The sequence below is a fragment of the Neisseria sp. P0021.S007 genome, assembly GCF_051956855.1.
Genome location: NZ_JBQCXA010000004.1, coordinates 1 through 115,343, shown reverse-complemented (window position 1 = coordinate 115,343; position 115,343 = coordinate 1). Strand labels below are relative to the sequence as shown.

Below are 115,343 nucleotides of genomic sequence, written 5' to 3'. Positions count from 1 at the left end.
GCGGACACACTGATCCAAAAGCGGATGGCTGCCATGCAGTTTTTTAATCAGTATGCGGTATTGCTTCAATGTTTCAAACAGCCCGTCCGCATCAGGAACGCGAACGGTAATAAAGTTGGCTTCGCTCGGAAAAACTTCCAAACGGTTTAATTTCAACAATTCATTCATCACGCGCGAACGCTCGTTTTTTAATATATCAATGTTTTGCTGAATGATTTGATGATGTTTCAATGAGAATTTTGCCGCCGCCAAGCTTAATTGATTCATATTGTAAGGCGGAAGGATTTTGGCCAGTTCACCCATAATGCTTGGACTTGCCGCCGCATATCCCATCCGCAAGCCTGCAAAGCCGATTTTACTGATGGTGCGCATTACGACCAGGTTTTCGACTTCGCCCGCCCACGGAAGGAAACTGTCATGATGAAACGCGCCATATGCCTCATCGACAACCACAATGCCGGTTGCCGCACGAATGACCGCCTCTACTTCTTCTCGTTTAAAGCACACGCCGGTAGGATTATTGGGATAGGCAATAAAAATTAATGACGGCTGATGTTGCTCAATCGCAGACAAAACGGCAGGAAGATTTAAAGAAAAATCCGGATTTAAGGGAATACCGACATATTCCATACCATAAAGCGCGGCATTATGACGATACATAACGAAACTTGGCTCAATACCCAATACACGCGCATTTGGTTTGGCAACCAGCATAGTCAAAAACTGGATAAGCTCGTCTGAGCCGTTGCCCAATGCGATTTCCGCTTTATCGGGAATACCGAAAATTTCCCTCAATTCTTCATAAATCCCGCTCTTGGCAGTATGGGGATACAAATGAATCGGTGCCTGCTTTGCCAAGTCCGCCCATTCTGACAACAAAGATTCATATCCGGCGAAAGGATGATGCGGACACTCCATAGCGTCCAACTTAATAAAACCTTCCGGCAAATCAGCAACCTGATAGGCTGTCATTACTTTAATATCATCACGGATAACTTCAGCAACGCGATTCATGGTTTTCTATCCTCCTGAGATAAAGTATTTATAATAGTAGCACAATCTTTATTAGATATATATATTAATAAGACTATAAAACAAGATAAAGTTTCATTAATTTGAAGAAAAAACAATAAATCCTTTCTTGAGCATCTTTAAGCAATATTCTTGGCTTACCCCGCCTTTTTAGCGGTATAATTTTAAGTTTTCCAGTACGGCTTACGCCCTCAATCTTGTGAATAATACACGCTCCCCATTACCTTATCTTGCAACGTCCATAAGCCTTATCCTGCTGATTCTGCTTTCCTTGTCGTGGGAATTGTGGATCGCTCCATTGCGCGAAGGCGGCTCATGGTTGGCACTGAAAGCCCTGCCTTTGTGCTTGCCGTTGACCGGTATTTTGAAAAAACGCATCTACACTTACCAATACAGCTCCATGCTAATTCTGATTTACTTTGCCGAAGCCTGTATGCGCCTGGCTGACACAGCCGTCGCCAGCCGGATTTGCGCCGCCGTTTCCGTATTATTGTGCATTGCCTTTTTCCTCGGCTGCCTTGCATTTATCAAACAACAAAAACACACATCAAAATGACCTACCACACACTTTCAGACGGCCTGACCGAATCTTCAGTGAAAACCTTTTGGCCTTTATGGCTCAGCTTTATTTGGATTTGCGCCGTCCCTTTTCTTTCACTCTACCGAGTCGGCCCACTACCCAGCTTTTATCTGGAAGCCATTTCACTGAGCGGCTCATTGGTACTGACATTGATTAGCGCACACAAAGGCCTGCTGAATATCCGTCTTCCCACACTCAGTATCGGCCTGTTTGCCATGGCTGCATTTTGGTTGCTCCAAGCACGCCTCATGCATTCGACCTACCCCGGCATGAGCGATATTACTGCCTGGACCTTTGTCATTTTGGCACTGGGCGCATGGTCGGTGCGGGGCTGGGTAGCAGCTTACGGACAGGAGCGCGTCGTCAGCATCTTCGCTTGGTCTTTATTGATAGGTGCAACTATGCAGGCTGCCATCGTTTGGCTGCAATTTAAAGGCTGGTCCAACGTAGAGTGGTTGAACGGCATCATTGCCCGAAGCAACGGCACCGTAAACGGCCAACTCGGCCAACGAAACCATTTGGGACATTATTTAATGTGGGGCATTTTGGCGGCATCCTATTTATGGACGGCACGCAAAATGTCCAATACAGCAGGTTTTCTGTTTGTATTGGCTTTGACCGCAACCCTCGGCCTTGTCAACTCACGCACCATCTTAGGCTACATTGCCGCCCTATTCCTGATTACACCGTTATGGTTTTGGCGTACCCGTTTCCAACACAAACGCGCACTGTGCATTTTTCTCCTGACCGCCATCCTGGCCGCCGCTTTCCAATTCGGTATGGGCAGCCTGTTGGACTTGTTTGGCAACGTCAAATACGAAACCGCTGTCGAACGCGCAGGCACCAGCGGTTTTGAAGGTTCCATGCGCCAAATCGAATGGAGCAAGGCATGGATTGCCTTTCAATCCGCACCTTGGTTCGGCCATGGCTGGAACAGTTTTGCCCAACAAACCTTCCTGATCAATGCCCAACAACAATACTTCCCCAACAATATCCTCGGCGTACTGTTTACCCATTCGCACAATATCGTCATGCAGTTATTGTCCGAAATGGGCATTGCCGGCACCTTACTTGCAGCCTTAACCCTGCTTGCAGCCGTGTGGCGACTGTTGGGCCGCAATCAAACGCCGGCCTCGCTGTTTTTACTGACTGCCGCCGCCGTCAGCCTTTGCCACAGCATGCTTGAATATCCTCTTTGGTATATCTACTTCCTCACTGTATTCAGCCTGATTCTGTCGTTGACACCCTCTTATCCGAAAGATGTTTCAGACGGCCCTTTATCCACCCGAATCAGACAATGGGCAAGCGGTATAGCTGCTTTATCGATTTTAATCGGCATAGCAAACCTCAGCTGGGAATATCAAAATCTGACCCAATATAGCCGTGTAGGGAAAACCGATGATCAGCAAACGGTTCAAAACAAAATCGACGGCTTGCAACGACTTTCCAAAGAAAGCCCCATGCTTGCCTATTACGCCGATTTGAGCTTGAGCAAACGTGCAGATCCGACCGATGCCTATATCCACCCATGGGCAGAAGAGGCCGCACTCAAAGCCCTGACCTACCGCCCCTACTCCAGCGCCTACCAAGTTGGCCTTTACCTCTACCGACAAGGTAAAAAAGAAGAAGGTGCGCAATGGATGCAGGCAATGCAATATTATTATCCTTATATGATGTATTTCTACGCCGACAAAATACGCAGCCACCCGACATTCGCCCCCTTACTGCCCAAACTTTTGTCCGATTGCAAAGATTTCATCAACGCACCGAAACACCAAACCGCCCAATCATGCGACAAACCCTGAACAAAACACACCTAATTGTCAGTTTGTCCTTACAGGCCGTCTGAAAATGTAAAGAGCAGCAAGTTTCTATGCAAAAAAGCGCAAAAGCACAGAAAATTACGCTATCAACAAAAGCAGATTGCATGTTAAGATTGAATACAACTCTATTTTAAGCGCCGCACCGCCTATTTAGTGCCACGGCGCATACAATCACGAAAAGGAAATTCCATGAGTCGCGTATTACTCGTAGATGACGATGCCCTCTTGACCGAATTGCTGACCGAATACCTGACTGCCGAAGGCCTCAACGTTCATAGCGTTCCCGACGGCGAAGCCGGCGTTCAAGAAATTCTGACCGGACAATACGATGTCGTCGTATTAGACTCCATGATGCCTAAAATGAACGGTTTGGACGTACTGAAAAACGTACGTACCCAAAGCACCGTGCCCATCATTATGCTGACCGCGAAAGGCGACGACATCGACCGCATTATCGGTCTGGAAATGGGTGCGGACGATTATGTTCCGAAACCATGCACACCGCGCGAACTCTTGGCCCGCATCAACGCCATCCTGCGCCGTGCGCAACACAGCAACGAACAAAACAACGCGCCTAACAGCATTTCTGTCAGCGACGTTGTCCTCTACCCTGCCAAACGCCAAGCCAGCATCAAAGACACTCCGCTTGAGTTGACCAGCACCGAATTCAACCTGCTCGAAGTTTTGATGCGCCACGCCGGACAAGTCGTCAGCAAAGAGACCCTGTCTATCGAGGCACTCGACCGCAAACTGGCTAAATTTGATCGCAGCATCGACGTACACATCTCCAGCATCCGCCACAAATTGGGCGATGCCTCCCTGATTCAAACTGTACGCGGCTTAGGCTACCTGTTTGTTAAAAACTAAAGATTAAACAGATCAATGAAACTGTTTCAACGCATCTTCGCCACATTTTGCGCAGTCATCGTCTGCGCAATCTTTGTGGCGAGTTTTTCATTTTGGCTGGTACAAAACACCCTCGCCGAAAACCAATTCAACCAACGCCGCACCATCGAAACCACATTGATGAGCAGCATCATCTCCGCGTTTAACTCGCGCGGAGACAGCGGTGCGCGTGAAATTCTTTCGGAATGGAAAAACAATCCGGTTTCCAATGCCGTTTATGTGATTACCGGCGACGATAAAAAAGATATTTTAGGCCGCAACATCGACAGCCTGTCCATCGAACGCGCCCGCATCTTTGCCATCAACAATCCCGAATCCGATTTAGCCCACATCGAATACGACCGTTTCGGCGAAGAATACCTCTTCTTCATTAAAGGCTGGGACAACCATCAAGCCCAACGCCTGCCCAGCCCGCTCTTCATTCCCGGCCTGCCGCTCTCGCCGATTTGGCACGAATTTATCATTCTGTCTTTCATCATCATCGTCGGCCTCTTGATGGCATACATCCTTGCCAACAACATTACCAAGCCCATTAAAATTCTTGGCGGCGGTATGGACAGGGTAGCCAACGGCGAACTCGAAACCCGCATTTCCCAGCAAGTTGACGACCGTGACGACGAATTGTCCCACCTTGCCGTGCAGTTCGACAAAATGGCCGAGAAACTGGAAAAACTTGTTGCCAAAGAGCGTCATTTGCTCCACCACGTTTCTCATGAAATGCGCTCGCCGCTGGCACGTATGCAGGCGATTGTCGGCCTGATTCAATCTCAGCCGCAAAAGCAAGAGCAATACCTCAAGCGCCTTGAAGGCGAATTGGTGCGCATGGATACTCTGGTCGGCGAATTGTTGACCCTATCCCGCTTGGAAACTTCCAATATTCCTTTGGAAAAAGAAAACCTCAAACTCGTTCCGTTCTTAACCAACTTGATTGAGGACAACCAAAGCATTGCCCACCAAAACAACCAAAGCGTTACCCTGAGCATTGACCCAAAAATCCCCGAAAATGCCGTGGTCAGCGCCAACGAAGGCTATCTATACCGCGCCTTTGACAACGTTATCCGTAATGCCATCAATTACAGTCCGGAAGGCAGCACCATTCAAACCCATATCGGACAAGACGGCAAACACTGGATTATCGATGTGACCGACAACGGTCCGGGTGTCGATGAAATGCAGCTTCCGCATATCTTCACTGCCTTTTATCGCGCCGACTCCAGCGCGCACAAGCCCGGTACAGGTTTAGGGCTTGCATTGACACAGCACATTATGGAACAGCACTGCGGTAAAATCATTGCTGAAAATGTCAAACCCAACGGCCTGAGGATGCGTTTTATCCTTCCCAAAAAGAAAGCCGGAGACAAAAAAGAAGTCTAAAAATAAGGCCGTCTGAAACTTTTCAGACGGCCAAAAACACAAATAAGGAACCATCATGAGCGCAACCGTCCAAACCGGCTCCGGCTACTTCTTCATGCCTGAACACATCATCCTCGTCGGCGCCAGCGAACGTCCGCACAGCCTTGGCGAACGCATTTTCAGCCACCTGCTCGGTTCCTCATATCAAGGCAAAATCACCCCCGTCAATCTTCGACACAGCAGTGTAGCAGGCATTCCCTCCTACTCCAGCCTCAGCAAAATCCCGGGACAAGCCGATTTGGTTGTTGCCGTTATCCCGCCCGACCATTACGACTCGCTGTTCAAAGCCTGCCGTAAAAAAGACCTGCACCACATTATTCTGATTCAAGATTGGGAAAACCTACCGCCCGAATCCTGCAAAAACGCCCGTTCCACCATTCAAAAACATCACGGCGATGAATTGAACATCACCGTATGCAACAGCGCAGGCATCCAACTTCCCTCACTCAACCTCAACATCAGCACCCAAACCGACTATCCGGCCGGCCATATCGCATTACTCACCGGCCACAGCACCGTCAGCCGCAACATCAACCACCTGCTGAACACGCTGCATCAAGGCGTATCGCGCCACATCAGCCTCAACTATGATCTAAGCCCTACTACATCGGCCGACTGGCTCAACCGCTTCGGCCACAACCGCCATACTAAAGTTGCCGTGATCCACTACAATCCGGCCGAAAACCAACGCGAGCTGTTCAGTGCCATCCGCCACTTTACACGCCACACTCCGCTTATCCTATTGTCTACACACTACACCGACGACACAGACAAAGCCATCCTGCGCAGCCTCAGCCGCCATTGCAATTTCCAACCGGTATTCAATAACGCCGAACTGGAAGCAGCCCTAAAAGCCCACCTTTCCGGCATTCCCGTCATTACCAACCCCACCATATTGTCCGATACGCCGATAGAATGGCTGCGCACTACCGCCAATGCCTGCGAATTGACCCTCGACCTCCCAACCGATGTACCATCCGTCCGACAAGGCTGCATCGGCAGCAACCCTACGCCTGCACGCATCCACCGTCTGGCGCTCGAACAATTACAAAATCCGCATACTCAAGCCCTGCTTGGCATTATTTCGCCAGATACGCCAGACGCATACAGTATTCATCAAACTCTGGATAATTTGGCACAAAAAACCAGCAAGCCCATTCTCGTCAGCTATCGTTTTTCAGACGGCCTGACTCGGTTTAACACGCCGGAAGAAGCCTTGCTGACACTTTATTTCCGCAATCAAACAGCCTATTTGCAACAAGTACAAAATACCCCTGCGCCAGCCAAAACAGGTCGTCTAAAAACACCCAAAAGCAAAAGTATCGATAAAGCCATTGCTTCCGGCCAAACCGAACTGATGGCGGAAGCCCTATACCTGCCTCCGTGCCAAACCCAAAAACACAATGCCGTCCAATTCCGATTCAACCGCCATGCCATTTACGGCAATATCCTTACCGCCCATTACAACGGCAAAACCGAAGCCGCATTACCTCCTTTTACCACACTCGATATCCAGCGTTTAAGCCAGTTTGCAGAACTTGACAACACTTCCGTTCTCAATCAATTCCTGCATTCCCTAAACACGCTTATCCACAACAACCAGCATATCGGCGACATCATCCTCAACTACAACGGCAGCCAATACAGCAGCACCATCATTCCCAAAATTGTGGAAAAACCAGCCACGCCGACAACCAAAATCCCCAAAAAAGCCGTCCAAACCTTAGAACAGGCCGCCGCTAAAATGCAAAGTGCCGCCGCCTACCTCCAACAAAAAAATCCGGTCGCAGCCGAGTTTCTACGCAACACCGGCGAAGCCGCGTCCGAACTACTGCACCCTAAAACCGAAACTCCCGAGATACAAAACGTACTCGCACCCTATCCGAGCCAAACCGATACCTTTACCCTGCCCGACGGCAACACACTGCACATCCGCGCACTAGAACCTGAAGATGCCGAAGCCAAACAAAAATTTGTCCGCCAATTACCCGCGGCCGACCGCTATACGCGCTTCATGACCCATACCAACGAGTTGCCGCCGCCGACACTCGCACGGCTGACCCGTCTCGATTTCCATGCCGAATGCGCGTGGGTAGCCTTCGCTTCAGACGGTCGTATCGTCGCAGTTAGCCGTTACAGCCGCATCAATCGTAATGAGTGCGAGTTCGGCATTACTTTAGCACCTGAAACACGCAAAACCGGCTTGGCCGGCAAAATGATAAGCCTCATTATCCAAACTGCCACACAGCAAGGTTATCAAATCATGAATGCGGAAATCCTCAAAGAAAACACACCGATGCTCAAACTCGCTGAAAAATCAGGATTTACCGTCACTCCATCGGAAACCGACCGCGGCCTGTATCAAGCAAGCCTCGATTTGAACGAATGGCAAAACAGCAACAAAAACAAATAAAAACTTGCATAACCCGTGTAAAATATCCTAAAATTAGCGGTTTCTATATATCCGCATTTTTCAAAAGGACTCAAAATGGTAGTTATCCGTTTGGCTCGCGGCGGCTCAAAACACCGCCCTTTCTTCAACGTAGTCGTAACTGACTCTCGCAACCGTCGTGACGGCCGCTTCATCGAGCGCGTAGGTTTCTACAACCCCGTTGCCAACGAAAAACAAGAACGTGTACGTTTCGACGCAGACCGCATCAACCACTGGGTTGCTCAAGGTGCGAAAGTTAGCGACGCAGTTGCCAAACTGATTAAAGAGCAAAAAATCGCTGCTTAATCAGCTGAAACGACCATGACAGACACTCAAACACGGGTAGCCATGGGCTACATCAAAGGTGTGTTCGGCATTAAAGGCTGGCTTAAAATTGCCGCCAATACCGAATATACCGACAGTCTGCTGGACTACCCAGAGTGGCAGTTGTGCAAGGATGGCAAAACCCTGAATGTTGTGCTTGAGGCAGGTAAAATTGTCAATGGCGAACTTCAGGTCAAATTTGAAGGTATAGACGATCGCGATCAAGCATTTGCCTTGCGCGGCTATACCATCGAAATTCCCAGAGAGTCATTCGCCCCTACTGAAGAAGACGAATACTACTGGGCAGATTTAGTCGGCATGACCGTCATCAATAAAGAAAACATTGTCCTCGGCAAAGTCAGTAACCTGATGGAAACCGGCGCGAATGATGTTTTGATGATTAAAGGCAAACACGGACAAATCCTGATTCCCTTCGTCTCCAACTATATCGAATCTGTCGATACCGACAGCAAAACTATTATCGCCGACTGGGGTTTGGATTACTGATGCTGATTCAAGCCATCACCATTTTTCCAGAGATGTTCGACAGCATTGTCGAATATGGTGTTACAGGCAGGGCAAGAAAACAAAACCTTTGGCAATTTCAAGCCGTTAATCCCCGAAAATTTGCCGACAACAAACTTGGCTATATCGATGATCGCCCCTTCGGAGGTGGTCCGGGAATGATTATGATGGCGCCGCCGCTTCAAGCAGCAATTGAAGAAGCCAAAGCAAACTCGCAAAAACCTGCCAAAGTAATTTATCTCAGTCCGCAAGGTCAGTCGCTGACACATAAAAAGGCCGCAGATCTTGCCGAACTGCCCCATCTTATTCTTCTATGCGGACGCTATGAAGGCATAGATGAAAGACTATTGCAAAGCAGTGTGGACGAAGAAATCAGCATTGGCGACTTTGTCGTCTCAGGTGGCGAATTACCCGCCATGATGTTGATGGATGCTGTCTTAAGATTGGTTCCGGGCGTATTGGGCGATATACAGTCAGCCGAACAAGACTCGTTTTCAGACGGCCTTTTAGACTGTCCTCATTACACCAAACCCGTAGAATTCCAAGGCATGACAGTTCCTGATGTCTTACGCTCAGGGAATCATGGCTTGATTGCCGAGTGGCGATTGAAACAATCACTGCGACGCACTTTAGAGCGCCGACCCGATTTATTGGAAAAGCGCAGTTTAATCCCAAAGGAATCCCGCCTCTTAAAAGAAATCTTGCAAGAGCAACAGGAAATCCAATCATAACTTAGGAAAAACAAATGAACTTGATTCAACAATTAGAGCAAGAAGAAATCGCTCGCTTGAACAAAGAAATCCCTGAATTCGCTCCAGGCGACACCGTTGTCGTATCTGTACGCGTAGTTGAGGGTTCTCGCAGCCGTCTGCAAGCATACGAAGGTGTTGTTATCGCTCGCCGCAACCGTGGCCTGAACAGCAACTTCATCGTTCGCAAAATCTCTAGCGGCGAAGGTGTAGAACGTACTTTCCAACTGTACTCTCCTACCGTAGAAAAAATCGAAGTTAAACGCCGTGGTGACGTACGTCGCGCCAAACTGTACTACTTGCGCGGCCTGACCGGTAAAGCAGCTCGCATTAAAGAAAAATTGCCTGCTCGCAAAGGTTAAAGCCTTCATCAAAAACCCACTTCAATGAAGTGGGTTTTTTGTTTTTATACAAGAACGCCTTGTCTTTCTTACACAATCCTGTAAGCCAATCACAATTCCCATCTCACGCATAAACTTAAACAGAATTATAACTCCCCCTGCTTCTTTTAACCTTTATAACAAAGGCCGTCTGAAACAAAAGATGCAGACGGCCTTTAATCACATCAGACGGTTATTTAAACCATCTTGCCAATGCTGGGATACGCGACAACAACAGTGTATCCAAAATCCAAATAACAGCGATTGCAGCAATGGCCGTTGGAAAAATCACAGCCAAAATCAGAAGTGGCACAGCCATTGCCCACCATACCGGAAATTTAATTTTCTGTGCAGGAGGAACTAAACCTCGCGCTTCCGAAGGGCGGCGTTTCCACCACATTACACAACCGCTGACACAGATAAAGATAATCGCCAGGCAGAACAAGACATTTGCCAATACGCTCCACCAGCCCAGCGTACCCATATGCAAAGCAATGCTTGCCGCCATGAATTTACCAAACCAGTTGTAATCATCGAAATGAATATCAGCCAGGATTTTGCCACTGTATTGATCAATGTGTACCGTACGATCCGCAGTCGGACTAATCATATCGTAGCTCATTGAGTCTTGCGACAGCGTCCATACACCGGTCTCACCCTTAGGCAAATTAAGCTGATAGCGACCTTTAAAGCCAATTTCGCGCGCAAAGCGGTCAACCGTCTCCAACGTCATCGGCTCACTCGGATTAATGCCGTTTTCGCCCATTGTCGTACCGGAAACCGGCATAGGCGTCAGCTCCAAAATCCACGGCACTTCTTTGGATTTACCGTCGTTCAGCACATCACCATGGGTTGATACGGAAGATACAGGATTAGGCTCCACGCCCCATTTACCCGTAGGAAATTGACTCCACGCTTGAACCACTTTACCACCCCAAATACCTGCCCAAGCAACGCCCGACAGACAGAACAGCAATAAAATCAAAGAAACCCAAGAGCCAAATGCACCGTGCAGGTTGCGCCACCAAGAACGACCTTTGCCTGCTTTAGGTAAAAAAACAGCCTTCAGACTACGCTGTTTTACCCACCACAAATAAATACCGGTCACAATCATGATGATGGTTAGCGACGCAGCGGTTTCCAACAGGTAGTCCCCTGTCGCCCCAATCATAATATCGCCGTGGATTTCATCCATCGTGTGATACCAGCCTTGACCGCGCGGCATCGTGTTCACGACTTTTGCCGTATAGGGATCAACGGCAACCATAGTGGCTTTATCGTCATTGTTCACGCGGAATACGGCAACCATATCATCTGTGCGCGGCGCAATATACTGCACCACAGAGGAAGTTTCCGGATTCACAAACTGTCTGGCAGCTTCAGCCTGAGCCGACAAAGGCTGAACCACTGCCTGAGGCGTAACATGTATGCGCTCGCCTTCTTTACCGGTAATATTGGCAAATAGCAGCATTCCCAACCCTGTAACAGCCAGCAGGGTTAAAAACGGCGCAACCAAAAGTCCGGCATAAAAATGCCATCGCCAAACAGTCAAATAACGGCGGTTAGCCTGTTGTTCATTTTGGGAAGTTGGTTTTGTTTCCATATATTCTCTTTATATAGTCAAAGCAGACTAATTATTACGAATTAGTATCAGGCATTTTAATCAAAAACATTCATTTAAGAAACCGTTTTTCCGATGCAGCTTTGAAATACTTCAATATTTAGTTTTCAGGCCGTCTGAAAAACAAAATAGACAGAAAACAACACTTTACTGAAAATCCGTTTTAATTATTGCGGTTTCGGCAGAATTTGGTAGAATACAGGCATTACTTATTTATTCATCAAGCCGCCAAGCTTTGGCGGCTTGTATTTTTATTTCCAATCCGGCTACCGCGCGTGGCCGGATAAAATTTTAAAAGCATCATCATGCTTTCATGGAGAACTCAATGCAAAAAATCCCTTTGACCGTCCGTGGTGCAGAATTGTTGAAACAAGAACTTCAACACCTCAAAAGCGTAGCACGCCCAGAAGTCATTGAAGCCATCGCCGAAGCACGTTCACACGGCGACTTGTCTGAAAACGCAGAATACGAAGCCGCCAAAGAGCGTCAAGGCTTTATCGAAGGCCGCATTGCCGAGTTGGAACACAAACTCTCTATGGCGCACATCATCAACCCTGCCGAAATCCATGCAGAAGGCAAAATTGTGTTCGGCACAACTGTGACACTGGAAGATTTGGAAACCGAAGAACAAGTTACCTACCAAATCGTCGGTGAAGATGAAGCAGACATCAAAGAACACAAAATCTACGTTGGCTCCCCCATTGCCCGAGCCCTGATCGGCAAAGAAGAAGGCGACGTTGCAGAAGTTCAAGCACCCGGCGGCGTGCGTGAATATGACATCATTGCCGTGCAATATATTTAAATAAACAAAAGGCCGTCTGAAAACATTTTCAGACGGCCTTTTGCTGTACCTAAAAACACCATAATCAAAGAAAATAAAATCTTCACAGGAGAAGCATAATGAATCTACTATACAAAATTATCCAAACCGCTGCCGCCATGTGGCTTGGTATGCAGCTGACAGCAGGCTATGTTACTGCCCCTATCCTATTCCGCATCCTGCCCAAAATGCTGGCAGGAGAAATTGCCGGCATTTTATTTGCTATTACAGCACTTTGTGGCTTAGTTATTTTTGGCGCAGCCTATGCCTTTTTCAGACGGCAACTTGCCTCCCTCTCTTGGTGGGTTTTGGTGCTTTGGCTACTCTTAGCCTGTAATCATCTTTTGGTTACGCCGGTTATCGAGGCACACAAGTACGGGCTGGATAACTGGCTCTTGTCTCTAGTAGGCGGTACATTCGGCATTTGGCATGGCTTATCCAGTATTATCTTTTTGATTTGTACGATACTGGCAGCCATCTGCGTATGGAAATGGCCCAAACCAAACTAATCTGTCTTAATAAAAGGCCGTCTGAAAAAAGTCTTTCAGACGGCCTTTTATTTTGAATCATAAATTCCCTGACTCTTCAAATATAAACCATAAAAAAATGCCCTGCATATTGCAGGGCATTTTTCACAAACCGATTAAGGTTTAGCGTAACCGTGAACGCCATTGTAAGGAGCTGGGATCCAACCTTCATCAGTAGCAGGCAATTCACCTTGACCTTCGATAGTTTGGCCTGGAGCAACTTGACGAGTAACAACGCTGCGGATTTTAACATCAACGCGACGGTCAGGTTCGATACAAGCGATAAGGGCAGCACGTTTCTTAGCTTTAGAAACTTTTTTACCCAGTTTAGCAACTTCAGCTTCACAAGTAGCAGTCATTTGAGCTTGAGACTCGCCCAGACCTACTGCAGAGATTTTGCTAGAAGCAACGCCACGGCCTACCAAGTAGTTAGCAACTACGTTGGCACGACGCTCAGACAGAGCTTGGTTGTATTCTTCAGAACCCATGAAGTCAGTGTGACCTTCAACACGTACAGTTTGTACGCTGTCGTTGCTCAGGCGTTGAGCCAAAGAATCCAAGTTTTCTTGAGCTTCAGGACGCAGGTTGTCTTTGTCGAAGCCGAACAGAGTTTTAGTAGACAGAGAAACAGTTTCATCAACATACTCAGGAGCTTGTTGTACAGGAGCAACTGCTTCGCGGTCACCACATTCAACACGGCCTTCGGTAGCTTTGTCGAAGTAGCTGTTTTTCCAGCATTCGCCGTAGTTGTTACGGACGATTTCTTGAGATTGGCTGCTTACGGTGTAACCGTGTTTGGTGTGCGCTTCGCTGGCCATAGCGGTGCCAGAGGCAACCAAGGCAACGAACAATGCGCTTAATTTCAGCTGTTTGGTCATTTTATTCCCTCATCAAATTGTTATGCGGCGGACTAGGAAAGCAACCGCTGCAAAGTACCAATATACAGGCCGCAGTATCAAAACAGCGGCAAATCGGATATATCAGGTTGCACTATAAAGAAGCGCAAGGCAAACTGTCAATACTCGATGCCTTCAAACAATCATGAAGTGCCTGCTTCCTAGTAGTTAATCATGCCGAAAAATCAATCTTGTGTCATTAATTTAGGGCAAAATCAGACAATTCACCTACCTAAAGTTGTACAAAAACAACAAAACCCCTTTCCCTCTTCTTTCCTGAATTTCCTGTTTTCATATCATTAAAAGATATTTTCATTAAAAACAACCATTTTCAAAACTCGGGGCAAAACTGGGCAAAATATGTTAAATTACATGCCGTTTGTCGCACAAAATCCACAATAACAACGTATTCGGTACTGCTACCATGAAACTGCAACAATTACGTTACGCCCTTGAAGTTTACCGGCACAATCTGAATGTCTCTGAAGCCGCCGATGCGCTTTTCACATCCCAGCCCGGCATTTCCAAACAAATCCGCCTGCTTGAAGAAGAATTGGGTATCCAAATTTTTATCCGCAGCGGCAAGCGTGTGGTTTCCGTTTCGCAACCGGGCAAAGCCGTGTTAGAAATTTCGGAACGAATTTTGCGCGATGTACAAAACATTAAAAATATCGGCAGCGAGTTTACCGATCATGACAGCGGTTCGCTGACCATCGCGACAACGCATACCCAGGCGCGTTATGCCTTGCCCAAAATCGTTGCGGAATTTGTCAAAAACTACCCTAAGGTCAATTTGACCATCAAACAAGGCAGCCCTTCTGCGATTGCGCAAATGGTCAGCAGCGGCGAAGCAGATTTAGCAATTATTACCGAACAGATTGATGATCATCCTGAGTTAGGCAAGCTGCCCTGCTACGAATGGAACCATGCCGTGATTGTTCCGCATGACCACCCTCTTTTGGACTGCCGCAATCCTTTAAGCCTTGAAGATTTGGCTTCTTTTCCGCTGGTTACTTACGAATTTGCTTTTAATTCCGGCAGCAGCATTGCGCGTACATTTAATAAAGCGCATATTGAGCAACCTGATGTTGCCTTATCGGCTGCCGATACAGATGTATTGAAGACGTATGTCCGCTTAGGCTTGGGCGTTGGTTTGATGGCCAAAATGGCGTACGATCCCGTTGTCGATCAAGATTTACAGCTTATTGATGCGGCACACTTATTTGAACCGTCGCCCACTTGGATAGCCTTACGCTCGGATACTTACCTGCGCGGTTACGCGTATGACTTTATCCAGATGTTTGCACCGAAACTGACCAGAGAAGTAGTCGACCGCATTCTGTACACGCCGGTTGTTGAAGATTTTTCAATTTAATACCTGACTATCACTTGCGTAACTTAACAATTATTCTTTAATTCTTGTTAAAAAGGCCGTCTGAAATATTTCAGACGGCCTAAGATTCAGATAGCGTGCGAACAACCAGAAACCATTTTCTTCAAGGTTGTCGCATCTAAGATTTTGATGTGCTTGTGTTCAACCGAAATCAAGCCTTCATGATGGAATTTAGACAAGGTGCGGCTGACTGTTTCCAGCTTCAGCCCCAAATAGCTGCCGATTTCCTCACGCGACATCCGCAAGATAAAATCATTGGCGGCGAAGCCTCGTGAATAGAGACGCTGAGACAGGTTGAGCAAGAATGCTGCCAATCGCTCTTCAGCGCGCATATTGCCCAAAAGCAGCATAACGCCCTGATCTCGAACAATTTCGCGACTCATTAAGCGGAAAAAGTGAGAGCGGAGGCTGGGAATATCCTGACCGAGTTCTTCAATGTGTGTAAACGGAAGCTCGCATACCTCGCTGTCTTCCAAAGCCACAGCATCACAGCTGTGAATATGGGAACAAATCCCATCCATACCGATCAGCTCGCCCGACATAAAAAAGCCGGTTACCTGGTCTCGTCCATCTTGGCTGGCGACTGTTGTCTTAAAGAAGCCCGCACGGATGGCAAACAAAGAGGTAAATGGCTCGCCGGCACGGAACAGGTATTCACCTTTTTTCAGACGGCGGCTTTGACGGATAACCGCGTCTAATTGTGAAAATTCGTTAGGCATCAGTCCGACAGGCAAACACAGCTCGCGTAAAGAACATGTGGAACACAAGGTTTTCATTTGATGTGTTGCATTGTGTGTGGCCATAACGCACCTTTAATTTGCTTAGTTCTCTCAATCCCTGATGAAGCCGAATAACTATTGACCCATGTCAAAGTTGGCATATCATTATGAGGCATTCTACCAAACTATCGAAATTTTGACTAAAATTTTCCCTAATTTCCTTACTTCATACTACAAGCCCCGACCATGAAAATCATCCCTATCTCAAATAACACTAACACAAACAATGAATTACCGGAATTCGACCGCGAATTGATTGCCAGTTTGCCATCAAGCGGTCCACGTTATACATCCTATCCGACCGCCGACCGCTTCCATGAAGGCTTTAAAGAAGCCGAATATATCCAAGCTTTAAACCTGCGTAACATGGGCGCGCTCAACAAACCCCTTTCACTCTACATCCACATCCCCTTCTGCAATACCATCTGCTACTACTGCGGCTGCAACAAAATCATTACCAAAGACAAAAGCCGTGCCGATGCCTATATCCAGTATCTGGAAAAAGAAATGGAGTTGCTGGCACCGCATTTAGGCGGACGACACCAGCTTGCGCAACTCCACTTCGGCGGCGGCACGCCGACATTCCTAAGCGACGACCAACTCGAACGCGTCTTCGAAATGATCCGCAAATACTTCCAGCTCATCCCCAACGGCGAATACTCCATCGAAATCGACCCGCGCAAAGTCAGCCGCAAAACCGTCCTCAAACTGGGCAAACTCGGTTTCAACCGCATGAGTGTCGGCATTCAAGACTTCGATCCTAAAGTGCAGGCAGCCGTCAACCGTATCCAAAGTTACGAAGAAACCAAAGAAGTCATCGATGCCGCCCGCGAAGCAGGGTTCAAATCCGTCAGTGTCGATTTGATTTACGGCCTGCCGCACCAAAACACCGAAAGCATCAAAACCACCATCGACACGGTCTTGTCGCTTGACCCTGACCGCCTCGCCCTCTACCACTACGCCCACCTGCCGCATATCTTCAAACCGCAACGCCGTATCGACACCAATGTCGTTCCCGGCAGCGAAGAAAAACTCGATATGCTGCAATATTGCGTCCAAACCCTGACTGAGCGCGGCTACGTTTTCATTGGCATGGACCACTTTGCCAAACCTGACGACGAACTCTCCATCGCCCTCAAAGAAGGCTTCCTGCAACGCAACTTCCAAGGCTACTCAACCTATGCCGACTGCGATTTGGTAGCGATCGGTGTGTCCTCTATCGGCAAAATCGGCAGCACCTACTCCCAAAACGAGCGCGACATCGATGCCTATTACGCCGCTCTTGATGCCGGACATCTGCCGATTATGCGCGGCTACCAGCTTGATCAAGACGATATCCTGCGCCGCAACATTATTCAGGATTTAATGTGCCGCTTCTCGCTTGATTATCAAATTTACGAAAGCGTGTTCGGCATTCCGTTTAGCCGCTATTTTGCAGCCGAACTGGAAGATATGAAGCAACTTGAAACCCTCGGCCTGGTCCGTCTCAAACCGCACAGCCTGACCGTGACACCGAAGGGCCGTTTCCTGATCCGCAACATCGCCATGGTGTTCGACTACCATTTGCGCCATAAAGAAACCAAAGCCAAATACTCGCAAACCGTATAAACAGGAATGGAAAAGGTCGTCTAAAAATTTTCAGACGACCTTTGTTTTTATTTTCAATACTTTCGGGTAACATAAAACCATATTTTCCGCTTTATCAGAATTCAAAGTTAATTTGTATAGGCGCGTATCCTATGGTTACCGAACAGCAAAACGATATCCTCAGCATCAATCAAGTACAGCTTCTCCTTGCAGAAAAACGCACGGCACTTGCTATCATGCGTACGGGCATTGCCGTTTTCGCACTCCCTTTGTCTATTTTCAGTGCGCTGATTGCGACATCGAAATGGTACGAGGCCGTTGATGTTTGGCCTTTGCTCGTACTGGTCAGTCTGATGAACATCAGCTTGATTATTTTCTCGGTCTATCTAATTACCCGCTCGCTCCGTAGAATGCACCAATATGACCAGCTGATTGCCGATATCAAATACAACAATCAGTCTTTGCGCAAACTGATTAAGTCATAAAATGCAGATAGTTGGGGCTACACATAGGTCGTCTGAAAATCAAAATATAGCGGAACTCCAAATATGTATTAAAACATGATTCTGCCAAACATACCGTAATTATTCTTGGTGACGTTACTGTACACTTTGCTCCCCCATTTGAATCGATACGATACCATTGAAGTAATTGGGATTAAAATGAACAACAAATATAAAGAATGGATAAAAATCATACTGCTCCCTCATTTAATAACGGCTATTTTTTTAGGGCCAGCAATAATTGTTTTTTGGTCAGGTGGATTTATCGGTCTCTATTCTGTTATAAACGTGTTCAGTGAATTAGGATCGCTTAAATATTATATTTATATTGGAATTCCTTTAATTTTTATAATGTTCTTACTTGGGTTTTATTGGAGAAATCTGAAAATAGGGAAGATACTGACTTCTTCTGCGATATATTTATGGTTTCTCTTAGGTTTTTTATGCCTAGGGTGGCAGATATAAACTTATTGAAATGATCAACTCAATTGGATATTAGGAACCCTGCTGGATACACCGATCGTGTGTAGACAAATACGAATGCAGTCTGCAATTTTGGTTTGTCCAGTCTCTTGTCTCAAACGCTTTTAAAATATGGAACAACCTGATTTTTTCCCCATCCCCAGTCCCTGCATCGGCGTTTGTGAAGCCAATGCCAAAGGCTATTGCAAAGGCTGCCTGCGCAGCCGGGAAGAGCGCTTGTACTGGCTCCAGATGACCGACAGCCAAAAGCATCAAGTCATGCACCTTCTATCCCTCAGGAAAGCCAAAATCCGCAACCGCAAAATGGAAAAAACCGAAACGGGCGAACATCCGGTTCAAAACCTGCTCGATTTCTAAATTGCCCTTGCCTACCGCACACCACAATAAGGAAAAACATGAAAAAACTGCTTGCCTGCCTGCTTGTGCCATTGACTGCCCTCGCCCTGGGCGCCTGCAAACCCGCCGCGATCTCACCCGACAACAAACCTGCCGAACTTAACTGGCAGCAGCCTAAACTGACCAGCAATGTTTGGAAAATCAGCAAAGAAGGCCAACCCGATTCCTACCTGCTCGGCACCATCCACATGGGACGAACCAATCAAACTTTGTCTTCCGATGCGGTCAAACTGTTGCAATCCACCAACCAACTGACCACAGAAATTGACCCACTGCCGGACAGCAGTCCGGAAACGAAAAAAATGTATCAAAAATACTTCAAAGAAGTCATGAGTACCGAACCGCTTAGCCGCAAGCTTGGCAAAACAGATTTCCGTCTTTTACAAGAAATCTATTCAAAAAATGAAGAAAGCCGACCCATCACCAGAATTGCCGACAAACTCCACCCGTGGGCAGCATTGGTTTTTGCCGGCAGCGCATTTCCCCAAGGATATAGCGCAGAAACCGGTGCAGATATGTTGCTGACCAACGCAGCAGTCAATATCAACAAACCGCGTAGTTCATTAGAAAGCTTGGACGAAGTTTCCGCAATCTTCAAAGCACAGCCTGAAGAAACCATGCTCAACTTTCTGAAAGCCAGCATTAAAACCAATAAAGAAGAAACCGAAGATATCAAAAAACTCCATCAAGCCTATTCAGAAGGCCGCTTTGAAGAACTCATCCCACTTTTGGAAGAAACCGAACAGTGCACCCTCAAACGTGTTGATGCTAAACACGCCAAAGCCATGTCCGATTGGCTGAAAAACGACCTCCTGATCCGCCGTAACTTGGCATGGCTACCTGAAATCCGCAAGCAATCGGCCAAACAAAGCACCCTCTTTGCTGTCGGCATTGCCCATTTACCCAGCGGAAAAGGCTTAATCGAACTATTGCGTCAAGAAGGCTATCAAGTGACGCCCGAACCCAAAGTCCTGATTTGGCAATAAACCCAATCAAACAACAAGGCCGTCTGAAAGTCTTTCTTTCAGACGGCCTTTATTTAATCTCTATTAAATGAAGCGGTAAGCAGCGTTGAGCGCAAAACTCAATCGCCCAATGCCGCTACCATCACCGCTTTAATCGTGTGCATCCGGTTTTCTGCCTGATCAAACACAATACTGGCTTCGCTTTCAAAGACTTCTTCCGTTACTTCCACACCATTCAGGCCGAATGTCTCATAAATCCATTCACCGACTTTGGTTTCACGATTATGGAAAGCAGGCAGGCAATGCATAAACTTGACTTGCGGATTTTCAGCCGCGGCCATTAATTCGGGCGTAACTCGGTAATCTTTCAGCAAATCGATACGTTCCTGCCACGCCTCTTTAGGCTCACCCATGCTGACCCACACATCGGTATGGATAAAATCCACGCCTTTCACGGCTTCTTTCACATTCTCCGTCAACAGAATCCGTCCACCGGTCTCTTTGGCAACAGCCTGCACTGTCTCGATAATGTTTTCAGACGGCCACAAACTTTTCGGTGCACCGATACGCACGTCCATGCCCAGTTTCGCAGCCAACACCAGCAACGAATTGGCCATGTTGTAACGCGCATCACCGACGTAGGCAAACGCAATTTGGTTCAAAGGCTTGTTGCTATGCTCGCGCATCGTCAGCGCATCAGCAAGCATTTGAGTCGGGTGAAACTCGTTGGTCAAACCATTGAACACAGGCACGCCTGCATACTTGGCCAGCTCTTCCACCACATCCTGTCCAAAACCGCGATATTCGATACCGTCAAACATCCGCCCCAAAACCCGCGCCGTATCCTTAATACTTTCCTTATGCCCAATTTGGCTGGCAGAAGGCTCCAGATAAGTTACCCCTGCCCCTTGATCGCGCGCGGCCACTTCAAACGCGCAACGGGTGCGGGTCGATGTTTTCTCGAAAATCAGGGCAATGTTTTTCCCCTTCATCCGCTGCACCTCGCGCCCTGCTTTTTTAGCGGCTTTCAATTCGGCGGCAAGATCGAGATAGGCAGTAATTTCTTCCGGCGTGAAATCCAAAAGTTTTAAAAAATGGCGGTTTTTCAGGCTCATGTCTTATTTCTCTTTTTTCTAGCGTGGGCGTTGCCCAACATTTTTCTCCATGCAGATTTCGTCGGGCTTCCACCGACCTTCTGCTGCTCAATTTTTTTAACGTGCGAAGCCTGCCCGAAGCATGGCCCCTTATCCTCTATCAAAACTCAAAACAAGGCCGTCTGAACCTCGCCTCTCTCCAAGGCAAGCAACGATTGTTTGCGGTTCAAACCGCCTGCGTAGCCGGTCAGCTTACCGTCGCTACCGATAACGCGGTGGCAGGGAATCAAGATAGACACCTTGTTCTGCCCGTTTGCAGCGGCAACGGCGCGAATGGCTTTAGGATTGCCCAACTGTTGCGCCTGCTCCTTGTAGCTGCGCGTTTCGCCGTAAGGAATAGTCAGCAGCGCATTCCACACCTGCTGCTGAAAGGCTGTACCTATCGTTTCCAAAGGCGTCGCAAAAACTTTTAGACGGCCTTGGAAGTATAAATCCAATTCTTGACGCAAAAGTTGCGTTTGCTCATTTTCTTGGAAAATAAACTGTCCGTTCAAAGCTTTTTGGACAGCCATGATTTCCTGTTCCATATGTTTCTGCCCGACAAATTCCAGCAGACACAAACCCTTGCTGCCGAACACCGCCAACATCTCGCCCAACGGCGTGGCAACCGCGGCCGCAGTCAGTTCGTTCGGACTATCAGGATAACGCGTTTCCAACAGTCGGATAGCTCGGCGGATACGGACATATTCTTCAGGCGCACAACCGATACAGTCAATAAAATCCTGCTCAAACTGCTTGGCTTCGTGTTCGGTAAGACGCTCGTGCAGTAAGGCTTCGAGAGTAGCGGGAAAGTCAGTTTCCAACTGCTCTCGGATTTCATTCCACTTTGATGGAAGCTCGTTTAAAGAAGGCAGAGTAATCATATTTTGCCTTGTTCAATTATCGATAACTTAAGAGAAAACCGAAAGAGCAAAAGAATCGTATCGCCCTATCGTTTTTCAAAGCCTACGGTACGGCCTTTTCACTTCAACAGGCGTTTCAACATACCTTCATACACCGCCGACAACTTCGGAATATCTTCCAAACGTACGTTTTCGTTGATTTGGTGGATGGTCGCGTTAGACGGGCCTAATTCGATGAGCTCTTTCGCAATGGCTTTGATGAAGCGTCCGTCCGAAGTGCCGCCGGTGGTGGACAATTCAGCCTCAACGCCACAAATCTCGGCAATGGCTTCGCGTGCCACATCGGTCAGTTTTCCTGCCTGTGTCAGGAAAGGTTGGCCTGAGCAAGACCACTGCAAATCGTATTGCACGCCGTGTTTATCCAAAATGGTATGAACGCGTTGTTTCAGCCCTTCTTCAGTAGACTCGGTAGAGAAACGGAAATTGAATTTGACGTTTAGCTCGCCCGGAATCACATTGGTCGCGCCTGTGCCGCCGTTAATATTGGAAATTTGGAAACTGGTCGGCGGGAAGTATTCGTTGCCCTCGTCCCAGACTTCCTGCGTCAGCTCCAGCAAGGCCGGGGCAAAAGTATGCACGGGATTGATTGCCAAATGCGGATAGGCAATATGGCCTTGCTTGCCTTTGATGGTCAGATTGCCCGACAACGAGCCGCGTCGGCCGTTTTTCAACATATCGCCCAATTTATCCACGGCAGTCGGTTCGCCGACGATACAGTAATCAATCAATTCGCCACGCGCTTTCAATACATCGACAACTTTGGTTGTGCCATCCAGCGCATCGCCCTCTTCGTCTGAAGTAATCAGGAGCGCGATACTGCCTTGATGATCGGGATATTCGGCAACGAAACGCTCACAGGCGGTAACGAAGCAGGCAATGCTGGTTTTCATGTCCGCCGCGCCGCGGCCATACAGACGGTCTTCACGCTCGGTCGGTTCAAACGGAGGCGAATCCCATTTTTCAACAGGACCTGTCGGCACAACGTCGGTATGTCCGGCAAAGCAGAACACCGGAGCCTGAGTACCGCGGCGCAACCAAATGTTTTTGGTGTCGCCGAAATGAAGCTCTTCTACGGCAAAACCGATTTTTTGCAGGCGTTCGGCCAGCAGTTGTTGGCAGTTTTGGTCATCCGGCGTAACGGACGGGCGGGAAATCAGCTCTTTGGCAAGCTCTAGGGATTGGGTTTCGGTCATATTTGCTCACTTTGAGAAACAGGCCGTCTGAAACGTTCTGAATATGATTTTCAGACGGCCTTGAGTTTATTTGAAGATACTGAATGGGCAGTTTCCCTTTCTGCATCCTGATTTATTTTCCATGACAAGCTTCATACAGCGGCAGTAAGTCTTCCACTGTTTCCACTATCCATTTCGCGACATCCTGCTTGCCCAAATCATCGCGTTCGATGTGTTTGCCGATACAGAAGAAATCTTTATCGTCTCGAAGCTTTCTATCGCCGTCGCTTTGTTGGGCAACGGTACGATAATCGTCATATTCGCTTTCCGCACCGTGCCACATATCGAAGGAAGCGTATTTTTCAGTATCAAAATTATCCAGCCAGCGGTTGTAATCAGGCAGCGCAATGGGAGAAACATCGGCTTTATAGCAATGCCAGTCCAAGCTGACGCTCAAACGGCGGCGATTCAGCAAAATCGATAAAATCGCTGCGGAATTTTTATATTGTTCGTATTTGAAATAGGCAAAAAAATGGGCGCGGACCTGCCAGCCGTTACACCAGCGTTCGATATGCGGCGGCGCAAACGGTGCACCCAATTCGGCGGCAACCTGCTGGATTAGCTGCTGCCATACCTGCCAGTTTTCTTTATAGTCTGCCTTGATTTGCGGAATGCTTTCAGGCTGGTATTTTTTAAGCTGGGAAAACTGGAAAAAAGGGATATTGAACAAATCGCAACTTTTTGGGGTCAGCATAGTGTATTCCTTGAGACGATTGTTTCAGACGACCTTATTTGCGGCGGCGTGCAGCCATAATTTCGCCGATTTCGGTCAGTTTTTCTTTGGGGATAAAGGTTTTGCCCATATCAAATAGCGGCTCTTCAATCGCCAGATGAACATCATATCCTGCGACAAAGCGTTTGAACGTTTCCGCATCGGGGATATAGGCGTTGTCTGCTTCGAGTTTGGCGAATTCGGCAGATACCGCCGCCCAGTTGTTGTGCAGGCTGATATGTTGGCGCAAAAGCTCGTCAACGCTTTCTTGAGCTTGCGGCGCATATTGCAATAGAAGCGGGAAGAAATTTTCTTCTTCGTCTTCATGGTGCAACGGCGCGGCAACATTAAAATATTGGGCAATTTGGCGGATGGTTTGCAAAACGATTTGATTGCAGCCGTTTTCGGCAATATAGTTCGACAACATGGCAACCTGGCTGCAGAAACGGCGCACTTTGCCATGACAGGCGTACAGCATTTCAATGGGTTCGGCAAAAGTAACGCTTTTGGTTTCAAACGGATTCATGGTTTTGAAGTTTTATTCTTAAATTAATGTTTCCAGATTATAACAAAACAGCCTGCGCAAGGCAGGCTGTCTGTTTTCGAGCTTGAGGCGGATTAGTCAACCAAAGTAACTTTACCGTTCATCAAAGCGCCGTGACCTGGGAAGGTACAAGCGAATTTGTATTCGCCGCCGGCCAATTTAGCAGGATCCAGAGTCAGGGAAGCTTCTTCGCCGCCGCCAACCAGTTTGGTGTGGGCAACAACGCGTGCGTCGTCAGGTTTAACGTAGTCAGTTGCAGCAGCACCGGCACCGTCTTTGAAAATACCGTCCATGTCTTCGGCTTTACCGATGACGATGTTGTGACCCATGCTTTCTTTAGGTTGGGTACCAGTGTGTTTCAAAGTGATGGTGAATTCTTTACAAGCTTTGCTCACTTGGATTTCTTTAGTGTTAAACTGCATAGCGTCGTTGGCTTCAACAGTAGTTGCGCAGTTGCCGGCAGCAGGAGCGGCGGCAGCATCGGCTGGAGCAGCTTCAGAGGCAGGAGCGGCATCGGCAGGTGCAGTAGTTTCTGCAGGAGCAGCTTCAGAAGCAGCGGAAGCAGCAGGTGCTTCAGCAGGTTTTGCAGCTTCTTGAGAGCATGCAGCTAAGCCGATAACGGCAGCGGAAATCAGAGCCAGATAAGCTTTCATTGATGTATCTCCTAATGATGAGAGTCTTGTTAAGTTCTATTAATAGAACCCGCGCGAATATATTAACAAAGACAAATGTCAAACTTAAACTTATTCACGCAGAGTGATAAGAAATTCAGGCGTTATTTTGCTACAAACTTCACACGAAATCAAAATTTCAGGCCAAGTTTACATCAGTTTACCTAAAAGAAAACAGTTACTGTTTAGGTCGTATTTCTTTAGTATTAGATGCTATCAGTCAAATGAAATAAATTTTAACATTTATTAACCATAATCTCATTCGGCATGATTTTAGCGGCTGTGCTTGCGCACCAATTCTGCCAATGCCGCCGCCAATTCGGGATGTTTGCCTTCCAATTTGGCTGCCGCCTCATCGAAGCTGTCTAAAGCTGCCTCGCTCAATCTCAAACTATTGGTTTTCGGCTGAGCCGGAGGCTTGGGAACTACCCTGACCACCACTTCCCTGACGCCTGTATGCAATGTTTGCAACTTGGGCAACATGGCAGGCAGGATCATTTTCAAACGCGAAGCAGCCATATTATTGGCGGCAAGCAAGACCAATCTTCCGTCTTCTACGCAGGCCGTCTGAAAATGCGGATGCAGGTTGGCCGGCAAAACCGTTTTGATTTTTGCATCCAATTTCCGCCATTGTTGCGATTGTTGCAACAAGCCCGCCAATAAATGATTGCGCTTGCCTAATTGTGCTAAATCCATATATTTCAGACGGCCTCTCAGTAAATTAACCAAACAATTACAATTGAAATACAGCAAAACCGCCTTTATTTCAAACAGCATTACCGCGTTATACAAGCGCTTGTGTTAAAATCCCAATTTCGCCCACTATTATATCAAGGCGCAGGAATTATTCATGCTGACAAACATTGCTAAGAAAATCTTCGGCAGCCGCAACGACCGCCTGCTGAAACAATATCGTAAATCCGTTGCCAAAATCAACGCGCTTGAGAAACAAATGCAGGCATTGAGCGATGCAGAACTGCAAGCTAAAACAGCCGAATTCAAACAACGTCTCGCCGACGGACAAAGCCTGGACGACATCTTGGTCGAAGCCTTTGCCGTCTGCCGCGAAGCATCAAGCCGTGTATTGGGCATGCGCCACTTTGATGTACAGCTTATCGGCGGTATGGTTCTGCACAACGGCAAAATCGCCGAAATGCGTACCGGTGAAGGTAAAACTCTGGTGGCCACCCTTGCCGTTTACCTGAATGCATTGTCAGGAAAAGGCGTCCACGTCGTTACCGTCAACGACTACCTCGCCTCCCGTGACGCGAGCATTATGGAGCCTTTGTACAACTTCTTAGGCTTGAGTGTCGGCGTGATCGTCGCCGATTTGCAACCTTTCGAACGCCAAACCGCTTACGGTGCCGACATTACTTACGGCACCAACAACGAATTCGGCTTCGACTACCTGCGCGACAATATGGTTACCGACCAATACGACAAAGTTCAGCGCGAATTGAACTTTGCCGTTGTCGACGAAGTGGACTCCATTCTGATCGACGAAGCGCGTACGCCGCTGATTATTTCCGGCCAGGCAGATGACAACATCCAGCTCTACCGCGTAATGGATGCCGTTCCGGCCCACCTTATCCGCCAAGAAACCGAAGAAGGCGAAGGCGATTACTGGGTAGATGAAAAAGCACACCAAGTTATTCTGAGCGAAGCTGGTCACGAACACGCCGAGCAAATCCTGACACAAATGGGCTTATTACAGGAAAACGACTCGCTCTACTCTGCCGCCAATATTTCCCTGATGCACCACCTCATGGCGGCATTACGTGCGCACACCCTGTTCCACAAAGACCAACACTACGTCATTCAAGACGGTGAAATCGTGATTGTGGACGAATTCACAGGCCGTCTGATGGCCGGCCGCCGTTGGTCCGAAGGCTTGCACCAAGCTGTTGAAGCCAAAGAAGGCGTAGAAATCAAACGCGAAAACCAAACGCTTGCATCTATTACCTTCCAAAACTACTTCCGCCTGTACAGCAAACTATCCGGTATGACCGGTACGGCCGACACCGAAGCCTTCGAGTTCCAAAGCATTTACAACCTCGAAACCGTCATCATCCCGACCAACCGTCCTGTACAACGTAAAGACTTCAACGACCAAATCTTCCGCTCAGCTGAAGAAAAATTTGAAGCCGTTGTCAAAGACATTGCCGAATGCCACAAAAACGGTCAACCGGTTTTGGTCGGCACCACCAGCATCGAAAACTCCGAACTGGTTTCTGACTTGTTACACAAAGCCGGTCTGCCGCATAACGTTCTGAACGCCAAAGAACACGAGCGCGAGGCATTGATTGTAGCTCAAGCCGGTAAAGTCGGCGCAATTACCGTTGCCACCAACATGGCAGGCCGCGGTACCGATATTGTTTTGGGCGGCAACCTCAAACATCAAATCGAAGCCATCCATGCCGATGAAACCCTGAGCGAACAGCAAAAACAAGCGCAAATTTCTGCCCTTGAAAGCGGTTGGCAAGCTGAACACGACCAAGTTGTGGCCGCAGGCGGTTTGCATATTATCGGTACAGAACGCCATGAAAGCCGCCGTATCGACAACCAGTTGCGTGGTCGTGCCGGCCGTCAGGGCGACCCCGGCTCCAGCCGTTTCTATCTATCGTTTGAAGATCCATTGTTGCGCCTGTTTGCACTCGACCGTGCCGCCGCCATCCTCAACCGCCTGGCACCTGAACGCGGCGTTGCCATCGAACACGGCCTGCTGACCCGTCAAATCGAAGGCGCACAACGTAAAGTCGAAGGCCGCAACTTTGATATGCGTAAACAGGTTTTAGAATATGATGACGTTGCCAACGACCAACGTAAAGTGATCTACCATCAACGCAACGAAATCCTGACCAGCAAAGATGTCAGTGATTTGACCCGCGAAATCCGCGCCGACGTTATCAGCGACTTGGTTGATTACCACATCCCGCCTGACAGCATGGAAGAGCAATGGGACATTCCAGCACTGGAGCACCAACTTGCCGCCGATTTCCGCCTGCATGTCGATATTAAAGGCTGGCTGAAAGAAGACAGCACTTTGGACAACCAAGACATTAAAGAACGCCTCATCAAGCGCATCGAAGACGAGTATGCCGAAAAAGTTGAATTGGTCGGCAAACAGGCTATGTCAGACTTCGAACGCAATGTTATGCTGCAAGTTATCGACAACCAATGGCGCGAACACCTCGCCGCTATGGACTACTTGCGCCAAGGTATCCATCTGCGCAGCTATGCTCAGAAAAATCCGAAACAGGAATACAAACGCGAAGCTTTCGCCATGTTTGAAAATCTGTGGCGCGGTATCAAACAAAACATTGCCGCTTTGCTGACTGCCGTTCAAATCGAGCGCAATAGCGAATACGACCACACCGCCGCACAAAGCGTCAGCGATGTTCAAACCGTCCACTCCGATGCGCCTGATATGGAAGAATTGCTCGGTCAATCGCAAACCGATTTGGTTACAGAAGCGTTCGACCCTGACGGCACAGACTTCAGCCCTGAAGCGCTTGCACAAAACGGCCTGATTGTTCACCGCAACGATCCTTGCCCTTGCGGCAGCGGCCTGAAATACAAACAGTGCCACGGTAAATTGAACTAAGTAGTCATCTCAAAAGGCCGTCTGAACGGTGAAACGAGAATCTTTGATTTCGTTCTCACATCTGTTCAGACGGCCTGAGAATTATCCAAACAAGTAAAAAATTTCCAAACCCAATTTCAAAAGAGTATCCCTATGGCAGGCAATACCTTCGGACAAATCTTTACCGTTACCACTTTCGGCGAAAGCCACGGCGCAGGCTTGGGCTGCATCATCGACGGCTGCCCGCCAGGATTAGAATTGAGCGAAGCGGATATCCAATATGACCTTGACCGTCGCAAACCCGGCACCAGCCGCCACGTTACCCAACGTCGCGAAGCCGACCAAGTCGAAATCCTCTCCGGCGTATTCGAAGGCAAAACTACCGGTACACCTATCGCTCTCCTAATCCGCAATACCGACCAACGCAGCAAAGACTATGGCAATATCGCCACCAGTTTCCGCCCCGGACATGCCGATTACACCTACTGGCACAAATACGGTACACGCGACTATCGCGGCGGCGGTAGAAGTTCCGCCCGCGAAACCGCTGCCCGCGTTGCAGCCGGAGCAATTGCGAAAAAATGGCTGAAAGAAAAATTCGGCACGGAAATCACCGCCTACGTCACCCAAGTCGGCGAAAAAGAAATTCAGTTTGAAGGCTACGAGTACATTTCCCAAAATCCCTTCTTCGCTGCCAACCAAAGCCAAATCGCCGAGCTGGAAAACTATATGGACAGCGTGCGCAAATCGTTGGATTCCGTCGGCGCGAAACTGCATATCGAAGCGTCCAACGTCCCCGTCGGCTTGGGTGAACCCGTTTTCGACCGCCTCGATGCCGAAATCGCCTACGCCATGATGGGCATCAACGCCGTCAAAGGCGTGGAAATCGGCGCGGGCTTCGGCAGCGTCGTCCAGCGCGGCAGCGAACACGGCGACGAACTCACCCCGCAAGGCTTCCTGTCCAACCACTCAGGCGGCATCTTGGGCGGCATCAGCACCGGACAAGACATTCATGTGAATATTGCCATCAAACCGACCAGTTCCATCGCCACACCGCGCCGCAGTATTGATATAGAAGGCAACCCTGTCGAGCTTGCCACACACGGTCGCCACGACCCCTGCGTCGGATTACGCGTCGCTCCGATTGCAGAAGCCATGCTGGCCTTGGTATTGATTGACCACGCCTTACGCCATCGCGCGCAAAATACCGACGTAGTGGTTGATACGCCAGATATTGCCAAAACTCGCGGGTAAAATCTAAAAAGGTCGCCTGAAAACGCCTATTTATATGATATTATGATATGGTACTTTTCAGACGGCCTTAAACTATACATCCGGACCTTACAATGGAAAATACTGAAAACCACACATTCGTCGCACCACCTGCCAAAATCCACACAGCCGCTTATGTCCTTGCAGGCGTTTCCTTTATTCCGCTCATCGGTTTGATCTTCGGCATAGCGGCTTTGGTTTTAAGTATATTGGGATGGCGCAAACGCGGTGCAAAAATCGTTGCCTTGATTGCCTCCTTAGGAATGTTATGCACCGTCGCGCTTTACGGCGCATTGTTTTATTTCGGCTTTGTTCAGCGAGGAGGCATGTACGACGAACTGAGGCAGCAACTGACGGTAAATACTTTGTCTAGTTTGGTTTCCGAAGTCGAATTCTACCGTCTGCAACACGGTGTCTATCCTGAATCATTAGAGCAGCTCCAAGAATCTCAGCCAAACAAGCCGATATTTATGTATGATACGAGTACTACGCCTCTGAGTTCCGAACCGCTCCGACTGTTTTATTACGAACGCAGTGGCGATGCTCATTATTATTTGCGTAGTGTTGGCAATGATGGCAAAGCGTTTACTGCTGACGACATCCTGCCTAATATTGAACAGTCCGAAAACAGCAAAATCGGCCTGCTTTTGCAAAAAGAAGTCCAGTAAAGATTATCGCATAGGCATTTCAAACCCTCTTCTTAAGCTAGCAAAATATGAAGCGCTTCATCTGTGCACTTGAGGTCGTCTGAAAACAAATATGGCAGATTGTGCCGAACATTTTCAGACGACCTTTCATAACGCCTATTGAGATAAGTGTGCCAGCTCGTTTGCAAAATAAACATTTACAATCGAACATTCTCAGAAAAATTTAGCCAAATCACAGTCTTTATACTACAATAGCACCTTATTGCCGTATGACGAAAATACGGATTTATATTAGAGGAATACAACCGCAATGGCACAAGAAACCGCTTTGGGCGCTGCGCTGAAATCTGCCGTCCAAACCATGAGCAAGAAAAAACAGACAGACATGATTGCCGACCACATCTACGGCAAATATGATGTATTCAAACGATTCAAACCGTTGGCCGTCGGTATCGACCAAGACTTGGTTGCCGCCCTGCCCCAATACGACCCTGCACTGATTGCACGCGTACTGGCCAACCACTGCCGCCGTCCACGCTACCTGAAAGCCCTGGCTCGCGGCGGCAAACGTTTTGACTTGAACAACCGCTTCAAAGGCGAAGTCAGCGCAGAAGAACAAACCATCGCCCAACAGCACCCAGCCGTTCAACAGGCATTGGCTGCACAAGCCGAACGTCAAGCCGCTAAGGCTACCGCTGAAGCAGAAACGGCTCCTACTCAAGCTGAGACCACGAAGCTGCTGAATAATGTTCAGACGGCTCGATAAGGCTCATACTAAATAGAAAAACCCCAATTCAATACGGCACTTAAACGTCGATGAATTGGGGCTTTTTTATTGCCTTAACCTTATAGTGGGCTAATTAAAAATAGCTTTGTTTGCCCTCACTAAGCCCCAAAATCTTTTCTAAGCTATTCCCAATAAGATATTTCTCTATTACCTTGATTATTCTTGTATCAGTTCAAACATTGAACAGCATTATTTGTTCAACATTAAAGCAAATTAAAATCTCCTCTTATGAACATAAAAGGCCGTCTGAAATATCTTTCAGACGGCCTTTTTAAATCAAATAATCAATTAAAACACTGTTTGCAAAACCAAATAGCTGACAACAGACAAAACGGCAGCAGCAGGCAAGGTAATAACCCAAGCAAGGCCGATCGGTTTCATCAATTTCCAGTTGGCATTGCGGTTAACCAAGCCAATACCCAAAACTGCACCCACCAAGATATGGGTACTGGAAACAGGCAAGCCCATAAATGATGCTGCCATCACAACAGCGGCAGCAGAAAGCTCTGCTGAGAAGCCTGACGCGGGGTGCATTTCTGCCAAGCTGGTGCCTACGGTTTTAATCACTTCTTTACCGACAAACCACAAGCCGACGATCAAAGCGATACCGAAAGTCAACATGGCAATCGGAGGCACAGCGTTTTGAGCGGTAATGCTGTTGGTACGCAACACATCCATAATCGCGGCAAACGGACCAATCGCATTGGCAATATCGTTCGCACCATGGCTGAATGCAAAACCGCAAGCAGTAAATACCTGCATCCATGAGAACATTTGGAAAGTCGATTTATCCAAATCTTTGCGTTTTAAACTTTTGGCAAATACAAACGTACCCATCCAAATAGCCGCGCCGATCATGAAAATGGTCAGGAAGCTGTTGACATTGCTCATACCCAAATGCAGATTTTTCAGACCTTTGAAAATCAACATGGCCGCAATCATCATGCCGCCGACAGAAGCGATAAACGGCACCCAGGAATGCAGGGCTTTATAAGAATCTACTTCGCCCTTACGGCTGTCAAAGCGGTGCAGACCGCGATAATACTCAGACTGCAATTCTTCAGGATCAAAGTCCGGCTCATCATAAATTTGGGCATCGTGCGCCATTTTGGTGGCGTATTCGACTTTTTCAGATTCACTCAAGGCTTCAAAAAACAGGCGGTGTTCTTCTTTATAGGCTTTCTTCTCCAACTTGATGCCTTTGAGCGTATTATCGGCCCAAGAGTTGTAGTCCAAAACGTTTTTCTTAATTCGTGAAAACAATAGATAGGAAACGATGCCACCTAATACCGGAGACAAAATCCAAGACAAGGCAATTTCGCCCAACTTGTCCCATTGAATCAGCGCAATGGAATCCACACCGTTCAATGCCGCCATACACAAGGCACTACCGACGATACCGCCGATAATGGCGTGTGTCGTAGAAACCGGCAGACCTTTGCGCGATGCAAAAAGCAGCCACAATGCCGCAGCCAAAAGCGCAGACATCATAATAAAAACAAACTGCATCGGATCCAGATGCATGCCATTCAAATCGACAATACCCTTACGGATGGTATCTGTTACCTCGCCGCCGGCAATCACTGCGCCGCTGACTTCAAATACTGCCGCAATCAGCAAAGCTTGCGGAATAGTCAATGTGCCGGAGCCGACACTTGTACCGAAAGAGTTAGCAATATCGTTACCACCCACATTAAACGCCATGAAGACGCCGAAAAAGGTAGCAAGGATAAACAGGCCGGAGTGGTTGTAGTGGGTATAACCCAGGCCCCAATAAATAAAATAGCCGACCATGCTCACAAGCATAGCGGCAAAAACCGTATTAATCAGCTTCAAGTTCGCACTCGACTGAGTTTGAGCCATGGAAAGTTTCCTTTTGGAAAACATGTTGAGTCACGTTATTTTAACCTCTTTGTAATCTTTCTTGCACCAACTATTTACATTAAATGCCGAAATTCCCGTAAAAACGTCAAAAGGCGTTAAAATGTCGCTTTACCTTCTCTTTCTGTAACCGAAATGCAACCCCAATACTATATCGGCATCATGTCCGGAACCAGCATGGACGGTGCCGATGCCGTACTGATTCAAATGCAGGGCAAGCAATGGCAACGAGCCGTTGCCCACAGCTTTCTACCCTATTCAGACGGCCTGCGCCAAGAATTGTTGGCACTACAAGACATAGGCGAAAATGAATTGCACAGAAGCAATATCCTGGCGCAAACACTCAGCCGCCTATACACCCAAACCGTCCAACAACTATTGGCAGAACAAAACCTGTCGGCCAAAGACATTGCCGCAATCGGCTGCCACGGACAAACCATCCGCCATGCGCCTGAATACGGTTACAGCATTCAACTGGTTAACCTCTCCCTGTTAGCTGAACTGACCGGCATTTTCACTGTCGGCGACTTTCGCAGCCGCGACCTTGCCTGCAACGGTCAAGGTGCACCCCTCGTCCCAGCCTTTCACGAAGCGCTGTTTCGAGATGCGAATGAAACCCGAGCCGTACTCAACATTGGAGGCATTTCCAATATCAGCATCCTCCCGCCCGACAGCCCTTCTTTCGGCTTCGATACCGGCCCCGGCAATATGCTGATGGATGCATGGATGCAACATATCTGGCAGCAGCCTTACGACAAAAACGGGGAAAAAGCCGCACAAGGCAAAATCCTCCCCGACCTGCTCGCTTCCCTGCTCGACCATCCTTATTTCAGCCGCCCTTATCCCAAAAGTACAGGCCGAGAGTTGTTTTCCCTAAGCTGGCTTCAAGGCCGTCTGAAAGGTAATGAAAAGCCGGAAGATGTGATACGCACATTGGTCTTTTATACCGCACAAACCATTTTTGACGCGACCAAACAAGCTGCTCCGGCGATTCATAATCTTTACATCTGCGGCGGCGGCATCCGCAATCCGGTTTTGATGCAAGACTTGGAAACCCTGTTTTCTCCCGACACCAAATTGCACAGCACAGCCAAGCTCCATCTTGACCCGCAATGGGTCGAAGCTGCCGCTTTTGCCTGGCTTGCAGCCTGTTGGTGCAATCAAGTTCCGAGCAATCCCTACCATGCAACCGGCGCACATTCACACCGAATTTTAGGCTCGGGACATTACGGTAACTAAAGTCGGATAAATAAAAAGGCCGTCTGGACATTTTCAGACGGCCTTTACTATATTAGCTTTTACTTATTCTTCTTCCGGCAAACGATTGATTTTTACACGGGCAATCCGTTGTCCGTCCTTCTCAACCACTTCAAAACGCCAGCCATGGTAATCGATGAAGTCGCCCACATCAGGAATACTTTGCAATTCTTCCATAATCAAGCCGGCAACGGTATGAAAATCGGCGTCTTCCTCTTGAGCAGGCAGATTTAACTGAGAAGCCAATTCCACATACTCCAATGCACCATCCACAGACAGCGTTTCATCCTGACTGGCCGGAGCAGCTTCTTCTTCCTCACGCTCAAACTCTTCGGGGAATTCACCGGCAATGGTTTCCAACAAATCTTTCATGGTCACCATACCCAGCACCGCGCCAAACTCGTCCACCACCAACGCATAATCCGCGCTGCTTTGACGGAACAATTCAATCGCATTCAACGCCGTCGTACTGTCCGGCAAAATTAATGGCTGGCGCAAGGCCGTCTGAATATTGATTTCTCCGGATTCAAGCAGCTGGTTCAGCAAATCTTTTTTACTGATATAGCCCAAAGGCTCATCTACACCTGCTTTACCGACAACCAACAAACGGCTATACGGTGTATTTTTCAATTGCGCATTTTGTTCTTCCCGACTTTGGGAAATATCCAATTTCTCGATTTCCCGACGCGGAATCATCACGCCCATAATCGGACGCTCCGCCAAAGTCAGCACGCTGCGAATCATGGATTTTTCGTTTTCTTCAAAATGCTCGTCATCGCCGCCATTATCGCCTGCTTTTGCCAAAATGCTTTCGCGGATACCCATCATACCCAACACATTTTCAGCGGTGCGCTTACGCCAAGAAGTGCTGATGTAGTCATTTTTGCGGGCATTCTTTTGCGAAACCTGATTAAACAGTTCGATCAAAATCGAGAAGCCGATCGCCGCATACAAATAGCCTTTCGGAATATGGAAATGGAAGGCTTCCGCAATCAGGCTGAAACCAATCATCAACAAGAAACCCAAACACAACATCACAACGGTCGGATGCTTGTCCACAAAGGCAGTCAACAGTTTACTGGCGGAAATCATCACCGTCATCGCCACAACAACCGCACCCATTGCCACCACAATATGATCCACCATCGCCACTGCTGTAATAACAGAATCGATAGAGAAAACCGCATCCAAAATCAAAATTTGCGCCACAACACCCCAAAAAGAAGAATGCTTCTTCTGTCCTTCAGCAACCGCAAATTGATTGTGGCCTTCAAGGCGTTCGTGCAGCTCGGTAGTCGCTTTATAAAGCAGGAAAATACCACCGGCAAACATAATCATGTCTTTGCCGGAAATCTCCAGACCACCCAGCTCAAACAAAGGGCGTGTCAGTGTCATGATGTGTGCCATGAAGCCCAGCATAAAAATCCGAATAACGACAGCCAAACCCAAGCCCGTTATCCGCGCCCTATCCCGTTGCAACGGTTTGACCTTGTTTGCCAAAATTGCTACGAAAACAAGGTTATCAATACCTAAAACAACTTCCAAAACCAGAAGCGTGGCAAAGCCTATCCAAGTATGCGGCTCGGCCAACCAACTGAAATCCATAATGATTGCGTTCCTTTAAAATACAAAAAGGCAGCCGTTCCGCTTAAAACGGACAGACTGCCAAATTTCGGGCATAGATAAAGGGAAGAAGCGGTATAACAACTACTCTGCTCTGCGTCTTTCATGAAAAATTTATGCCCCGGCCAAAAATAATGGCAAACAGTTTATCAGTTTGGCGAAAGAAAGGCAAAGTCTGACAGCATATTTTCTTTTAAAAACAGCCTACCGCTGCCAATCAATCACTTTCTCCAGCTTTAACAAAAGGAATCGGTCGATGTATTTGTTGATCATAGTTTGTTCGGTTTGCTGAAAGAAGATTCTTATAAGGAATTCCCTAAATGCCTGGGTAAAAACTTAGTTTTTTTACTAAGGTCTCAAGCCGTCTGAAAATTGGGATTTTTTCAGACGGCACGGTTTATATAGACAATAATTTTCTTAGAAAATATAACGATTATATTCTTTCAGAAATTACGGATATACTTAATCTCCATACAGTTAAAGTAATTAATCTGCCATCTAAATAAGAATATTCTAATTGAAGAGCATCATCTTCAAAGCAAATATTTCCAGCTGTAAATGTATTGCCATCTAGCCTACCTGTTATCTTATATTGTGTACTATCACCTATTCTTTCAAAAGGAATAATAACAGATTCATCTGTATTAACCTCTTCCAATATAAACTCATCAATAATGAAATAGTCAAGTTCCACATTGTAAACTTTATTCACTTCAATAGCCATTGGACAACAATTAAGGAAACAATATAGATCGTTATTTTCTATAGAAAAATATGCAAATTCCTCAATTGTTTCATCCATTTTTTTAGCTTTGCTGAGTAAATCATTTTTAACCTTTCATAAATTATTTTACTTCATAAATTGTTTTATCTTTTGGATTGCTACGATTTATAGCTTTCCAAAACTCTTTTCCACTTTTCACATGGATGGTTGTGATGGCACTTTAATAATTTGTTCCTATAAAGGCTGATGAATTAAGTGTAATCATTTAATCAATTATCATCAAAATATCTTAAAATATTAACCAATAGATAAAATAAAAACCACCATACAAGATGGTGGTTTTCAAATCTGGCTCCCCGACCTGGGCTCGAACCAGGGACCTGCGGATTAACAGTCCGTCGCTCTACCGACTGAGCTATCGGGGAATTAAAGATGAAATTATATAGAAAATATCAGAAACCTGTCAAGAAACAATCTATATAAAAACAAAAATATTTTTATATCTTTTTAATTTATAAAACTTTTATAAGATTTCAGCAATTTGTTTGGCCGCACGTTTCGCATCCAACAAAATCAAGCCCAATTTACCGCTTTCTTTTGCCATCAATGCCAACACTGCATTTTCACCTGCTTGACTCAACAGAATATAGCCATTTTTACCTTTAACCATTACCTGATCCAACTCACCGCAAGCCAACTCATGTACGGAACGATTGCCCAATGCCAGAAGCGTTGCCGACATCGCACCTACACGATCTGCATTCAAGTGGGAAGGCAGCATGGTTGCGATCGGCAGGCCGTCCGTAGAAATAACTGCAGAAGCAGTGATATCAGCAGAGGTATTGTTCAAATCGCTTAATACAGAGATTAATAGTTGTTGCATAGTCGCTCCATTCTAAAATAAATATCGGTCAGGCAAAAATCAACGGCTGCCGTATCGGTGGTACAGCACTTTAACCAAAGTAACAAAAGCCTCTTTATTTAAGTCAGGCATTCCGCCAATTACCAAAATCAGCTTGGTCATGCCAATATACAGCGGGAAAAAGGTCAATTCACTTTGGCCTGAAGGATCACAAATACCCCATGCGCTATTATTGATATGCAGGTTATTGCGAATCAAAAGACGGTGATTGTCTTCCATTTTGGCCACTTCGCTCGCCAAAAGACCCAACTCTTCCGCAGCCTCGTGATGGAAATTGGCATTGGCAAAATACAAACCGTTTTCATCAGCCAATAAAGCTTTGCCAGAATTGGACAACTGTTCCAATAATGTAGGCAATTGCTCGTCAGTCAAATGGATATCGTCTGTGCTGATTTCTTCATCACCATACAAAAATTCTAAGCGTTGGAGGCGGTATAGCAGGTTCAAAGCGGTATTGATGTCGCTGGTATCCGCCCACGCCAAGATTTTTTCGCTGCTGATGGTTTCAGACGGCTCTGCACGCAACAGACCATACAATAAAGTTCTGCTGGCACTGGGCGTATCACTTGAAACAGCATAATACGCACCCGCCGGTGTAATCTTAGGATATAAATTTGCTTGTAAAGAGAGTGTCGCTTCCATCTTATACCTCTAATCCGGGGTCAATTGAGAACAACATGGCAGTAACCAATTGTTTTACATCGTCTTCTCGACGCGCATCAATCTCAAAAACCGGTACATTAAAATTATTCTGTGCTAAATATTTTTGATAAACATCCACGCTTGGTAAAGATCGGATATCCATCTTCGTTACCCCTACAACCAGAGGTGCTTTTTTCAGCAACTCCCGGAATGCATCCAAGAAGAATTGCAAGTCTTTCAATGGATTGCTTCTTGTATTATCCAAAAGAAGCACTAAGCCCATACTGCCTTGGCTCAGAATTTCCCACATGAAATTAAAACGCTCCTGACCAGGCGTACCATAAAGGTGAACCTTAGTTTCCTCATCCAAATGAATGACACCGTAGTCCATTGCTACAGTTGTGTACCCCTTGCGGACAAGTGTCATATCAGATGCAGATGCATCGGTTTGAACCGGTGGTTCATCAGATAAAGCTGAAATTGCAGTGGTTTTACCTACGCCGACAGGACCGGTAAAGATAATTTTATTTTCTTTCATGACGTGTCCTTTACGATTTGCCCAGCAACTTACGCATCAGGCGTTGCAACAGGCCACGAGGTTGTTCTTTAGACGGACCGGCAATTTTTTGAGCCTCTTTGCTCATTGCTGTTTCAGGTACGTCTTTGCTATTCACATCAATCTGTTCGTTCAACGAAGGCGCATTGTGCGCATCAGTTGCAAACTCTGTATCTGTCGCCAAAAAGCCTGTCATATATGTTGCCGATAAATAATTCAAAATATCAGGCATCTCCAAAGGCATGACTTTATAGAGAACATTCAGATTAACAGATGTTTTCGTCAGAAATGCCGACAGACGCATAGATTCCGGAACATGTGCCAAACGGGTTAAATTTGGCCAACGCTTGAGTGTAAAGACAGTTTGCGGCGTCATCGGATAAATCAGACGGCCTGATGCAGTCCAAATAGCCATTTGCCACAAGCATGACATAATGGTGACTTTGGCTTTTTCTTTCCATTGAGGATTATCAGGAACAGCCTTACACACGACAGCCAAGTTATCGTTCTTACACAATTTCTCCAACTCATTGGCACTAACTGTCAACAGTACTCGCTGGATACTAGGAAACACGATTAATATCGGCTTACCTTCATGCAGGACGGCAAGATCTTGGTGTCCTTGACTGGCAAATTTCAGCGCACCCAACAAGCCTTTATTTGGATTAAATCGGCGAATGGTTGCTTTTCTTGTGCCATCGGAATTTGATTGTCTTTTATTCTCTTCGGCCGCTTGTTGCTCAGACGGCTCAAAAACATTGCCGCCTTGAGCCAGGCTGCGCAAAACAGGAAACAAGGTATCAAATTTGACCGGCTTAGCCAAATAAGGAGTCGTTACTGTCGGCAACTCGGAAGAAAACATCGCCACAGGCACTTCCGGATAAGTTTTCTTCGACTCTTTCCAAGCTTCTACACCTGCCGGAGTATCGGTATCAACCAATACCAAATCCGGTTTTTCATCAGAATCAGGGGAAACGATGACGTAATTCGTCGTATTGTGCATTTTAAATGCCATACGGAATACCGCCTGCTGTTGCTCACCCATCTCCTGTAACATAACCCGTATGGTTTTAATTTTTGGTAAATGATTATTCATCACTCGTACTTTCTACGATTATCTTATTTTTTTGAATATTGGTTCATTCGTTGCAAGAGACGGCTCATTGCCAAGACAACCTCTTCAGGCAGGCTGACAACACGTTCACGCAACAAGCGCAGAAATTGTTCCAAACGTCCCCAATCTTCAACGCGTTCGTACAAATCAAACAAGATAATGTACAACTGCGATTCTTGAGGATACTGCAAAACAGCCTGTTCCAAAGTACCGATGGCCAAATCCAACTGACCGTAGGCCAACAAAGATTCCACTTCTTTCAGAGCTTCATCAGCAGGTGAAGAGCTGGCACTGATAACTGAAGAGTCTTTTTGAACCAACTCACGATATTTGGCTTTCATCTGCAAAGAACTTGGCTGAATATAACCGCGCTTTAAGCCAATCTCTTTAATTTGCTGTTCAGACGGCCCTTTTTCCAAATCATCAAAAATTTCGTGATAACCAAGGCTATAACCCCAGCCAAGCATACGTTCTTTTACTTGACGGCCATATTGACCCAAAGAGTGGTAAAGCTTCCACAGATGCTTGGCAAACTGCCCTACTTCTTCATTCTGATAATCCAGACGCAAGGCATCGATAATGAGACCAGCAGGCTTCGCAGAAGTTTGGATTGCTTTATTGTATTGATGCAAAGCAGTCTCGTAGCTGATCTTATCTTTCAGGATTTTTGCACTACGTTCCGGTTTGGCAAAACCAATAACCGCACCCATCTCTTCAGGGCTAATTTCACCAAAATCTTTCTTGCCTAATACGATAGGCGCACGTTTACCCATACCTGGAACGACAATGCGTTCAATCGAGTCGTTCTCAAAGGCAATATGCTCGTCGGAAGCAACTTCCAAACCGCTTTGTTCGCCAATTTGACGGTCCACTTCCTGCATATTCCAACCAAGATGATGCTCGGCGAAAACACGCAGGCGCAGGTTAGTAGAATCCAAAGCCAGACCGGCTTTCAGGTATTCGGCTACGCTGTCTTCAGAAAGGGAAGTACTATGACGCTCAAGCGTATCCGCCAGCATGTCGATATTGCCAACTCGCAGATTCAAACCAATCAATTCATGAACCAGTTTTTCTGGAGCGCCGTCTTCCAAGGTATTGAGATAACCGGCCAAAGACTCCGCTGCTTTACTTTCATAGCCGAACTGTTTATAAACCTGATATTCGGTCAGCGGATCGACTTCTTGTGCGGAAACAGAAGCCGTTGCATCGTTTGAGCCGCTTCCGCCCCATTCCCAGTCTTGATTATCCGCATTGGAAACTGTCTGGTTGACTTTCTCAATCCAGTCGTTTCCATCCTCAGAGGAGGCTGTATGAGCAGCAGATGTACGGCCGCTTTTTGATGCATGTGCGCTTTGTTTGTCTGAATTGTTACTTTGTTTATGACGAACAAAAAACAACACCAGCAAAAAAAGCACCAGCAAAAAAATAGTTAAAAGTTGATAGTTCAAGAACACCTCCCGGTCTTGTGCTGCAAGCTGCATTTATTAACATCTGTTGCTTTACACGCAACTTCAACGTTATTAATTCCCCAAACGAATGATGATAACATGAATGCACTCATTTTTACATTAAAAACCCTACTCACATAAAGGACTTGATACCAATTTACAACTCAAACACACCAATGGATTCAACATGCGAGGTTTGTGCAAACATATTCATGATTCCCGCTGCCTTAAACTTATAACCCTTATCAACCAAGACACCGGCATCTCGTGCAAATGTTGATGGATTACACGAAACATACACTATCTTCTGAGGTAAAAATGGCTTATGTAGCGATTTGACAACAGCATAAGCCCCACTTCTCGGCGGATCCAGTAGCATCTTGTCAAATTTTCCCCATGACTCAACAGTTTTTTCATCGGTATCGAACAAGTCGGCAACAGAAAACGTCATATTCTCGGCACAACGATTCAGGCGGGCATTTTCCCTTGCCCTATCTACCAAATAATAAGCGCCTTCAATACCGACAACCGATGCGCCACTTTTCGCCAGCGGCAAACTAAAATTGCCCAAACCGCAAAACAGATCGGCAATCCGCTCCCCTTTTTGAGGGTTTAAAAGTCTGACCGCCCTTGCCACCATCACTTCGTTCAGCTGCGCATTAATCTGCGTAAAATCACCGGGTTTGTAAGGCATTTCTACATCAAATTGAGCAAAATTATAGTTCAGAGCAGGAGCATTCTCGGGATAAAACGGCAAGGACTCGGCATGATCCTGCAACCATATTTGCCATGCCTTTTCAGCACCCGACAATATATTATCAAACCAATTACGCAATTCGCTTAATATTTGTCCAAACGGTTGATTTATGAAACGAATGTTGAGCGCTGTCACATTTTTCCCGCAATAAAACTCAACAAATTTCACTTTTACACCGTCATCATGCAGCTTTTGCAGCAAATTGCGGACATCAGGCAATCTATCGGACACATGCTTAGGCAAAATATGGCAATGGCGGATATTGACGACATCATGGCTTTTTTTGGCCTGAAAACCGAGGTTCAGACGGCCTTGTTTATCCACCGAAACACTTAAACGCGCTCTATCGCGATAATACCAGGAGTAACCATATAAAGGAGGTAAAATTATTTCCGGCTTGACCTTACCTATCCGTTCCAACTGCTCTTCCAAAATCCGTTGCTTTAACGCAACTTGCGCTCCGAAAGAAACATGTTGAAGCGAACAGCCGCCACATGTATCAAAATAGCAACAAGCTGGCTCAATGCGTTCGGAAGAAGGTTTTAAAACCGTTTCGACCTGAGCTTCTGCAAACTGCTTTTTTTCTTTATGAATGGCAAACGTTACACGCTCTCCGGGCAGCGCACCGCCGATGAATACAGTCTTTCCATCGACTCTGGCAACACCCCTGCCCTCATAATCCAAAGAAAAAACTTCCGCCTCTTGATACCGTTCTTTCACACTCATACCGTTTCCGTCAGACAGCCGCTTACCGGCCGTCTGACTGTCTTCCAATACCGAAAGCGCATATTTTCTCACAAAAACACAGAGTTTCAGGTATCATGCGCCAAAAACTTTCATTTCAATCCCTACAAAAAAAAGACGACATGAAAAAATTATTCCTTGGCCTGACAGCCGCCCTTCTGACCTCGGCCGCTGCTGCAAACACACTTATTCCAGACGTCTCCCCCGCCTCTTCCGGACAACACGTCGTTATCAATATTACGCAACAGCGTTTGTTCCTCTACGACAACGGTAAACTGAGCAAAATTTATCCTGTTGCCGTCGGCAAAGCCATGACCCAAACCAATCTGGGCGAACATAAAATCGGTGCAAAAGCCTACAACCCGGTTTGGCACATCCCTAAATCTATCCAAAAAGAACGCAATGACGGCGTTAAAAGCGTACCGGCCGGCCCAAATAACCCGCTGGGCCCGGTATTTGTCCGCCTTGGCGACCCTAAATTAAGCCTTGGCATTCACGGCACCAATGCCCCTGCCAGCGTACCCGGCGTCCGCAGCCATGGTTGCGTGCGCATGAAATCGCCTGATGCATTAGAATTCGCCAAAACCATCGCAACAGGTTCTCCTGCCTCCGTTATCTACCAAATGGCGAGCCTGAACGAAGATGCCAACCAAAACTTGTGGCTGGCTGCCTATCGTGACCCATACGACAAGAAAAACCTTGATACGGCTGCCCTGAAAAAAAGCATTGCCGCTTGGGCAAAAGCGCACGGTAAAACCATTCCAGCCGCGCGTGTGGATGCAATCCTGAAAGGACGCACCGGAGCGGCAAACTGTCTGACCTGCGCCAAAGGCGTGAAACTCAAATCGCCTTTGAAATCTTTGGCATGGACCAGCGGCACGGATGCTTACAGCAAACCTAAAGTCATGCCGAAACAGGCTCCTGCTAAAGATGTGGTATTGCCTCAAGGTACTGAAATCGAAGTCGATGCTACCGACGATGCAAACAAGGCAGCATCCGAACCGAAACAAAGCGTTCGTCCGACTCCGGTGAAACCGGCAAAACCTGCTGCCAAACCGGCAACCACTCCGGCCGACGCTCCTGCTTCTGCAACTAAAGCCGCTTCCGAACCGGCTACTGCCCCAGCCTCTGCTCCTGTGAAAGATGCTCCGGCAAGCAGCGAGCCGGCAGATTTGCTGTTCTAAGCAGAACAAAATACATAGCCAAAGGCCGTCTGAAATGAATTTTTCAGACGGCCTTTTCGTACAACTGGCTATTGGAAATATATGCCCCTCTTGATTCAGACGGCCTTTTTACTTTTCAAATACTCCGACAAACCACGCTCGCGCAAAATACAGCTCGGACATTCATGACAACCACCGACCACGCCGTTATAACAGGTATGCGTATGCTCGCGAATATAATCCAACACACCCATTTCATCCGCCAATGCCCAAGTTTGCGCTTTGGTTAAATACATCAAGGGCGTGTGGATTTGAAAAGCGTAATCCATGGCCAGATTCAATGTGACATTCATCGACTTGACGAACACATCGCGACAGTCGGGATAACCCGAAAAATCGGTTTCGCACACGCCGGCAATGATATGGCGTATTCCCTGCCCTTTGGCGTAAATGGCGGCATACAGCAAAAACAAAGCATTGCGTCCATCTACAAATGTATTGGGCAGGCCGTCTGAAGCTGTTTCAATAGATACCGTATCATCCATCAAGGCGTTATGCGTAATCTGTTGCATCAGGCTCAAATCGAGTACCGTCTGCTTCACGCCCAAATCTTGGGCAATCCAACGCGCGCGCTCCAATTCGATGGCGTGGCGTTGCCCATATTGAAAAGTGATGGCCTGCACATTTTCACGGCCATAGGTTTGAATTGCCTGAATCAGGCAGGTCGTTGAATCCTGCCCGCCCGAAAAAATAACGAGGGCTTGCTGTTTTTCCATTGTAAATTCCTAGTTTTGTTAACGCGGGAGGTTTGCGAACCGCGTGATTCGAAGATTGACGGATTATAACGGATTTCGTCTATAATCACGGCACTTCGTTTTCTTTTATTCTGCATAATGATGAGTATCTACGCCCTGAAACCAAAATTCCAAAACCTGTTGCGCCCCATCGTTAAGAGACTGTATCAAAAAGGCATTACTGCCAATCAGGTAACCCTGTTTGCCTGCGCCGTTTCCATTTTGCTCGGTTTGCTTTTAGCATTGTTTGCAGGTGTATCCACATTATTCTGGCTTTTGCCGATCTGGTTGTTTGTCCGCATGGCACTGAATGCGATGGACGGTATGCTGGCACGGGAGTTCGGTCAACAATCGGCATTGGGTGGCTATTTGAATGAAATCACCGATATTGTCGCCGATGCTGCTTTGTATCTGCCTTTTGCCTTCATCGCGCCCTTCGGCGGCGTACAAATTGCCCTGTTTATTTGGCTGGCGGCAATGACTGAGTTTTGCGGCGTTTTGGGACAAGTTCATGGCAACAGCCGGCGTTATGACGGGCCATTCGGCAAAAGCGACCGTGCATTCTTTATCGGTGCATTGGCAGTATGGTATGCAATCGCCGGCAGCTTCCATCCGACTTTCTATATCCTTATGTGGCTGGCCTGCGCGGCATTGGTTTATACCTGCTACAAACGTGTCATCAATGGCTTGAAGGCCGTCTGAAACCATAAACTATCGGTTTCAGACGGCCTTTTATCCGTCAGCGAAGATCACTTACTGTTTACCCAGTTGACTGTAATCTACCAACATATACTTGGCAGTAATTTTCTGCGAAGCATTACCTTCGTCACCCATTAGAATCATTTGAGGCTTGCCGTTAACGGTAATCGAATCAACAGCTTCAACGTTGGTGATGTGTTGCAGATTAGGCAGAGAGATTTTTTGCTGTTCATCGGTCGGGTTACCGCTCCAAGTCCACAGTTGTGAAAATTTCTGTCCATTCTCATCCTTCACTTCATTGGCAATCACGTAGGTTTTCAACACAGGATCATAGTTGAGGGAACGGATACCGCCGCCATCAATATCAATCACCGCCACTTCATCAAATTCAGGTTTGGCATTGCGCTCAAACACATCTTTCGGATTGCTGATAAATGCGACCAAAGCCATATTGTTGAACTCAGGATCACGGAAGCCCAAAACAAGACGTTTTTTCACCGGATCAAACGCCATGCCCTCAATATTGATTTCTTCAAAAGAAACTTCTGCCTTGGTTCGCTCACGAATCAAATCATGCAGCTTGTGATCGGTTTCCAAAACCTGCGTCAAATTGTCGTAACTGGTCAGCCCCAACACATTGCCGTCTTGGATTTTAAAGCGCATCAGATGTTCGCGGTCGGGTGAGCGGTTGCCTTTACGGGTGCGCGAATGTGAAGTCAGCGCGTAGATAAAGCCTTCATCATCGCGCGCCAAAGCCTCCAAGTCGCTGAGACGGCGTTTGAAACCGGTAATCACGCGCGTATCCAATGCCTCGTCTTCCACAAACCTGCCCGTTTTATCAATGCTGATGATACTGAATGCATGGTTGGGTTCGTCTTCCGCAATCAGCAAATTACCGTCCGGAAGCTGTTGTACGGCGGAAGGCTCGTACACACCGTTAAACATATTGATTCCCAGCGAACGCAGCTCTGCCGCATTGTTGGCCGGCGGTATCAGCAATGACGGCAATGTTTTCACGCCGATAAACGCCACCAGTGAAGCCAGCAAGCCCCAGCGGAATACCGCGTAAGACAAATTGATGTATTTGAACTGTTTGTCCGCCAACAAACCAAGCCAATAAAGATGGTCGCTCATCTTTTCATAGATTTGTTTACGGTCGCCCATAATCTCCTGCATCATTTCCCAATATTGATCTTTTTGCAGTTTCACACGGTCTTCATAAATCAAAATATTAGGTTGGCTGCCGCCAAAAAAGCGCGTTTCGGTACTACTGAGGCGGGTTTTCAAGTCCCGCAGCTTAGAACGGCCGCGGATAAAATCCTTAAACCATGTCCGCGCCGCCTGCATTTTGCCGATACGTTCCGGCGAAGCAGAAAGCAACGCAAACACGATAGATGCGGCGGCAGTAATCATAAACGTACTGGCCGGAATCAAAAATTCGGGCGACGATGAAAAAATAAACGCGCCCGAAATCATCAGAGCAGACACGATAAAACCATTCAGCGAAATCATAATATTCGCTTTGGTTGCCGCCAGCGCCAACAATTCCATCTCCGAGCGTACGGCGTTGCGGAACATGGTTTCCACGCCCTTATTCGTACCCAACAAATCAGGCGCATTCAAATCTTCGGCTTTATTTTTTTTCTTTTTTGCCTTGTCTTTTTTGCGTTTGGCTTTCTTTTCACTTTTTTCAGACGGCATCTCAGGATGTTCAACTGCTTCCTGACCTTCTACCTCCTCCTGAACTTCTACCGTTTCAGCCGCAACCTCAACTTCGTTTTCAACAGTATTGTTTCGATTGCGATCCCAAAAATCAACGTCCTGTTGGGAATCGGCAGATACGCCGTCGTTTAAAGATTTGTCTTGGTCGCCCATCTGCTTCGGCCGACCATTTTCCTTCCAATCATTCAAATCCATATCATGACTCCCAACATCAAACACTTTGAATTAAATGGAAAATAAAAAGCATATTTAGTTCATTTATTTTAGGTAATTTACATGTAGCTTACATTCTTTAAATACCTAAATAGCAAACTGCCGCAGAACCCCAAAGTCCTGCGACAACCCGCTTTGCATCAAAATATTAATAGTCGATGCGTTCTTTAATAATTTTCAAATCAGGATAAGACAAAACAATGTCGTACTCACGACCATCTTTAAAAGCCTCGATATCCAACACAGGCTGACCTCGACGGCTATCGGCTTCAACATCGTGAACTTGATAGCCGCGTTGTTCCAAAATTTTTACGGCTTTAGCACGATTTTGCTCGAAGTTTTTGTCGCTGTAGATTTTGTGTTCGATATAATCACTGGCACCGGCAGTAGCGGCAGACAAAGCAACGATGGCGGTCAATAAAAATTTTTTCATGTTTGATTTCCTTTTTAAATGTGTATTCGGGTTTCGATGGATGTATTAAAACATGACAAAATTAGCAGTTAATTAGTGCTTGGTTAAACGCAGTAAAGGCCGTCTGAAAACTATTCAGACGGCCTAAGCGATTCCCCTTCAGAAGAAATAAGAGAAAAAATTTGGCAACAATATGATAACGATAAGTCCCGTCTGACTGTGTTTCGTAAATTAATTGCAAAACAAAGAGTTTATGATGATATGTCGGTAGTAGTTTGTAAGGTTATCCACCCCCTATCTAACCCTTTTCACAATCACTGTCATCAGTTTTAAGTGAAATTTGAAACCATCTTTTACCATTTCTCTCCATCATTGCATTCGTCCGTCTATCGGATAGTCATTGCATTTATTCGATATGTCATGATACTGTTCAAAAAATATGAATATTAGGAGTTTCTCATGTCCGAACAGCAAAAATTCTTTTCTACCCAAGACGGTACTTCGCTTTTCTACCGCTATCGCCCTGCTGCTGATGGTTCTTCCGACAAAGCCATTGTGCTGTTCCATCGCGGGCATGAGCACTCCGGCCGGATGATGTTTGTGGCAGATGAGCTAGGTTTTGATGATTTTGCCTATTTTGCTTGGGACGCGCGCGGTCATGGTTACAGCCCTGGTGAACGCGGCGATAGTCCGAGTATCGGTACTTCGGTTGCTGATGTAGATGATTTTATCCGACACATTCAAAGCGAATACGGCATCAAACCTGAAAACATCTGCGTGATTGCACAAAGTGTTGGTGCGGTATTAGTTTCTACTTGGTTGCACGATTACGCGCCGAAAATCCGTTGCGCCGTATTGGCTTCGCCTGCGTTCAAAGTCAAACTCTATGTTCCGTTTGCCCGTACCGGTTTGAAAATTATGCAAAAATGGCGTGGCAATTTCTTTGTCAACAGCTACGTCAAAGCCCACTATCTGACCCACAATGTCGAACGTCAAAAAAGCTACGACAATGATCCGCTGATTGCCCGCGCTATTTCTGTGCGCATCCTGCTGGGTTTATATGAGGCGGCCGAGCGCGTCGTTGCCGATGCACAAGCGATTACTACGCCTATACAACTGTTGATTTCAGGCAGCGATTGGGTTGTTCATCACAAACCGCAACACGATTTCTACAACCGCTTAGGCAGCCATATTAAAGAGCGCCATATCCTGCCCGGTTTCTACCACGATACGTTAGGCGAGCAAGACCGTGAAATCGCATTTGTCGAAATGCGCCGTTTTATCCGCGAGCGTTTCAATCAGCCTTTGCAACAAGTCGATCTGACTCAAGCGCACTTGTTTGGAGACAGCCGTCGCGAAGCCGACGAACTGGCTACGCCTTTGCCTGTTTGTACGCCTCGCGGCGCATTTTGGGCAACATATCGCGCCTCGCTCAAACTGGGTTCACGCTGGAGTGAAGGCTTGAGAATCGGTCAAGAAACAGGTTTTGATTCGGGTAGCACGCTGGATTATGTCTACCGCAATCAACCGCAAGGCAGCAACGCTTTCGGTGTATGGGTGGACAAATACTATCTCAACGCCATCGGCTGGCGCGGCATTCGCCAACGCAAAGTCAATATCGGCAAAGCCATTCAGACGGCCTCAGCTAAATTGCGTGAAGCAGGCAAACCTGTACACGTTTTGGATATCGCGTCCGGTCATGGCCGCTATGTATTGGATGCCCTGACTGCCGACACATTGCCTGATTCCGTACGCTTGCGCGATTACAGCCCGATTAATGTCGAAGCCGGCCGCAAACTGATTGCAGAACGCGGCTTGCAAAACACGGTAACCTTCAATGAAGTCAATGCTTACGACCGCGCCAATTATCATGATTTACAGCCGCGCCCTACCCTAGGCATCGTCTCCGGCTTGCACGAATTGTTTGCCGACAACGATTTGATTTTAAACTCGCTCTACGGCTTTGGAGAAGCCATTGAAACCGGCGGCTACCTGATTTACACCGGCCAGCCGTGGCATCCGCAACTGGAAATGATTGCCCGCGCCCTGACCAGCCACAAAGCAGGCAGCCCAAACTGGGTAATGCGCCGCCGCAGTCAGCAGGAAATGGATCAGTTGGTTGAAAAAGCCGGTTTTGAAAAAATCCATCAATGGATAGACGAAGACGGTATTTTCACCGTGAGCTTGGCAGTGAAGAAATAAAAATAAAGGCCGTCTGAACAATTTTTTAACTTTCAGACGGCCTTATTTAAACCATGTACCTATCCATGAAACCTACCCTCAAAACCTCCCTACTCAAGCTGATTTCAGTCGGTATCCTGTTCTACACCAGCTACGGCCTCTCCAACCATTACGCGGCATCGCTGGACTATGTACCTGAAATCGCTTTTGCATGGGAGAGCAATATTCCGTTTTGGGCATGGACGATTGTGCCTTATTGGTCGCTGAACCTGATGTATGCCGCGGCATTTTTTCTTTGCCGTGATACACATGAACAAAACCGATATGTAGCGCACCTTGTAGCCGCCCAACTGATTGCGACTGCTTGCTTTGTGCTGTTTCCGCTGCGTTTCGGGTGGCCTAAACCGCCTGCCGATGGACTGTCAGGCTGGCTGTTTGATTCATTGGCTGCATTTGATTTGCCGTACAACCAAGCGCCATCTTTGCATATTGCGTTGGCAATTATCGTGGGTGCATTTTATTGGACGCGCTTTCCCAAAATCCGCCTGCCTCTTTTCTTATGGCAAAGCCTGATTGCCCTGTCGGTACTGACAACTTATCAACATCATTTTATTGACGTGCCGACAGGAGCATTGCTTGGCTGGCTGGTGTTGTGGGCTTTCCCGCGTCAGATGACTTCGCCGTTAAGACTGGGCTTGAGTGATGTACGCTCAAGAAGGATTGCGTTGCTGTATTTACTTGGCGCGTGTTTGACGGCTTTGCCTGCGCTGCTGGGTGGTGTGTGGCTGTGGTTGATATGGATTAGCGTGTCTTTACTGATGGTATCCTTTGCCTATTTGACTGGAAATGCAAACATATTCCAAAAACAGGCTAACGGTAAATTATCGGTGGCAGCGACGGTTTTACTATTGCCTTATCTGGTGAGCGTACGGCTAAACATGGCGTATTGGTTACGCGGTAAAGCGAAAACGGCACCAGTCCGCAATGATGTATTAATTGGCAGCGTTTTAGGGATTTCAAACCATTTGCCTGTCGTATTGGATGTATGCGCCGAATATCCCTGCCGTAGCTATCAGGGAGCATATCGCGCTCTGCCTTTACTGGATATGGTAACGCCGTCTGAAAACGATTTGGTTCAGACGGCCTTGATATTGGAAACCTTGCGCCAAAAACACGGCAAAGCGCTGGTATGTTGCGCTTTGGGTTATGGAAGAAGTGCCGCAGTGGTGCTGACGTGGCTGCTGGTCTATGGTGGCTGCAAAAACTTGGCGCAAGCGAAGGCCGAACTCAAACAGGCTCGGCCGCAAATGGTATTATCGCCGGCCACCGCCCAAGCAGTTGAAGCTGCGGCCAACCGTTTAAAACAAGGATAATGATGGACAACGCAACCGACAGCCGTATTACTGCCCACCTGCTCTCTACCGCACATTATGTTGCCGCCTGCAATGCCTTGCTGCTCGCCTTGTCGGCAAAATATGGCGGCGCATGGTTTGCGGTGCAACTTGTCTTGGCAGCAGTTTTGCTGTACTGCCATATCCGCATTCACTTCGACCGTCGCGTGTTCCAAGACTTTGCCGACAACCGCTACTCTCCTGAAGACTTCGACCACACCTTACAGCAAAACGGTTTACGCCAAATTTCAGGCAGCCGTACGTTGACCCAACGGATAAACGGCGCACTTTCCTTATGGCGCAAAAGCTTATACCTGACCGCCGCACAATTTTTAATTTTGCTTATCCAAAGCATTTGATTATTTTGGCTAATTTACCCAAACCAGATCTAGAGCGGTATCTCACTCCCAAAGGCAGAAACAATGAAAAACTTCCTCAAAAAACAACTTGCCTGGCTAACTGACCAAGCCTTATGTCTGTCGGTCTCTTTTCTTACGGGCGTGCGCCCCAAAAGTCCGCGCGAGCTGACATTCAATCAGCACCAAAAGGTCTATTACGCCAATCACGGCAGCCATGGCGATTTTGTGCTGGTGTGGATTTCCCTGCCCCGCCGCTGGCGCTTGTCCACGCGCCCTGTCGCCGGTTCGGATTACTGGCTGACGAGCAAACTCAAACGCTTCATCATTCAAAATGTTTTCAACGCCTTACTGATTCCGCGCCATAGCGATAATCCGCAAGCGATTACCGAACAGATGAAAGATGCGCTGAACGCAGGCGACTCTTTGATTATTTTCCCTGAAGGCACGCGTAACACTGACGATAACACCATCCTGCTGCCGTTTAAGTCCGGCATTTATCATCTGGCAAAAAGCAAACCCAATACCGAATTTGTGCCGATTTGGATCGACAACATCAGCCGCGTACTGCCCAAAGGCAAAATCCTGCCTATCCCGCTTTTGTGTGAAGTCCATATCGGACAACCGCTTACCTTGCAGGAAAACGAAGACAAAGACAGCTTTTTGACACGCAGCCGTGAAGCGCTGCTGGCACTCAGGCCGTCTGAAAACGACCGCAGCGAGCTTCGCCAAAATGAACCTGAAGTTCAGCAAAACAAAGGAGGACAAGCATGAGCCTTTCTACGACTTCCCAACAAATCATTGTCGAACAAGCCGCCGCTCATCTGACTCCGCAAGCCAGCTATATTTTTGTCGGCGTGTTTGCCGTATTGTGTTTTGCCAGCATCATCGGACAATGGCTTAAGCGCAAAAACGGCGCAGATAATGCCACCATCGCCAACCTCAACGCCCGCATTTACGCATGGTGGCTGATGACGTTGGTGTTGCTGGGTGCATTTTGGTTCGGCAAAATCGGGACGGTTGTACTGTTTTTCCTGATTTCATTTGCCGCACTGCGCGAATTTATGACCCTCGTCTATCGACGCCGCAGCGACTATTACAGCATGGTGGTCTGCTTTTACCTGCTTCTGCCGGTGCAATACTATTTCGTCTATGACGGCTGGTACGGCATGTTCAGCATTTTTATTCCGGTTTACGGCTTTTTGATACTGCCGATTATTGCCAGCCTCAGCGGCCAAACGGCACACTTTTTGGAACGCGCCGCCAAAACACAATGGATGGCGATGATTTGCATCTTCTGTCTGTCTCATGTTCCGGCGCTGATGTTTCTGGACTTGGATGGCTTCGATAACGGCAACAATATCCTGTTGCTGATCTTCCTGATTGGCGTGGTGCAAGTATCGGATGTGTTGCAATACGTTTGGGGCAAACTGATTGGCGGTGCAAAAATCATGCCTTCGCTTTCTCCGTCAAAAACTATTTCCGGCACTGTCGGCGGTATTTTATCGGCCACTGCCATTGCCGCGCTGATGGCGCCGATTACGCCGTTCTCTCACGGCCAAGCAGCCATTATCGGCTTTATCGTCTGCCTGATGGGCTTCTTTGGCGGCCTGGTTATGTCTGCCATCAAACGCGATTACGGTGTCAAAGACTGGGGCAATATGATACGCGGCCACGGCGGTATGCTTGACCGTGTGGATTCGATCTGTTTTGCCGCACCCGTGTTTTTCCACATCACCCGTTATTTCTGGAACGGCTAAACTTCAGGCCGTCTGAAAGCTGTTTTTCAGACGGCCTTTAATGATCGAAACTTCCAGTCCTACCAATTCGTTATACAATACGTAACCATTGTTATTACATACACACAACATGGATAAACCCTCTCCAATCTTTCCTATTTTTCTTGCTGCAATTATCTTCGCCCTTATTGTTTGGTCAGGCATTAATCCTCATGACCGCGCAGTCTGGTACGCCGAAATTATCCCCGTAGCATCCGTATTCTTCCTTCTGGTTGCCACCTACCGCATTTTCCGCTTCAGCAACCTGGCCTACTTATTCATGAGTTTTTGGCTGATTATGCATTCCATCGGTGCATACTACACTTTTGCCGATGTGCCATTTGAATCCATCAACCGCTTTGTCGAACCGATTTTGGGCGAAAACCGCAATCATTACGACCGTATTGCCCATTACATCATCGGCTTCTACGCCTATCCAATGGCTGAATGGCTGCTGCGCCGCAAGCTGTGCAACCTGCCGTTGGCCTTATTTTTCTCCCTGTTCTTCATTATGAGCATTGCTGCCGCCTATGAAATCATTGAATGGCAATATGCCGTCATCGACGGCGGAGAGGCCGGACTGGAATTCTTAGGTTCTCAAGGCGATATTTGGGACGCGCAAAAAGACATGCTTGCCGATACTTTGGGCGCGTTAACTTCCCTGTTTATTTTTGTATTTACCCGACCCGATAAACGCTTGGGTTTCTCTTAAATATATCCCTTTAAAGCAGAAGGCCGTCTGAAACCAGATTTTCAGACGGCCTTTTTTCATTTTTCTATCGACATTATTGTAAAAATTAATAAATACGATAGTTAAAAACATAAGCCAATTTTGAAACAAAATCCGTCATCAAAATTTTTAAGCACATGAAATATATAAAAAACAACGTCTGTTAAGATTTTGTAAACAACATGCCTACGTCAACCTGAATTTTTCGATTTGATTTAAGTCAGCATATCTTGTGTCATTAATCCATAAAATATTCAGAATTCTACAAAATATTGATTAACCCGATAGAGGTTATCATCAAGACGAGGAACACAAAATGCAGAAAATTCCAGAATTGGTCTGCCCCGCCGGCAACCTGCCTGCACTGAAAACCGCTGTGGACAACGGTGCGGACACGGTTTACATGGGTTTGAAAGATGCGACCAATGCACGAAACTTTCCGGGACTGAATTTCGATATGAAATCGGCACGGGAAGGCGTTGCTTACGCCCATGCGCGCGGGCGCAATGTACTGATGGCTATCAATACATTCGCACAAGCTGGCCAAGTGGAGCGTTGGCACGCCGCTGTGGATACGGCGGCGGATTTGGGTGCCGATGCGATTATTGTTGCCGACCCCGCCATCATGGCGTATGCGGCAGACAAACATCCGAATTTACGCCTGCATATGTCGGTACAAGGTTCGGCCACCAATTACGAAGCCATCAATATGATGAAAGAGCTGTTCGGCATCCGTCGTGCCGTTTTGCCGCGCGTGCTGACCATCGATCAGGTCAAACATGTGATTGACAATACTGATGTGGAAATTGAAGTCTTTGGTTTCGGCAGTTTGTGTGTGATGGTGGAAGGCCGTTGCATCTTGTCGAGCTATGCAACAGGCGAATCGCCCAATATGCAAGGTGTCTGCTCTCCGGCAAAATCCGTCCGCTGGGAACAACTGCCCGACCGCATGAACGTACGTCTAAACCAGGTATTGATAGACCAATACAAACCCAATGAACCGGCAGGTTATCCAACCTTGTGCAAAGGTCGCTTTGAAGTCAATGATGAAACCTACTATGCTTTGGAAGAACCGACCAGCCTGAATGTTTTGGAAATGTTGCCCGAACTCATCAAAATCGGTGTATCCGCCATCAAAATCGAGGGACGCCAACGCAGTCCTATGTATACGGCGCAAGTAACCAAATCCCTGCGCCAAGCACTGGATGCAGCCGCAGCCGACCCGTCGCATTTCAAAGTCAATCCGTCCTGGAACAATGCCTTGAGCAAAGTTTCGGAAGGTCATCAGACAACTTTGGGCGCATACAACCGCCCATGGAAATAAGGGGAAAAAAATGAATTCATTGAAATTGTCGCTGGGCCCTATTTTATTTTTCTGGCAAAAAGAAGCCCTACTGGAATTTTACGTTTCCATGCTGGATACGCCGTTGGATACGGTCTATTTGGGCGAGGTAGTCTGCTCACGCCGTCAGAAAATGCGCTTTGCCGACTGGTTCGGACTGGCTGAAGACTTGGCGGAAAGCGGTAAGGAGATTATTCTTTCTTCACAAGTCCTGCTCGAAAGCGAATCCGATCTGAAACGCCTGCGCAAAATCACGGAGCAGGGAAAGTTTAAAGTTGAAGCCAACGACATGGGTGCGGTCAAATTGGCACGCGAACATGGCATTCCGTTTGTTGCCGGTGCAAGCCTGAATATCTACAACGAAACCACTTTGGACGTATTCCGAAAATTAGGGGCATTCCGCTGGATTGCACCGTCCGAGCTGAGCCGCGATAAGGTTGCCGAAATCATCAAGGCTTCAGACGGCATTGAAACCGAACTCTTCGCTTGGGGTAAAATGCCGCTCGCCTATTCATCACGTTGCTTTACCGCCCGCCATTACAATCTGAATAAAGACAGTTGCGAGTTCCGCTGCCTCGACCACGAGCACGGTATGGCCATGAATACGCGAGAAGGCCAGCCGTTTCTCACCATCAACGGCATCCAAACCATGTCTTACGACTGCCAAAACCTACTGCCCCACCATGAAGACTTGAATAAAATCGGCGTGAATATGCTCAGACTGTCGCCACAAATGCACAGCATGGCTGAAATTATCCAAATTCACCGCGATGTATTGGACGGAAAAGCCACATGGGAAGATGTCCGCCCCGAGTTGGAACGACTGACTACCGGAACACTGGTTGACGGCTATTGGCGCGGTCAGCCCGGTATTGAAACCGTGAAGGAGGCATATTATGGCGCTGCCTGAAATCATATTACCCAAATGGATGGCAAAAATCGGTACCAAACTTCCCGGCAAACCTCCGCGCTTTGTTTTAGTCTCCGTATTGAATACCATGCTGAAAAAAGGTTTACTGCCTGCCGATATGGAACTTTTTGCCGGAAAAAAATTCGAAATCGAAGTTTTGGATGCCGGTATTAAAGTGCGGTTTAGTGCCAATACGGAAAAATTCCTGGATGACAACTTCAGCGGTACCCCCGATCTGAGGCTGGCCGCCAACGGTATAGACTTCATGCGCATGATGATGCGCGAGGAAGATCCCGATACCTTATTTTTCAACCGTAAATTGCAAATTGAAGGCGATACGGAACTGGGGTTAATTACCAAAAACTTACTCGACAGCGTCGAGTGGCCTTTCAGCGAATGGTTCCTGAAACGCAGTACGTCCACTTTGGATTGATTAATTTTGGTTGAACCAAGAACAAAGGCCATCTGAATGTTTCAGACGGCCTTATATATTTCACCTCTTTGATATGTCTGGTTTTATCAAATATAAAAAAGCGTACCTTATTAGGTACGCTTTTTTCAATCCGACTCAAAATTAGAATTTTGCGCCAGACTCGTTTGCCATAAAGTCTACAGCTGCTTTAACTTCATCATCGCTCAGGCTACCATTGCCGCCTTTAGCCGGCATAGAATTAAAGCCTTCAAGCGCGTGTTTGTGCAAAGTGTCTTTACCTTGTTTGATGCGAGGAGCCCAGTCTTCTTTTTTACCTACGACAGGAGCGCCTGGAATCAAACCGCCATGACATGTTTTACAGTTGGCTTCAAAAACAGCTTTGCCATCTACCTTAACCAGAGCCGCTTCTGCTTTTTCAGCAGGTTTGGCTTCAGCAGCTGGAGCAGCTTTAGCATCTGAAGCAGCTTTATCGGCAGTAGGAGCTGAAGCAGCCGCCGGAGCAGAAGCATCGGCAGGTTGAGCTACCGGAGCAGGCTCGGCTTTTTTAGCAGGAGCTTTTTTACCGTCTTTGTTGGACAAACCCCAAACATAAGCGGTCATGATGTGCAGCTTGTCTTTGTCGAGGAAGTGACCCCAAGCAGGCATTTGGCTGCTGCGGCCGTTGGTAATGGTTTCGGTAATCGCTTTTTGAGTACCGCCCCACAACCATACATCGTCAGTCAGGTTCGGGCCGAGGCCTTGGATACCTTGACCTTTGTCGCCGTGACAAGTGAAACAGTTGGCAGGTGGGCCGCTAAACAGGGCTTTACCACGCTCTGCACGTTCTTCGTCATATTGACCCTTAGGTTTAGAAAGAGACATAACATACTGTGTTACGTTTTTCACGCCTTCTTCACCCAAAGCAGGACCCCATGCCGGCATAGAGGCAGTACGGCCTTTTTCAATGGTTTCCTGAATTTTTTCAGGTTCACCGCCCCACAACCAATCGTCGTCGGTCAAATTCGGGAAGCCTTTGGAGCCTTTGGCATCTGAGCCGTGACATTGGATACAGTAGGTATTGAAAAGGTTTTGTGCAATAGCACGAGCTTCAGGGTCTTTAGCCACTTTCTCAATCGGCATATTGGAAAATTTAGCATACACTTTACCGTATTGCTGATTGGCTTTGGCAACTTCTTCTTCATATTGACCATGGCTGCTCCAGCCCCACAGGCCTTTGTAATCGCCAATACCTGGATACATAATCAGGTAGCCGACGCCAAACAGCCATGTGCAGACATAAAGCCAAAACCACCAACGTGGCAGAGGGTTGTTGTACTCCGAAATGCCGTCCCACTCATGACCTGTGGTTTTTACTTCTTCGCCTTTTTTAGGGCGTTTCACAACGTTTTGCGAAAGCAGAAGCCAAGCCAGGCCGATGAAGCTGAGCACGACGATAACGGCAATATATATACTCCAGAAACTACTGGTAAATTGGGATGTTGTGTTCATTATTTTGCTCCGTGATCACGGACTGACTGAGCTTGATCGTCCTTTTCAGACGGCCTTTGTTCGTCATTATCGAAAATACTGCTGGCAGCATCGTCATAGTTTTTCTTATTGCGTCTATTGAACACAATATAGAGAACTAAAATAAAGCTGATAAATACCCAAACAGTAAAGAGCGAGCGAGCCCAGTTAGCGTCCATGATGTTACCTTACGTTTTTCAATGCCAAGCCCAAGCCTTGCAGATAGGCGATAACAGCGTCCAGCTCTGATTTGTTAGCCAGCATTTCAGGTGCTTTGGCAATTTCTTCATCGCTGTAAGGTGTACCCACTTTACGCAGGGCTTTCATATGCGCCACAGTTGCCTCGGCATCGACTTTATTTCGTGCGAGCCATGGGAATGCAGGCATATTGGACTCCGGCACAACGTCGCGCGGGTTCAGCAGGTGGATGCGGTGCCATTCATCGGAATAACGGCCGCCAACACGAGCCAAATCCGGACCGGTACGTTTAGAACCCCATTGGAACGGATGGTCATAAACAGACTCACCGGCAACAGAGTAATGACCGTAACGTTCAGTTTCTGCACGGAATGGACGAATCATTTGAGAGTGGCAGTTGTAGCAGCCTTCGCGCACATAAATATCACGACCGGCCACTTGCAGGGCGTTGTATGGTTTCACGCCGGGTGCAGGTTCGGTAACTGCCTTGGTGAAGAACAGCGGAACAGCCTCAATCAGAAGGCCGACGCTGACTACAAGCAGGGTGAATACAATCAGTACGCCGACTTTTTCTTCAGCTAATTGTTGTAATTTCATTTTGGTAGCCTATCTTTCTTGTCATTAGTGGTGTTGAGTTTGAGAAACCGCAGGAATCTCAGCATCAACTGCTTTACCACTGATAGCAGTACGGTAAACGTTATATGCCATGATGCACATACCGCTCAGGTACAGAAGACCGCCGGCGAAACGAATCATGTAGTAAGGCATGGTACGTTTTACGGATTCAACGAAGGAATAAGTCAGCGTGCCATCGTCATTCAAAGAACCCCACATCAGACCTTGCATTACGCCGGCAATCCACATTGCAGCGATATACAGAACCACGCCGATGGTCGCGATCCAGAAATGCGCCTCAACCAATTTGGTGCTGTACATTTCATTTTTGCCGAACAAGCGGGGAATCATATAGTAAACGGAACCGATGGTTACAAAGCCCACCCAGCCCAATGCGCCGGCGTGAACGTGTGCAACAGTCCAGTCGGTGTAGTGGCTCAGAGCGTTAACGGTTTTGATAGACATCATCGGACCTTCGAAGGTAGACATACCGTAGAAAGACAGAGAAACGATCAAGAATTTCAAAATCGGGTCGGTACGCAGTTTGTCCCATGCGCCAGACAGAGTCATGATACCGTTGATCATACCGCCCCAAGAAGGCGCAAACAGGATCAAAGACAATACCATACCCAAAGATTGAGTCCAGTCAGGCAACGCGGTGTAGTGCAAGTGGTGAGAACCAGCCCACATATAAGTGAAAATCAAAGCCCAGAAGTGGACGACGGACAAGCGGTAAGAGTAAATCGGACGGCCTGCTTGTTTTGGTACGAAATAGTACATCATACCCAAGAAGCCGGCTGTCAGGAAAAAGCCCACCGCATTGTGGCCGTACCACCATTGAACCATCGCATCAATCGCACCTGCGTAAACCGGGTAAGATTTCATCAAACCGGCAGGGATGCTGATATTATTGACGATGTGCAACAGCGCAACGGCCAAGATAAAGCCGCCGTAGAACCAGTTGGCAACGTAAATATGTTTGATTTTACGTTTGGCAATCGTACCGAAGAATACGATGGCGTAGGCAACCCACACCAGCGTAATCAAAATGTCGATAGGCCATTCCAACTCGGCGTATTCTTTACCTTGGGTGTAACCCATAGGCAAGCTGATGGCCGCAGCCACGATAACAGCCTGCCAACCCCAGAAGGTAAATGCAGGCAGCCAACCGCCAAACAGACGGGTATTACATGTACGTTGAACAACGTAGTATGATGTACCGATCAAACCGCAACCGCCGAATGCAAAAATAACCGCATTGGTGTGCAGAGGACGCAGGCGACCGAAGTGGAACCAAGGTCCGATATTGGATAAATCGAGGGCCGGAGCAAAAAGCTGGGCAGCGACGATAACGCCGACCAACATGCCCACAATACCCCAAACTACAGTCATGATGGCGAACTGGCGCACCACTTTGTAGTTATAAGTTTGTGTGTCCATGGAAGTCTCCATAAATTATGGGTATAAAAAATTTTTATCTCACCCCAACCCCTGCATTTACGAAAAGCGCAATACGGCCAAGGCTCAAATTTTTCTAAATTTAACATAGACACCACAACATGCCAAGCAAAATTACATTCCACATTGCATAAAATATTTAGTAAGACATAAATTCATTTCTTTTATAATCAATAAATTATTAAAACATACGCATTAAATCAGACGTGGTATTTTTTCAAGCCCCCTTTTTCATACAGTTTTATTGATATAGATTAAGCCCACCCCTTAAACCCCCTTATTCTTAATAAACTTTAGCAAATTAACCAATAGCCATGATTAATTACAAAATTACCCCCAACTTTCTGTCTCATGAATGGCACATCACCTTATCATTCACTCAACCTAATGATTATGAAACAGAAATCAGCCTGCCAAACTGGGTTCCCGGCAGCTACCTCATCCGTGACTTTGCCCGCCACATCACACACATCAACGCGTGCTGCAACGGCAAAGCCCAGCCACTGACACAAACCAGCAAAAACTATTGGCAAACCCCTGCCCTCAATGGAGCGTGGGAAATTTACTACACCGTCTACGCATTCGACTTGTCTGTTCGCGGCTCATTCCTCAGTACCGAGCGCGGCTTTTTTGATGGCGCGTGCCTATTCTTAAAAGTGCACGGACAAGAGGAACAACCGCACCAAGTCGAATTTCCTACCCTGCCACACACATGGCAGATAGCCACAACCCTGCCACAAATTTCGGCGACCACTTTTCAGACGGCCTCATATGCCGAGCTTATTGATCACCCTGTTGAAACAGGCATCATCGAATTCCTCGACTTTGAAGCACAAGGTATTCCCCACCGTATTGCATTAAGCGGTATCTACCCCGATTTCGACCTCACCCGCTTCCTCGCCGATATTCAAAAAATCTGCGAAACCGAGTTGGCGATGTTCCCTTCCCCTGCCCCGTTTACCGAATACCTTTTCCTACTACATCTGGGAGACAACCTCTACGGCGGACTGGAACACATCAGCAGCACCGCCCTTCTTGCCGACCGCCACAGTCTGCCATCTTACGATATGGGCGAAGCCGACAAAGCCTATACCGAATTACTCGGTCTATTCTCCCATGAATACTTCCACGCATGGAACGTCAAATCCATCAAACCGGCTGTCTTCGCACCTTACAATCTCGACCAAGAAAACTATACCGAGCAACTTTGGGCATTTGAAGGCATTACCTCCTACTACGACGACCTCTTTCTTGCTAGAAGCAAAACCATCAGCCCCGAAGCCTACCTTACCCTGCTTGCACAAGGCATCACACGCGTCCAGCAGACACAAGGCCGTCTGAAACAAACACTTGCCCAATCCAGTTTCAGCGCATGGGACAAGTTCTACAAACAAGACGAAAACAGCCCCAACGCCATCGTCAGCTACTATCAAAAAGGCGCACTGGCCGCACTTTGCCTCGACCTCATCATCCGTGAGAAAAGCCAAGGCAAATACACCCTCGACAGCGTGATGCAGCAACACTATCTCGATTGGTGCAACACCCATCAAGGCATACCCGAAAAACACTGGCAATCCCGTTGCCAAGAAATGACCGGTTTAGATTTAGAAACCTTCTTTCAGACGGCCTTATACAGCACCGAAGACCTTCCACTCGCAGAATACCTGCAAAGCGTAGGTGTCAAACTTGACTTTATCCCACTGCCCCGCCAACACGGAGGAGCATTTGCAAGCGAACCCCAATCGGTTGTCCCCGCCAATGATTTGGGCGCACGTTTCAAACAAAACAGCGACCATGCCGTCCTGACTCATGTATTCAATGGCGGCAGCGCAGAAAATGCCGGACTCTGCTCGCAAGACAAAATCATCGCCTTAGGCGGCTATGCCTGCAACGACCTTGCAACGCAGTGGAGCAAACTGCCTATCAGCACGCGCACCACCATCCATTTCTTCCGCCAAGGCCTGTTGCGCGAAACCAGCATCACAGTTCAAGCGGCAGAAGCCAATACCGCCCTGCTGCATATTACCGATCGCCAAAAACTCGAAAACTGGTTGTACAATCATTAAATAAAACTTCAGACGGCCTGCCACTTCCTAGGCCGTCTGAAATCAACATATCCATTTAATATAAAGAAAGGAAAAACTATGCCCATCCGTAAACTGACCGACACCCTCTATATCGCCCCCCAACTGACCGAAGCAGATGTCCAAGAAGCCGTACGTCTCGGCATCAAAACCATCATCTGCAACCGCCCGGACGGCGAAGAAGAAAACCAACCGACTTTTGCCGAAGTGCAAAACTGGTTTAAAGAGGACGGCATCAACCAATTTTCCCACCAGCCCGTCGTTGCGCCTCAAATCAATGCAGCCGATGTCACAGCCTTCCAAAATCTGTTGCAACAATCTCCGGCTCCCATTCTTGCCTTCTGCCGCACCGGCACTCGTTGCTCCCTGCTTTGGGGTTATCATCAAGTGCAACACGGCGCATCCGTAGCCGAAGTAGTTGCCGCAGCCGAACAGGCAGGTGTCAACCTCAGCAACTTTGAAGCCCGCCTGCAAGAAGCCAAAGATAAAGGTTTGGCTTAATGCTTAATTTATATAAGTAGCAGCCTTTAAACCGATCAGGCCGTCTGAAACCCATTTTTCAGACGGCCTAATGACTTTTATTCACAATCAAACCTTATTTTTAATTTATTTCCACTATCCTAAAAATATATTTTCTAAATCAAGCCCGAATTGACCTGTATCAATACCCTGACCCTATTTTCATTTATAATGCCTTTCAATGCTTCAGGGCCATGCCCGAATCTTCCAGTTTCCTCGATAAGAGCCAGCTCTCTTATTAAATGATTTTTCTTTCCTCTTGATGTGTGTGTGTTTGGGTGTGGCCGAAAGCCACCCCCTTTTTTTTTATACCTACCCTCTTTCAGGCCGTCTGAAAACTTTCAGACGGCCTTTCCTTTCCCCTCACGAAAATAGTATAAAATCCCCTTATCGTTCAAACCACAAACTTAAAATACCATGGTCAACAAACTCACTCCCCCGCCAAGCCTGCCCGATCCGCAAGACCTCCGTGCCGTTATCGCCTACAACATGCGCCTCTATCGCGTTAATCACGGCTGGTCGCAAGAAGAACTTGCACGCCAATGCGGACTTGACCGCACCTACGTTTCCGCCGTCGAGCGCAAACGCTGGAACATCGCCCTTTCCAACATCGAAAAAATCGCATCCGCACTCAAAATCGCCCCTTACAAACTCCTCCTTCCTCCACAAGAAATGCTCCGCCAAATGACCGAGCCTGCCGACACCCAAGCCTAATTCACAGCCAGACACCATCATGACCGCCGCCCAACAAGCCATCCAAACCTACCAGCAGCAAAAAGCCGCAGCAGAAACTGCCTACCGCCAAAACAACCGCCCTACCGCTTACTTCCGCGACCATATCGCCGCTGCCGAAACCCTGCTGCAAACCCTCTGGCAAATCCACTTCCCCGACAGCAACGACATCAGCCTGATTGCCATCGGTGGCTTTGGGCGTTGCGAACTCTATCCCCATTCCGACTGGGACTTAGCGATTATTTCTTCGGCCACATTTTCAGACGGCCTGCAACAACAAACCGCCCAACTTATCCAAACCCTTTGGGACGCACGCCTCAATCCGGCCATCAAAAGCGGCAGCATAGAAGAAATCCTCCAAAGTACCCAAAACGACATTACCGGCGAAACCGCCTTTCTTGAAGCACGCCATCTCCAAGGCAATGCCGACCTTACTGCCCAACTTCTAAACAAACTCAATACACGCCGCGACACAGCCGCTTTTATCGAAGCCAAACTCCTCGAAATGGAGCAACGCCATACCAAATCCCAAGGCACAGGCGCACAACTCGAACCCAATATCAAAACCTGCCCCGGCGGCCTGCGCGACATCCACACCCTGATTTGGACAGCCAAAGCACAAGGCATAGACAGCAACCCCACCGCCCTCGTTACCGCCGGCGTCCTCACACGCACCGAAGCCGGCATGCTAGCCCATGGCTATCGCCGTCTCGCCAACATCCGCATTCACCTCCACCTTACCGCCGACCGCCCCGAAGACAGGCTGCTTTTCGACTACCAGTCCCAAGTCGCCGAAAGCTTAGGCTATACCCAACCCGACATCCGCGGCAGAAGCGAAGCCCTGATGCATACCTTCTACCGCGCCACCAAAGCCATCAAACAACTCAACGGCATTCTTATTCCGGTTCTCAAAAACCATCAAACCTCCAGCCGTCCCCAACATATCCACCCCATCGACAGCCACTACAAACGTATCGGCCACCAAATCGCCGCCAACGATCTTGCCCTGTTTGAACAAAATCCCGAACACATCTTCACCATCATCCAAACCATGCAGGAGCAAAACATCACCACCATCGAGCCGCAAACCCTCCGTGCATGGTGGGCGGCCACACGAAAAATCAACACCCGTTTTACCCAAAATCCAGAAAACCGCCGCCGCTTCATCCAATTCTTCAAACACGGCACCGGCCTTACCCAAACTCTCCGTTTTCTCAACCTCTACGGCGTACTTGGCCGCTATCTCCCCGCATGGGAAAAAATCACCGGCCTGCTCCAACACGACCTCTTCCATATTTACCCCGTAGACGACCACATCCTGACCGTCGTCCGCAATATGCGCCGTCTCGCCATCGAAACCCACAGCCACGAAATGCCCGAGGCCAGCGCCATCATGCAGGCCTACCCACGACCGCACATCCTCTACACCGCCGCCCTGTTGCACGACATCGCCAAAGGCCGCGGCGGCGATCACGCCAAAGAAGGCATCAAAGACGCCCAACAATTCGCCGCCGACCACTACTACACCGAAGAAGAAAGCCACCTCCTCGCATGGCTGGTTGAAAACCACCTGCTCATGTCTACCGTTGCCCAAAAAGAAGACATCCAAGACCCGCACGTCCTCCAAGCCTTCTGCCGCCGTATTCCCACACGTGAATACCTCGACGCACTCTACCTGCTTACCATTGCCGACATCCGCGGCACCAACCCAAAACTTTGGAACACATGGCGCGCCAGCCTGCTCCAAACCCTCTACCACAGCACCGCCGCCGTTTTAAACAGCAAAAAACACGATCCCGAACGCCTCCCCAACCGACGCGAACAAGCCGTGGCCGACCAACTCACGCGTGCGGCCGTTCCCCTCAAAAACCAACAAAAACTCCGCCGCATCCTCGGCAGCGCATACTACGTCCGCCATCAGACACGGGAAATCCTCTGGCACACCGCAAACCTCGCCTACGACACCCAAAGTCCGGCCGTCCGCAGCCGTATCCTTCCCCAAAGCAACAGCCTTCAAGTCATGGTGTTCATGCCCAATGGCGACCGCCTCTTCGCACGCCTCTGCCGCATCTTCAGCAGCCACCGTTTCGACATCCAAGCCGCCCGCGCCTTCATTACCGAGCACGACTACATCCTCGACACCTTTATCCTGCAACTTCCCGACAATCTCCCGCCCGAAGAATATCCCGACCGCCAAAGCGCACTCGAAGCCGAACTCAACAGCTTCATCCACGGCAATACCACCGTCCAAAAACAAAGCGGCCGCCCGCACATCAGCCGCCGCATCCGCCATATTCCTATTCCGCCTACCGTAATCATCACCCCCGAAGAAGATTATCCCGGCTGGCACACCATAGACATCACCGCCGTCAACCGCCCCCATCTCCTCGCCGACATCGCCGAGACCTTCTTCGCACACAACATCAGTCTGCGCTACGCCAAAATCACCACCTTGGATCAGCGCATTGAGGACAGCTTCATCACCTACAGCCCATCCCTCCAAGACCCGCAAACCCAAAACACCCTAAAACAGGCATTGATCGAAGTCTTGACCCCATAAAGGCTGTCTGAACATCTTAAAAACATAGGGTGAGCATTTTTGCTCACCCTAATCACATCCAAACATATAAACATCCTGAATATACCCTTCTAAAACACTCAAGAAATCCAAAGCCTTAAAATGCGAACCAAAACTTCCTTCTGACATAAAACTACATTCCAAAATCATAACTCAAATGAATATAATTCCAATAACAAATTTTCATTCATCTATTACACCAAACCCTCTTTAAAAATCCTTCCTTCCAAATTTTCTCCTTATCCGTATTCAAACAAAATACGCATACAAAATAAAACCTATAAAAAACAAAAAAATAAAATAAAAAAATATTAAACTTACCGATTAATCCATAAAGATACCGCCCATCTAAATCAATTAACATATTATTAAACAAGCTTAATTTCTGACAAAAAACGTCACACACCCAAACTTATCTCCCTTTCCTGTCACAAAAAACACAAAACTGACAAAAAACGTCAACCCCCTATTTCCTTAAAATCCTGAAACTTTCAAACAAAACCTCATAAAACTTAAAAATTAAAAAATAAACCCAATAAAAACAATAAACAAAAAATAAAAAATAAATTTTTTAATCAATTTTGCGCACTTGGCACACAGACTGCTTGAAACAACACGTCCGATAAGGCCCAAGCCTCAAAGCAGCAAGCCCGACGGAAGCTGTATATTCCTTCTTACTTTATGGTTTACTCATAATACATAGTGCCAAGCACATTACGGACTTTTTACTTAAATTAAACATAATTATTCACACTTTCAAACTGGAGTTTTAATCAATGAAAGCAATCCAAAAAGGTTTTACCCTGATCGAATTGATGATCGTCATCGCGATTATCGGCATCTTGGCAGTTATCGCCCTGCCTGCATACCAAGACTACACTGCACGTGCCCAAGTTTCTGAAGCCATCACTTTGATGGAAGGTCAAAAGTCTGCTATTGTCGAATACTATGCAGATAAAGGTGACTGGCCTAAAGACAATAAAGCGGCAGGTATTGCAGCGGCTACTGATATTAAAGGTAAATACGTTGCTAAAGTTAATGTAGCTGATGGTGTTCTGACAGCAACAATGAAAGATAAAGATGTAAATAAAGATATCCAAAATGCAACTATTTCTCTATCGCCCGAAATTACTAATAAAGCAGCAAACTCCAAAGGCTCCTTCACTTGGACTTGTACTCCAGGAAAAACCAAAGGTGTAGATACAAAATTCTTACCTTCTTCTTGCCGCCCAGCTGCGAAAAAATAAGCTAGCTAATCTAATTTAAATATCTAACAAAAGATATTCGACTCAAAGCAAATCCCATAATAATTATGGGATTTGCTTTATAAAATAAAAATAAGAAAACGACATACTCAAAAAATGAAAAAACTACGCAACGCCCAAACCGGCTTTAGCCTGATTGAGTTGATGATTGTTATCGGCATCATCGGCATTTTGGCAGTAGCAGCTCTTCCCGCATACCAAAACTATGTTGCCAGAGCACAAGTAGCAGAAGGCATTATGCTGGCAGGCAGTATGAAAAGCTACGTCGAAGAAGCCTATGCGGATAAAGGCAGCTTGCCGCTTGACCTCAATATCAAGCAACTCGCTTCAGACGACAATAAAGTCGGTAACTATGTAAAGATTGTCCGTATTGAAGATAATGGCACTATTGTTGCCGCCATCGGTAATCAAGCCGCTGTTCCTGTGAAGAATACCGAAATCCACTTGACACCAAGTTTTGCAAAAACAGGTAGTACTAAAGGTACAACAATTTGGTCTTGCGGTGGCACCATGGATACACACTTCCTTCCCGTATCCTGCAAACAAAGCTTGTAAGCTTATTTCCCAAAACACAAAAATACATTGCGAAGAAAACCCCCAAACAAAGCCAAATACAAACGCGGAAAACGAACAAATCAAAAGAACAAAACTCTCCAAAACAAGGTCATTAAGAGCCTGAATCATCACATTACGAAAATAAATGCCGTCTGAAATCATTTTCAGACGGCCTCTTTATATCCAATCCTAATATGACATAAAACTTTTATCTTGATTAGTTTCAGACGGCCTTCATCTTTTCACAACTACATAAAACAAATTCGCAACACTCCTGATAAGACAATTTGTCGCCCATCTGAACTCAATATATAATTTAACCATACAAGTCTTTATTTTTAAGCATTTTTCATTTTTAAAACATACATTGCCTACATTGGGAGAAACATCATGCCTCATCTGAATTTAGATAAAACAGATTTAAAGATTCTGCAGGTTTTGCAGGAAAACGGGCGGTTGAGCAATGTTGAGCTTTCTGAAAAGGTGGCGCTCTCCCCTTCTCCCTGTCTGCGCCGTCTCAAACAGCTTGAAGATGCGGGCATTATTCAAAAATACGCGGCCCAGCTTTCTCCCGTATCTTTGGGCTTGGGCTTGCAGGCTTTTATCCGTGTATCGATTAGCAAGGCAAAAGATGCGCGTGAGGATTTTTCCGAATCTGTCCGCGCTTGGCCTGAAGTATTGAGCTGCTTTGCTTTAACGGGTGAAACCGACTATCTGCTCCATGCCTTTTTTACCGATATGAACGCGTTTTCCCATTTTGTTTTGGACACGCTGCTTTCGCACCACGGCGTGCAAGATGCGCAATCGAGTTTTGTGTTGAAAGAAATTAAAAACACGACCGCTCTGCCTTTGGTTCATTTGGTTCAGGATTGATGATTTGAAACTGATAAAGGCCGTCTGTTGTTCAGACGGCCTTTTAAATTCCAATGGTTTGCTTTCACGTCCATACACTTGTATACTTTTTAAGAATAATTCACATAAGCTTTTACTATGACTGACACCGCCCATCTTGATACCAATACTGTTTCAGAACATACCAAACAATGGCTGGAAAAAGCCGTTATTGGACTGAATCTCTGCCCGTTTGCCAAAGCGCCGCACGTTAAAAACCTGGTTCGCATCGTTGTCAGCAAAGCCCGTCATTTGGACGGTTTTCTTGAAGACTTGGATCGTGAATTGCAGCTTCTGGGCAATACTTCCGCTTCGGAATTGGAAACCACTTTACTGGTTCATCCGACACTGTTCCCTGATTTTGAAACCTTCAACCAAATGCTGGAAATTGCCGACGATGCCGTTGTTGAAAACGAATTGGAAGGCATTGTCCAAATTGCGCCGTTCCATCCTGATTTTCAATTTGAAGGCACAGAAGCCGACGACATCAGCAACTACACCAACCGTTCGCCCTACCCGACCTTGCACCTGATTCGTGAAGACAGTATTGCCAAAGCGGCTGAAGCATTTCCCGATGCCTCGGCAATTTTTGACCGCAATATCGCGCTGCTGGAAAAAATGGGGCATGAGGGCTGGGATAAATTAGACATTCCACGTTGTCCATTTCCACATCACAAGCCATCTGAAAACAAATAATTGGTGATGGGAAGATGGTTCGCTATTTATTGATTTTTTGCGGCGCATTGTCGCTCGTCTTGGGCATTATCGGCATTTTCCTGCCATTACTGCCGACTACGCCTTTCATTTTATTGACCGCCGCCTGCTGGGCAAAAGCTTCTCCGCGCTTTCACAATTGGCTGTATCATCACCGCCACTTTGGTCCGATCATACAAAACTGGGAAAACAACGGCGCTGTGCCACGCAAGGCAAAGTTCTTCGCTATCGGCATGATGGCCATTTCTTGCCTTTTTATGTTTTGGCAATTTCCAGAACGCTGGTGGATTGGTGCCGTTTCATCAATCTTCTGTAGCTGCGTGGCAGTGTGGATGTGGTTACGGCCGGAGGCATAAAATAAAACAGGTGGGCATTTTCGCTTACCTGTTTTTTATTTTCATACCCAATTTATCCATCAAAACAATCAGTAAGAACCAAAACACCCTATTCGACCCTCATTTTTCAGACGGCCTCCATTTATTCAATTAAATGTAAATTTTAGCTAAAATTAATTCAAAGTATTTTTTCGATAGCATTATTTCCGATATTTCAAACTCCTGTTTCAAAACCATTTTTTTACTACCTCCAACTATTCTACTCATTTTGATTCCTTTATTTGTATCAACATTTCTTTTGATTCCAACACTCTAAACCGTCCCTTAACACTTGCTTTGCGTTATACTTTCCCCTGACACAACCGCGCAGTTCGTCTGGATATTTTCAGACGGCCTGAATATTTCACCGCCGTGCTTTCTCAACGAAGTTCCTCACGGTGCAACAGAATAAAAAGGAAATACTATGCGCTCTCTCTCATTTTTACTGCTTCTTGCCGCCTTTCCTGCTGCGGCATCCGATTTTGACGGCTCATCCGCAAGCCTGCTTTGGGGTCTGCCGTTTGCACTGATTCTCTTGTCCATTGCACTCGGACCTCTGTTTTTCTCCCATATTTGGCACCACCACTTCGGCAAAATTACAGCGTTTTGGACGCTGCTGTTTTTAACGCCGTTTATCATCACCTTTGGTTTCGGAGCCGGCGTACATACCGTTGCCCATGCGTTGGTTGAAGAATATATCCCCTTTATCCTGCTGCTTTTAGCGCTCTATACCATTTCAGGCGGTATTTTTGTCAGCGGCGATTTGCACGGCTCACCTAAATTGAATACAACCCTGTTGGCAGTCGGCACGGCTTTGTCTTCCATCATGGGGACAACAGGCGCGGCGATGTTGATGATTCGTCCGCTTTTGAAAGCCAACCATAAACGCCACTACCGCGTTCACATCGTGATTTTCTTCATTTTCTTGGTAGCAAATATCGGCGGCGGTCTGACTCCTTTAGGTGATCCTCCGCTGTTCTTAGGATTCCTGAAAGGCGTAGATTTCATGTGGACGGTCAAACACATGCTGATGCCTGTATTAATCAGTTCTGTGATTTTGCTAGCCGTTTTCTACATCATCGACAGCCAACACTTCAACCGTGAACAAAGCGAGCACCTTGCTCCCGCTCCTTCCGATAAAGAAGAAAAAATCAAAATTTACGGCAAATGGAATTTCCTGTTACTGGCCGGCGTAGTCGGTGCGGTTTTGCTGTCCGGTTTGTGGAAACCAAATCATCCGGGCTTTGAAATCTTGGGCAGCCATTACGCTTTGCAAAACCTGATGCGCGATGGCATTTTGCTGGCTTTGACCGCCGTATCTTGGATTATCACGCCCAAACAGGTACGCGCAGGCAATGAGTTCAACTTCGAGCCGATTGCCGAAGTGGGCAAACTGTTTTTGGGTATTTTCATTACCATTTCGCCTGTTTTGGCGATTTTGAAAGCCGGCGAAACAGGTGCATTGGCTTCCGTTGTTTCTTTGGTTCACGACGCAGCAGGCAATCCGATTAATGTGATGTATTTCTGGATGAGCGGCATTTTGTCGGCATTCTTGGATAACGCGCCGACTTATTTGGTGTTCTTCAATATGGCCGGTGGCGATGCCCAAGCCTTGATGACAGGCCACCTATTCCATTCATTGCTGGCAGTATCCATGGGTTCCGTATTTATGGGCGCGCTCACTTATATCGGTAATGCGCCGAACTTCATGGTCAAAGCCATTGCCGAACAACGCGGCGTACCGATGCCTTCCTTCTTCGGCTATATGGCATGGTCGGTAATTGTATTGGTACCGCTGTTTGCCCTGCATACGATGATTTTCTTCGTTTGGCAGCTCTTTTAAACTTAAAGGCCGTCTGAAACTCAGACGGCCTTTTTTATTTTCAGCTATATCATCAAATATAGCGTTTAAATATCAAACAGTTAAAAATTATTTCCCTTAACATTCGATTACACATTCCTACTTTTTTCCCACTTTTCCCGTAAAAATAAGCGTAAAACTGACATAAAACAGCCTATACCTGATAAAATCTAAAGCTTTGTTGTTTGCGTTTATTCGTTGTTTTTATAGCAAACCTCTGCTTTTTTCAGACGGCCCATCCTTTGTTTCAAAGCATTACATGCCGTCTGAAAAAACAATCCGACATCCGAATCTCAACCCACCAAAAAGTAACGCATCCTTATGATTAAGATAAAAAAAGGCTTAGACCTGCCTATCGCAGGCAGACCGGAGCAAGTCATTTATGACGGCCCGGCCATTACCGAAGTCGCGTTGCTTGGCGAAGAATATGTCGGCATGCGCCCCTCGATGAAAATCAAGGAAGGCGAAGCCGTCAAAAAAGGCCAAGTGCTGTTTGAAGACAAAAAGAATCCGGGCGTAGTATTTACCGCTCCGGCTTCAGGCAAAATCGCCGCGATTCACCGTGGCGAAAAGCGCGTACTTCAGTCAGTCGTGATTGCCGTTGAAGGCAACGACGAAATCGAGTTCGAACGCTATGCACCTGAAGCGCTGGCAAAATTGAGCAGCGAAGAAGTACGCCGCAACCTGATTCAATCCGGTTTGTGGACTGCGCTGCGCACCCGTCCGTTCAGCAAAATCCCTGCCGTCGATGCCGAGCCGTTCGCCATCTTCGTCAATGCGATGGACACCAATCCGCTGGCTGCCGACCCTACGGTCATTATCAAAGAAGCCGCCGAAGATTTCAAACGCGGCCTGTTGGTATTAAGCCGCCTGACCGAGCGTAAAATCCATGTGTGTAAAGCAGCCGGCGCAGATGTGCCGTCTGAAAACGCTGCCAACATCGAAACACATGAATTTGGCGGTCCGCACCCTGCCGGTTTGAGTGGCACGCACATTCATTTCATCGAGCCAGTCGGTGCGAACAAAACCGTTTGGACCATCAATTATCAAGATGTGATTGCCATTGGCCGTTTGTTTGCAACAGGCCGTCTGAACACCGAGTGCGTGATTGCCTTGGGTGGCTCTCAAGTCAACAAACCGCGTCTCTTGCGTACCGTTTTGGGTGCGAAAGTATCACAAATTACTGCGGGCGAATTGGTTGACGCAGACAACCGCGTGATTTCCGGCTCGGTATTGAACGGCGCGATTGCACAAGGCGCGCACGATTACCTCGGCCGCTACCACAATCAGATTTCCGTTATCGAAGAAGGCCGCAGCAAAGAGCTGTTCGGCTGGGTTGCGCCACAACCGGACAAATACTCCATCACGCGCACAACCCTCGGCCATTTCCTGAAAAACAAACTCTTCAAGTTCAACACAGCCGTCAACGGCGGCGACCGCGCCATGGTACCGATCGGCACTTACGAGCGCGTAATGCCCTTGGATATCCTGCCTACCCTGCTCCTGCGCGATTTAATCGTCGGCGATACTGACAGCGCTCAGGCACTGGGTTGCTTGGAATTGGACGAAGAAGACCTCGCTTTGTGCAGCTTCGTCTGCCCGGGCAAATACGAATACGGCCCGCTGTTGCGCAAGGTGCTGGAAACCATTGAGAAGGAAGGCTGATTATGGGCTTGAAACATTTTCTTGAAAAAATCGAACCGCACTTCCTGCCGGGCGGCAAACATGAAAAATGGTATGCCCTCTACGAAGCTGCAGCGACGATTTTCTATACATCCGGCGCGGTAACGCGCAAAGCGGCGCACGTCCGCGATGCACTCGACTCCAAGCGCATGATGATTTTGGTGTGGCTGGCTTTGTTCCCTGCCATGTTCTACGGTATGTACAACGTCGGCGCACAGGCATTCGGTGCGTTAACGCCTGATTTGCTGCAACAAAATATCGCCAACAACTGGCACTACGCCCTTGCCAACGCTTTGGGCATCAATATGTCGTCTGAAGCGGGTGTGTTGGGCAAAATGCTGTTCGGCGCGATTTTCTTCCTGCCGATTTACGCGACTGTATTTGTTGTGGGCGGCTTCTGGGAAGTTTTGTTCGCATCCGTACGCAAACACGAAATCAACGAAGGTTTCTTCGTGACTTCGATTCTGTTTGCTTTGATCGTTCCCCCTACCCTGCCTTTGTGGCAAGCGGCTTTGGGTATTTCTTTCGGCGTTGTGGTTGCGAAAGAAGTATTCGGCGGTACAGGTAAAAACTTCATGAACCCTGCTCTTGCAGGTCGTGCGTTCCTGTTCTTCGCCTACCCTGCCAACATTACCGGCGATACCATTTGGACTGCGGTTGACGGCTATTCAGGTGCCACTGCTTTGGCGCAATGGGCGGCACACGGTGCAGACGGCCTGAAAAACGCTGTAACCGGTCAAACCATTTCTTGGATGGATGCGTTTATCGGTAACGTACCCGGCTCAATCGGCGAAGTATCCACTTTGGCGCTTTTAATCGGCGGCGCTTTTATCGTGTTCACCCGTATTGCCTCTTGGCGCATTATCGCCGGCGTGATGATCGGTATGATTGCCATGTCTTCTCTGTTTAACTTCATCGGTTCGGACACCAACGCCATGTTCTCCATGCCTTGGTATTGGCACTTGGTGGTCGGCGGCTTCGCCATCGGTATGCTGTTTATGGCGACCGACCCTGTTTCCGCTTCCTTTACCAATGTTGGCAAATGGTGGTACGGCGCGCTTATCGGTGTGATGTGCGTGTTGATCCGCGTGGTCAACCCTGCTTACCCCGAAGGCATGATGTTGGCGATTCTGTTTGCCAACCTGTTTGCCCCAATTTTCGACTATTTCGTCGCACAAGCGAACATCAAACGCAGAAAGGCGCGCAGCAATGGCTAAGAAATTCGATAAAGACAGCTTCAGTGGCACGCTGATTGTGGTATTGGTTGTCAGCCTGATTTGTTCCATCATCGTTGCTGGTGCGGTCGTCGGCTTGAAACCTATCCAAGAGAAACAAAAGCTCCAAGACAAACAAGGCTATATCTTAAGCGTAGCCGGTTTGATGGATAAAAACACCGACATCAGCAAAACCTTTGCCGAACGTATCGAGCAACGCGTTGTCGATTTGGCAACAGGCGAATACGTGAAAGACGCGCCGAAAGACTTCAGCGCGCGCATCGCAGGCAAAGACCCTGCCCAAAGCATCCAAATCAAACCCGAAGACGATTTGGCCGGCATCAAAAGCCGTGCCAAATACACTGAGGTTTACTTGGTAAAAGGCGAAGACGGCAAAGTCAGCCAAATCATCCTGCCTATGCACGGTAACGGCTTGTGGTCTGTCATGTACGGTTTTGTCGCCATTCAACCCGACGGCAATACCATCAACGGCATCACCTACTACGACCAAGGTGAAACTCCGGGTTTGGGCGGCGAAATCGGCAATCCGTTGTGGCAACAAAAATTCGTCGGCAAAAAACTGTTTGACGAACAAGGCAAACTCGCCCTGCATGTTGGCAAAGGCGCAAGTTCGGACAAAGAACACGGCGTAGATGCCCTCTCCGGCGCATCGCTGACATCTAAAGGCGTGCAAGGTTCGTTCGCCTACTGGTTCGGCGAAAACGGCTATATCCCCTACCTGAACAAATTGAAATCAGCAGGAGCACAATAATGGCTGACATGAAACGCTTGAAATATTTGATGTTTTCACCCTTTATCGACAACAACCCGATTGCCTTGCAGGTTTTGGGTATTTGTTCGGCTTTGGCGGTTACCACCAAACTTCAGACGGCCATCGTAATGGGTATTTCCGTAGCTTTGGTAACCGGTTTTTCCAGCTTCTTCATTTCTTTGGTACGCAACTATATCCCTAACAGCATCCGTATTATTGTGCAAATGGCGATTGTTGCTTCCTTGGTAACGCTGGTTGACCAACTGCTCCAAGCCTTTGCTTATGAGCTGTCCAAACAGCTGTCCGTATTCGTCGGCCTAATTATTACCAACTGTATCGTAATGGGCCGTGCCGAAGCATTCGCAATGAAAGAGCCGCCGCTGGAAAGCTTGGTTGACGGTATCGGCAACGGCGCAGGTTACGGCATGATGTTGATCATCATCGCAACCATCCGCGAACTGATCGGCTCTGGCAAGCTCTTTGGCTACACCATTTTCCAAACCGTACAAGATGGCGGCTGGTATCAAACCAACGGCTTGTTCCTGCTCGCCCCTAGCGCGTTCTTCATCATCGGCTTCTTGGTATGGGGTCTGCGCACTTGGAAACCTGAACAGGCGGAGAAATAACACATGGAACATTACTTAAGCCTCTTTGTAAAATCCGTCTTTCTGGAAAACATGGCACTTTCCTTCTTCTTGGGGATGTGTACGTTTTTGGCGGTATCTAAAAAAGTATCCACTGCATTCGGTTTGGGCGTTGCCGTAACTTTCGTACTCGGCCTGTCCGTCCCAGCCAACCAACTTGTTTACTCGCTGTTGAAAGACGGTGCGCTGGTTGAAGGCGTAGACCTGACCTTCCTGAAATTCATCACCTTCATCGGCGTGATTGCTGCTTTGGTGCAGATTTTGGAAATGTTCTTGGATAAATTCGTCCCTGCCCTCTACAACGCATTGGGTATCTACCTGCCTCTGATTACCGTAAACTGCGCGATTTTCGGTGCCGTATCATTTATGGCGCAACGCGAATACAACTTCGGCGAGTCCGTTGTATATGGTTTCGGTGCAGGTCTGGGCTGGCTTTTGGCTATTGTCGCTTTGGCGGGCATTACCGAAAAAATGAAATATTCGGATGTCCCTAAAGGCCTCAAAGGCTTGGGCATTACCTTTATCGCTGCTGGCCTGATGGCAATGGCGTTTATGTCGTTCTCCGGCATCCAGTTATAAGAAAGGAATCGGCATGGAGATTATTTTAGGTATCGTGATGTTCACCCTCATCGTCTTGGTGTTGGCACTGATGATTCTGTTTGCCAAATCCAAGTTGGTGAGCGAAGGCGACATCACCATCAAAGTCAATAACGAAAAAGAGCTGACGATGCCTGCCGGCGGCAAACTGCTGGGTGCGCTTGCCAGCCAAGGCATCTTCGTTCCTTCCGCCTGCGGTGGCGGCGGCTCATGCGGTCAGTGCCGCGTTGTCGTGAAAAGCGGCGGTGGCGACATTCTGCCAACTGAGTTGTCCCACATCAGCAAACGCGAAGCGCGCGAAGGCTGCCGCCTGTCTTGTCAGGTCAACGTTAAAACCGACATGGACATCGAAGTACCGGAAGAAGTGTTCGGTGTGAAAAAATGGGAATGCACCGTCATCTCCAATGACAACAAAGCAACGTTCATTAAAGAACTCAAGCTTGCCATTCCTGAAGGTGAAGAAGTTCCTTTCCGCGCCGGCGGCTACATCCAAATTGAAGCTCCTCCTCATACTGTCGCCTACAAAGACTTCGACATTCCTAAGGAATACCACGAAGACTGGGACAAATACAATCTGTGGCAATATGTTTCCAAAGTGGACGAGCCGATTTTGCGCGCTTACTCCATGGCTTCATATCCAGAAGAAAAAGGCATCATCATGCTGAACGTGCGTATCGCCACGCCGCCTCCGCGCGTACCCGATGCGCCTCCGGGACAAATGTCGTCCTACATCTGGTCGCTTAAACCCGGCGACAAAGTAACCATCTCCGGCCCGTTTGGCGAATTCTTCGCCAAAGACACCGATGCCGAAATGGTATTTATCGGCGGTGGTGCGGGTATGGCTCCGATGCGTTCCCACATTTTCGACCAGCTGAAACGTTTGAACTCCAAACGTAAGATTACCTTCTGGTATGGTGCACGTTCTAAACGCGAGATGTTCTATGTTGAAGACTTCGACCAACTCGCAGCAGAATTCCCGAACTTCACATGGCACGTCGCCCTGTCCGACCCATTGCCTGAAGACAACTGGGACGGTTACACAGGCTTCATTCACAACGTGGTTTACGAAAACCACCTGAAAAACCACGAAGCACCGGAAGACTGCGAATTCTACATGTGCGGCCCTCCAATCATGAACCAGTCCGTGATCAAAATGCTCAAAGACTTGGGCGTGGAAGACGAAAACATCCTTTTGGACGATTTCGGCGGCTAACAGACAAAAAGGAAGAAACTTCGGTTTCTTCCTTTTTTATTGCCAGGTCGTCTGAAAACCATACTTTCAGACGGCCTGAACCTTTCTTTTACGATACAATAAAGGCTTCAAAAAATAATCCGCAAATCCCTTATGCTGTTTCTTTCTAATTCGTTTTACCGTCCGATAATCGGCTACACCGTTGCCATCGTTTCCGCACTCACGCTCTCTGCCTGCCAACCCGAAAAACAACAACAAACCATCACCCTGCAAGGCGAGACCATGGGCACGACCTATACCGTCAAATATCTTTCAGACGGCCAAGATAAACTCCCCTCCCCTGCCGAAATACAAAAACGCATTGATGACGCGCTTAAAGAAGTCAATCGGCAAATGTCTACCTACCAGACCGATTCCGAAATCAGCCAATTCAACCAGCTGCGCACCGTCAATCAGGCCATGCCCATTTCCCAAGACTTTGCCTATGTGACCGGAGAAGCCTTGCGTTTAAACAAACTGACGCACGGCGCGCTGGACGTAACCGTCGGCCCTTTGGTCAACCTCTGGGGATTCGGCCCGCAAAAAGAAATTACGCACGAACCGACTGCACAAGAAATCCAACATGCTTCAGAAATGGTCGGTACGGACAAACTCAAACTTTCCCAAGACGGACAGCAGCCTACACTTGCCAAAACCCATCCCGAAGTCTATTTAGACCTATCCTCCATCGCCAAAGGCTTTGGTGTGGATAAAACCGCCGCCGAACTTGAAAAACTCAATATCGGCAATTATTTAGTAGAAATCGGAGGCGAGTTGCATGGCAAAGGCCACAATGCGCAAGGCAACCCTTGGCGTATCGGCATTGAGCAGCCCAATATCGTTCAAGGCGGCACCACTCAAATTACCATTCCATTGGACAATAAATCACTGGCCACATCCGGCGACTACCGTATTTTCCATGTCGATAAATCAGGCCGCCGCCTTTCCCATATTATCAACCCTAAAACCAAACAACCCATCAGCCACAACCTTGCTTCCATCAGCGTAGTAGCAGAAAACGCCACACTTGCAGACGGCCTTTCAACCGGATTGTTCGTCCTCGGAGAAACCGAAGCGCTTAAACTTGCCGAGCAAGAAAATCTCGCCGTTTTCCTTATCATCCGAACCCCGCAAGGCGGCTACCATACTAAAATGTCCAGCGCATTCAAGAAATTATTAAACTAACCTTCAGGAATACACACATGAAAACCCTCCTCCTTACTTTCGGCATTTTTATCATTGTCATCCTCGGCATGGCAGTCGGCTATATTTTCTCCAAACGCACCATCAAAGGCAGCTGCGGCGGCATTTCCTCTCTCGGCATGAAGAAAATGTGCGATTGCGACACGCCATGTGATACCTTGCAAAAAGAGCTGGATAAAAAACAACATTCCGACAACCAAGGCATCAAGGTCGATCATTAAGTCGTTGTTAAATGTTTATTAGTGATTTAAGACAGCTCACCCCCTATCAGGCCGTCTGAAAAATAAAAGAGCGTAATCCCAATGGATACACGCTCTTTTATTTTGTCTATTCCAAAGCAATCCAAAAATATCTTGCATACACATTTGAAACAAGCCCTCCAAAACTAATCATGAAATAAAAAGAAAAGCTCCTGCAAAACAGGAGCTTTTTCTTGGAAGAAACCGGATTATTTCAATTTAGTTTCTTTGTAAATAACGTGTTTACGGGCTACTGGGTCAAATTTTTTGATTTCCAGTTTGCCAGGCATAGTACGTTTGTTTTTAGTAGTTGTGTAGAAGTGACCAGTACCAGCACTGGACTCCAGTTTGATTTTATCGCGCATTGCAGTAATCCTTAATTAATGGTGTTTAAATTAAGCTTCGCCGCGAGCACGCAAATCAGCCAATACGACATCAATGCCTACTTTATCGATGGTGCGCAATGCAGCGTTAGAAACGCGCAGGCGAACCCAGCGGTTTTCACTTTCTACCCAGAAACGACGTGATTGCAAGTTAGGCAAAAAACGACGTTTGGTTTTGTTGTTGGCGTGTGATACGTTATTGCCAGACATCGGGCGCTTACCGGTCACTTTGCAAACTCGTGCCATGGTTAGTCTCCAAACTTCTAAAATAGTAAAACGCGATTTATACCACGAAATCCGCCTTCAGTTCAAGTCGTTTGCTGAAAAAACGGGATTTGTGGAAATAAATCTTCTCAATATGTTGCATCTGCGAAACGGTATTTCGCAAAGCCTTAACTTTTCAATTATAACGGATTTCTTTAAAAAAATCATCTGTCGTTTGCGTGGTCGGCGAAATAAACAGACCGTCTGAACATTTTCAGACGGCCTGTTTATCATCATGCTTTTTTCTTCAACGCCGCATTCAAAATACAGCCGAGTATAAAGCAGGCTAAAGAGGGAACAACCCACCCTAGACCGATATTGTAAAACGGCAATGCGCGCTCGATGGCAGCTGCGGTATCGGCATCAAATCCAAACGCGGCCTTATAGGCATCGAGCAAGCCGACCATAAGGGCCGCCATCATGGTGCAGAAATAGACAATACGGCCGCCGCCAAACAGTTTATCTGTCAAGGCCAGCAAAATGATGACGATGGTCAGCGGATACAACAGCATCAACATAGGGATGGAAAACTGCAAAATCGCTGACAGGCCTTTGTTGGCCAACAGGATAGACACCACCGTATTCAGTATCACAAAGATTTTATAAGAAATACCCGGGCAAAGACGGTTGAAATATTCGGCGCATGAAGTAATCAAGCCAACCGCCGTACTCAGACAGGCAAGCAGCACCATGACGCCAAGCAACACAATACCGGCCGTACCGAAATAGTGCTGTGCGGTTTTAGACAAAACCGACGCGCCGTTTTCCTGTAAGCCGATACCGGCCACACCTGTCGCGCCCATATAGCCGATAAACAGATAAACCACTGCCAAACAAGAAGCTGCCAACACGCCCGAAATCGTCGTGGTCTTCAGCAAGTCCGCGCGATTGTCCACGCCCATGGCGCGAACGGCATCGATGACGATAATGGCAAACACCAGCGAAGCCAGCGCGTCCATGGTGCCGTAGCCTTCCAAAATGCCTTTAACCAACGGATGAGTAGCAAAATCGCCTTGCGCCGCCTGCGGCATACCCATCGGGTTAATAGCGGCATAGCCGACCAATATTGCAATTGCTAGCAACAAAACGGGCGTAAGGATTTTACCGATACGGTCAACCAGCTTACCCGGAGAAATCGACAGCCAATAAGTAATACCGAAAAACACCAGGCTGAATACGGCCAATGCGATGTTTTTCCAAGACTCATCAATGAAAGGAGAAATTGCAGTTTCAAAAGATACCGTTGCCGTACGCGGCATGGCAAACAGAGGGCCGATTGCCAGATAAAGCGCAGTGGCAAAAGTCACGCCGTACCAAGGCGCAACACGGGAGGCCAATGCTTCCACATCGCGCGAGCCGGAATAGCCGACGGCAATCACGCCCAACAATGGCAAACCCGCCCCGGTCAGCAGAAAACCGAACATCGCCGAAAGCCAGTTTTCACCGGCCTGCTGTCCCAAAAAAGCTGGAAAAATCAAGTTCCCTGCCCCAAAAAACAGGGCAAACAGCATTAAGCCCACCGCCCATAAAGAAGCTTTGGTATGACTCGTCGTCGAATTCATTTTAGTTCTCTTTATTCAAATTTTCGTTATCGGTTTCATCGGCTTCAAGGCCGTCTGAAAACATTTCGGCTTCATTTGTTTCCAAACCGTCTTTCAGGCTGATTTCGATTTCGCCATAATTTTCCGGCTGTACGATACGCACCAAGCCCTCTTTAGCCAATTCCAGCAATGCAATAAAATTGACCACCACATATGTCGCGCCCTGCTCCGGCTTAAACAAATCGCTGAACTTGCTGATACCGCTTTCGTTCAAACGACGCAAAATCGCCGTCATCTGCGCACGCACGGAAATGGTTTCCCGCACCACTTCATGACTGCGCGTATGCTTGGCACGCGATAAAATACCCAACCAAGCCTGCGTCAAATCGGCAACGTACACTTCCGGCAACTTTGCTTCGACCGCAATTTCCAGCGGCAAATACGCCCAAGCAAAATCACGTCCGGCGCGCGGCAACGCATCCAAACCCTGAGCCGCCAGTTTCATCTGTTCGTAAGCCAACAGACGGCGCACCAGCTCGGCACGCGGATCCGCCTCTTCATCCTCAACTTCTTCAGGACGCGGCAACAGCAGGCGCGATTTAATTTCAATCAGCATTGCTGCCATCAACAGGTATTCCGCCGCCAAATCAAACTGATACGCTTCCATTTGGGCAATATAGTGCAGATACTGCTCAGTAATCTTCACCATAGGAATATCGAGGACATCGATATTCTGCTTGCGGATAAGGTACAGCAGCAAATCCAACGGCCCTTGGAAGCTGCTTAATACCACCTTCAACGCATCAGGCGGAATAAACAAATCCTGCGGCACATCGGTAACAGGCTGACCGAACACCCACGCAACGGTATGTTCAGACGGCGTTGCGGCAGTGGAAGAAATAAGGTGTTCTGAAGGCATGGTTAAAGGGTCTTTTTCTTTTTAAGTTTAGTAAGAAGTTTCATCAACAAAAGGCCGTCTGAAACGAGGACAAGCCGTTTTTAATATAAAAATCAGCGTTTTTTACGATTGATTTGCAAAGAAACAATGGCGACGGCAAAGGTCTGAGCCAAGGCCATACCCAACAGCGGCAGGCTGGCGAAAACCGTACCCGTCAGTACCAAACCGATATCTCGGGACAACACAAAACCATCCCTCGCAAGCATCGCCACCATCAAAGCCAACAACAGCAAACTTTCGCAGCCGACCAAAAGCCAAATCATTTTAACCGAACGGCGTTTGCGCCATTTCATGATACCGGCGTGCAAAAGGCTGAATATCACGACGGACAGACACGGATAAAGAAAAGTGGTGAATGGACGGGTATAACCGCTTTGCACACACAAATAATCGCCGGGCAACGTATTGCATTCCATCACATCGAGAAACATCGGATCGACGGCATACATCAATACGCCGAACCATACCGCATAAATCAGACTGGCAATAAAGTAGGCTTTAAAAAATCGGCTCTTACCCATTTCCTACCCCTCACTTCCGCCCTGCGATATGCTCCACCGCAGCCTGCGCACAATACAGCCCAAACGAAGCCGTTACCAGCATACTCGCCCCATAGCCCGCGCAGGACAAACCTTGCGGCGCGACATCGGTCGAACACGCTTCGCCGGATTGCGGCGGCGTAATATTCTCGGTTGAATAAACGCAAGGCACGCGCATTTTTTCTTTGGTATTGCGGCTGAAGCCGTAGCGTTTGCGCAAGGTATAGCGCAAATTGGAAAGCAACGGGTCGTGGGTGACGCGGCTTAAATCGGCAGTTTGGATTAAAGCCGGATTTTTCTGTCCGCCCGCGCCGCCGCTGATAATAAACGGTTGTTTATGTTGCACGAAATACGCCGCCATCGCCGCTTTGACACGGATTTGGTCGATGGCGTCGATGACGAAGTCAAAAGGCCGTCTGAAAAGTTCGTCCAGATTGTCTTCGGTAACAAAATCTTCGATTTCCGTCACTTCGCATTGCGGATTGATTTGGGCAATGCGTTCGCGCAAAGCGGTAACTTTTGCCTTACCGAAATCATCGGTCAAAGCGTGCAACTGGCGGTTGACATTGGATTCGGCAACATTGTCCAAATCAATCAGCGTTAAACGACCGATGCCGCTCCTCGCCAACGCCTCCACCGCCCACGAGCCGACGCCGCCGACGCCGACCACGCACACATGCGCACGCGAAAAGCGCGCCAGCGCTTCGTCTCCGTAAAGTCTGGCAATACCGCCAAAGCGGCGCGAAGAAAGAAAAGCAGCGTCCTGCATAAGCAACCTTGTGATATATCAATAAATTAATGAAAAACGCGACAGGCGATTCGGACAGACATTATACTTGAAAGCAGATGGGCTGTTGTACCTGCCCGAAAGAGTTTATAATCGTTTCACATTCAGACAAGTTCTGATTTCATATTAAACGAAAGTGCCGCTACTCGGCGCAAAAGGAGAATGAATATGTACAAACATCTGGTTGTAGCCGTTGACGGTAGCGAGACCTCCCTCAATGCATTGAAACATGCCGCCGAACTGGCAAGCCTCAACAAAGCCCAACTGACTTTGGTTCACGTTGCCAACCCTGCAGAATACATGGCTTTGGCTCCTGAATTCCTGCAACACGAAAGCTACGAAGCCGCCGCAGTGGCTCAAGGTAACGAAGTTTTGGATTTCGCAGAAAAAACAGCGCGTGAAAGCGGCGTTGAAAACATCGTGAAACACCTGTTGGTTGCCAACAAAGGCGCGCGCGAAATGGCGCAAGACTTGGTTGACTACGCCGACAACAACGGCGCAGACCTGTTGGTACTCGGCACACACGGCCGCACCGGCCTGATGCACCTGCTGATGGGCAGCTTCGCCGAGACCGTAATGCGTCAAAGCCACCTGCCTCTGCTGATTATCCGCAGCAAAGCTGAAGAAGCATAATCAAGCATTTATTTAAAATAGCGAAAGGCCGTCTGAATATTTTTCAGACGGCCTTTTTTCATTTTCACATGACAACTTCAGCTTTTATTTTGCCATTTCTTTGAACACTTCGTGTGCCACAGCAATGGTTTCGTCAATCAGCTCAGGCGTATGCGCGGCGGAAACAAAACCGGCTTCGTAAGCTGACGGGCCGAATGCGACATTGCGGTCGAGCATACCGTGGAAGAAATGTTTGAAACCGTCGATATTGGAACGCGCCATGTCGGCATAGTTTTGCGGCGTATGGCTGGCAAAATACAAACCAAACATACCGCCCACGCTGTCCGCCGTAAATTCAACGCCATGCGCTTTAGCCGCGTCGGCAATACCGTTGGCGAGGCGTTGGGTCAGGGCAGTCAGGTTTTCATAGAAGCCTTCGCGCTGAATGATTTCCAGCGTTTTCAAACCGGCCGCAACCGCAATCGGATTACCGGACAATGTGCCTGCCTGATACACGCCGCCCAACGGGGAAATACATTCCATAATGTCTTTACGGCCACCGAACGCCGCCAAAGGCATACCGCCGCCGATCACTTTGCCCATGGTGGTCAAATCAGGCTTGATGCCGTGCAAAGATTGCGCACCGCCCAGCGCCACGCGGAAACCGGTCATCACTTCGTCGTAAATCAACACGGCACCGTGTTTTTCAGTCAATTCGCGCAAGGCTTTGACAAAGGCTTCAGACGGCCTAACCAGATTCATATTGCCGACAAAAGGCTCCAAAATCACACAGGCAATGTCATTGCCGCTTTGGGCAAAGGCTTCTTCCAGTTGGGCGATATTGTTGTATTCGAGTACCAAAGTGTGTTTGGTAAAGTCGGCAGGCACACCGGCGGAAGAAGGGTTGCCAAACGTCAGCAGACCGCTGCCTGCTTTCACCAACAGGCTGTCGGAATGGCCGTGGTAGCAGCCTTCAAACTTGATGATTTTGTCGCGTCCGGTAAAACCGCGTGCCAGACGGATGGCGGTCATCGTTGCTTCCGTGCCGGAGCTGACAAGGCGCAGCTGCTCGACGGACGGCATGATTTTAGCGATTTCTTCGGCAATGACAATTTCGCCTTCAGTCGGCGCACCAAACGACAAACCGCCCAATGCTGCTTCGCGCACGGCTTCAATGACTTCGGGATGGGCATGGCCGACAATCGCAGGGCCCCAAGAGCCGACATAGTCGGTATAACGCGTGCCGTTTTCGTCCCAAACATACGCGCCTTCTGCCTTTTTGATAAAGCGCGGTACGCCGCCGACGCTGCCGAATGCGCGCACAGGAGAGTTCACGCCGCCGGGAATAATGGCTTTGGCGCGGTTGAACAAGCTTTCATTACGGTTCATGGTCAATTCTTTCGTAAGAGGTCGTCTGAAAATCAAATCGATGCCATTTTAACACCAAATCCTTTTCAGACGGCCCAGGCTTCAAAATAAGAATCGGGCGCAAAATCAAAATTATTCTTTAAAAACAAACACTCTATCCATATTTTTCCTGCTTGTGCTATAATCCGCGACCTATTGAAACAATAAAAGAAAAGCATCATGTTACGCGGATTCATACTCAGCCTCGCCCTTTTGGCGTCCTCCCTCGTCCATGCACAACGCAGCCTGCCTGACGATATGGATGTGGCCGTTTTAAAAACCGTCGATCTGCCTTATCTGAAAGTCAGCAAAGGCGGTTTTTCTTGGACGCGCCTGCTGACCTTGGGCATTGTGGACGGCAACGCAGCCAAACTGCAAATCACCCGCTTCACCAAAATCCACGATGAAAACGACCGTTTCATCCCCATGGGCCGCCTGCTGAATCAAACCGGCAAAGCCGTTGCGTTCAAATACAACGAAGAAAGCCGCCTCGTCCGCGAAATCTGGATTTTGACCGACGCCGAGGCCGACAGGTTCATCGAACACGCCAAAAAGCAGAAAAAGGCGGAAGAATAATTTTTCAGACGACCAGAGTATTGCACAGGCCGTCTGAACCCTTTTACAACAAGCAAGTCAATCAAAACAAACCATGAAAAAAGTATTTATCCGCACCTTCGGGTGCCAAATGAACGAGTACGACAGCGAAAAAATGCTGTCCGTCCTCGCCGAAGAACACGGCGGCATCGAGCAGGTTACCCAACCTGACGACGCCGACATCATCTTGTTCAACACCTGCTCCGTGCGTGAAAAAGCGCAAGAGAAAGTCTTCTCCGACTTAGGCCGCGTACGTCCGCTCAAAGAAAAAAATCCCGACCTCATCATCGGCGTTGCCGGCTGCGTTGCCTCTCAAGAAGGTGAGAACATCGTCAAACGCGCTCCGTATGTGGACGTGGTTTTCGGCCCGCAAACGCTGCACCGCCTGCCCAAACTCATCGTCGATAAAGAAACCACCGGTCTGTCTCAAATCGACATTTCCTTCCCCGAAATCGAGAAATTCGACCACCTGCCGCCTGCGCGCGTAGAAGGCGGTTCGGCATTCATTTCCATTATGGAAGGCTGTTCCAAATACTGCTCTTACTGCGTCGTCCCTTATACCCGCGGCGAAGAATTCTCCCGCCCGCTCAACGACGTATTGACCGAAATTGCCGGTTTGGCGCAACAAGGCGTTAAAGAAATCAACCTCTTAGGCCAAAACGTCAATGCCTATCGCGGCGAAATGGAAAACGGCGAAATCTGCGACTTTGCCACTTTGTTGCGCATCGTCCACGAAATCCCCGGCATCGAACGCCTGCGCTTTACCACCAGCCATCCGCGCGAATTTACCGACGCGATTATCGAGTGCTACCGCGACCTGCCGAAGCTGGTTTCCCACCTGCACCTGCCGATTCAAAGCGGTTCCGACCGCGTATTGAGCGCAATGAAACGCGGCTACACCGCCTTGGAATACAAATCCATCATCCGCAAACTGCGCGCCATCCGTCCTGATTTGTGCCTCAGCTCCGACTTTATCGTCGGCTTCCCGGGCGAGACCGAGCGCGAGTTCGAGCAAACCTTGAAACTGGTGAAAGACATTGCCTTCGACTTGAGCTTCGTCTTTATTTACAGTCCGCGCCCAGGTACGCCTGCCGCCAACCTGCACGACGACACGCCGCACGAAGAAAAAGTGCGCCGCCTCGAAGCTTTGAACGAAGTCATCGAAGCCGAAACCGCGCGCATCAATCAAACCATGATCGGCACGGTTCAACGCTGCTTGGTTGAAGGTATCTCCAAAAAAGACCCTGACCAACTGCAAGCCCGTACCGCCAACAACCGCGTGGTCAACTTTACCGGCACACCCGACATGATCAACCAAATGATCGATTTGGAAATCACCGAAGCCTACACCTTCTCCCTGAAAGGCAAACCGGTATAAGCACACACAAACAAAGGCCGTCTGAAACTGTTCAGACGGCCTTTATCTTGGCTTGGCCCGGCATTATCTGATTCATGTATTTTTATTACCCGAACAAAAGGCTTTTCAGTATAATACCGCCCGAAAATTCCCTTATCTGTTGAGAAGTTAAGGAGCAAATCCGAGCTTCCGGCAGTTAAACCCGCTGATACCGTCCTTAAACGGCTTTCCCCAAAGGAATATCTCGAAATGAGTTCTTCAAATCAAAGCGTTTTGGAAAGATTATTCAACCTCAACGCCAATCAGACCAACGTCCGCACGGAAATTATGGCCGGTGTGACAACCTTCCTCGCCATGTGCTACATCATCATCGTCAATCCCCTGATTTTGGGCGAAACCGGCATGGATATGGGCGCAGTATTTGTGGCCACCTGTATCGCCTCCGCCATCGGCTGTTTCGTGATGGGCTTTGTCGGCAACTACCCGATTGCCCTCGCTCCGGGCATGGGTTTGAACGCCTACTTTACCTTTGCCGTCGTCAAAGGCATGGGCGTGGACTGGCGTGTGGCTTTGGGTGCCGTTTTCATTTCAGGCATTATTTTCATCCTGTTCAGCTTCTTTAAAGTACGCGAAATGCTGGTCAACGCCCTGCCTATGGGCTTGAAAATGTCGATTGCCGCAGGTATCGGCCTCTTCTTGGCATTGATTGCACTCAAAGGCGCAGGCGTGATTGTGGCTAATCCTGCCACATTGGTCGGCTTGGGCGACATCCACCAGCCCACCGCCCTGCTGGCGATGGCAGGCTTTGTCATGGTGGTTGCACTTGGCCACTTCCGCGTTAAAGGCTCTATCATCATTACCATTCTAACGCTGACCGCCGTCTCCACCATCTTGGGCTTGAGCGAGTTCAAAGGCGTGGTCGGCGAAGTTCCGAGCATTGCACCAACATTCATGCAGATGGACTTCAAAGGCTTATTCACCGTCAGCATGGTCAGCGTGATTTTTGTATTCTTCCTGGTTGACCTGTTTGACTCTACCGGCACATTGGTCGGCGTTTCCCACCGCGCAGGCCTGTTGCAAGACGGCAAACTGCCGCGTTTGAAACGCGCCCTGCTTGCCGACTCTACCGCCATCGTTGCAGGCGCCGCCTTGGGTACTTCTTCTACCACCCCTTACGTTGAAAGCGCGGCAGGCGTTTCTGCCGGCGGCCGTACCGGCCTGACTGCCGTTACCGTCGGCGTACTGATGCTTGCCTGTCTGATTTTCTCCCCGCTGGTTCAAAGCATTCCTGCATTCGCTACCGCACCCGCCCTGCTCTATGTTGGCGCGCAAATGTTGCGCAGCGCGCGTGAAATCGATTGGGACGACATGACCGAAGCCGCACCGGCATTCCTGACCATCGTCTTCATGCCGTTTACCTACTCGATTGCCGACGGTATTGCGTTTGGCTTTATCAGCTATGCACTCATCAAACTCTTGTGCAACCGCACTCAAGACGTACCGCCTATGGTATGGATTGTCGCCGTGTTGTGGGCATTGAAATTCTGGTTCTTGGGTTAAACTGCTCAAAAGAACAGGCCGTCTGAAAACTTTTCAGACGGCCTGTTTTATTTTACCCAGCGTTTAAAGCTGTCGGTAAAAGATTATTTTTTCACTTTTTTAGCAGCTGGTTTAGCGGCAGCTTTCGCGCCTTTGTCCAATGCGCAGAAACGGGTAGCGATTTGGTCAACCACTTCTTGTTTGCCATTTACTTCGGTAGTACCGCGGATAGTCAGCATGTTGCCATCAACTTTGTCCACGTTGGCTGCAGTGGCTGCTTCAGCAATCCAAGCAACATTGCCGCCCCAGAATGCGTTTACATCTTTGCTGCTGTCAGTAATACGGAACAGGTTTTCAGTTACTTGGCCTTTGTATTTTACTTGTGCAGCAACAACTTCGTTGCCTTTGAAGCCATACATTACGCTCAGAGGCTCTTTGCCGTCTTTACCGCATTTGTAGTGAACTTCTTTAGTACCGTCGATAGAGTCTACTTTCAAAGTATTAGGTACTGGAGCTTGAGCTTGTTGAGCCTGAGCTTGAGTTTGTTGTTGCGCAGTAGGCGCAGCTTTAGCTTCAGGTTTAGCTTTAGAACCGCTGCTACATGCAGTCAGGGCAACAGCCGCCAAAACGGCAGGAACGATTAATTTAACATTCATATTCATAATTGACTCCCAAATGGTTTCAATAAAAAACCGGCAAACGCCGGCTGACATTTACACATTAACAGAGATATTCCGTCTTGTCTTTATCTCAGACGGCATTTTTTAAGAAAAGTTCAAATAAATATTTTTATTTTCTAAAATCAAGAAATTATAAATATGAAATCATGTAAATTCAGGTTTAGGAACTCTTAAGATGAATACTGTTGTCAATAAATCGGGTTTTGACAATGGTAAAATGAGATTGAAAAGCGCATAGAGATGACAAAATTCAGGGCAATTGATTTTACACACTTCTGTCTCTTGAGTTGCTGAGCATTTCAGACGGCCTTAGAACACAAACAGTAAATGCAATAAAAAAACGCAATCTGAAACAGATTGCGTTTTTTTTGAAAACTGGCACGCCCACGGGGAATCGAACCCCGGTTACCGCCGTGAAAGGGCGATGTCCTAACCGCTAGACGATGGGCGCGGATAAATCTTGTGGCGCACCCGGAGCGATTCGAACGCCCGACCCTCTGGTTCGTAGCCAGATACTCTATCCAACTGAGCTACGGGTGCATCCTCATCACTTCGCAAGTGCGTTGTGAATCAAGAAGACCGAATGATATAGGCTTTACTAAAGCCTGTCTACTCTTTTCACAGAAACTTTTTATATTTTTATTTAACCAATTGAAGTTAAACAATATAAAATTAACGTAAAATCCCTACTCCTGACAAATCCTGCGCCATTTTAGCGGCGGAGTTATCGGTCATGCCGCCGACAAAATCCAAAATCTTCATATAGGCCTGATACAGACTGTCTTCAGGAAGAATCGGATTGTGCTTTTTCAATAATTCCAACGCCAAAGACTGACGCGTTGCTAACTGTTTTTCTGCAATCAGGGCATAGGCGGCAGGGACGAGCAAATCTAAGATGGAGCCTAAGCATGGGAACGTGGCAATCTCGGTCAAGAGCTTGGTGTGATGGCGGAAAATCCGTGTTTGTGCCAATTCTTTCGCTTTTGCCAAAGTGTTTTGCACTTGCGGGCTGCACAGAGCAAGCAGGTCTTTGCCTTTGAATGTTCCGTCCAACAAGTCGGACTGATGCAGCATAAAGGTTTGCGCGACATCATCAATCGCCTTGCCGATCGCAATGCCGCGCAACATGGCGCAACGCTGACGGCTGGAGCTGGCGTGCCATGCGCTTTCGGCAAAGGTCAGCTCGGACAAAATACTTTCTACTTCCGTATCCGTGAGCAAATCCAATTCGACGGCATCTTCCAAATCCAGCAAGGCATAGCAAATATCGTCGGCAGCCTCCATCAAATAAGACAAAGGATGGCGCGCCCAGCTGTCTACTCCCGCGGAAACCAGCCCCAATTCGTCGGCAACTTGACGGATAAACGGCAACTCGGTTTGATAAATATTGAATTTCTTTCTGCCGTTTGGATGTTGCGTTGTCCACGGATACTTCAGCAATGCGCCGATGGCTGCCGCAGTCAGGCGCATTCCGCCTGCCTCCGGATACATTTCAAGGCTGGCGACGATACGCAGGCTATGCGCATTGCCTTCATAGGTTTGAATATCGTTGCGTTCCGCTTCGTTTAATGTGTTCAGATAAATTTGATGTTCAGGCCGTCTGAACCAATCACGCAAAGCATCTTCGCCGGTATGGCCAAACGGCGGATTGCCCAAATCATGAGCCAAACAGGCAACCTGCACCACGGCACCAATATCGCTGGGCGTATTGCCCTGCGGCAGAAAACCGCCGTTATGCAACATCACGCCCACGCGGTTGCCCAAGCTCCTGCCCACGCTGGCAACTTCAACGCTGTGCGTCAGGCGGTTGTGCGTCAAGTCATGTTGCGCCAGCGGATGCACCTGTGTTTTACGGCCAAGGCGGCGGAAGGCTCCGGAAAAAACAACCCGGTCGTAGTCGATGTGAAAATCCGTACGCAAGGCATCGGCACCTTCTTGAGTCGAAGGGGTAACGGTCGGCACGATTTCGCCGTTTTTAGTACGGAAGCGTTGGGTGGATAATAAGTTTTGCCAATTCATTCGGATGGTCATAAAGGTTCCTCAAGCAAAGTAAAGGCCGTCTGAAACATATTCAGACGGCCTTATGCTTATTTACCGCGCATCAATTCAAAGAAATCGTCGTTATTTTTAGAGTCTTTGAGTTTGCCCACCAAAAACTCGGTCGCTTCGATTTCGTCCATAGGATGCAGGAATTTGCGCAAGAGCCACATGCGTTGCAACTGATCGTTCGGCACCAGCAATTCTTCGCGGCGCGTACCGGATTTATTGATACTAATGGCCGGGAACAGGCGTTTTTCGGCCATACGGCGGTCAAGGTGCAATTCCATATTGCCCGTGCCTTTGAACTCTTCGTAAATCACGTCGTCCATGCGGCTACCGGTTTCAACAAGCGCTGTCGCAATAATGGTAAGCGAACCGCCCTCTTCCACATTACGCGCTGCGCCGAAGAAGCGTTTCGGACGGTGCAAGGCGTTGGCATCGACACCGCCGGTCAAGATTTTGCCCGAAGTCGGCACAACGGTATTGTAGGCGCGCGCCAAACGGGTAATCGAATCCAGCAGGATGACCACGTCTTTTTTGTGTTCAACCATACGTTTGGCTTTTTCAATCACCATCTCGGCCACTTGTACATGGCGTTGCGCCGGTTCATCAAACGTAGAGGAAACGACTTCGCCGCGTACAGAACGGCTCATTTCGGTCACTTCTTCCGGACGCTCGTCAATCAACAGGACAATCAGCTCGACATCGGGATAATTGGCGGTAATAGCGTGGGCAATGTTTTGCAACATCACGGTCTTACCGGTTTTAGGCGGCGCCACCAACAATGCACGTTGGCCTTTACCGATTGGGGAAACCAAGTCGATAGCGCGGCCGGTCAGATTCTCTTCGGCTTTGATGTCGCGCTCAAGTTTGAATTGTTCGGTTGGGAATAAAGGCGTGAGGTTTTCAAAGAGGATTTTGTGTTTGCAGACTTCAGGCTGATCGCCGTTGATGGTATCGAGGCGGACAAGTGCGAAATAGCGTTCGTTGTCTTTAGGTACGCGCACGCTGCCTTCGATGGTGTCACCGGTGTGCAGATTGAAGCGGCGGATTTGCGTGGGCGAAACATAAATATCGTCAGGACCGGCAAGGTAAGAAGTATCTGCGCTGCGCAGGAAACCGAAGCCGTCGGGCAGGATTTCGAGTGTGCCGGAACAGGTAAAGCTGACATTTTGCTTCATCATCTGGCGGACGATGGCAAAAACGAGGTCTTGTTTGCGGAAACGGTTGGCGTTTTCAATGCCATGTTCTTCTGCCATTTCCAAGAGTTTGGAAATGTGGAGGGTTTGGAGTTCTGAAACGTGCATAGTATTGATATATTTTGAATAGTATCAGAGAGATGGCACAAAGGCCGTCTGAAAGTATGAAATCGTGCCGCAGGATACGGTAGATTTTTGAGAAAGTTGAATTTTAGGCAGTTGGAGGCAGGGTGTCAAATTTTTAAATCGAACACTGAGCCGAGACTATAATCTTACCATGCAATAAGATTATGGCCGGCAACAGCTTGGCAATCGCAACCCTATCGACCAAAATCCGAGTATTTACCCAACTTCAGACGGCCTTTTGCCCGTACCGCATCAGCGTCATGCCGCCGACCGCTGCCGCACAGCCCGCAACCAGCGAAATATGCAGCGGTTCGCCCAAAAACCACGCCGAAGACAGCACACCGAAAATCGGCACGAGCGTAATATACGCCGCCGCGCTGCCTGCACCCAAAGTCTTCACGCCTTCGAAATACCACGCGTAGGCCAATACCGTCGCGCCGATGACCAGCCACGCCAAGGCTGTCCAGCCTCGCCCATCCATTGCCGCTATCGCCTCAAACGGCATTCCGTCCGTCCACAACGCCACCACCGACAACATCAACGCACCAATGAACGACGTTGCCGTCGTTACCGTCAGCACATCTATCCCACGCAAAACCGCGCGACCAATTAAAGTATAAGCCGCCCAACAAACCACGCAACCGAAAATCAGCCACTCTCCTGCCTTGATGCCGCCCGATAACACTGTCAACGGCTGCCCTTGCGTTACCACCATAATGGCACCGCCGACCGCCAGCAGCATACCCGCCAAAATCTTCACATTTAAACGCTCGCCGAAAAACCAAGTTGCCAACAGCAGTGTCAATACCGGATTCACCGCCACGACTACCGCCGCCTTGCCTGCCGGCATAGTCTGCAAACCCAGCATAAAAAACACCGCATAACCGCACACGCCAACAGAAGCGGCTGCCGTCAAACCCAGCCATTGCCGCGCCGACAAAGCCGCCAAAGTCGCGAACCTGCTGCGCGCAAACAACCAGCCCAACAACAAAACCGAAGCCAAGACAAACCGAACCGCCCCGCCCGTCAGCGGCGGCAGCGACTGCCCCAACATCCGCCCCATCGGCCAAGACGCACCCCACAACACCGCCATTCCCAGCAGTTTCAAATGTACAGAATAACGTTCCATCTTATCCCTTTATCGACAAAGGCCGTCTGAAAACCGGATTTCAAGTTTTCAGACGGCCTTCAATATAGCGACTGCAAACAGATTACTTAGGCTGCCAAGAATCTTTCAGCGTCACCGTGCGGTTAAACACCGGCATGTCTTTGCTGTGGTCTTTGCGGTCGGTTACGAAGTAGCCGATGCGTTCAAACTGCCAACGGCTTTCTGCCGGCAGATCTTTTGCGACAGGTTCGGCGTAGGCAGTGATTTCCTTGATGGATTCTGGATTGAGGAAATCGGTAAACGGCAGATAGTTGCCGTCTTCGCCGCGCACGGCATCAGGACGCTCGACGGTAAAGAGGCGGTCGTACAGGCGGACTTTAATTTCGACGGCGTGTTCGGCAGAAACCCAATGAATCACGCCTTTAACTTTGCGGCCTTCGGGATTTTTGCCCAAGGTATCGTGGTCGATGCTGCATTTGAGTTCAACCACATTGCCTGCCTCGTCTTTTACTACTTCATCACACTTAATCACATAGCCGTGGCGCAAACGCACTTCTCCGCCGGGAACCAGGCGTTTGAAGCCTTTGGGCGGATTTTCGGCAAAGTCGTCGGCTTCGATGTAGATGGTTTGTGAAATAGGTACTTCGCGATCGCCCATTTCTTCGTGGTTCGGATGGAACGCGGCACGGCGGCTTTGGGTTTTGCCGGCTTCAAAGTTGGTCAGGGTCACTTTGAGCGGATTCAAAACCGCCATCAGGCGTGGCGCAGAGTTCTCCAACTCTTCACGAATCGCGCCTTCCAACACGCTCATGTCGACGATGTTTTCAGATTTGGAAATACCGGCGCGTTTGGCAAACAGGCGCAGGCCTTCGGGCGTGTAACCGCGGCGGCGCATACCGGAAATGGTCGGCATACGTGGGTCGTCCCAGCCGGAAACGTGGCCGTCTGAAACCAGTTGGTTCAGCTTGCGTTTGGACGTGATGGAATACAGAAGCTCCAAACGGGAAAACTCGTATTGGCGCGGACGTGTGGCGTGCGGCGCAGGAATGTTGTCCAACACCCAGTCGTACAGCGGACGGTGTGCTTCAAATTCGAGTGTACACAAGGAATGCGTGATGCCTTCGATAGCATCGGAAATGCAGTGAGTGTAGTCGTACATCGGATAGATGCACCATTTGTCGCCGGTGTTGTGGTGATGGGCGCGGCGGATACGGTAGATGACGGGGTCGCGCATATTGATATTGCCTGCCGCCATATCGATTTTCAGGCGCAAGGTTTTGCTGCCGTCGGGGAACTCGCCGTTTTTCATGCGTGTGAACAGGTCGAGGTTTTCTTCAATACTGCGGTCGCGGTAAGGGCTGTTTTTGCCTGCTTCGGTCAGCGTACCGCGGTATTCGCGCATTTCTTCGGGCGTCAAATCATCGACATACGCTTTGCCGTCTTTGATTAAACCGACAGCGTAGTCGTAAAGCTGGTCGAAATAGTTGGAAGCGAAACGTGGCTCGCCCGCCCAATGGAAGCCCAACCATTCGACGTCTTCTTTGATGGCATTGACGTATTCGTCGTTTTCTTTTTCAGGGTTGGTGTCGTCGAAACGCAGGTTGCACAAGCCGTCGTAAATATAAGCCAAACCGAAGTTCAAGCAGATGGATTTGGCGTGGCCGATGTGCAAGTAACCGTTCGGCTCAGGCGGGAAGCGGGTTTGGATGGCTGTATGTTTCCCGCTTTTGAGGTCTTCATCGATGATGGTGCGGATAAAGTGGTTGTCCGCGAATTGGTCTTTATTCAACATAATATTTCTTTGATAGGAAAATGATTTTCTGTTTTCAGACGGCCTGAGCATTCAATCAGGCCGTCTGAAAGGAATGGAATGATGGCTCAATTGTACCCGACTTGGCTACTTTGATACAGGGTCGGCAACCTGCCACGCCACGCCGCGCTCGTTTAGGGTTTTCTGCATGGCGGCGGATGGTGTGCGGTCGGTAAACAGCTTATCGAATGCGCCGATATCGCCCAGTCTGACCAAGGCATTGCTGTTGAATTTGCTGTGATCGACACCAAGATAGCGCACGCGGGCATTGTTCACCATCGCCTGCATGACGCTGACTTCCTTGTAATCGTCATCCAAAAGCGAGCCGTCGTTTTCTATACCGTGGGTACTCATGATGGCATAGTCGACTTTGAATTGGTTGATGAAATCGACGGTCGCCACGCCGGTAATACCGCCATCCAAGGGGCGGACCACGCCGGAAGCGATGATAACCGTGTAGTCGGTACGCGCCGCAGTGATGGAGGCGGCGTAGATATTGTTGGTGATAATCCGCAGGTTTTTACGCTGTCTAACCAACTCGGCGGCGACGGCTTCCATGGTGGTACCGATGCTGATAAACAGCGAGGCATTGTCGGGAATGGTGGAAGCAATCAGACGGGCAATGGCGTTTTTTTCCTGCTGCTGATGGTTGCGCCGCTCCTGCCCTGCCGTTACGACTGAAACATCGCCCAAAGATGCGCCGCCGTGATAGCGTTTGAGCTGTCCGGTCTCACTTAACTCCTGCACATCGCGGCGTATGGTTTGCGGCGTAACATCCAAATTCGCCGCCAACTCTTCCACCGTCATGAAGTTATGTTCGCGGACAAGGGTGAGGATATGTTCGTGTCTTTGGATTTTGGGTTTCATGGCGTTTCGTTTTGTAGGGATAAACCAATGGCCGTCTGAATATTTCAGACGGCCTTTTTCATTGTCAAACCGATTACATCTCGAGTTTCTGTTCCAAGCGTTCCATACACGCGCCTAAGTGGCGGCGCATGACTTTGGTCACACGGTTGCGCTTGCCTGCCAGCAATAAATCGAGGATTTCTCGGTGTTCATGGTGCGAATTGGAATCGATGTTGCGCTTTTCTTTGCGAAGCGGATCGGAAACGGCCACAATCAATGAAGAGCGCGCGCACAAGGTATTCATGATTTCAAACAGGACATCGTTGTCCAGCAGCCGCGCCAATTCGACATGGAAGGCATTGGACAGGCGGTTCCAACCCACGCGGTCGCCGCTTTCGGAGGCTGCGCCCTCTTGCTCAATCATGGCATAAAGCGGTTGCAGACGCGTTTCCAAATCAGGCATATCGATAAGGACGCTCAAAATCATGCTTTCCATTTCGATACGCGTGTTGAACACGTCTTTCATTTCTTTCAAGTCCGGCACATGGACAAATGCGCCGCGGTTGGGCTGCAAATCGACGATTTTATCGTGCGCCAAAAGCGATAATGCGCCACGCACGGTATTGCGGGAGCAAACCATTTGTCGGCAAAGCTCGGACTCGGTCAGTTTTTTGCCCGGCAGCAGCAGATGGTCGGTAATACCGTCCAAAATCAATGCGTACACGCGGAAGAGTTCCGAATCGTGACGTTCTTCCAAAATAAGCGATGAAGTTGCAGGCGCAACGTTGGTATTATTTTCGTAATCCATAATGTTTCCCCAATATCCGTATTAAGGCGCAAGCGTTTACAAACCTGCAGCTTTCGGGGGTGTTTAAAATATAATTAAAAATTGTTGACAATGTTAAACGAAACTTGCACAATGAGATCAACAAGCCAAGTTATAAAGGCTGATAGAGAGAGAGAAAAAGGAATAAAAAGCAAGCAGATATATTCATGTTAATGCGTGAATATATCTGCTTTTTTTGTGCGTAGCCGGTTCACGCTCCGGCACTCCCATCCTGAAACCGCCCTATTCTGTTTCGACGATCTCGAAGCTGTGGCTCATTTTTGCCGCTTTACCCAGCATAATCGATGCGGAGCAATATTTTTCGGCAGACATCTGTACGGCGCGCTCAATCGCGCTTTCTTGCAAACCCCGGCCATACACTTTGAAGTGGATATGGATTTCGGTAAACACGCGCGGCACGGTGTCGGCGCGTTTGGCAGTCACTTCAGCGCGGCAGTCGGTGATTTTTTGGCGTTGTTTCTCGGCAATCATCACTACATCGATGCTGGAACAGCCTGCTACACCCAACAACAGCATTTCCATCGGGCTAGGGCCGCGTTTGACTTCGCCTTCAGCCGCCGCGCCTTCCATCACAACGCTGTGTCCGTTTGCCGTTGTACCGACGAAGCACATTCCGTCTATCCATTTTGAGGTAACTTGCATGGTGTCTTTTTTATCCGTAAAAGCATTAATCCGATATTGTAAACAATTTCAAGTGATAAACCTAGTCAGGCCGTCTGAAAAATACAATCAATTACAATTGGTCTGAACGCATTATTCATCCCGATACGCCCAGTGGTTGACCGGCCCGTGCCCTGCACCGATGCCCAAAGGATAGGAAATGGCGGCGGCAATATAGTTTTTTGCCGTTTGAACCGCCTCGGGTACGCTAAACCCTTTTGCCAACTCGGCAGTGATGCAGGCAGAAAATGTGCAGCCCGTGCCATGGGTATGCGGCGTTGGGAAACGTTTGCTGTTCAGCTCGATGGTTTCATATTGCGTAAACAGCCAGTCGGTGCAATATTCGCTTTGGCTGTCGGCAAGATGGCCACCCTTAATTACCACATTTTTCACACCCCAATCCTGAAGAATTTTGGCGGCGCGTTCCGCATCTTGGCGGTTTTCAATATTGATACCCGTCAATGCCTGCGCTTCGGGCAGATTGGGGGTCAATACGTCCGTATGCGGCAACAGCAGGCGTTTCATGGCTTCAACGGCTGAATTTTCCAACAACGGCGCTCCGCCTTTGGCAATCATGACCGGATCCAACACGCGTTTGCCGAAGTCGCATTCGGCGGTTTGTTCCGCCACGCATTCGATGATTTCCGCCATACCCAACATGCCGATTTTATAGGCACGGATTTGGAAATCCTCCTGAATCGCGGCAATTTGCGCAGCAATCATGTCGGTCGGTATCGGATGCACTGCCGATACGCCCAAAGTATTTTGTGCGGTAACCGCTGTCAGTACGCTGGTACCGAACACGCCGCGCATCTGAAATGTCTTCAAATCTGCCTGTATGCCCGCGCCGCCGCCGGAATCTGAGCCGGCAATCGTCAGCGTTTGAATAAAAAGTTCGTCCATCATATCCTCCTGTTTTTCAGACGGCCTTGTGTTTATCGTTGTTGAGAGCAGTTTGGTTTTATCCGCAAACAAAGGCATTCGCCGTCTATCTTTCCGAATGCCTTATTTGTTGTTTTACCAAAAACAAATGTACGTTCTCGGGCGGAATATCTTAACAAACAAAAGGCCATCTGAAAACTATTTTCATTTTCAGACGGCCTGTTCAATTTTAAACCTATTCAGGCTTATTCTTCGTATGCGTCAATCGGCAAGCAGGAGCAAACCAGATTGCGGTCGCCATACACTTCATCTACCCGTTTGACGCTCGGCCAGAATTTGTGTTCGCGAACGAACGGCAATGGGAAGACGGCTTCTTCGCGAGAGTACGGATGCGCCCATTCACCGGTTACATCTGCTGCGGTATGCGGAGCGTTCACCAGCGGATTATCCTCTTTCGGCCATTCGCCGCGCTCGACTTTCAGCACTTCCTGTTTGATTTGTTTCAGGGCGGCGATGAAGCGGTCGAGTTCGGCTTTGCTTTCGCTCTCGGTCGGCTCAATCATCAGCGTGCCGGCAACAGGGAAAGAAACCGTCGGCGCGTGGAAGCCGTAGTCCATCAGGCGTTTGGCGATGTCGGTTTCAGTGATGCCGCTTTCGGCTTTGAGCGGACGCAAATCGACGATACATTCGTGCGCGACGCGGCCGTTTTTGCCTGTATACAGAATCGGATAGTCTTCGCTCAGGCGTTTGGCAACGTAGTTGGCGTTGAGCAATGCCCAGCACGTTGCCTGCTCCATGCCTTGTTTACCCATCATGGTCAGGTACATCCAGGTAATCGGCAGGATAGACGCAGAACCGAAGGCCGCAGCAGCAATGGCGGTTTGGTCGGCACTGGCGCTGTGGGTGTCGGTCAAAGCGTGTCCCGGTGCAAACGGGGCAAGGTGGGCTTTCAAACCGATAGGACCGACGCCCGGACCGCCGCCGCCGTGAGGGATACAGAAGGTTTTGTGCAGGTTCATGTGCAACACGTCCGCGCCGACTTCGGCAGGCTGCATGATGCCAATTTGGGCGTTGAGGTTGGCACCGTCCATGTAAACCTGTCCGCCGTTTTCATGGATGATGCGGCAGATGTCGCGGATGCCTTCTTCGTACACGCCGTGGGTGGACGGGTAAGTAATCATGATGGCGGACAAAGCGTCGCGGTATTGCTCGGCTTTGGCTTTCAAATCGTCGATGTTGACGTTGCCGTGTTCGTCGGTGTCGACAACGACGACTTTCAAACCCAGCATGGCCGCAGTCGCAGGGTTGGTGCCGTGGGCGGATTTGGGAATCAGGCAGATGTTGCGGTGTCCCTCGCCGTTGGCTTCTTGATAGCGGCGGATGGAGAGCATGCCGCTGTATTCACCCTGCGCGCCGGAGTTGGGCTGGAAGGAAATCGCGTCAAAGCCGGTGATGGCTTTCAGGCTGTTTTCCATGTCGGTCAAAAGCGCGCGGTAGCCTGTGGCTTGGTCTTTGGGGGCATAGGGGTGGATGTCGGTGAACTCTGCCCAAGTAATCGGCAACATTTCCGCAGTCGCATTGAGCTTCATGGTGCAGCTACCGAGCGAAATCATGCTGCGGTTCATCGCCAAGTCGCGGTCTTCGAGTTTCTTCAGATAGCGCAGCATTTCGTGTTCGGTGTGGTAACGGTTGAATACGGGATGTTGCAGAATGTCGTCTTGACGCAGCAATTCGGCATTCAGACGGCCTTTGACGTCATCGGCAAATGCGAACGTATCCTTGCCGGTAAACGCGCGGTACAAATCAACCAAATCTTCGTATGCCGATGTTTCATGGAATGCAGCCGCAACTTGAGTATCGTTGACGCGGCGCAGGTTGTAACCCGACTCCAAAGCAGCGGCAAACACTTGGTCTGCTTTCTCTTTGCTGCCGAAATCAACGGTAACGGTATCGAAGAAGACTTTGTGAACCACATTCAGGCCGTCTGAAACCAGCGCATCGGCAAAGGCAGAAGCCAGCGCATGAATGCGGTTGGCAATGCGTTTCACGCCTTCCGGGCCGTGGTAAACGGCATACATACCGGCCAAGTTCGCCAGCAATGCCTGTGCGGTACAAATATTGGATGTCGCTTTTTCGCGGCGGATATGTTGCTCGCGGGTGGACAACGCCATGCGCAGCGCGGGTTTGCCTGATGCGTCTTTGGATACGCCGATGATGCGGCCTGGGGCGGAACGTTTGAACTCGTCTTTAAACGCGAAATAAGCAGCGTGCGGACCACCGAAGCCCATTGGCACGCCGAAGCGTTGGGTGTTGCCCAAAGCAATATCTGCGCCCAGTTCAGCCGGAGACTTCAGCAAAACCAAGCTCATGATGTCGGCGGCAACGGCCACGATTGTGCCTTTTGCTTTCAGACGACCGATAACATCCTGCAAATCTTGTACGTCGCCGTCTTTACCGACGTATTGGAACAGCGCGCCGAAGTATTCGCCGTCATCAGCTTGGGCAAAATCTCCAACCACCAGTTCAAAACCGAAATATTTGGCGCGGGTTTTCATCACGTCCAAAGTTTGCGGATACACGCGCGCATCCACAAAGAAACGCTCGGATTTCACTTTGCCCACGCGGTGCGCCATCGCCATCGCTTCAGCAGCGGCAGTTGCCTCGTCCAGCAAAGACGCGCCTGCCACAGGGAAACCGGTCAAATCGATACACACTTGTTGGAAGTTCAACAAAGCTTCCAAACGACCTTGGGCAATTTCCGCTTGATACGGGGTGTAGGCAGTGTACCAACCCGGATTTTCCAATACGTTGCGCAAAATCACGTTCGGCACGCGGGTCGGGTAATAGCCCAAACCGATATAGGATTTGTTGATCACGTTTTTCGACGCGATGCCTTTCAATTTCGCCAACGCGTCCGCCTCGGTCAAAGCTTCGGGCAAATCGAGTTCGGACGGCATACGGATGCTTTGCGGCACGGTATTGCCGACAAAATCGTCCATGCTCTTCTCGCCGAGCGCTTCCAAAAGCGCAGCCTCGTCGCCAAAGCTCAAATGGCGCACGGCAAATTCGTTCGGGTTGAACAATTCAGATAGTTTCATTTCTACTCCTTCGGTGTTATCGATATCAACACTGTTTTTTCTTGCAGATGTTGTTTCAGACGGCCTCCGCCCACTTTGGACGACATGCCAATATTTCCCTATAAACCGGACAGGTTTCCACATGCGCGCCGGGCAGGTAGCCGGTACTCATCAGAAATTCGCCGACGATTTCGCCGCCGACAAATTTGAAATGTTTTTTAAACAGCTTCACCCATTCAGCCTTGTCGAGCGGATGGTGTGTATCCAACCAGTTTTTGAATGAGCCGTATTCTTGCCGTATTTGCTTGATTTGTCGCGCGTTATAAATGGCTGCGTTGATTTTCAGGCGGTTGCGGACGATGCCTGCATCGGCAAGCAGCCGCTCAATTTCGGCTTCGTCAAATGCGGCGACCGTATCGATGTCGAAACCTTTAAATGCCGTCTGAAATGCCCGTTGCTTCTTCAGCATCAGCGTCCAGCTCAATCCTGCCTGATTGATTTCCAACACCAGCCGCTCAAACAATTCATTGTCATCCTCAATCGGAAAACCGTATTGCGTGTCGTGATAATGTTGGTTGGGGTTGTCCGTATCGTCGGGAAGAGTGGCGACAAATTCGCAGTAATTCATGTTTGTTGAGGGAAAATTGAAACAAAGGCCGTCTGAAAGCATTTTTCAGACGACCTAAGACCTGCAATATCAAACAGGCACAAAACCTGTTTGGATGTTTGCAAAAATCAAGCTACTTCGCCTGCGTATTGTTCGGCAGTCAACAGACCGTCGTAATCGGCAGGGTTGGCAGGTTTGATTTTGAAGAACCAGCCTGCGCCGTAAGGATCGCTGTTGGCAGTTTCCGGAGCGCTTGGCAAATCTTCGTTGACGGCAACGACTTCGCCTGCAATCGGCGCGTACACGTCGGACGCGGCTTTTACAGACTCAACCACACCGGCTTGCTCTTCGGCAGCCAGGTTTGCGCCGACTTCAGGCAGCTCGACAAACACGATGTCGCCCAACAGCTCTTGCGCGTGATGGGTAATGCCGACAGTGATGGTACCGTCTTCTTCAAGGCGCAGCCATTCGTGGCTGGCAACGTATTTCAGTTCTGCTGGGATGTTGCTCATGGTTTGATACTCCATTGATAGGGGGTTATTTTCAGACGGCATCTTCATGAATCAATATCCACAGATGCCTTGTTCAATGCTTTCTACAAACGTCCGTATTAGACGACAATTAAAACCTGCTTTCAGACGGCCCTTAACAAATAAGGCCGTCTGAACCGATATTAATCAAACTGTTTTTGACCATTACGCACAAACGGCAGCTTCAATACGCGTACATCCACTTCTTTGCCGCGCATCAGTACTTTGGCAGTATCGCCGTCAAAGTCTTTCGGTACGCGCGCGATGGCGATGGATTGCTTCAGGCTTGGCGAGAATACGCCGCTGGTGGTTTCGCCTTTGCCTTTGTCGGTCAACACTTCCATATGCGCGCGCAGGATGCCGCCTTTTTCGAGCAACAGGCCGACCTGTTTCACGGTAACGCCTTTTTCTTTCAATGCCAGCAAGGCGGCTTTACCGACGAAGTCGCGGCTTTCGTCTTTTAAGTCAACGGTCCAACCCATGCCTGCTTCGAGCGGGCTGGTATTGTCGTCCATATCGTTGCCGTAGAGGTTCATACCGGCTTCCATGCGCAGGGTGTCGCGTGCGCCGAGGCCGCAAGGCTGTACGCCTGCTGCTTGCAGGGCTTTGAAGAATGCGACGGCTTCAGTGCCGGGCAGGATGACTTCGACGCCGTCTTCGCCGGTATAGCCGGTGCGGGCGACAAACCAGTCATTGCCCAAGTCTGCACCTTGGAACGGTTTGAGGCCGTGAATAACGTCTGCCCATTCAGGTTTGACGGTCAGGAGTTTTTCGATGGCTTTCGGGCCTTGTACGGCGAGCATGCCGAGGTCGTAGCGAGGATTGAAGGCAACGCCGAACTCTTGTCCGACTTTGTGGAATTGCGCCGTGTCTTTTTCACGGGTCGCGCCGTTGGACACGATGCGGTATTGTGTTTCGGCTTCGTTGGTGCGGTAAACGATCAAGTCGTCAATCACGCCGCCGTTGTCGTTGAGCAAAGCGGAATAAAGGGCTTTGCCGACAAAAGCGAGTTTGGCGACATCGTTGGCAATCAATTTGCGGAAAAAGGCTTTGGCATTTGCGCCTGCTACGTCGGTAACGAGCATATGGGATACGTCAAACATACCGGCGTCGGTGCGCACGGCTTCGTGTTCGGCGATTTGTGAACCATAATGGATGGGCAGCTCCCAGCCGGCAAAATCTACCAGCTTCGCGCCTGCATCTTGATGGGCTTGATGAAATGGGGTGGTTTTCAGAGCAGTCATTCTCAAGTTTCTCCGGATTTTTTGTTCAGATGCCGCCCGCGCACCTATGCGCGGATGACCCTATCTGTCCTTGAACCTGAGATTTTCGGCCGTATCCGCATGATGGCAAACCAGTCTGCTCACTGCTTTGCGCGGTTGTCTGAATGGTGGTTCAGACGGCCTTCTCCCCTTCGGTGGACGTTATTCAAACGCCGCTCTCCAGATTGTTTGTTTCAATGTGCAGTCCCTGATACCTGAGCGATTTAAGGGTGTCTGCGCCTTCGGTGGTTACATTGTAGTTGGGTGTAACACTCTCCTGCACATTTCCCGATTATGTCTTGAATCGGCAGTTTGGGCAAGTAGCCGACGAATATTTATGATGTGAATATCCGTCTTTTTATTGGGGAGGCAAAACTTGAGCCTTTATAAAATTGTTAGCTATGCGGCAAATGTTTTTGCAAAAGTCTCAGGCCGTCTGAAGCCCTTACCCGTTTTTCCTATATAATTCTGTTTTTTCGATTTATCTGCGTCCATCATGAACCGCCTCAAACGCATCAAAACCATCCTCTGCACGCTCTACCGCTACCGCCTTACCGAGCTGATTGCCTCGCTGGTCCGTCCGGGTTGGGCGCGGACTTTCCTCAATATGCTGCCGCAGTCGTCCAAGTTCAAACACGAAATGCCTGCCGTGCGCCTGCGTTTGGCGTTGGAAAGCCTGGGGCCGATTTTCATCAAATTCGGGCAGGTATTGTCCACGCGTCCCGATTTGATTCCGCACGATTACGCGGTCGAACTGGCAAGGCTGCAAGACAAAGTGCCGCCGTTTGACGCGCAACTTTCACGCTCGCAAATCGAAAAATCACTGGGACAATCCATCGACACTTTATACGCGGAATTTGAAACAGAGCCTGTCGCCAGCGCGTCCATCGCCCAAGTACACAAAGCCCACCTGCATTCGGGCGAACAGGTCGCCGTGAAAGTCTTGCGCCCCAACCTTTTGCCCGTTATCGAACAGGATTTGTCGCTGATGCGCTTTGGTGCAGGCTGGGTGGAGCGTTTGTTTTCAGACGGCAAGCGTTTGAAGCCGCGCGAAGTAGTGGCCGAATTTGACAAATACCTGCACGACGAATTGGACTTGATGCGCGAAGCCGCCAATGCCAGCCAGCTCGGTCGCAATTTCCAAAACAGCGATATGCTGATTGTGCCGAAGGTGTTTTACGACTACTGCACCAGCGACGTGCTGACCATCGAATGGATGGACGGCACTCCGGTATCCGATATTGCCAAACTCAAAGCCGACGGCATTGATTTGCACAAACTTGCCGATTACGGCGTGGAAATCTTCTTCACGCAAGTTTTCCGCGACGGCTTTTTCCATGCGGATATGCACCCCGGCAATATTTTGGTCGCCGCCGACAACCGCTACATTGCCCTCGATTTCGGCATCGTCGGCACGCTGACCGACTACGACAAACGCTATCTCGCCATCAACTTCCTCGCATTCTTCAACCGCGATTACCACCGCGTCGCTACCGCCCACATCGAATCGGGCTGGGTGCCTGCCGACACGCGCGCGGAAGAATTGGAAGCGGCTGTCCGCGCCGTGTGCGAACCGGTGTTCAACAAACCGATTTCGCAAATTTCCTTCGGCTTGGTACTGATGCGCCTGTTTGAAGTCAGCCGTCGCTTCAATGTCGAAATCCAACCGCAGCTGGTATTGCTGCAAAAAACGCTGCTCAACATCGAAGGCTTAGGCCGCCAACTCGATCCCGATTTGGACTTGTGGAAAACCGCCAAACCGTTTTTGGTGCGTTGGATGAACGAACAGGTCGGCCCCAAAGCCCTTTGGCGCAACCTCAAAAACGAAGCTCCCGACTGGGCGCAAATCATCCCTTCCCTGCCGCGCAAAATCAGTGCGTTGGTTGATGAAAACCGCCAACAGGAAATGCGCGATGCCTATGTGCATCTGGTCAAAGTACAGCAACGCCAAAGCCTGTGGTTGGCTGTGATTGCGGTTGTTTTGCTACTGATTTTGCTGTTTAAGTAAACCGTAATACAGCTTTAAACGGCATATAAAAGGCCGTCTGAAATTTAGTTTTCAGACGGCCTTTTATATGCCTATCTATTCTTTTTTCTCATGCGGAACATGTCCGCTTTCGGCTTCGATATGCCGTCTGAAGCGCAGACCTGCGGCGTGATAAAACGGATGCGGCGAGAATTGGCGCGAGACTTGCGAAGCGAAGATGCAAGTCAGCAACATCCAAAACAACAAATTCTGTCCGCCCGTCATTTCCATTACCACTACGGCAGCGGTCAACGGCGATTGGGTTGCGGCGGCAAGGAACGCGGCCATGCAGAGCAAAACCGCGACATTGGACGCGTCGCCCAGTTGCGCGAAAGAAGCCATGTGTTCGCCTATCATCGCACCAATGGTTAAAGACGGCGTGAAGATACCGCCGGGAATGCCTGCCCAGTAGCTGAACACGGTCGCCGCCCATTTTGCGGCAGCCAAGCCGAACGGCGCTTCATATGCGCCTTTAAGAGCGGCTGCGGCTTCGTGATAACCCGTACCATAGGTTTTACCTTGATAAAACGTACCGAGCAACGCCAACAAGATACCCATTACAAAAGCGACCACCAACAAATGACGGCGGATGAAACTGCGCCAGCGTACCGGTGCGAATGCCGCCGCGCCGCGATACAAAAAGCTGCCGAACAATCCGCCAGCCACGCCGCAGACGATGCCCGACACCGCGGCCCACATCAGCATGTTTGGCAGCTCATGCCCTTGAAACCCTGAAAAATACGGGTTGTTGCCCTGTATCGCCACTTGAATGAAACCGGCTGCCAACACGCCCATCAGGATTTGGCGTTCCCAACGCAAAATCACGCCGCGCCCCAATTCTTCGATGGCAAACACCACGCCGGCCAAAGGTGCGTTAAACGCCGCTGCCAAACCGCCGGCCGCACCTGCGGCAATCAAATCGTTTTCCTGCATGCCCCTAAACGCCAGCCCGTGCTTTTTACACCAGGCGCCCCAAGCGTTCATGACCGCCGCACCCACTTGTACAGACGGCCCTTCCCTGCCGATCGATGCCCCCAAAATCATGCCCAAAAACGTCAGCGGAATTTTAAAAAAGGTTTCGCCCAGACGAATCAGACGGGTTTTCTGCGCGCCATACGGCAAAGACAACGAAGCGATGACTTGCGGAATACCGCTGCCGGAAGTGTACGGCGCAAATTTGCGCGTAAACCACGCCAAAAGCGGCAAACCCAGCGGCAAGGCCACCCACGCAAACCATGGATATTTTCCCACCAACAAAGCGTTCCATTCCAAAGCCAAATCCGCCAAGTACGCAAACATCAAAGCCGTCAGGGCAACCAGTGCCGATCCTGCCAGCAAAAACAGAAAGGCAATGCTCTTTTTCGACAGGCGTTTGGTTTGGCGGATTTTGTGGGCGAGGCGCGCCGCCCAAGTCTGTGGAAATTTCATAATAGGCACGCAGTCAATGTGTTCAGACGGCCTTGATACTTTTCTCAAAGGCCGTCTGAAAACAAGGATAAAGGTTTTTAAGAACGGTAATCCGCGTTAATCGACACATACTCGTGCGACAAATCGCAGGTATAGACGGCCGCCGTCGTATCGCCGCGTTGCAAATCGATGCGGACGGTAATTTCCGGACGATTCATCACGGCTTGTCCTGCTTCTTCGGTATAGCTTTCCGCACGGCCGCCGTTTTCAGCCACCAACACGTCATCCAGCCACATTTTCAAAGCATCGACGTCCAAGTCTTCAATACCGGCATAGCCGACGGCTGCCAACAGACGGCCCAAATTCGGGTCGGAGGCAAAGAAAGCAGTTTTTACCAAAGGCGAATGGGCGACGGCATAAGCCACTTTGCGCGCCTCTTCGCGGGTTTTCGCGTTTTGTACTTCAACCGTGATGAACTTGGTCGCGCCCTCGCCATCACGGACAATCGCCTGCGCCAATTCCAAAGCCAGCGAACCGAGCAATGCTTTGAGCTGCGCATAGCGCGGATCGGCGGTATTGTCGATTTCGCTCTGACCGCAACGGCCTGTCGCCATAATCACGAAGCTGTCGTTGGTGCTGGTGTCGCCGTCCACGGTAATCGTATTGAAACTTTCGTCTGCGATTTCTTGGGTCATCAGCTGCAAAATCGGTTGGGACACTTTGGCATCAGTGGCGATAAACGACAACATGGTCGCCATATTCGGATGAATCATGCCCGAGCCTTTGGAGATGCCGGTGGCGCGGACTGTGTGTTTTTCGCCGACCAAGCCTGTGCGTGAAGCGGCTTTCGGCACAGTATCCGTCGTCATGATGGCACGCGCCGCGTCCGACCAGAATGCAGGGCGCACTTGCGGCAAAGCGGCCACGATTTTATCCACAGGCAGCGGCTCCAAAATCACGCCGGTCGAAAACGGCATAATCTGATTGGATTGGCAGCCGACCTGCTCTGCCACCGCCGCGCACACTTTAATCGCGTCCAGACGGCCTTGTGCGCCGGTACCCGCATTGGCATTGCCCGTATTGATGACTAAGGCACACACGCCGTCTTGGTCAAACAGATGCGACTTGGCGATATGCACCGGTGCGGCGCAGAACCGGTTTTGCGTAAACACCGCGCCCACCGTATGTCCGCCGCCCAATACCATCAGCGTCAAATCGTCGCGGTCTTGTTGCTTGATGCCCGCGCGACCTGTAAACAGACGGATGCCGTCGATTTCCAACAATTCGTCTGCACGTTTTTCAGTCAAATTTACAGCCATATCATTTTCTCCTGTTTACACTATTTTCAGACGGCCTAAACGCTATACACCCAATAAGGGAATCAAGATAGGCACCAATATCGCCGTCAACACGCCGTTGAGTGTCAAGCCCAAGCCGGCATATGCGGCCATACGGCGGCCGTATTCCAAAGACGCCGCAATACCCATCGCATGTGAGGCCGTACCCAAAGACATTCCCACTGAAGAAGGCATATACAACGTCCCTTTCAACACTTTATATCCGGCCATTTGTCCAAAAAGCCCAGCAATAATCACCGTTGCCGCCGTAATCGCCGGAATACCGCCGACCGATGCCGTGATTTCAATCGCAATCGGGTTGGTTACCGATTTGGAAGCCAACGACAAAACCACTTCGCGCGACGCGCCCAGCCATTTGGCGAAATACACGCCCGTAACAATGCCTGTCACGCTGCCCGCCAACTGCGACAATACCACCGGCAACCACTGGCTGCGGATACGGTCCCAATTTCGATAAAGCGGCACGGCCAGTAACACGACTGCCGGTTTCAACCAAAAATCAATAAAGTGCGAAGCAGAATGGTACAGCTCGTAATCGATGGCAAATACTTTCAAATACCCCATCAACACCAGCGTACTAATCAATACCGGATTACACAGCACATTCCCCGTGCGCGCCCGAATCTGCACTGCCAAAGCATATACGGCCAAAGTCAGGAACAGCATGACCGAGGGCATGCGCAACAGCCCGTCTATATTCATCACATCCGCCTCCTGACCCACTCATGCACTTTGCCGGTCACCAACAATACGCAGATCGTACTGCCGATTGTGGCCGTCAAAATTGAAAACCAGTCGTTTGCAATCACGTCCAAATAGCTGATGACGGCCACGCAAGGCGGCACCAAAAACAAAGTCAGGTTTGCCATCAAAATATCTGCCAGCTCTCCCACCCAAGACAATTTGACCCAGCCGGCCTGAAGCGCGGCAAACAGCAAAGCCATGCCGACAATACTGCCCGGCAGTTTCAACCCCAAAATCCAAACGGTTGCCTCGCCCAAAGCCAAGCAACCCAATACCACCAATAAGGCACGAATAATATTCATTAAGCCGGTTTCTCCTTATCCTTTTTCAGACGGCCTCAAAAAATTTATTAATCATTGAATCATATCGTGCCACAGGCCGTCTGAAAAGGGAAGAAACGCCTTCCTTCAAGTTTAATGAAAGATAAGCATGATTGCTCCGGCAGATTGGCTTAGGCAATATTGAAACCCCTACCCTACTTTTTGTCTTTAACGGCCGCCGCAAACCGGGCATTCGGGATTGTGTCTCACCCCGTATTGCTGCCATTTTCCGCTCAACGCGTTGTAGGTAGAAAGTTTGCCGTGCGACGGCGTACCGATACCGATCAGCACTTTGAGCGCTTCGACGGCTTGGGTCGTTCCGATAACGCCGACGAATGGCGAAAAAACGCCAAACAATGCACAAGCACCGTCGCTGGCTTGTTCGCCGTCAAACAGGCAGGCATAGCAAGGCGTATCGGGAAGATCGGGACGGTACACAGCAATTTGTCCGTCAAAGCCGACGGCCGCGGCGGAAACCAAAGGCGTGCGCGTGGCAACGGCGGCGCGGTTGACCGCTTGGCGCGTGGGATAATTGTCGGAACAATCGAGGATGATGTCGGCTGCGTTTGCCAATTCGACAAGCTTGGCCTCATCGAGAAATTCGACAATGGCTGTAATGTGTGTTTGGCTGTTGATCTGTTTCAGACGGCCTTGTATGACCAAAGCCTTGTTTTTACCGATGTCGGCTTCGGTAAACGTGATTTGGCGTTGAAGGTTGGTCTCGTCGATGGTATCGGCATCGGCAATCGTCAGGCTGCCGATACCGGCGGCGGCAAGATACGGCAAGGCCGCCGCACCCAACCCACCGCAACCGATAACAAGCACATGGGCGGCCAAGAGTTTTTCTTGGCCTTCGATACCGATTTCGTCAAGCAGAATATGGCGGCTGAACCGCAGGAGTTGTTGATCGTTCATCATAATAATAAGGCCGTCTGAAATCCAACGTTCAGACGGCCTGAATGGTTTAGAAATTAATATTTTCGTATGCGTTGTCAAACAGGAAAGGACGGCCTTCACTGCTGGTTTCGGATTCCAGGCGGATTCCGCTGAGCATCATATTGCGGTCAACGTCTTTCATCATGTCGTAAACGCTCAAGAGCGCCAAATTGAGGCCGGTCAGGGCTTCGGTGGCAATGCTGCCGTTGCTGTTCGCTTGGACGGTTAGCGTGGCCTTCAGGCAGGCCAGCTCAACGTTAATATCGAAATCAACCTGCACGCCGATGATGCGTCCGGGCAGGTGCAGCGGAATCAGGTTGGCGGTCTGTTTGATGCTCTGAATGGCGGCAACGCGGGCGATGGTCAGGATACTTGCCTTTTCGGTGGCATTCTCTATCAACACCCGTATCGCCTGCTGGCTCATGTTGACGGTGCCGACGGCGACGGCGGTGTGTTGTTCAGGAAAATCGGGCTGGTTGGGAAATTCAATCATGGGTTTCTCGCCTCTGTTTTGATGGGCAATATTTTACGGCATTTTACAGACAGCGACCACGCAGCGGATACGGACGGCTGTTTTCCGGTTTGAAATGTATCGGACGGCAGCATTGGCAGTTTACAAAAATTTGCTATACAATGGATTCACGATACACCCAAATTAACATTTAAATAAGAGAAAAATCATGCAACTGCATATCTTAAATAATCCAAAAGATGCCGCTCTGGCGGCGGATGCGGAATTTTTAAAACAGTCTCTTTTCAATCTGCTGCATGAGGAAGCGTCGCCTTTGGTGGTCGAAACCGTTAAGTTATTATCGACTTCAGACGACAGCGCTGCCCTGATTGAGAAGGTGTTGCCGCAATTGGACGAACAACAAACCCACGATTTAACCTTGGCCTGCGGCCTGTTCGCACAGATTTTGAACATCGCCGAAGACGTGCACCACGAACGCCGCCGCCAAATCCACGAAGAGGCCGGACACAACAGTGCCGAAGGCAGCCTGACGGAAACCGTGCGTAAACTCAAAGCCGGAAAAGTCAACGGCAAAGCGTTGCAACAACAACTGGACAATACAGTCGTTACCGCCGTTTTAACCGCGCACCCGACCGAAGTGCAACGCCAAACCGTCTTGAGCTTCAACCGCCGCATCCGCGCGCTGCTGCCGCAACGCGAACGCTGCACTAATCCTGATGCGCTGGCTCAGTTGCGCCGCGAAATCGACACCGTGCTTTTGGGCTTGTGGCAGACCAGCGAAACGCGCCGCCACAAACTTAGCGTCAACGACGAGATCAACAACGGTGTATCCATCTTCCCGATGAGCTTCTTTGAAGCCCTGCCCAAGCTCTACCGCACGATGGAACGCGATTTTCAGACGGCCTATCCCGGCGTCCGCGTTCCGAACATCCTCAAAATCGGCGGCTGGATAGGCGGCGACCGTGACGGCAACCCGTTCGTCTCTGCCGAAACCTTGCGTTTTGCGTTCAGACGGCATGCCGACGCAGTGTTCCGTTTTTATCGCGGCGAACTCGACAAACTTTACCGCGAATTGCCGCTCTCCATCCGCCGCGTCAAAGTCAACGACGACGTGATGGCACTGGCCGCCCTCTCGCCTGACGAAGAAATCGCCCGCACCGAAGAACCCTACCGCCGCGCCATCGCCTACATCATGGCACGCGCCATGGGCAAGGCACGCTCACTCGGTTTGGGCATGGGCTGCAAATTCGGCTTCCTCGAGCCTTATGCCACGGTCGAAGAGTTCCTCAACGACCTGAAAAAACTGCAACGCTCGCTCCACGAAAACGGCAGCCAACTGCTGGCAGAAGGCCGTCTGTCCGACATTATCCGCAGCGTGTCCGTGTTCGGCTTCCACATGATGCCGCTCGACCTGCGCCAACACGCAGGCAAACACGCCGATGTGGTTGCCGAGCTTTTCCAACACGCAGGCTTGGAAGACTACAACAGCCTGAACGAAGAGCAAAAACAAGCCGCCCTGTTGCGCGAATTGAGCCATCAACGTCCGCTGTACAGCCCGTTCATCACATACAGCGACCATACCCGCCACGAACTGGCGATTTTCAACGAAGCGCGCAAAATTAAAGACGAATTTGGCGAAGATGCCGTCACACAAAGCATTATTTCCAACTGCGAACAACCCAGCGACCTGCTCGCCTTGGCATTGCTGCTGAAAGAAAGCGGCCTGTTGGTGGTGGAAAACGGCAAACCGCACAGCCGCATCAATATCGTGCCTCTATTTGAAACCATCGAAGCGCTCGAAAACGCCTGTCCGGTCATGGAAACCATGTTCCGCCTCGACTGGTATGATGCCCTGCTCGAAAGCCGCGGCAACATTCAAGAAATCATGCTCGGCTACTCCGACTCCAACAAAGACGGCGGCTACGTTACCAGCTCATGGTGTCTGTATCAGGCAGAGTTGGGCTTGGTCGAACTCTTCAAAAAATACGATGTCCGCATGCGCCTGTTCCACGGCCGCGGTGGCAGCGTAGGTCGCGGCGGCGGCCCTTCTTACCAAGCCATTT

Annotated in this window: 109 protein-coding genes, 3 tRNA genes and 2 riboswitches (1 of these 114 running past the window's edge); of the genes, 56 read left to right on the top strand and 56 right to left on the bottom strand. The window is 48.8% G+C overall.

The genetic code is table 11. From position 1 onward, the window contains the following. Nucleotides 1-1,014, bottom strand: partial view of a histidinol-phosphate transaminase gene (gene hisC, locus ACTHUR_RS07085; RefSeq protein ID WP_049336735.1) — the 5' portion only. It extends 72 nt beyond the left edge of the window; the window shows 1,014 of its 1,086 coding nt (coding positions 1-1,014); it begins with the start codon at nucleotides 1,012-1,014; its stop codon lies beyond the left edge, outside the window. Between the two features lie 217 nt (nucleotides 1,015-1,231). Between hisC and ACTHUR_RS07080 the strand changes: the two genes are divergently transcribed. From ACTHUR_RS07080 to rplS, 9 genes are all read left to right on the top strand, one after another. Beyond that, nucleotides 1,232-1,588: a DUF2069 domain-containing protein gene (locus tag ACTHUR_RS07080; RefSeq protein ID WP_049336736.1), complete on the top strand. Its 357-nt coding sequence runs from the start codon at nucleotides 1,232-1,234 to the stop codon at nucleotides 1,586-1,588. Next, on the top strand, nucleotides 1,585-3,417 hold the full coding sequence (locus ACTHUR_RS07075; RefSeq protein ID WP_049344880.1) for a PglL family O-oligosaccharyltransferase: 1,833 nt from the start codon (nucleotides 1,585-1,587) through the stop codon (nucleotides 3,415-3,417). The genes ACTHUR_RS07080 and ACTHUR_RS07075 overlap by 4 nt, the downstream gene beginning before the upstream one ends. Before the next feature lie 207 nt (nucleotides 3,418-3,624). Beyond that, complete coding sequence (misR, locus tag ACTHUR_RS07070) at nucleotides 3,625-4,302, top strand: two-component system response regulator MisR (RefSeq protein WP_003748666.1); 678 nt, start codon at nucleotides 3,625-3,627, stop codon at nucleotides 4,300-4,302. 15 nt (nucleotides 4,303-4,317) lie between these two features. Then, nucleotides 4,318-5,715, top strand: a complete 1,398-nt coding sequence (locus ACTHUR_RS07065; protein WP_004519642.1) for a HAMP domain-containing sensor histidine kinase — start codon at nucleotides 4,318-4,320, stop codon at nucleotides 5,713-5,715. Nucleotides 5,716-5,770: 55 nt separating this feature from the next. After that, complete coding sequence (locus ACTHUR_RS07060; RefSeq protein ID WP_004519641.1) at nucleotides 5,771-8,167, top strand: bifunctional acetate--CoA ligase family protein/GNAT family N-acetyltransferase; 2,397 nt, start codon at nucleotides 5,771-5,773, stop codon at nucleotides 8,165-8,167. A gap of 75 nt (nucleotides 8,168-8,242) precedes the next feature. Further along, nucleotides 8,243-8,491, top strand: a complete 249-nt coding sequence (gene rpsP / locus ACTHUR_RS07055) for a 30S ribosomal protein S16 (protein WP_003684452.1) — start codon at nucleotides 8,243-8,245, stop codon at nucleotides 8,489-8,491. 15 nt (nucleotides 8,492-8,506) lie between these two features. Then, entirely contained in the window at nucleotides 8,507-9,016 is a 510-nt protein-coding gene (rimM, locus tag ACTHUR_RS07050) for a ribosome maturation factor RimM (RefSeq protein ID WP_004519640.1), read from the top strand. Next, entirely contained in the window at nucleotides 9,016-9,765 is a 750-nt protein-coding gene (gene trmD, locus ACTHUR_RS07045; protein WP_004519639.1) for a tRNA (guanosine(37)-N1)-methyltransferase TrmD, read from the top strand. The genes rimM and trmD overlap by 1 nt, the downstream gene beginning before the upstream one ends. Nucleotides 9,766-9,779: 14 nt before the next feature. Continuing rightward, nucleotides 9,780-10,145 carry a 50S ribosomal protein L19 gene (gene rplS, locus ACTHUR_RS07040; RefSeq protein ID WP_003679470.1) on the top strand — a complete coding sequence of 122 codons (366 nt, stop codon included), beginning with the start codon at nucleotides 9,780-9,782 and terminating at the stop codon, nucleotides 10,143-10,145. A gap of 211 nt (nucleotides 10,146-10,356) precedes the next feature. Here the strand turns inward: rplS and ACTHUR_RS07035 are convergent, their stop codons facing one another. Further along, nucleotides 10,357-11,766: a PepSY-associated TM helix domain-containing protein gene (locus tag ACTHUR_RS07035; RefSeq protein ID WP_049336743.1), complete on the bottom strand. Its 1,410-nt coding sequence runs from the start codon at nucleotides 11,764-11,766 to the stop codon at nucleotides 10,357-10,359. 343 nt (nucleotides 11,767-12,109) lie between these two features. Between ACTHUR_RS07035 and greA the strand changes: the two genes are divergently transcribed. Both greA and ACTHUR_RS07025 read left to right on the top strand, forming a co-directional pair. Beyond that, on the top strand, nucleotides 12,110-12,586 hold the full coding sequence (gene greA, locus ACTHUR_RS07030; RefSeq protein WP_039862094.1) for a transcription elongation factor GreA: 477 nt from the start codon (nucleotides 12,110-12,112) through the stop codon (nucleotides 12,584-12,586). A 98-nt stretch (nucleotides 12,587-12,684) separates the two neighbouring features. Continuing rightward, nucleotides 12,685-13,113: a DUF4149 domain-containing protein gene (locus ACTHUR_RS07025; RefSeq protein ID WP_440361195.1), complete on the top strand. Its 429-nt coding sequence runs from the start codon at nucleotides 12,685-12,687 to the stop codon at nucleotides 13,111-13,113. A gap of 134 nt (nucleotides 13,114-13,247) precedes the next feature. Here the strand turns inward: ACTHUR_RS07025 and ACTHUR_RS07020 are convergent, their stop codons facing one another. Further along, nucleotides 13,248-14,009 carry an OmpA family protein gene (locus tag ACTHUR_RS07020; protein WP_049336752.1) on the bottom strand — a complete coding sequence of 254 codons (762 nt, stop codon included), beginning with the start codon at nucleotides 14,007-14,009 and terminating at the stop codon, nucleotides 13,248-13,250. Between the two features lie 442 nt (nucleotides 14,010-14,451). On the opposite strand from ACTHUR_RS07020, the gene ACTHUR_RS07015 reads away from it, so the two are divergent. Further along, a complete protein-coding gene (locus ACTHUR_RS07015; protein ID WP_049336754.1) occupies nucleotides 14,452-15,402 on the top strand; it encodes a CysB family HTH-type transcriptional regulator in 951 nt (316 codons plus the stop codon). An 86-nt stretch (nucleotides 15,403-15,488) separates the two neighbouring features. Here ACTHUR_RS07015 and fnr read toward each other — a convergent pair whose 3' ends face one another. Further along, the gene (gene fnr / locus ACTHUR_RS07010; RefSeq protein WP_039862092.1) at nucleotides 15,489-16,223 is read right to left on the bottom strand and encodes a fumarate/nitrate reduction transcriptional regulator Fnr; all 735 of its coding nucleotides are present in this window, start codon (nucleotides 16,221-16,223) and stop codon (nucleotides 15,489-15,491) included. Between the two features lie 162 nt (nucleotides 16,224-16,385). Here fnr and hemN point away from each other — a divergent pair, with 162 nt between their 5' ends. The 4 genes from hemN to ACTHUR_RS06990 all read left to right on the top strand — a co-directional run bounded on the left by hemN (nucleotide 16,386) and on the right by ACTHUR_RS06990 (nucleotide 20,154). After that, complete coding sequence (gene hemN, locus ACTHUR_RS07005) at nucleotides 16,386-17,807, top strand: oxygen-independent coproporphyrinogen III oxidase (protein WP_004519630.1); 1,422 nt, start codon at nucleotides 16,386-16,388, stop codon at nucleotides 17,805-17,807. A 131-nt stretch (nucleotides 17,808-17,938) separates the two neighbouring features. Then, entirely contained in the window at nucleotides 17,939-18,271 is a 333-nt protein-coding gene (locus tag ACTHUR_RS07000) for a hypothetical protein (RefSeq protein ID WP_004519629.1), read from the top strand. 612 nt (nucleotides 18,272-18,883) lie between these two features. Beyond that, nucleotides 18,884-19,129: a DUF1289 domain-containing protein gene (locus tag ACTHUR_RS06995; RefSeq protein ID WP_004519627.1), complete on the top strand. Its 246-nt coding sequence runs from the start codon at nucleotides 18,884-18,886 to the stop codon at nucleotides 19,127-19,129. Nucleotides 19,130-19,167: 38 nt separating this feature from the next. After that, nucleotides 19,168-20,154 (top strand): TraB/GumN family protein, encoded by a 987-nt coding sequence (locus tag ACTHUR_RS06990; RefSeq protein ID WP_004519626.1) that lies wholly within the window; start codon nucleotides 19,168-19,170, stop codon nucleotides 20,152-20,154. Between the two features lie 98 nt (nucleotides 20,155-20,252). Here ACTHUR_RS06990 and argF read toward each other — a convergent pair whose 3' ends face one another. The 7 genes from argF to ACTHUR_RS06955 all read right to left on the bottom strand — a co-directional run bounded on the left by argF (nucleotide 20,253) and on the right by ACTHUR_RS06955 (nucleotide 26,044). Beyond that, the gene (argF, locus tag ACTHUR_RS06985; RefSeq protein ID WP_004519625.1) at nucleotides 20,253-21,248 is read right to left on the bottom strand and encodes an ornithine carbamoyltransferase; all 996 of its coding nucleotides are present in this window, start codon (nucleotides 21,246-21,248) and stop codon (nucleotides 20,253-20,255) included. 146 nt (nucleotides 21,249-21,394) lie between these two features. Beyond that, complete coding sequence (locus ACTHUR_RS06980) at nucleotides 21,395-22,150, bottom strand: methylated-DNA--[protein]-cysteine S-methyltransferase (RefSeq protein ID WP_004519623.1); 756 nt, start codon at nucleotides 22,148-22,150, stop codon at nucleotides 21,395-21,397. Nucleotides 22,151-22,248: 98 nt separating this feature from the next. Continuing rightward, entirely contained in the window at nucleotides 22,249-23,382 is a 1,134-nt protein-coding gene (dapE, locus tag ACTHUR_RS06975; protein WP_004519622.1) for a succinyl-diaminopimelate desuccinylase, read from the bottom strand. A 112-nt stretch (nucleotides 23,383-23,494) separates the two neighbouring features. Further along, nucleotides 23,495-24,115, bottom strand: coding sequence for a glucose-6-phosphate 1-dehydrogenase family protein (locus ACTHUR_RS06970; RefSeq protein ID WP_004519621.1), 621 nt, complete (start codon nucleotides 24,113-24,115; stop codon nucleotides 23,495-23,497). Nucleotides 24,116-24,149: 34 nt separating this feature from the next. Then, complete coding sequence (locus tag ACTHUR_RS06965; protein ID WP_004519620.1) at nucleotides 24,150-24,659, bottom strand: hemerythrin domain-containing protein; 510 nt, start codon at nucleotides 24,657-24,659, stop codon at nucleotides 24,150-24,152. A gap of 92 nt (nucleotides 24,660-24,751) precedes the next feature. Beyond that, nucleotides 24,752-25,330, bottom strand: coding sequence for an azurin (azu, locus tag ACTHUR_RS06960; protein WP_003748712.1), 579 nt, complete (start codon nucleotides 25,328-25,330; stop codon nucleotides 24,752-24,754). Between the two features lie 291 nt (nucleotides 25,331-25,621). Beyond that, on the bottom strand, nucleotides 25,622-26,044 hold the full coding sequence (locus ACTHUR_RS06955; RefSeq protein WP_039862113.1) for a DciA family protein: 423 nt from the start codon (nucleotides 26,042-26,044) through the stop codon (nucleotides 25,622-25,624). Nucleotides 26,045-26,198: 154 nt separating this feature from the next. Between ACTHUR_RS06955 and secA the strand changes: the two genes are divergently transcribed. The 4 genes from secA (at nucleotide 26,199) to ACTHUR_RS06935 (ending at nucleotide 31,616) form a co-directional block, all read left to right on the top strand. Next, nucleotides 26,199-28,952, top strand: a complete 2,754-nt coding sequence (secA, locus tag ACTHUR_RS06950; RefSeq protein ID WP_049335622.1) for a preprotein translocase subunit SecA — start codon at nucleotides 26,199-26,201, stop codon at nucleotides 28,950-28,952. A 132-nt stretch (nucleotides 28,953-29,084) separates the two neighbouring features. Then, entirely contained in the window at nucleotides 29,085-30,185 is a 1,101-nt protein-coding gene (gene aroC / locus ACTHUR_RS06945) for a chorismate synthase (protein ID WP_440361196.1), read from the top strand. Between the two features lie 92 nt (nucleotides 30,186-30,277). Then, the gene (locus tag ACTHUR_RS06940; protein ID WP_128581235.1) at nucleotides 30,278-30,871 is read left to right on the top strand and encodes a type II secretion system protein GspG; all 594 of its coding nucleotides are present in this window, start codon (nucleotides 30,278-30,280) and stop codon (nucleotides 30,869-30,871) included. 289 nt (nucleotides 30,872-31,160) lie between these two features. Further along, the gene (locus ACTHUR_RS06935; RefSeq protein WP_128581234.1) at nucleotides 31,161-31,616 is read left to right on the top strand and encodes a ProQ/FINO family protein; all 456 of its coding nucleotides are present in this window, start codon (nucleotides 31,161-31,163) and stop codon (nucleotides 31,614-31,616) included. Nucleotides 31,617-31,925: 309 nt separating this feature from the next. On the opposite strand, the gene ACTHUR_RS06930 is transcribed toward ACTHUR_RS06935, so the two are convergent. Next, entirely contained in the window at nucleotides 31,926-33,500 is a 1,575-nt protein-coding gene (locus ACTHUR_RS06930) for an inorganic phosphate transporter (protein WP_440361197.1), read from the bottom strand. A 153-nt stretch (nucleotides 33,501-33,653) separates the two neighbouring features. Here ACTHUR_RS06930 and ACTHUR_RS06925 point away from each other — a divergent pair, with 153 nt between their 5' ends. Beyond that, complete coding sequence (locus ACTHUR_RS06925) at nucleotides 33,654-34,757, top strand: anhydro-N-acetylmuramic acid kinase (RefSeq protein ID WP_004519614.1); 1,104 nt, start codon at nucleotides 33,654-33,656, stop codon at nucleotides 34,755-34,757. Nucleotides 34,758-34,820: 63 nt separating this feature from the next. On the opposite strand, the gene ACTHUR_RS06920 is transcribed toward ACTHUR_RS06925, so the two are convergent. From ACTHUR_RS06920 to rlmD, 9 genes are all read right to left on the bottom strand, one after another. Further along, nucleotides 34,821-36,380, bottom strand: a complete 1,560-nt coding sequence (locus ACTHUR_RS06920) for a TerC family protein (RefSeq protein ID WP_004519613.1) — start codon at nucleotides 36,378-36,380, stop codon at nucleotides 34,821-34,823. Nucleotides 36,381-36,831: 451 nt separating this feature from the next. Continuing rightward, entirely contained in the window at nucleotides 36,832-37,200 is a 369-nt protein-coding gene (locus ACTHUR_RS06915; protein WP_004519611.1) for a hypothetical protein, read from the bottom strand. Nucleotides 37,201-37,471: 271 nt separating this feature from the next. Beyond that, nucleotides 37,472-37,547 (bottom strand) — tRNA-Asn (locus ACTHUR_RS06910). Nucleotides 37,548-37,645: 98 nt separating this feature from the next. Then, the gene (locus tag ACTHUR_RS06905; RefSeq protein ID WP_003679682.1) at nucleotides 37,646-38,005 is read right to left on the bottom strand and encodes a roadblock/LC7 domain-containing protein; all 360 of its coding nucleotides are present in this window, start codon (nucleotides 38,003-38,005) and stop codon (nucleotides 37,646-37,648) included. A gap of 39 nt (nucleotides 38,006-38,044) precedes the next feature. After that, entirely contained in the window at nucleotides 38,045-38,686 is a 642-nt protein-coding gene (locus tag ACTHUR_RS06900; RefSeq protein ID WP_003679679.1) for a hypothetical protein, read from the bottom strand. A gap of 1 nt (nucleotide 38,687) precedes the next feature. Next, nucleotides 38,688-39,224, bottom strand: coding sequence for a GTP-binding protein (locus tag ACTHUR_RS06895; protein WP_003748733.1), 537 nt, complete (start codon nucleotides 39,222-39,224; stop codon nucleotides 38,688-38,690). Nucleotides 39,225-39,234: 10 nt separating this feature from the next. Then, nucleotides 39,235-40,338 (bottom strand): response regulator transcription factor, encoded by a 1,104-nt coding sequence (locus ACTHUR_RS06890; RefSeq protein ID WP_004519610.1) that lies wholly within the window; start codon nucleotides 40,336-40,338, stop codon nucleotides 39,235-39,237. A gap of 23 nt (nucleotides 40,339-40,361) precedes the next feature. After that, nucleotides 40,362-41,837, bottom strand: a complete 1,476-nt coding sequence (locus tag ACTHUR_RS06885) for a hypothetical protein (protein WP_049336025.1) — start codon at nucleotides 41,835-41,837, stop codon at nucleotides 40,362-40,364. 124 nt (nucleotides 41,838-41,961) lie between these two features. Next, complete coding sequence (gene rlmD / locus ACTHUR_RS06880; protein WP_039862086.1) at nucleotides 41,962-43,287, bottom strand: 23S rRNA (uracil(1939)-C(5))-methyltransferase RlmD; 1,326 nt, start codon at nucleotides 43,285-43,287, stop codon at nucleotides 41,962-41,964. 140 nt (nucleotides 43,288-43,427) lie between these two features. Here rlmD and ACTHUR_RS06875 point away from each other — a divergent pair, with 140 nt between their 5' ends. Further along, nucleotides 43,428-44,489 carry a L,D-transpeptidase gene (locus tag ACTHUR_RS06875; RefSeq protein WP_039862112.1) on the top strand — a complete coding sequence of 354 codons (1,062 nt, stop codon included), beginning with the start codon at nucleotides 43,428-43,430 and terminating at the stop codon, nucleotides 44,487-44,489. 95 nt (nucleotides 44,490-44,584) lie between these two features. On the opposite strand, the gene queC is transcribed toward ACTHUR_RS06875, so the two are convergent. Next, complete coding sequence (queC, locus tag ACTHUR_RS06870; protein ID WP_004519606.1) at nucleotides 44,585-45,244, bottom strand: 7-cyano-7-deazaguanine synthase QueC; 660 nt, start codon at nucleotides 45,242-45,244, stop codon at nucleotides 44,585-44,587. A gap of 3 nt (nucleotides 45,245-45,247) precedes the next feature. Further along, nucleotides 45,248-45,293, bottom strand: a riboswitch (PreQ1 riboswitch). 71 nt (nucleotides 45,294-45,364) lie between these two features. Between queC and ACTHUR_RS06865 the strand changes: the two genes are divergently transcribed. Further along, on the top strand, nucleotides 45,365-45,964 hold the full coding sequence (locus ACTHUR_RS06865; RefSeq protein WP_039862085.1) for a CDP-alcohol phosphatidyltransferase family protein: 600 nt from the start codon (nucleotides 45,365-45,367) through the stop codon (nucleotides 45,962-45,964). Between the two features lie 51 nt (nucleotides 45,965-46,015). On the opposite strand, the gene ACTHUR_RS06860 is transcribed toward ACTHUR_RS06865, so the two are convergent. Both ACTHUR_RS06860 and ACTHUR_RS06855 read right to left on the bottom strand, forming a co-directional pair. Beyond that, nucleotides 46,016-47,662, bottom strand: coding sequence for a Pycsar system effector family protein (locus ACTHUR_RS06860; RefSeq protein WP_224783392.1), 1,647 nt, complete (start codon nucleotides 47,660-47,662; stop codon nucleotides 46,016-46,018). 382 nt (nucleotides 47,663-48,044) lie between these two features. After that, nucleotides 48,045-48,329 carry a PepSY domain-containing protein gene (locus ACTHUR_RS06855; RefSeq protein ID WP_004519602.1) on the bottom strand — a complete coding sequence of 95 codons (285 nt, stop codon included), beginning with the start codon at nucleotides 48,327-48,329 and terminating at the stop codon, nucleotides 48,045-48,047. A gap of 438 nt (nucleotides 48,330-48,767) precedes the next feature. Between ACTHUR_RS06855 and ACTHUR_RS06850 the strand changes: the two genes are divergently transcribed. From ACTHUR_RS06850 to ubiT, 9 genes are all read left to right on the top strand, one after another. After that, nucleotides 48,768-50,510 carry a bifunctional alpha/beta hydrolase/class I SAM-dependent methyltransferase gene (locus tag ACTHUR_RS06850; protein ID WP_039862081.1) on the top strand — a complete coding sequence of 581 codons (1,743 nt, stop codon included), beginning with the start codon at nucleotides 48,768-48,770 and terminating at the stop codon, nucleotides 50,508-50,510. 65 nt (nucleotides 50,511-50,575) lie between these two features. Next, nucleotides 50,576-51,862, top strand: a complete 1,287-nt coding sequence (locus tag ACTHUR_RS06845) for a dual specificity protein phosphatase family protein (RefSeq protein WP_224783390.1) — start codon at nucleotides 50,576-50,578, stop codon at nucleotides 51,860-51,862. A gap of 2 nt (nucleotides 51,863-51,864) precedes the next feature. Continuing rightward, entirely contained in the window at nucleotides 51,865-52,239 is a 375-nt protein-coding gene (locus ACTHUR_RS06840) for a hypothetical protein (RefSeq protein WP_039862080.1), read from the top strand. A 63-nt stretch (nucleotides 52,240-52,302) separates the two neighbouring features. Beyond that, complete coding sequence (locus ACTHUR_RS06835) at nucleotides 52,303-53,010, top strand: lysophospholipid acyltransferase family protein (protein WP_101755874.1); 708 nt, start codon at nucleotides 52,303-52,305, stop codon at nucleotides 53,008-53,010. Beyond that, complete coding sequence (locus tag ACTHUR_RS06830) at nucleotides 53,007-53,996, top strand: phosphatidate cytidylyltransferase (RefSeq protein WP_004519594.1); 990 nt, start codon at nucleotides 53,007-53,009, stop codon at nucleotides 53,994-53,996. The genes ACTHUR_RS06835 and ACTHUR_RS06830 overlap by 4 nt, the downstream gene beginning before the upstream one ends. A gap of 109 nt (nucleotides 53,997-54,105) precedes the next feature. After that, nucleotides 54,106-54,726 (top strand): DUF2238 domain-containing protein, encoded by a 621-nt coding sequence (locus ACTHUR_RS06825; protein ID WP_004519593.1) that lies wholly within the window; start codon nucleotides 54,106-54,108, stop codon nucleotides 54,724-54,726. 334 nt (nucleotides 54,727-55,060) lie between these two features. Next, nucleotides 55,061-56,068: a ubiquinone anaerobic biosynthesis protein UbiU gene (gene ubiU / locus ACTHUR_RS06820; RefSeq protein ID WP_003748766.1), complete on the top strand. Its 1,008-nt coding sequence runs from the start codon at nucleotides 55,061-55,063 to the stop codon at nucleotides 56,066-56,068. 10 nt (nucleotides 56,069-56,078) lie between these two features. Further along, entirely contained in the window at nucleotides 56,079-56,996 is a 918-nt protein-coding gene (locus ACTHUR_RS06815) for a U32 family peptidase (protein ID WP_440361198.1), read from the top strand. After that, nucleotides 56,983-57,429 (top strand): ubiquinone anaerobic biosynthesis accessory factor UbiT, encoded by a 447-nt coding sequence (gene ubiT / locus ACTHUR_RS06810; protein WP_070814897.1) that lies wholly within the window; start codon nucleotides 56,983-56,985, stop codon nucleotides 57,427-57,429. The genes ACTHUR_RS06815 and ubiT overlap by 14 nt, the downstream gene beginning before the upstream one ends. 141 nt (nucleotides 57,430-57,570) lie before the next feature. Here ubiT and ccoP read toward each other — a convergent pair whose 3' ends face one another. Genes ccoP through ccoN form a run of 4 tightly spaced genes read right to left on the bottom strand, consistent with a single transcriptional unit; the run spans nucleotide 57,571 to nucleotide 61,188 of the window. Beyond that, on the bottom strand, nucleotides 57,571-58,917 hold the full coding sequence (ccoP, locus tag ACTHUR_RS06805) for a cytochrome-c oxidase, cbb3-type subunit III (RefSeq protein ID WP_440361199.1): 1,347 nt from the start codon (nucleotides 58,915-58,917) through the stop codon (nucleotides 57,571-57,573). Next, a complete protein-coding gene (locus ACTHUR_RS06800; protein WP_003748776.1) occupies nucleotides 58,917-59,114 on the bottom strand; it encodes a cbb3-type cytochrome oxidase subunit 3 in 198 nt (65 codons plus the stop codon). Before ACTHUR_RS06800 ends, ccoP begins: the two co-directional genes overlap by 1 nt. 4 nt (nucleotides 59,115-59,118) lie before the next feature. After that, nucleotides 59,119-59,730 carry a cytochrome-c oxidase, cbb3-type subunit II gene (gene ccoO / locus ACTHUR_RS06795; protein ID WP_003748778.1) on the bottom strand — a complete coding sequence of 204 codons (612 nt, stop codon included), beginning with the start codon at nucleotides 59,728-59,730 and terminating at the stop codon, nucleotides 59,119-59,121. Nucleotides 59,731-59,754: 24 nt separating this feature from the next. Continuing rightward, nucleotides 59,755-61,188: a cytochrome-c oxidase, cbb3-type subunit I gene (ccoN, locus tag ACTHUR_RS06790; RefSeq protein ID WP_440361200.1), complete on the bottom strand. Its 1,434-nt coding sequence runs from the start codon at nucleotides 61,186-61,188 to the stop codon at nucleotides 59,755-59,757. Nucleotides 61,189-61,520: 332 nt separating this feature from the next. On the opposite strand from ccoN, the gene ACTHUR_RS06785 reads away from it, so the two are divergent. From ACTHUR_RS06785 to nqrM, 18 genes are all read left to right on the top strand, one after another. Further along, nucleotides 61,521-63,272 carry a M61 family metallopeptidase gene (locus tag ACTHUR_RS06785; protein WP_440361201.1) on the top strand — a complete coding sequence of 584 codons (1,752 nt, stop codon included), beginning with the start codon at nucleotides 61,521-61,523 and terminating at the stop codon, nucleotides 63,270-63,272. 78 nt (nucleotides 63,273-63,350) lie between these two features. After that, nucleotides 63,351-63,791 carry a TIGR01244 family sulfur transferase gene (locus ACTHUR_RS06780; RefSeq protein WP_150540651.1) on the top strand — a complete coding sequence of 147 codons (441 nt, stop codon included), beginning with the start codon at nucleotides 63,351-63,353 and terminating at the stop codon, nucleotides 63,789-63,791. 435 nt (nucleotides 63,792-64,226) lie between these two features. After that, nucleotides 64,227-64,523: a helix-turn-helix domain-containing protein gene (locus tag ACTHUR_RS06775; RefSeq protein ID WP_003680870.1), complete on the top strand. Its 297-nt coding sequence runs from the start codon at nucleotides 64,227-64,229 to the stop codon at nucleotides 64,521-64,523. Between the two features lie 19 nt (nucleotides 64,524-64,542). Then, the gene (gene glnD / locus ACTHUR_RS06770; protein ID WP_150540650.1) at nucleotides 64,543-67,101 is read left to right on the top strand and encodes a [protein-PII] uridylyltransferase; all 2,559 of its coding nucleotides are present in this window, start codon (nucleotides 64,543-64,545) and stop codon (nucleotides 67,099-67,101) included. Nucleotides 67,102-67,895: 794 nt separating this feature from the next. After that, nucleotides 67,896-68,366: a pilin gene (locus ACTHUR_RS06765; protein ID WP_150540649.1), complete on the top strand. Its 471-nt coding sequence runs from the start codon at nucleotides 67,896-67,898 to the stop codon at nucleotides 68,364-68,366. 114 nt (nucleotides 68,367-68,480) lie between these two features. Continuing rightward, a complete protein-coding gene (locus ACTHUR_RS06760; RefSeq protein ID WP_150540648.1) occupies nucleotides 68,481-68,939 on the top strand; it encodes a pilin in 459 nt (152 codons plus the stop codon). 390 nt (nucleotides 68,940-69,329) lie between these two features. Continuing rightward, entirely contained in the window at nucleotides 69,330-69,812 is a 483-nt protein-coding gene (locus ACTHUR_RS06755; protein ID WP_003684427.1) for an Lrp/AsnC family transcriptional regulator, read from the top strand. Between the two features lie 117 nt (nucleotides 69,813-69,929). After that, nucleotides 69,930-70,526 carry a DUF1415 domain-containing protein gene (locus ACTHUR_RS06750; protein WP_049336044.1) on the top strand — a complete coding sequence of 199 codons (597 nt, stop codon included), beginning with the start codon at nucleotides 69,930-69,932 and terminating at the stop codon, nucleotides 70,524-70,526. A gap of 14 nt (nucleotides 70,527-70,540) precedes the next feature. Then, a complete protein-coding gene (locus tag ACTHUR_RS06745) occupies nucleotides 70,541-70,900 on the top strand; it encodes a YbaN family protein (RefSeq protein WP_049336046.1) in 360 nt (119 codons plus the stop codon). 442 nt (nucleotides 70,901-71,342) lie between these two features. Beyond that, nucleotides 71,343-72,761 carry a sodium:proton antiporter gene (locus tag ACTHUR_RS06740; RefSeq protein WP_070503741.1) on the top strand — a complete coding sequence of 473 codons (1,419 nt, stop codon included), beginning with the start codon at nucleotides 71,343-71,345 and terminating at the stop codon, nucleotides 72,759-72,761. Nucleotides 72,762-73,100: 339 nt separating this feature from the next. Then, the gene (locus tag ACTHUR_RS06735) at nucleotides 73,101-74,444 is read left to right on the top strand and encodes a Na(+)-translocating NADH-quinone reductase subunit A (protein ID WP_070503744.1); all 1,344 of its coding nucleotides are present in this window, start codon (nucleotides 73,101-73,103) and stop codon (nucleotides 74,442-74,444) included. Nucleotides 74,445-74,446: 2 nt separating this feature from the next. Continuing rightward, complete coding sequence (locus ACTHUR_RS06730; RefSeq protein WP_070503747.1) at nucleotides 74,447-75,679, top strand: NADH:ubiquinone reductase (Na(+)-transporting) subunit B; 1,233 nt, start codon at nucleotides 74,447-74,449, stop codon at nucleotides 75,677-75,679. Further along, complete coding sequence (locus ACTHUR_RS06725) at nucleotides 75,672-76,448, top strand: Na(+)-translocating NADH-quinone reductase subunit C (protein WP_004519571.1); 777 nt, start codon at nucleotides 75,672-75,674, stop codon at nucleotides 76,446-76,448. The genes ACTHUR_RS06730 and ACTHUR_RS06725 overlap by 8 nt, the downstream gene beginning before the upstream one ends. Beyond that, nucleotides 76,448-77,074 (top strand): NADH:ubiquinone reductase (Na(+)-transporting) subunit D, encoded by a 627-nt coding sequence (locus tag ACTHUR_RS06720; protein ID WP_003684313.1) that lies wholly within the window; start codon nucleotides 76,448-76,450, stop codon nucleotides 77,072-77,074. Before ACTHUR_RS06725 ends, ACTHUR_RS06720 begins: the two co-directional genes overlap by 1 nt. Before the next feature lie 3 nt (nucleotides 77,075-77,077). Then, nucleotides 77,078-77,671, top strand: coding sequence for an NADH:ubiquinone reductase (Na(+)-transporting) subunit E (gene nqrE, locus ACTHUR_RS06715; protein ID WP_003684365.1), 594 nt, complete (start codon nucleotides 77,078-77,080; stop codon nucleotides 77,669-77,671). Between the two features lie 13 nt (nucleotides 77,672-77,684). After that, nucleotides 77,685-78,902: an NADH:ubiquinone reductase (Na(+)-transporting) subunit F gene (gene nqrF, locus ACTHUR_RS06710; protein WP_004519569.1), complete on the top strand. Its 1,218-nt coding sequence runs from the start codon at nucleotides 77,685-77,687 to the stop codon at nucleotides 78,900-78,902. A 132-nt stretch (nucleotides 78,903-79,034) separates the two neighbouring features. Continuing rightward, nucleotides 79,035-80,105, top strand: a complete 1,071-nt coding sequence (locus ACTHUR_RS06705) for an FAD:protein FMN transferase (RefSeq protein ID WP_083314051.1) — start codon at nucleotides 79,035-79,037, stop codon at nucleotides 80,103-80,105. A gap of 17 nt (nucleotides 80,106-80,122) precedes the next feature. After that, complete coding sequence (gene nqrM / locus ACTHUR_RS06700; protein WP_003680888.1) at nucleotides 80,123-80,344, top strand: (Na+)-NQR maturation NqrM; 222 nt, start codon at nucleotides 80,123-80,125, stop codon at nucleotides 80,342-80,344. Between the two features lie 227 nt (nucleotides 80,345-80,571). Here nqrM and rpmG read toward each other — a convergent pair whose 3' ends face one another. The 6 genes from rpmG to ACTHUR_RS06670 form a co-directional block, all read right to left on the bottom strand. Next, entirely contained in the window at nucleotides 80,572-80,727 is a 156-nt protein-coding gene (gene rpmG / locus ACTHUR_RS06695; protein WP_003684373.1) for a 50S ribosomal protein L33, read from the bottom strand. 30 nt (nucleotides 80,728-80,757) lie between these two features. Then, nucleotides 80,758-80,991, bottom strand: a complete 234-nt coding sequence (gene rpmB, locus ACTHUR_RS06690) for a 50S ribosomal protein L28 (RefSeq protein WP_002216391.1) — start codon at nucleotides 80,989-80,991, stop codon at nucleotides 80,758-80,760. 251 nt (nucleotides 80,992-81,242) lie between these two features. Further along, nucleotides 81,243-82,571: a branched-chain amino acid transport system II carrier protein gene (brnQ, locus tag ACTHUR_RS06685; RefSeq protein WP_070695447.1), complete on the bottom strand. Its 1,329-nt coding sequence runs from the start codon at nucleotides 82,569-82,571 to the stop codon at nucleotides 81,243-81,245. Between the two features lies 1 nt (nucleotide 82,572). Continuing rightward, nucleotides 82,573-83,469 carry a segregation and condensation protein A gene (locus tag ACTHUR_RS06680; RefSeq protein ID WP_049336062.1) on the bottom strand — a complete coding sequence of 299 codons (897 nt, stop codon included), beginning with the start codon at nucleotides 83,467-83,469 and terminating at the stop codon, nucleotides 82,573-82,575. Between the two features lie 92 nt (nucleotides 83,470-83,561). Beyond that, nucleotides 83,562-84,029 (bottom strand): hypothetical protein, encoded by a 468-nt coding sequence (locus ACTHUR_RS06675; protein WP_049336064.1) that lies wholly within the window; start codon nucleotides 84,027-84,029, stop codon nucleotides 83,562-83,564. A gap of 10 nt (nucleotides 84,030-84,039) precedes the next feature. Further along, nucleotides 84,040-84,816 carry a tRNA threonylcarbamoyladenosine dehydratase gene (locus tag ACTHUR_RS06670; RefSeq protein WP_049336067.1) on the bottom strand — a complete coding sequence of 259 codons (777 nt, stop codon included), beginning with the start codon at nucleotides 84,814-84,816 and terminating at the stop codon, nucleotides 84,040-84,042. A 186-nt stretch (nucleotides 84,817-85,002) separates the two neighbouring features. Between ACTHUR_RS06670 and ACTHUR_RS06665 the strand changes: the two genes are divergently transcribed. Continuing rightward, nucleotides 85,003-85,467 carry a universal stress protein gene (locus ACTHUR_RS06665; protein WP_003680896.1) on the top strand — a complete coding sequence of 155 codons (465 nt, stop codon included), beginning with the start codon at nucleotides 85,003-85,005 and terminating at the stop codon, nucleotides 85,465-85,467. Between the two features lie 84 nt (nucleotides 85,468-85,551). On the opposite strand, the gene hemL is transcribed toward ACTHUR_RS06665, so the two are convergent. Beyond that, complete coding sequence (hemL, locus tag ACTHUR_RS06660) at nucleotides 85,552-86,835, bottom strand: glutamate-1-semialdehyde 2,1-aminomutase (RefSeq protein ID WP_049336068.1); 1,284 nt, start codon at nucleotides 86,833-86,835, stop codon at nucleotides 85,552-85,554. A gap of 198 nt (nucleotides 86,836-87,033) precedes the next feature. Between hemL and ACTHUR_RS06655 the strand changes: the two genes are divergently transcribed. From ACTHUR_RS06655 to ACTHUR_RS06645, 3 genes are all read left to right on the top strand, one after another. Further along, nucleotides 87,034-87,429, top strand: a complete 396-nt coding sequence (locus tag ACTHUR_RS06655; protein WP_049333912.1) for a hypothetical protein — start codon at nucleotides 87,034-87,036, stop codon at nucleotides 87,427-87,429. A gap of 73 nt (nucleotides 87,430-87,502) precedes the next feature. Further along, entirely contained in the window at nucleotides 87,503-88,825 is a 1,323-nt protein-coding gene (gene miaB / locus ACTHUR_RS06650; RefSeq protein ID WP_003684389.1) for a tRNA (N6-isopentenyl adenosine(37)-C2)-methylthiotransferase MiaB, read from the top strand. 228 nt (nucleotides 88,826-89,053) lie between these two features. Continuing rightward, entirely contained in the window at nucleotides 89,054-90,364 is a 1,311-nt protein-coding gene (locus ACTHUR_RS06645) for an NCS2 family permease (RefSeq protein WP_004519556.1), read from the top strand. Nucleotides 90,365-90,447: 83 nt separating this feature from the next. Here the strand turns inward: ACTHUR_RS06645 and ACTHUR_RS06640 are convergent, their stop codons facing one another. The 15 genes from ACTHUR_RS06640 to gcvT form a co-directional block, all read right to left on the bottom strand. Continuing rightward, nucleotides 90,448-91,005 carry a hypothetical protein gene (locus ACTHUR_RS06640; RefSeq protein ID WP_039862107.1) on the bottom strand — a complete coding sequence of 186 codons (558 nt, stop codon included), beginning with the start codon at nucleotides 91,003-91,005 and terminating at the stop codon, nucleotides 90,448-90,450. Nucleotides 91,006-91,399: 394 nt separating this feature from the next. Further along, nucleotides 91,400-91,474 (bottom strand) — tRNA-Glu (locus ACTHUR_RS06635). 12 nt (nucleotides 91,475-91,486) lie between these two features. Continuing rightward, nucleotides 91,487-91,563, bottom strand: a tRNA-Arg gene (locus ACTHUR_RS06630). A gap of 132 nt (nucleotides 91,564-91,695) precedes the next feature. Further along, nucleotides 91,696-93,054, bottom strand: a complete 1,359-nt coding sequence (locus ACTHUR_RS06625) for a deoxyguanosinetriphosphate triphosphohydrolase (RefSeq protein ID WP_049336415.1) — start codon at nucleotides 93,052-93,054, stop codon at nucleotides 91,696-91,698. A 56-nt stretch (nucleotides 93,055-93,110) separates the two neighbouring features. After that, nucleotides 93,111-94,370, bottom strand: coding sequence for a transcription termination factor Rho (gene rho, locus ACTHUR_RS06620; protein WP_003680905.1), 1,260 nt, complete (start codon nucleotides 94,368-94,370; stop codon nucleotides 93,111-93,113). Between the two features lie 244 nt (nucleotides 94,371-94,614). Further along, nucleotides 94,615-95,517, bottom strand: a complete 903-nt coding sequence (locus tag ACTHUR_RS06615) for a DMT family transporter (RefSeq protein ID WP_004519553.1) — start codon at nucleotides 95,515-95,517, stop codon at nucleotides 94,615-94,617. 82 nt (nucleotides 95,518-95,599) lie between these two features. Beyond that, nucleotides 95,600-97,288 carry a glutamine--tRNA ligase/YqeY domain fusion protein gene (locus tag ACTHUR_RS06610; protein WP_004519552.1) on the bottom strand — a complete coding sequence of 563 codons (1,689 nt, stop codon included), beginning with the start codon at nucleotides 97,286-97,288 and terminating at the stop codon, nucleotides 95,600-95,602. 105 nt (nucleotides 97,289-97,393) lie between these two features. Beyond that, nucleotides 97,394-98,173 (bottom strand): DeoR/GlpR family DNA-binding transcription regulator, encoded by a 780-nt coding sequence (locus ACTHUR_RS06605; RefSeq protein ID WP_004519551.1) that lies wholly within the window; start codon nucleotides 98,171-98,173, stop codon nucleotides 97,394-97,396. 73 nt (nucleotides 98,174-98,246) lie between these two features. Next, nucleotides 98,247-98,960 carry a GntR family transcriptional regulator gene (locus ACTHUR_RS06600; protein WP_004519550.1) on the bottom strand — a complete coding sequence of 238 codons (714 nt, stop codon included), beginning with the start codon at nucleotides 98,958-98,960 and terminating at the stop codon, nucleotides 98,247-98,249. A gap of 261 nt (nucleotides 98,961-99,221) precedes the next feature. Further along, on the bottom strand, nucleotides 99,222-99,641 hold the full coding sequence (locus ACTHUR_RS06595; RefSeq protein ID WP_070873648.1) for an OsmC family protein: 420 nt from the start codon (nucleotides 99,639-99,641) through the stop codon (nucleotides 99,222-99,224). Nucleotides 99,642-99,752: 111 nt separating this feature from the next. Then, a complete protein-coding gene (gene thiD / locus ACTHUR_RS06590) occupies nucleotides 99,753-100,562 on the bottom strand; it encodes a bifunctional hydroxymethylpyrimidine kinase/phosphomethylpyrimidine kinase (protein ID WP_440361217.1) in 810 nt (269 codons plus the stop codon). A gap of 224 nt (nucleotides 100,563-100,786) precedes the next feature. Further along, entirely contained in the window at nucleotides 100,787-103,639 is a 2,853-nt protein-coding gene (gene gcvP, locus ACTHUR_RS06585; RefSeq protein WP_440361202.1) for an aminomethyl-transferring glycine dehydrogenase, read from the bottom strand. 55 nt (nucleotides 103,640-103,694) lie between these two features. After that, on the bottom strand, nucleotides 103,695-104,246 hold the full coding sequence (locus ACTHUR_RS06580; RefSeq protein ID WP_049336411.1) for a DNA-3-methyladenine glycosylase I: 552 nt from the start codon (nucleotides 104,244-104,246) through the stop codon (nucleotides 103,695-103,697). A gap of 107 nt (nucleotides 104,247-104,353) precedes the next feature. Further along, a complete protein-coding gene (gene gcvH, locus ACTHUR_RS06575; RefSeq protein WP_036492952.1) occupies nucleotides 104,354-104,752 on the bottom strand; it encodes a glycine cleavage system protein GcvH in 399 nt (132 codons plus the stop codon). Between the two features lie 146 nt (nucleotides 104,753-104,898). Continuing rightward, nucleotides 104,899-105,999: a glycine cleavage system aminomethyltransferase GcvT gene (gene gcvT / locus ACTHUR_RS06570; protein WP_004519543.1), complete on the bottom strand. Its 1,101-nt coding sequence runs from the start codon at nucleotides 105,997-105,999 to the stop codon at nucleotides 104,899-104,901. Nucleotides 106,000-106,209: 210 nt separating this feature from the next. After that, nucleotides 106,210-106,307: riboswitch (glycine riboswitch) on the bottom strand. A gap of 206 nt (nucleotides 106,308-106,513) precedes the next feature. On the opposite strand from gcvT, the gene ubiB reads away from it, so the two are divergent. Then, entirely contained in the window at nucleotides 106,514-108,025 is a 1,512-nt protein-coding gene (ubiB, locus tag ACTHUR_RS06565; protein ID WP_049336409.1) for a ubiquinone biosynthesis regulatory protein kinase UbiB, read from the top strand. 75 nt (nucleotides 108,026-108,100) lie between these two features. Here the strand turns inward: ubiB and ACTHUR_RS06560 are convergent, their stop codons facing one another. From ACTHUR_RS06560 to ACTHUR_RS06535, 6 genes are all read right to left on the bottom strand, one after another. Next, the gene (locus ACTHUR_RS06560; RefSeq protein WP_004519541.1) at nucleotides 108,101-109,471 is read right to left on the bottom strand and encodes a chloride channel protein; all 1,371 of its coding nucleotides are present in this window, start codon (nucleotides 109,469-109,471) and stop codon (nucleotides 108,101-108,103) included. 77 nt (nucleotides 109,472-109,548) lie between these two features. After that, on the bottom strand, nucleotides 109,549-110,769 hold the full coding sequence (gene argJ / locus ACTHUR_RS06555) for a bifunctional glutamate N-acetyltransferase/amino-acid acetyltransferase ArgJ (RefSeq protein ID WP_004519540.1): 1,221 nt from the start codon (nucleotides 110,767-110,769) through the stop codon (nucleotides 109,549-109,551). Between the two features lie 42 nt (nucleotides 110,770-110,811). Continuing rightward, the gene (locus ACTHUR_RS06550; protein ID WP_440361218.1) at nucleotides 110,812-111,510 is read right to left on the bottom strand and encodes an LrgB family protein; all 699 of its coding nucleotides are present in this window, start codon (nucleotides 111,508-111,510) and stop codon (nucleotides 110,812-110,814) included. Next, nucleotides 111,510-111,854 carry a CidA/LrgA family protein gene (locus ACTHUR_RS06545; protein WP_049328555.1) on the bottom strand — a complete coding sequence of 115 codons (345 nt, stop codon included), beginning with the start codon at nucleotides 111,852-111,854 and terminating at the stop codon, nucleotides 111,510-111,512. Before ACTHUR_RS06545 ends, ACTHUR_RS06550 begins: the two co-directional genes overlap by 1 nt. A 186-nt stretch (nucleotides 111,855-112,040) precedes the next feature. Next, nucleotides 112,041-112,787: a HesA/MoeB/ThiF family protein gene (locus ACTHUR_RS06540; protein WP_440361219.1), complete on the bottom strand. Its 747-nt coding sequence runs from the start codon at nucleotides 112,785-112,787 to the stop codon at nucleotides 112,041-112,043. Nucleotides 112,788-112,836: 49 nt separating this feature from the next. Next, on the bottom strand, nucleotides 112,837-113,301 hold the full coding sequence (locus ACTHUR_RS06535; RefSeq protein ID WP_004519536.1) for a cyclic pyranopterin monophosphate synthase MoaC: 465 nt from the start codon (nucleotides 113,299-113,301) through the stop codon (nucleotides 112,837-112,839). Nucleotides 113,302-113,488: 187 nt separating this feature from the next. Between ACTHUR_RS06535 and ACTHUR_RS06530 the strand changes: the two genes are divergently transcribed. Continuing rightward, on the top strand, nucleotides 113,489-115,343 hold a 1,855-nt coding region (locus tag ACTHUR_RS06530; RefSeq protein ID WP_440398543.1), incomplete at its 3' end, for a phosphoenolpyruvate carboxylase.

Coding starts and splice junctions, on each gene's coding strand:
- ACTHUR_RS07075 (WP_049344880.1), top strand. CDS start 1,585: ATGACCTACCACACACTTTCAGACGGCCTGACCGAATCTTCAGTGAAA.
- misR (WP_003748666.1), top strand. CDS start 3,625: ATGAGTCGCGTATTACTCGTAGATGACGATGCCCTCTTGACCGAATTG.
- ACTHUR_RS07065 (WP_004519642.1), top strand. CDS start 4,318: ATGAAACTGTTTCAACGCATCTTCGCCACATTTTGCGCAGTCATCGTC.
- ACTHUR_RS07060 (WP_004519641.1), top strand. CDS start 5,771: ATGAGCGCAACCGTCCAAACCGGCTCCGGCTACTTCTTCATGCCTGAA.
- rpsP (WP_003684452.1), top strand. CDS start 8,243: ATGGTAGTTATCCGTTTGGCTCGCGGCGGCTCAAAACACCGCCCTTTC.
- rimM (WP_004519640.1), top strand. CDS start 8,507: ATGACAGACACTCAAACACGGGTAGCCATGGGCTACATCAAAGGTGTG.
- trmD (WP_004519639.1), top strand. CDS start 9,016: ATGCTGATTCAAGCCATCACCATTTTTCCAGAGATGTTCGACAGCATT.
- rplS (WP_003679470.1), top strand. CDS start 9,780: ATGAACTTGATTCAACAATTAGAGCAAGAAGAAATCGCTCGCTTGAAC.
- ACTHUR_RS07035 (WP_049336743.1), bottom strand. CDS start 11,766: ATGGAAACAAAACCAACTTCCCAAAATGAACAACAGGCTAACCGCCGT.
- greA (WP_039862094.1), top strand. CDS start 12,110: ATGCAAAAAATCCCTTTGACCGTCCGTGGTGCAGAATTGTTGAAACAA.
- ACTHUR_RS07025 (WP_440361195.1), top strand. CDS start 12,685: ATGAATCTACTATACAAAATTATCCAAACCGCTGCCGCCATGTGGCTT.
- ACTHUR_RS07020 (WP_049336752.1), bottom strand. CDS start 14,009: ATGACCAAACAGCTGAAATTAAGCGCATTGTTCGTTGCCTTGGTTGCC.
- ACTHUR_RS07015 (WP_049336754.1), top strand. CDS start 14,452: ATGAAACTGCAACAATTACGTTACGCCCTTGAAGTTTACCGGCACAAT.
- fnr (WP_039862092.1), bottom strand. CDS start 16,223: ATGGCCACACACAATGCAACACATCAAATGAAAACCTTGTGTTCCACA.
- hemN (WP_004519630.1), top strand. CDS start 16,386: ATGAAAATCATCCCTATCTCAAATAACACTAACACAAACAATGAATTA.
- ACTHUR_RS07000 (WP_004519629.1), top strand. CDS start 17,939: ATGGTTACCGAACAGCAAAACGATATCCTCAGCATCAATCAAGTACAG.
- ACTHUR_RS06995 (WP_004519627.1), top strand. CDS start 18,884: ATGGAACAACCTGATTTTTTCCCCATCCCCAGTCCCTGCATCGGCGTT.
- ACTHUR_RS06990 (WP_004519626.1), top strand. CDS start 19,168: ATGAAAAAACTGCTTGCCTGCCTGCTTGTGCCATTGACTGCCCTCGCC.
- argF (WP_004519625.1), bottom strand. CDS start 21,248: ATGAGCCTGAAAAACCGCCATTTTTTAAAACTTTTGGATTTCACGCCG.
- ACTHUR_RS06980 (WP_004519623.1), bottom strand. CDS start 22,150: ATGATTACTCTGCCTTCTTTAAACGAGCTTCCATCAAAGTGGAATGAA.
- dapE (WP_004519622.1), bottom strand. CDS start 23,382: ATGACCGAAACCCAATCCCTAGAGCTTGCCAAAGAGCTGATTTCCCGC.
- ACTHUR_RS06970 (WP_004519621.1), bottom strand. CDS start 24,115: ATGCTGACCCCAAAAAGTTGCGATTTGTTCAATATCCCTTTTTTCCAG.
- ACTHUR_RS06965 (WP_004519620.1), bottom strand. CDS start 24,659: ATGAATCCGTTTGAAACCAAAAGCGTTACTTTTGCCGAACCCATTGAA.
- azu (WP_003748712.1), bottom strand. CDS start 25,330: ATGAAAGCTTATCTGGCTCTGATTTCCGCTGCCGTTATCGGCTTAGCT.
- ACTHUR_RS06955 (WP_039862113.1), bottom strand. CDS start 26,044: ATGGATTTAGCACAATTAGGCAAGCGCAATCATTTATTGGCGGGCTTG.
- secA (WP_049335622.1), top strand. CDS start 26,199: ATGCTGACAAACATTGCTAAGAAAATCTTCGGCAGCCGCAACGACCGC.
- aroC (WP_440361196.1), top strand. CDS start 29,085: ATGGCAGGCAATACCTTCGGACAAATCTTTACCGTTACCACTTTCGGC.
- ACTHUR_RS06940 (WP_128581235.1), top strand. CDS start 30,278: ATGGAAAATACTGAAAACCACACATTCGTCGCACCACCTGCCAAAATC.
- ACTHUR_RS06935 (WP_128581234.1), top strand. CDS start 31,161: ATGGCACAAGAAACCGCTTTGGGCGCTGCGCTGAAATCTGCCGTCCAA.
- ACTHUR_RS06930 (WP_440361197.1), bottom strand. CDS start 33,500: ATGGCTCAAACTCAGTCGAGTGCGAACTTGAAGCTGATTAATACGGTT.
- ACTHUR_RS06925 (WP_004519614.1), top strand. CDS start 33,654: ATGCAACCCCAATACTATATCGGCATCATGTCCGGAACCAGCATGGAC.
- ACTHUR_RS06920 (WP_004519613.1), bottom strand. CDS start 36,380: ATGGATTTCAGTTGGTTGGCCGAGCCGCATACTTGGATAGGCTTTGCC.
- ACTHUR_RS06915 (WP_004519611.1), bottom strand. CDS start 37,200: ATGGATGAAACAATTGAGGAATTTGCATATTTTTCTATAGAAAATAAC.
- ACTHUR_RS06905 (WP_003679682.1), bottom strand. CDS start 38,005: ATGCAACAACTATTAATCTCTGTATTAAGCGATTTGAACAATACCTCT.
- ACTHUR_RS06900 (WP_003679679.1), bottom strand. CDS start 38,686: ATGGAAGCGACACTCTCTTTACAAGCAAATTTATATCCTAAGATTACA.
- ACTHUR_RS06895 (WP_003748733.1), bottom strand. CDS start 39,224: ATGAAAGAAAATAAAATTATCTTTACCGGTCCTGTCGGCGTAGGTAAA.
- ACTHUR_RS06890 (WP_004519610.1), bottom strand. CDS start 40,338: ATGAATAATCATTTACCAAAAATTAAAACCATACGGGTTATGTTACAG.
- ACTHUR_RS06885 (WP_049336025.1), bottom strand. CDS start 41,837: ATGCAGCTTGCAGCACAAGACCGGGAGGTGTTCTTGAACTATCAACTT.
- rlmD (WP_039862086.1), bottom strand. CDS start 43,287: ATGAGTGTGAAAGAACGGTATCAAGAGGCGGAAGTTTTTTCTTTGGAT.
- ACTHUR_RS06875 (WP_039862112.1), top strand. CDS start 43,428: ATGAAAAAATTATTCCTTGGCCTGACAGCCGCCCTTCTGACCTCGGCC.
- queC (WP_004519606.1), bottom strand. CDS start 45,244: ATGGAAAAACAGCAAGCCCTCGTTATTTTTTCGGGCGGGCAGGATTCA.
- ACTHUR_RS06865 (WP_039862085.1), top strand. CDS start 45,365: ATGAGTATCTACGCCCTGAAACCAAAATTCCAAAACCTGTTGCGCCCC.
- ACTHUR_RS06860 (WP_224783392.1), bottom strand. CDS start 47,662: ATGCCGTCTGAAAAAAGTGAAAAGAAAGCCAAACGCAAAAAAGACAAG.
- ACTHUR_RS06855 (WP_004519602.1), bottom strand. CDS start 48,329: ATGAAAAAATTTTTATTGACCGCCATCGTTGCTTTGTCTGCCGCTACT.
- ACTHUR_RS06850 (WP_039862081.1), top strand. CDS start 48,768: ATGTCCGAACAGCAAAAATTCTTTTCTACCCAAGACGGTACTTCGCTT.
- ACTHUR_RS06845 (WP_224783390.1), top strand. CDS start 50,576: ATGAAACCTACCCTCAAAACCTCCCTACTCAAGCTGATTTCAGTCGGT.
- ACTHUR_RS06840 (WP_039862080.1), top strand. CDS start 51,865: ATGGACAACGCAACCGACAGCCGTATTACTGCCCACCTGCTCTCTACC.
- ACTHUR_RS06835 (WP_101755874.1), top strand. CDS start 52,303: ATGAAAAACTTCCTCAAAAAACAACTTGCCTGGCTAACTGACCAAGCC.
- ACTHUR_RS06830 (WP_004519594.1), top strand. CDS start 53,007: ATGAGCCTTTCTACGACTTCCCAACAAATCATTGTCGAACAAGCCGCC.
- ACTHUR_RS06825 (WP_004519593.1), top strand. CDS start 54,106: ATGGATAAACCCTCTCCAATCTTTCCTATTTTTCTTGCTGCAATTATC.
- ubiU (WP_003748766.1), top strand. CDS start 55,061: ATGCAGAAAATTCCAGAATTGGTCTGCCCCGCCGGCAACCTGCCTGCA.
- ACTHUR_RS06815 (WP_440361198.1), top strand. CDS start 56,079: ATGAATTCATTGAAATTGTCGCTGGGCCCTATTTTATTTTTCTGGCAA.
- ubiT (WP_070814897.1), top strand. CDS start 56,983: ATGGCGCTGCCTGAAATCATATTACCCAAATGGATGGCAAAAATCGGT.
- ccoP (WP_440361199.1), bottom strand. CDS start 58,917: ATGAACACAACATCCCAATTTACCAGTAGTTTCTGGAGTATATATATT.
- ACTHUR_RS06800 (WP_003748776.1), bottom strand. CDS start 59,114: ATGGACGCTAACTGGGCTCGCTCGCTCTTTACTGTTTGGGTATTTATC.
- ccoO (WP_003748778.1), bottom strand. CDS start 59,730: ATGAAATTACAACAATTAGCTGAAGAAAAAGTCGGCGTACTGATTGTA.
- ccoN (WP_440361200.1), bottom strand. CDS start 61,188: ATGGACACACAAACTTATAACTACAAAGTGGTGCGCCAGTTCGCCATC.
- ACTHUR_RS06785 (WP_440361201.1), top strand. CDS start 61,521: ATGATTAATTACAAAATTACCCCCAACTTTCTGTCTCATGAATGGCAC.
- ACTHUR_RS06780 (WP_150540651.1), top strand. CDS start 63,351: ATGCCCATCCGTAAACTGACCGACACCCTCTATATCGCCCCCCAACTG.
- ACTHUR_RS06775 (WP_003680870.1), top strand. CDS start 64,227: ATGGTCAACAAACTCACTCCCCCGCCAAGCCTGCCCGATCCGCAAGAC.
- glnD (WP_150540650.1), top strand. CDS start 64,543: ATGACCGCCGCCCAACAAGCCATCCAAACCTACCAGCAGCAAAAAGCC.
- ACTHUR_RS06765 (WP_150540649.1), top strand. CDS start 67,896: ATGAAAGCAATCCAAAAAGGTTTTACCCTGATCGAATTGATGATCGTC.
- ACTHUR_RS06760 (WP_150540648.1), top strand. CDS start 68,481: ATGAAAAAACTACGCAACGCCCAAACCGGCTTTAGCCTGATTGAGTTG.
- ACTHUR_RS06755 (WP_003684427.1), top strand. CDS start 69,330: ATGCCTCATCTGAATTTAGATAAAACAGATTTAAAGATTCTGCAGGTT.
- ACTHUR_RS06750 (WP_049336044.1), top strand. CDS start 69,930: ATGACTGACACCGCCCATCTTGATACCAATACTGTTTCAGAACATACC.
- ACTHUR_RS06745 (WP_049336046.1), top strand. CDS start 70,541: ATGGTTCGCTATTTATTGATTTTTTGCGGCGCATTGTCGCTCGTCTTG.
- ACTHUR_RS06740 (WP_070503741.1), top strand. CDS start 71,343: ATGCGCTCTCTCTCATTTTTACTGCTTCTTGCCGCCTTTCCTGCTGCG.
- ACTHUR_RS06735 (WP_070503744.1), top strand. CDS start 73,101: ATGATTAAGATAAAAAAAGGCTTAGACCTGCCTATCGCAGGCAGACCG.
- ACTHUR_RS06730 (WP_070503747.1), top strand. CDS start 74,447: ATGGGCTTGAAACATTTTCTTGAAAAAATCGAACCGCACTTCCTGCCG.
- ACTHUR_RS06725 (WP_004519571.1), top strand. CDS start 75,672: ATGGCTAAGAAATTCGATAAAGACAGCTTCAGTGGCACGCTGATTGTG.
- ACTHUR_RS06720 (WP_003684313.1), top strand. CDS start 76,448: ATGGCTGACATGAAACGCTTGAAATATTTGATGTTTTCACCCTTTATC.
- nqrE (WP_003684365.1), top strand. CDS start 77,078: ATGGAACATTACTTAAGCCTCTTTGTAAAATCCGTCTTTCTGGAAAAC.
- nqrF (WP_004519569.1), top strand. CDS start 77,685: ATGGAGATTATTTTAGGTATCGTGATGTTCACCCTCATCGTCTTGGTG.
- ACTHUR_RS06705 (WP_083314051.1), top strand. CDS start 79,035: ATGCTGTTTCTTTCTAATTCGTTTTACCGTCCGATAATCGGCTACACC.
- nqrM (WP_003680888.1), top strand. CDS start 80,123: ATGAAAACCCTCCTCCTTACTTTCGGCATTTTTATCATTGTCATCCTC.
- rpmG (WP_003684373.1), bottom strand. CDS start 80,727: ATGCGCGATAAAATCAAACTGGAGTCCAGTGCTGGTACTGGTCACTTC.
- rpmB (WP_002216391.1), bottom strand. CDS start 80,991: ATGGCACGAGTTTGCAAAGTGACCGGTAAGCGCCCGATGTCTGGCAAT.
- brnQ (WP_070695447.1), bottom strand. CDS start 82,571: ATGAATTCGACGACGAGTCATACCAAAGCTTCTTTATGGGCGGTGGGC.
- ACTHUR_RS06680 (WP_049336062.1), bottom strand. CDS start 83,469: ATGCCTTCAGAACACCTTATTTCTTCCACTGCCGCAACGCCGTCTGAA.
- ACTHUR_RS06675 (WP_049336064.1), bottom strand. CDS start 84,029: ATGGGTAAGAGCCGATTTTTTAAAGCCTACTTTATTGCCAGTCTGATT.
- ACTHUR_RS06670 (WP_049336067.1), bottom strand. CDS start 84,816: ATGCAGGACGCTGCTTTTCTTTCTTCGCGCCGCTTTGGCGGTATTGCC.
- ACTHUR_RS06665 (WP_003680896.1), top strand. CDS start 85,003: ATGTACAAACATCTGGTTGTAGCCGTTGACGGTAGCGAGACCTCCCTC.
- hemL (WP_049336068.1), bottom strand. CDS start 86,835: ATGAACCGTAATGAAAGCTTGTTCAACCGCGCCAAAGCCATTATTCCC.
- ACTHUR_RS06655 (WP_049333912.1), top strand. CDS start 87,034: ATGTTACGCGGATTCATACTCAGCCTCGCCCTTTTGGCGTCCTCCCTC.
- miaB (WP_003684389.1), top strand. CDS start 87,503: ATGAAAAAAGTATTTATCCGCACCTTCGGGTGCCAAATGAACGAGTAC.
- ACTHUR_RS06645 (WP_004519556.1), top strand. CDS start 89,054: ATGAGTTCTTCAAATCAAAGCGTTTTGGAAAGATTATTCAACCTCAAC.
- ACTHUR_RS06640 (WP_039862107.1), bottom strand. CDS start 91,005: ATGAATATGAATGTTAAATTAATCGTTCCTGCCGTTTTGGCGGCTGTT.
- ACTHUR_RS06625 (WP_049336415.1), bottom strand. CDS start 93,054: ATGACCATCCGAATGAATTGGCAAAACTTATTATCCACCCAACGCTTC.
- rho (WP_003680905.1), bottom strand. CDS start 94,370: ATGCACGTTTCAGAACTCCAAACCCTCCACATTTCCAAACTCTTGGAA.
- ACTHUR_RS06615 (WP_004519553.1), bottom strand. CDS start 95,517: ATGGAACGTTATTCTGTACATTTGAAACTGCTGGGAATGGCGGTGTTG.
- ACTHUR_RS06610 (WP_004519552.1), bottom strand. CDS start 97,288: ATGTTGAATAAAGACCAATTCGCGGACAACCACTTTATCCGCACCATC.
- ACTHUR_RS06605 (WP_004519551.1), bottom strand. CDS start 98,173: ATGAAACCCAAAATCCAAAGACACGAACATATCCTCACCCTTGTCCGC.
- ACTHUR_RS06600 (WP_004519550.1), bottom strand. CDS start 98,960: ATGGATTACGAAAATAATACCAACGTTGCGCCTGCAACTTCATCGCTT.
- ACTHUR_RS06595 (WP_070873648.1), bottom strand. CDS start 99,641: ATGCAAGTTACCTCAAAATGGATAGACGGAATGTGCTTCGTCGGTACA.
- thiD (WP_440361217.1), bottom strand. CDS start 100,562: ATGGACGAACTTTTTATTCAAACGCTGACGATTGCCGGCTCAGATTCC.
- gcvP (WP_440361202.1), bottom strand. CDS start 103,639: ATGAAACTATCTGAATTGTTCAACCCGAACGAATTTGCCGTGCGCCAT.
- ACTHUR_RS06580 (WP_049336411.1), bottom strand. CDS start 104,246: ATGAATTACTGCGAATTTGTCGCCACTCTTCCCGACGATACGGACAAC.
- gcvH (WP_036492952.1), bottom strand. CDS start 104,752: ATGGAGTATCAAACCATGAGCAACATCCCAGCAGAACTGAAATACGTT.
- gcvT (WP_004519543.1), bottom strand. CDS start 105,999: ATGACTGCTCTGAAAACCACCCCATTTCATCAAGCCCATCAAGATGCA.
- ubiB (WP_049336409.1), top strand. CDS start 106,514: ATGAACCGCCTCAAACGCATCAAAACCATCCTCTGCACGCTCTACCGC.
- ACTHUR_RS06560 (WP_004519541.1), bottom strand. CDS start 109,471: ATGAAATTTCCACAGACTTGGGCGGCGCGCCTCGCCCACAAAATCCGC.
- argJ (WP_004519540.1), bottom strand. CDS start 110,769: ATGGCTGTAAATTTGACTGAAAAACGTGCAGACGAATTGTTGGAAATC.
- ACTHUR_RS06550 (WP_440361218.1), bottom strand. CDS start 111,510: ATGAATATAGACGGGCTGTTGCGCATGCCCTCGGTCATGCTGTTCCTG.
- ACTHUR_RS06545 (WP_049328555.1), bottom strand. CDS start 111,854: ATGAATATTATTCGTGCCTTATTGGTGGTATTGGGTTGCTTGGCTTTG.
- ACTHUR_RS06540 (WP_440361219.1), bottom strand. CDS start 112,787: ATGAACGATCAACAACTCCTGCGGTTCAGCCGCCATATTCTGCTTGAC.
- ACTHUR_RS06535 (WP_004519536.1), bottom strand. CDS start 113,301: ATGATTGAATTTCCCAACCAGCCCGATTTTCCTGAACAACACACCGCC.